This window comes from Deinococcus indicus, from assembly GCF_002198095.1.
GTDB lineage: Bacteria > Deinococcota > Deinococci > Deinococcales > Deinococcaceae > Deinococcus > Deinococcus caeni.
This window is the reverse complement of sequence record NZ_NHMK01000022.1, coordinates 1-113103: the sequence shown is the minus strand read 5'-3', so window position 1 is coordinate 113103 and position 113103 is coordinate 1. Positions and strand designations below refer to the sequence as shown.

At 69.8% G+C, this 113103-nt stretch carries 105 protein-coding genes and 1 riboswitch (1 of these 106 only partly in view); of the genes, 44 read left to right on the top strand and 61 right to left on the bottom strand.

Annotated elements, in window-relative coordinates; all coding sequences use genetic code 11:
* Positions 1 to 262 carry the final stretch of a 2,3-dihydro-2,3-dihydroxybenzoate dehydrogenase gene (gene dhbA, locus CBQ26_RS14760; RefSeq protein ID WP_088249403.1) on the top strand. The gene continues 512 nt to the left of window position 1, outside the view, so the window shows 262 of its 774 coding nt (coding positions 513-774); its start codon lies off the left edge, out of view; the stop codon is at positions 260 to 262.
* Between the two features lie 154 nt (positions 263 to 416).
* On the opposite strand, the gene CBQ26_RS14755 is transcribed toward dhbA, so the two are convergent.
* The 8 genes from CBQ26_RS14755 to CBQ26_RS14720 form a co-directional block, all read right to left on the bottom strand.
* Positions 417 to 1412: a diguanylate cyclase gene (locus CBQ26_RS14755; protein WP_088249402.1), complete on the bottom strand. Its 996-nt coding sequence runs from the start codon at positions 1410 to 1412 to the stop codon at positions 417 to 419.
* The gene (locus tag CBQ26_RS14750) at positions 1409 to 2182 is read right to left on the bottom strand and encodes an Hpt domain-containing protein (protein WP_088249401.1); all 774 of its coding nucleotides are present in this window, start codon (positions 2180 to 2182) and stop codon (positions 1409 to 1411) included. Before CBQ26_RS14750 ends, CBQ26_RS14755 begins: the two co-directional genes overlap by 4 nt.
* Positions 2179 to 3102 (bottom strand): chemotaxis protein CheB, encoded by a 924-nt coding sequence (locus tag CBQ26_RS14745; RefSeq protein ID WP_088249400.1) that lies wholly within the window; start codon positions 3100 to 3102, stop codon positions 2179 to 2181. The genes CBQ26_RS14750 and CBQ26_RS14745 overlap by 4 nt, the downstream gene beginning before the upstream one ends.
* On the bottom strand, positions 3099 to 5051 hold the full coding sequence (locus CBQ26_RS14740) for a hybrid sensor histidine kinase/response regulator (protein WP_088249399.1): 1953 nt from the start codon (positions 5049 to 5051) through the stop codon (positions 3099 to 3101). The genes CBQ26_RS14745 and CBQ26_RS14740 overlap by 4 nt, the downstream gene beginning before the upstream one ends.
* A gap of 16 nt (positions 5052 to 5067) precedes the next feature.
* Entirely contained in the window at positions 5068 to 6876 is a 1809-nt protein-coding gene (locus CBQ26_RS14735; protein WP_143342152.1) for a methyl-accepting chemotaxis protein, read from the bottom strand.
* Positions 6877 to 6967: 91 nt separating this feature from the next.
* Positions 6968 to 7441, bottom strand: a complete 474-nt coding sequence (locus CBQ26_RS14730) for a chemotaxis protein CheW (protein ID WP_088249397.1) — start codon at positions 7439 to 7441, stop codon at positions 6968 to 6970.
* Positions 7438 to 8547, bottom strand: coding sequence for a CheR family methyltransferase (locus tag CBQ26_RS14725; RefSeq protein WP_172418111.1), 1110 nt, complete (start codon positions 8545 to 8547; stop codon positions 7438 to 7440). The genes CBQ26_RS14730 and CBQ26_RS14725 overlap by 4 nt, the downstream gene beginning before the upstream one ends.
* On the bottom strand, positions 8544 to 8876 hold the full coding sequence (locus tag CBQ26_RS14720; RefSeq protein ID WP_172418110.1) for a chemotaxis protein CheW: 333 nt from the start codon (positions 8874 to 8876) through the stop codon (positions 8544 to 8546). Before CBQ26_RS14720 ends, CBQ26_RS14725 begins: the two co-directional genes overlap by 4 nt.
* 213 nt (positions 8877 to 9089) lie before the next feature.
* On the opposite strand from CBQ26_RS14720, the gene CBQ26_RS14715 reads away from it, so the two are divergent.
* From CBQ26_RS14715 to CBQ26_RS14705, 3 genes are all read left to right on the top strand, one after another.
* The gene (locus CBQ26_RS14715; RefSeq protein ID WP_088249394.1) at positions 9090 to 9701 is read left to right on the top strand and encodes a TetR/AcrR family transcriptional regulator; all 612 of its coding nucleotides are present in this window, start codon (positions 9090 to 9092) and stop codon (positions 9699 to 9701) included.
* A 114-nt stretch (positions 9702 to 9815) separates the two neighbouring features.
* Positions 9816 to 10628, top strand: coding sequence for an SDR family oxidoreductase (locus tag CBQ26_RS14710; protein WP_216360375.1), 813 nt, complete (start codon positions 9816 to 9818; stop codon positions 10626 to 10628).
* The gene (locus CBQ26_RS14705; protein WP_088249392.1) at positions 10629 to 11210 is read left to right on the top strand and encodes an NADPH-dependent FMN reductase; all 582 of its coding nucleotides are present in this window, start codon (positions 10629 to 10631) and stop codon (positions 11208 to 11210) included.
* 354 nt (positions 11211 to 11564) lie between these two features.
* On the opposite strand, the gene CBQ26_RS14700 is transcribed toward CBQ26_RS14705, so the two are convergent.
* From CBQ26_RS14700 to CBQ26_RS14690, 3 genes are all read right to left on the bottom strand, one after another.
* Positions 11565 to 13067: a protein adenylyltransferase SelO gene (locus tag CBQ26_RS14700; protein WP_088249391.1), complete on the bottom strand. Its 1503-nt coding sequence runs from the start codon at positions 13065 to 13067 to the stop codon at positions 11565 to 11567.
* A gap of 461 nt (positions 13068 to 13528) precedes the next feature.
* Positions 13529 to 14671 carry a VanW family protein gene (locus tag CBQ26_RS14695; protein ID WP_229844152.1) on the bottom strand — a complete coding sequence of 381 codons (1143 nt, stop codon included), beginning with the start codon at positions 14669 to 14671 and terminating at the stop codon, positions 13529 to 13531.
* 169 nt (positions 14672 to 14840) lie between these two features.
* Positions 14841 to 15320, bottom strand: coding sequence for a fasciclin domain-containing protein (locus tag CBQ26_RS14690; RefSeq protein ID WP_088249390.1), 480 nt, complete (start codon positions 15318 to 15320; stop codon positions 14841 to 14843).
* 228 nt (positions 15321 to 15548) lie between these two features.
* On the opposite strand from CBQ26_RS14690, the gene CBQ26_RS14685 reads away from it, so the two are divergent.
* From CBQ26_RS14685 to CBQ26_RS14660, 6 genes are all read left to right on the top strand, one after another.
* On the top strand, positions 15549 to 16286 hold the full coding sequence (locus CBQ26_RS14685) for a hypothetical protein (protein ID WP_088249389.1): 738 nt from the start codon (positions 15549 to 15551) through the stop codon (positions 16284 to 16286).
* 181 nt (positions 16287 to 16467) lie between these two features.
* Entirely contained in the window at positions 16468 to 17496 is a 1029-nt protein-coding gene (locus tag CBQ26_RS14680) for an ATP-grasp domain-containing protein (protein WP_244898049.1), read from the top strand.
* The gene (locus CBQ26_RS14675; RefSeq protein ID WP_088249387.1) at positions 17493 to 18689 is read left to right on the top strand and encodes a phosphoribosyltransferase domain-containing protein; all 1197 of its coding nucleotides are present in this window, start codon (positions 17493 to 17495) and stop codon (positions 18687 to 18689) included. Before CBQ26_RS14680 ends, CBQ26_RS14675 begins: the two co-directional genes overlap by 4 nt.
* The gene (locus tag CBQ26_RS14670; protein ID WP_088249386.1) at positions 18686 to 19459 is read left to right on the top strand and encodes an HAD family hydrolase; all 774 of its coding nucleotides are present in this window, start codon (positions 18686 to 18688) and stop codon (positions 19457 to 19459) included. Before CBQ26_RS14675 ends, CBQ26_RS14670 begins: the two co-directional genes overlap by 4 nt.
* Positions 19460 to 19604: 145 nt before the next feature.
* Positions 19605 to 20648 (top strand): cysteine protease StiP domain-containing protein, encoded by a 1044-nt coding sequence (locus CBQ26_RS14665; RefSeq protein ID WP_088249385.1) that lies wholly within the window; start codon positions 19605 to 19607, stop codon positions 20646 to 20648.
* On the top strand, positions 20645 to 21568 hold the full coding sequence (locus CBQ26_RS14660; protein ID WP_088249384.1) for an HpcH/HpaI aldolase/citrate lyase family protein: 924 nt from the start codon (positions 20645 to 20647) through the stop codon (positions 21566 to 21568). The genes CBQ26_RS14665 and CBQ26_RS14660 overlap by 4 nt, the downstream gene beginning before the upstream one ends.
* Before the next feature lie 79 nt (positions 21569 to 21647).
* Here the strand turns inward: CBQ26_RS14660 and CBQ26_RS14655 are convergent, their stop codons facing one another.
* Entirely contained in the window at positions 21648 to 23870 is a 2223-nt protein-coding gene (locus tag CBQ26_RS14655) for an HD domain-containing phosphohydrolase (protein WP_088249383.1), read from the bottom strand.
* A gap of 230 nt (positions 23871 to 24100) precedes the next feature.
* Here CBQ26_RS14655 and rsgA point away from each other — a divergent pair, with 230 nt between their 5' ends.
* Positions 24101 to 25117, top strand: a complete 1017-nt coding sequence (gene rsgA / locus CBQ26_RS14650; RefSeq protein ID WP_088249382.1) for a ribosome small subunit-dependent GTPase A — start codon at positions 24101 to 24103, stop codon at positions 25115 to 25117.
* An 80-nt stretch (positions 25118 to 25197) separates the two neighbouring features.
* Here rsgA and CBQ26_RS14645 read toward each other — a convergent pair whose 3' ends face one another.
* Genes CBQ26_RS14645 through CBQ26_RS14635 form a run of 3 tightly spaced genes read right to left on the bottom strand, consistent with a single transcriptional unit; the run spans position 25198 to position 29544 of the window.
* Positions 25198 to 26382, bottom strand: coding sequence for a sugar ABC transporter substrate-binding protein (locus CBQ26_RS14645; protein ID WP_088249381.1), 1185 nt, complete (start codon positions 26380 to 26382; stop codon positions 25198 to 25200).
* A gap of 22 nt (positions 26383 to 26404) precedes the next feature.
* The gene (locus CBQ26_RS14640) at positions 26405 to 27475 is read right to left on the bottom strand and encodes a glycoside hydrolase family 53 protein (RefSeq protein WP_088249380.1); all 1071 of its coding nucleotides are present in this window, start codon (positions 27473 to 27475) and stop codon (positions 26405 to 26407) included.
* Positions 27472 to 29544 (bottom strand): beta-galactosidase, encoded by a 2073-nt coding sequence (locus CBQ26_RS14635; protein WP_088249379.1) that lies wholly within the window; start codon positions 29542 to 29544, stop codon positions 27472 to 27474. The genes CBQ26_RS14640 and CBQ26_RS14635 overlap by 4 nt, the downstream gene beginning before the upstream one ends.
* A 402-nt stretch (positions 29545 to 29946) precedes the next feature.
* On the opposite strand from CBQ26_RS14635, the gene CBQ26_RS14630 reads away from it, so the two are divergent.
* Positions 29947 to 31020, top strand: a complete 1074-nt coding sequence (locus CBQ26_RS14630; RefSeq protein WP_088249378.1) for a LacI family DNA-binding transcriptional regulator — start codon at positions 29947 to 29949, stop codon at positions 31018 to 31020.
* Between the two features lie 8 nt (positions 31021 to 31028).
* On the opposite strand, the gene CBQ26_RS14625 is transcribed toward CBQ26_RS14630, so the two are convergent.
* The 10 genes from CBQ26_RS14625 to CBQ26_RS14580 all read right to left on the bottom strand — a co-directional run bounded on the left by CBQ26_RS14625 (position 31029) and on the right by CBQ26_RS14580 (position 49320).
* Positions 31029 to 31763, bottom strand: a complete 735-nt coding sequence (locus tag CBQ26_RS14625; RefSeq protein ID WP_088249377.1) for an ABC transporter permease — start codon at positions 31761 to 31763, stop codon at positions 31029 to 31031.
* A 58-nt stretch (positions 31764 to 31821) separates the two neighbouring features.
* Complete coding sequence (gene modA, locus CBQ26_RS14620) at positions 31822 to 32649, bottom strand: molybdate ABC transporter substrate-binding protein (RefSeq protein ID WP_308430614.1); 828 nt, start codon at positions 32647 to 32649, stop codon at positions 31822 to 31824.
* Positions 32646 to 33824 carry a substrate-binding domain-containing protein gene (locus CBQ26_RS14615; protein WP_088249376.1) on the bottom strand — a complete coding sequence of 393 codons (1179 nt, stop codon included), beginning with the start codon at positions 33822 to 33824 and terminating at the stop codon, positions 32646 to 32648. The genes modA and CBQ26_RS14615 overlap by 4 nt, the downstream gene beginning before the upstream one ends.
* Positions 33825 to 33891: 67 nt before the next feature.
* The gene (locus CBQ26_RS22885) at positions 33892 to 35385 is read right to left on the bottom strand and encodes a sensor domain-containing diguanylate cyclase (RefSeq protein ID WP_172418109.1); all 1494 of its coding nucleotides are present in this window, start codon (positions 35383 to 35385) and stop codon (positions 33892 to 33894) included.
* 76 nt (positions 35386 to 35461) lie between these two features.
* Entirely contained in the window at positions 35462 to 36094 is a 633-nt protein-coding gene (locus CBQ26_RS14605) for a hypothetical protein (RefSeq protein WP_088249375.1), read from the bottom strand.
* A gap of 101 nt (positions 36095 to 36195) precedes the next feature.
* Positions 36196 to 37308, bottom strand: a complete 1113-nt coding sequence (locus tag CBQ26_RS14600) for a GGDEF domain-containing protein (RefSeq protein ID WP_143342151.1) — start codon at positions 37306 to 37308, stop codon at positions 36196 to 36198.
* 140 nt (positions 37309 to 37448) lie between these two features.
* The gene (locus CBQ26_RS14595; RefSeq protein WP_143342150.1) at positions 37449 to 40319 is read right to left on the bottom strand and encodes a Tad domain-containing protein; all 2871 of its coding nucleotides are present in this window, start codon (positions 40317 to 40319) and stop codon (positions 37449 to 37451) included.
* Positions 40319 to 45043 carry an alpha-2-macroglobulin family protein gene (locus CBQ26_RS14590; protein WP_088249372.1) on the bottom strand — a complete coding sequence of 1575 codons (4725 nt, stop codon included), beginning with the start codon at positions 45041 to 45043 and terminating at the stop codon, positions 40319 to 40321. Before CBQ26_RS14590 ends, CBQ26_RS14595 begins: the two co-directional genes overlap by 1 nt.
* Positions 45040 to 46590, bottom strand: coding sequence for a hypothetical protein (locus CBQ26_RS14585; RefSeq protein ID WP_088249371.1), 1551 nt, complete (start codon positions 46588 to 46590; stop codon positions 45040 to 45042). Before CBQ26_RS14585 ends, CBQ26_RS14590 begins: the two co-directional genes overlap by 4 nt.
* A gap of 6 nt (positions 46591 to 46596) precedes the next feature.
* Positions 46597 to 49320, bottom strand: coding sequence for a beta strand repeat-containing protein (locus tag CBQ26_RS14580; RefSeq protein ID WP_088249370.1), 2724 nt, complete (start codon positions 49318 to 49320; stop codon positions 46597 to 46599).
* Positions 49321 to 50056: 736 nt separating this feature from the next.
* Positions 50057 to 50233, top strand: a riboswitch (SAM riboswitch).
* Between the two features lie 124 nt (positions 50234 to 50357).
* Between CBQ26_RS14580 and CBQ26_RS14575 the strand changes: the two genes are divergently transcribed.
* From CBQ26_RS14575 to CBQ26_RS14555, 5 genes are all read left to right on the top strand, one after another.
* A complete protein-coding gene (locus tag CBQ26_RS14575; protein WP_088249369.1) occupies positions 50358 to 50567 on the top strand; it encodes a hypothetical protein in 210 nt (69 codons plus the stop codon).
* Between the two features lie 70 nt (positions 50568 to 50637).
* A complete protein-coding gene (locus tag CBQ26_RS14570; RefSeq protein WP_088249368.1) occupies positions 50638 to 51855 on the top strand; it encodes an LLM class flavin-dependent oxidoreductase in 1218 nt (405 codons plus the stop codon).
* A gap of 83 nt (positions 51856 to 51938) precedes the next feature.
* A complete protein-coding gene (locus CBQ26_RS14565; protein WP_088249367.1) occupies positions 51939 to 52922 on the top strand; it encodes an aliphatic sulfonate ABC transporter substrate-binding protein in 984 nt (327 codons plus the stop codon).
* A 107-nt stretch (positions 52923 to 53029) separates the two neighbouring features.
* Positions 53030 to 53752 (top strand): ABC transporter permease subunit, encoded by a 723-nt coding sequence (locus CBQ26_RS14560; protein WP_244898048.1) that lies wholly within the window; start codon positions 53030 to 53032, stop codon positions 53750 to 53752.
* Complete coding sequence (locus CBQ26_RS14555; protein WP_244898047.1) at positions 53749 to 54474, top strand: ABC transporter ATP-binding protein; 726 nt, start codon at positions 53749 to 53751, stop codon at positions 54472 to 54474. Before CBQ26_RS14560 ends, CBQ26_RS14555 begins: the two co-directional genes overlap by 4 nt.
* Before the next feature lie 55 nt (positions 54475 to 54529).
* Here CBQ26_RS14555 and CBQ26_RS14550 read toward each other — a convergent pair whose 3' ends face one another.
* Complete coding sequence (locus CBQ26_RS14550; protein ID WP_172418108.1) at positions 54530 to 54907, bottom strand: rhodanese-like domain-containing protein; 378 nt, start codon at positions 54905 to 54907, stop codon at positions 54530 to 54532.
* 36 nt (positions 54908 to 54943) lie between these two features.
* Here CBQ26_RS14550 and chrA point away from each other — a divergent pair, with 36 nt between their 5' ends.
* Positions 54944 to 56131, top strand: a complete 1188-nt coding sequence (chrA, locus tag CBQ26_RS14545) for a chromate efflux transporter (protein ID WP_088249364.1) — start codon at positions 54944 to 54946, stop codon at positions 56129 to 56131.
* A gap of 140 nt (positions 56132 to 56271) precedes the next feature.
* Here the strand turns inward: chrA and CBQ26_RS14540 are convergent, their stop codons facing one another.
* The 5 genes from CBQ26_RS14540 to CBQ26_RS14520 form a co-directional block, all read right to left on the bottom strand.
* Positions 56272 to 56463, bottom strand: coding sequence for a hypothetical protein (locus CBQ26_RS14540; protein WP_088249363.1), 192 nt, complete (start codon positions 56461 to 56463; stop codon positions 56272 to 56274).
* A 183-nt stretch (positions 56464 to 56646) separates the two neighbouring features.
* Positions 56647 to 57636 carry a sulfate/molybdate ABC transporter ATP-binding protein gene (locus CBQ26_RS14535; RefSeq protein ID WP_088249362.1) on the bottom strand — a complete coding sequence of 330 codons (990 nt, stop codon included), beginning with the start codon at positions 57634 to 57636 and terminating at the stop codon, positions 56647 to 56649.
* Positions 57633 to 58457, bottom strand: coding sequence for a sulfate ABC transporter permease subunit CysW (cysW, locus tag CBQ26_RS14530; RefSeq protein ID WP_088249361.1), 825 nt, complete (start codon positions 58455 to 58457; stop codon positions 57633 to 57635). Before cysW ends, CBQ26_RS14535 begins: the two co-directional genes overlap by 4 nt.
* Positions 58454 to 59299 carry a sulfate ABC transporter permease subunit CysT gene (gene cysT / locus CBQ26_RS14525; RefSeq protein ID WP_088249360.1) on the bottom strand — a complete coding sequence of 282 codons (846 nt, stop codon included), beginning with the start codon at positions 59297 to 59299 and terminating at the stop codon, positions 58454 to 58456. Before cysT ends, cysW begins: the two co-directional genes overlap by 4 nt.
* Before the next feature lies 1 nt (position 59300).
* A complete protein-coding gene (locus tag CBQ26_RS14520; RefSeq protein WP_088249359.1) occupies positions 59301 to 60281 on the bottom strand; it encodes a sulfate ABC transporter substrate-binding protein in 981 nt (326 codons plus the stop codon).
* Positions 60282 to 60377: 96 nt separating this feature from the next.
* Here CBQ26_RS14520 and CBQ26_RS14515 point away from each other — a divergent pair, with 96 nt between their 5' ends.
* Both CBQ26_RS14515 and CBQ26_RS14510 read left to right on the top strand, forming a co-directional pair.
* On the top strand, positions 60378 to 60863 hold the full coding sequence (locus CBQ26_RS14515; protein WP_088249358.1) for an RrF2 family transcriptional regulator: 486 nt from the start codon (positions 60378 to 60380) through the stop codon (positions 60861 to 60863).
* Positions 60864 to 60922: 59 nt separating this feature from the next.
* On the top strand, positions 60923 to 61756 hold the full coding sequence (locus CBQ26_RS14510) for a uroporphyrinogen-III synthase (protein WP_088249357.1): 834 nt from the start codon (positions 60923 to 60925) through the stop codon (positions 61754 to 61756).
* A gap of 218 nt (positions 61757 to 61974) precedes the next feature.
* On the opposite strand, the gene CBQ26_RS14505 is transcribed toward CBQ26_RS14510, so the two are convergent.
* The gene (locus tag CBQ26_RS14505; protein WP_143342149.1) at positions 61975 to 62241 is read right to left on the bottom strand and encodes a hypothetical protein; all 267 of its coding nucleotides are present in this window, start codon (positions 62239 to 62241) and stop codon (positions 61975 to 61977) included.
* Positions 62242 to 62333: 92 nt separating this feature from the next.
* Between CBQ26_RS14505 and CBQ26_RS14500 the strand changes: the two genes are divergently transcribed.
* Both CBQ26_RS14500 and CBQ26_RS14495 read left to right on the top strand, forming a co-directional pair.
* Complete coding sequence (locus CBQ26_RS14500; RefSeq protein WP_088249355.1) at positions 62334 to 62663, top strand: cyclic-di-AMP receptor; 330 nt, start codon at positions 62334 to 62336, stop codon at positions 62661 to 62663.
* A 507-nt stretch (positions 62664 to 63170) separates the two neighbouring features.
* Positions 63171 to 65255, top strand: a complete 2085-nt coding sequence (locus CBQ26_RS14495; RefSeq protein WP_088249354.1) for a bifunctional alpha,alpha-trehalose-phosphate synthase (UDP-forming)/trehalose-phosphatase — start codon at positions 63171 to 63173, stop codon at positions 65253 to 65255.
* 770 nt (positions 65256 to 66025) lie between these two features.
* On the opposite strand, the gene CBQ26_RS14490 is transcribed toward CBQ26_RS14495, so the two are convergent.
* Together CBQ26_RS14490 and CBQ26_RS14485 are read right to left on the bottom strand one after the other, a co-directional pair.
* Complete coding sequence (locus tag CBQ26_RS14490; RefSeq protein ID WP_088249353.1) at positions 66026 to 67072, bottom strand: aldo/keto reductase; 1047 nt, start codon at positions 67070 to 67072, stop codon at positions 66026 to 66028.
* Positions 67073 to 67106: 34 nt separating this feature from the next.
* Positions 67107 to 67916, bottom strand: coding sequence for an SDR family NAD(P)-dependent oxidoreductase (locus tag CBQ26_RS14485; protein WP_088249352.1), 810 nt, complete (start codon positions 67914 to 67916; stop codon positions 67107 to 67109).
* 76 nt (positions 67917 to 67992) lie between these two features.
* On the opposite strand from CBQ26_RS14485, the gene CBQ26_RS14480 reads away from it, so the two are divergent.
* Positions 67993 to 68448, top strand: coding sequence for a winged helix-turn-helix transcriptional regulator (locus CBQ26_RS14480; protein ID WP_088249351.1), 456 nt, complete (start codon positions 67993 to 67995; stop codon positions 68446 to 68448).
* Positions 68449 to 68879: 431 nt separating this feature from the next.
* Here CBQ26_RS14480 and CBQ26_RS21995 read toward each other — a convergent pair whose 3' ends face one another.
* From CBQ26_RS21995 to CBQ26_RS22880, 6 genes are all read right to left on the bottom strand, one after another.
* Positions 68880 to 69053, bottom strand: a complete 174-nt coding sequence (locus CBQ26_RS21995; protein WP_172418107.1) for a hypothetical protein — start codon at positions 69051 to 69053, stop codon at positions 68880 to 68882.
* Between the two features lie 201 nt (positions 69054 to 69254).
* The gene (locus CBQ26_RS14475; protein WP_088249350.1) at positions 69255 to 69659 is read right to left on the bottom strand and encodes a hypothetical protein; all 405 of its coding nucleotides are present in this window, start codon (positions 69657 to 69659) and stop codon (positions 69255 to 69257) included.
* A gap of 13 nt (positions 69660 to 69672) precedes the next feature.
* Positions 69673 to 70227 (bottom strand): TetR/AcrR family transcriptional regulator, encoded by a 555-nt coding sequence (locus CBQ26_RS14470; protein ID WP_088249349.1) that lies wholly within the window; start codon positions 70225 to 70227, stop codon positions 69673 to 69675.
* Positions 70228 to 70372: 145 nt separating this feature from the next.
* Positions 70373 to 70615: a glyoxalase superfamily protein gene (locus CBQ26_RS14465; protein ID WP_143342148.1), complete on the bottom strand. Its 243-nt coding sequence runs from the start codon at positions 70613 to 70615 to the stop codon at positions 70373 to 70375.
* Positions 70612 to 70785, bottom strand: a complete 174-nt coding sequence (locus tag CBQ26_RS21990) for a hypothetical protein (RefSeq protein WP_172418106.1) — start codon at positions 70783 to 70785, stop codon at positions 70612 to 70614. The genes CBQ26_RS14465 and CBQ26_RS21990 overlap by 4 nt, the downstream gene beginning before the upstream one ends.
* Positions 70786 to 70806: 21 nt before the next feature.
* Positions 70807 to 70929, bottom strand: coding sequence for a hypothetical protein (locus CBQ26_RS22880; RefSeq protein ID WP_280522602.1), 123 nt, complete (start codon positions 70927 to 70929; stop codon positions 70807 to 70809).
* A 240-nt stretch (positions 70930 to 71169) separates the two neighbouring features.
* Between CBQ26_RS22880 and CBQ26_RS14460 the strand changes: the two genes are divergently transcribed.
* Complete coding sequence (locus CBQ26_RS14460) at positions 71170 to 71427, top strand: hypothetical protein (protein WP_088249347.1); 258 nt, start codon at positions 71170 to 71172, stop codon at positions 71425 to 71427.
* Positions 71428 to 71813: 386 nt separating this feature from the next.
* Here the strand turns inward: CBQ26_RS14460 and CBQ26_RS14455 are convergent, their stop codons facing one another.
* A complete protein-coding gene (locus CBQ26_RS14455; protein WP_088249346.1) occupies positions 71814 to 73679 on the bottom strand; it encodes an ABC transporter ATP-binding protein in 1866 nt (621 codons plus the stop codon).
* A 330-nt stretch (positions 73680 to 74009) separates the two neighbouring features.
* Here CBQ26_RS14455 and CBQ26_RS14450 point away from each other — a divergent pair, with 330 nt between their 5' ends.
* The 3 genes from CBQ26_RS14450 to CBQ26_RS14440 all read left to right on the top strand — a co-directional run bounded on the left by CBQ26_RS14450 (position 74010) and on the right by CBQ26_RS14440 (position 75438).
* On the top strand, positions 74010 to 74573 hold the full coding sequence (locus CBQ26_RS14450; RefSeq protein WP_088249345.1) for a TetR/AcrR family transcriptional regulator: 564 nt from the start codon (positions 74010 to 74012) through the stop codon (positions 74571 to 74573).
* A gap of 171 nt (positions 74574 to 74744) precedes the next feature.
* Positions 74745 to 75059 carry a DMT family transporter gene (locus tag CBQ26_RS14445; protein WP_088249344.1) on the top strand — a complete coding sequence of 105 codons (315 nt, stop codon included), beginning with the start codon at positions 74745 to 74747 and terminating at the stop codon, positions 75057 to 75059.
* Between the two features lie 34 nt (positions 75060 to 75093).
* Positions 75094 to 75438: a DMT family transporter gene (locus CBQ26_RS14440; RefSeq protein WP_088249343.1), complete on the top strand. Its 345-nt coding sequence runs from the start codon at positions 75094 to 75096 to the stop codon at positions 75436 to 75438.
* A 158-nt stretch (positions 75439 to 75596) separates the two neighbouring features.
* Here the strand turns inward: CBQ26_RS14440 and CBQ26_RS14435 are convergent, their stop codons facing one another.
* The 6 genes from CBQ26_RS14435 to CBQ26_RS14410 all read right to left on the bottom strand — a co-directional run bounded on the left by CBQ26_RS14435 (position 75597) and on the right by CBQ26_RS14410 (position 81612).
* Entirely contained in the window at positions 75597 to 76547 is a 951-nt protein-coding gene (locus CBQ26_RS14435) for a tyrosine-type recombinase/integrase (RefSeq protein ID WP_088249342.1), read from the bottom strand.
* 394 nt (positions 76548 to 76941) lie between these two features.
* Positions 76942 to 77712: a MetQ/NlpA family ABC transporter substrate-binding protein gene (locus tag CBQ26_RS14430; RefSeq protein ID WP_088249341.1), complete on the bottom strand. Its 771-nt coding sequence runs from the start codon at positions 77710 to 77712 to the stop codon at positions 76942 to 76944.
* Between the two features lie 56 nt (positions 77713 to 77768).
* Positions 77769 to 78551, bottom strand: a complete 783-nt coding sequence (locus CBQ26_RS14425) for a MetQ/NlpA family ABC transporter substrate-binding protein (protein WP_088249340.1) — start codon at positions 78549 to 78551, stop codon at positions 77769 to 77771.
* Positions 78552 to 78628: 77 nt separating this feature from the next.
* A complete protein-coding gene (locus CBQ26_RS14420; RefSeq protein ID WP_088249339.1) occupies positions 78629 to 79285 on the bottom strand; it encodes a methionine ABC transporter permease in 657 nt (218 codons plus the stop codon).
* A complete protein-coding gene (locus tag CBQ26_RS14415) occupies positions 79282 to 80202 on the bottom strand; it encodes a methionine ABC transporter ATP-binding protein (protein WP_244898053.1) in 921 nt (306 codons plus the stop codon). The genes CBQ26_RS14420 and CBQ26_RS14415 overlap by 4 nt, the downstream gene beginning before the upstream one ends.
* A gap of 372 nt (positions 80203 to 80574) precedes the next feature.
* Positions 80575 to 81612, bottom strand: coding sequence for a GNAT family N-acetyltransferase (locus CBQ26_RS14410; RefSeq protein WP_088249449.1), 1038 nt, complete (start codon positions 81610 to 81612; stop codon positions 80575 to 80577).
* Between the two features lie 87 nt (positions 81613 to 81699).
* On the opposite strand from CBQ26_RS14410, the gene topA reads away from it, so the two are divergent.
* Complete coding sequence (gene topA / locus CBQ26_RS14405) at positions 81700 to 83754, top strand: type I DNA topoisomerase (protein ID WP_172418105.1); 2055 nt, start codon at positions 81700 to 81702, stop codon at positions 83752 to 83754.
* A gap of 2 nt (positions 83755 to 83756) precedes the next feature.
* On the opposite strand, the gene CBQ26_RS14400 is transcribed toward topA, so the two are convergent.
* On the bottom strand, positions 83757 to 83987 hold the full coding sequence (locus CBQ26_RS14400; RefSeq protein ID WP_143342146.1) for a helix-turn-helix domain-containing protein: 231 nt from the start codon (positions 83985 to 83987) through the stop codon (positions 83757 to 83759).
* A gap of 100 nt (positions 83988 to 84087) precedes the next feature.
* Here CBQ26_RS14400 and CBQ26_RS14395 point away from each other — a divergent pair, with 100 nt between their 5' ends.
* The 4 genes from CBQ26_RS14395 (at position 84088) to CBQ26_RS14380 (ending at position 91334) form a co-directional block, all read left to right on the top strand.
* Positions 84088 to 84861 (top strand): hypothetical protein, encoded by a 774-nt coding sequence (locus CBQ26_RS14395; protein ID WP_088249335.1) that lies wholly within the window; start codon positions 84088 to 84090, stop codon positions 84859 to 84861.
* Positions 84862 to 85724: 863 nt separating this feature from the next.
* Complete coding sequence (locus tag CBQ26_RS14390) at positions 85725 to 86321, top strand: hypothetical protein (RefSeq protein ID WP_088249334.1); 597 nt, start codon at positions 85725 to 85727, stop codon at positions 86319 to 86321.
* 69 nt (positions 86322 to 86390) lie between these two features.
* Complete coding sequence (locus CBQ26_RS14385; protein WP_088249333.1) at positions 86391 to 87704, top strand: hypothetical protein; 1314 nt, start codon at positions 86391 to 86393, stop codon at positions 87702 to 87704.
* 1974 nt (positions 87705 to 89678) lie between these two features.
* Entirely contained in the window at positions 89679 to 91334 is a 1656-nt protein-coding gene (locus tag CBQ26_RS14380; protein WP_088249332.1) for a UvrD-helicase domain-containing protein, read from the top strand.
* 597 nt (positions 91335 to 91931) lie between these two features.
* Here CBQ26_RS14380 and CBQ26_RS14375 read toward each other — a convergent pair.
* Both CBQ26_RS14375 and CBQ26_RS21985 read right to left on the bottom strand, forming a co-directional pair.
* Positions 91932 to 92567, bottom strand: coding sequence for a transposase (locus CBQ26_RS14375; protein WP_280522600.1), 636 nt, complete (start codon positions 92565 to 92567; stop codon positions 91932 to 91934).
* Positions 92543 to 92710 carry a hypothetical protein gene (locus CBQ26_RS21985; RefSeq protein ID WP_172418104.1) on the bottom strand — a complete coding sequence of 56 codons (168 nt, stop codon included), beginning with the start codon at positions 92708 to 92710 and terminating at the stop codon, positions 92543 to 92545. Before CBQ26_RS21985 ends, CBQ26_RS14375 begins: the two co-directional genes overlap by 25 nt.
* Before the next feature lie 1114 nt (positions 92711 to 93824).
* On the opposite strand from CBQ26_RS21985, the gene CBQ26_RS14370 reads away from it, so the two are divergent.
* On the top strand, positions 93825 to 94352 hold the full coding sequence (locus CBQ26_RS14370; protein WP_244898046.1) for a hypothetical protein: 528 nt from the start codon (positions 93825 to 93827) through the stop codon (positions 94350 to 94352).
* Positions 94353 to 94489: 137 nt separating this feature from the next.
* Here CBQ26_RS14370 and CBQ26_RS14365 read toward each other — a convergent pair whose 3' ends face one another.
* Entirely contained in the window at positions 94490 to 94951 is a 462-nt protein-coding gene (locus CBQ26_RS14365; RefSeq protein WP_143342144.1) for a TapB family protein, read from the bottom strand.
* Positions 94952 to 95189: 238 nt separating this feature from the next.
* Between CBQ26_RS14365 and CBQ26_RS21980 the strand changes: the two genes are divergently transcribed.
* Both CBQ26_RS21980 and CBQ26_RS14360 read left to right on the top strand, forming a co-directional pair.
* Positions 95190 to 95360, top strand: coding sequence for a hypothetical protein (locus tag CBQ26_RS21980; RefSeq protein WP_172418103.1), 171 nt, complete (start codon positions 95190 to 95192; stop codon positions 95358 to 95360).
* A gap of 374 nt (positions 95361 to 95734) precedes the next feature.
* Positions 95735 to 96076: a hypothetical protein gene (locus CBQ26_RS14360; protein ID WP_088249329.1), complete on the top strand. Its 342-nt coding sequence runs from the start codon at positions 95735 to 95737 to the stop codon at positions 96074 to 96076.
* 225 nt (positions 96077 to 96301) lie between these two features.
* On the opposite strand, the gene CBQ26_RS14355 is transcribed toward CBQ26_RS14360, so the two are convergent.
* From CBQ26_RS14355 to CBQ26_RS21455, 4 genes are read right to left on the bottom strand one after another with little or no spacing between them, the layout of a single operon-like run.
* Positions 96302 to 96994, bottom strand: a complete 693-nt coding sequence (locus CBQ26_RS14355; protein ID WP_143342143.1) for a PilW family protein — start codon at positions 96992 to 96994, stop codon at positions 96302 to 96304.
* Positions 96994 to 97467 carry a PulJ/GspJ family protein gene (locus tag CBQ26_RS14350; RefSeq protein ID WP_088249327.1) on the bottom strand — a complete coding sequence of 158 codons (474 nt, stop codon included), beginning with the start codon at positions 97465 to 97467 and terminating at the stop codon, positions 96994 to 96996. The genes CBQ26_RS14355 and CBQ26_RS14350 overlap by 1 nt, the downstream gene beginning before the upstream one ends.
* Positions 97457 to 97891, bottom strand: a complete 435-nt coding sequence (locus CBQ26_RS14345; protein WP_088249326.1) for a pilus assembly FimT family protein — start codon at positions 97889 to 97891, stop codon at positions 97457 to 97459. Before CBQ26_RS14345 ends, CBQ26_RS14350 begins: the two co-directional genes overlap by 11 nt.
* The gene (locus tag CBQ26_RS21455; protein WP_143342142.1) at positions 97888 to 99969 is read right to left on the bottom strand and encodes a hypothetical protein; all 2082 of its coding nucleotides are present in this window, start codon (positions 99967 to 99969) and stop codon (positions 97888 to 97890) included. Before CBQ26_RS21455 ends, CBQ26_RS14345 begins: the two co-directional genes overlap by 4 nt.
* Positions 99970 to 100254: 285 nt before the next feature.
* Between CBQ26_RS21455 and CBQ26_RS14335 the strand changes: the two genes are divergently transcribed.
* Complete coding sequence (locus CBQ26_RS14335; RefSeq protein WP_088249324.1) at positions 100255 to 100824, top strand: hypothetical protein; 570 nt, start codon at positions 100255 to 100257, stop codon at positions 100822 to 100824.
* 141 nt (positions 100825 to 100965) lie between these two features.
* Here the strand turns inward: CBQ26_RS14335 and CBQ26_RS14330 are convergent, their stop codons facing one another.
* On the bottom strand, positions 100966 to 101424 hold the full coding sequence (locus CBQ26_RS14330) for a hypothetical protein (protein ID WP_088249323.1): 459 nt from the start codon (positions 101422 to 101424) through the stop codon (positions 100966 to 100968).
* Positions 101421 to 103220, bottom strand: a complete 1800-nt coding sequence (locus CBQ26_RS14325; protein WP_143342141.1) for an alpha/beta hydrolase family protein — start codon at positions 103218 to 103220, stop codon at positions 101421 to 101423. The genes CBQ26_RS14330 and CBQ26_RS14325 overlap by 4 nt, the downstream gene beginning before the upstream one ends.
* Before the next feature lie 548 nt (positions 103221 to 103768).
* Between CBQ26_RS14325 and CBQ26_RS14320 the strand changes: the two genes are divergently transcribed.
* The 6 genes from CBQ26_RS14320 to CBQ26_RS14295 all read left to right on the top strand — a co-directional run bounded on the left by CBQ26_RS14320 (position 103769) and on the right by CBQ26_RS14295 (position 107952).
* Complete coding sequence (locus CBQ26_RS14320) at positions 103769 to 105163, top strand: replication initiator protein A (RefSeq protein WP_143342140.1); 1395 nt, start codon at positions 103769 to 103771, stop codon at positions 105161 to 105163.
* Positions 105164 to 105489: 326 nt separating this feature from the next.
* The gene (locus tag CBQ26_RS14315) at positions 105490 to 106347 is read left to right on the top strand and encodes a hypothetical protein (RefSeq protein ID WP_088249320.1); all 858 of its coding nucleotides are present in this window, start codon (positions 105490 to 105492) and stop codon (positions 106345 to 106347) included.
* Positions 106348 to 106444: 97 nt separating this feature from the next.
* Positions 106445 to 106771, top strand: a complete 327-nt coding sequence (locus CBQ26_RS14310) for a hypothetical protein (RefSeq protein WP_088249319.1) — start codon at positions 106445 to 106447, stop codon at positions 106769 to 106771.
* A 63-nt stretch (positions 106772 to 106834) separates the two neighbouring features.
* Positions 106835 to 107338, top strand: a complete 504-nt coding sequence (locus CBQ26_RS14305) for a hypothetical protein (protein WP_088249318.1) — start codon at positions 106835 to 106837, stop codon at positions 107336 to 107338.
* Entirely contained in the window at positions 107335 to 107547 is a 213-nt protein-coding gene (locus CBQ26_RS14300; protein ID WP_088249317.1) for a hypothetical protein, read from the top strand. The genes CBQ26_RS14305 and CBQ26_RS14300 overlap by 4 nt, the downstream gene beginning before the upstream one ends.
* A gap of 54 nt (positions 107548 to 107601) precedes the next feature.
* Positions 107602 to 107952: a hypothetical protein gene (locus CBQ26_RS14295; protein ID WP_088249316.1), complete on the top strand. Its 351-nt coding sequence runs from the start codon at positions 107602 to 107604 to the stop codon at positions 107950 to 107952.
* A gap of 211 nt (positions 107953 to 108163) precedes the next feature.
* On the opposite strand, the gene CBQ26_RS14290 is transcribed toward CBQ26_RS14295, so the two are convergent.
* The 4 genes from CBQ26_RS14290 to CBQ26_RS14280 all read right to left on the bottom strand — a co-directional run bounded on the left by CBQ26_RS14290 (position 108164) and on the right by CBQ26_RS14280 (position 111778).
* A complete protein-coding gene (locus tag CBQ26_RS14290) occupies positions 108164 to 109462 on the bottom strand; it encodes a TrkH family potassium uptake protein (RefSeq protein ID WP_216360372.1) in 1299 nt (432 codons plus the stop codon).
* Between the two features lie 80 nt (positions 109463 to 109542).
* Positions 109543 to 109902, bottom strand: a complete 360-nt coding sequence (locus CBQ26_RS21975; protein WP_172418100.1) for a hypothetical protein — start codon at positions 109900 to 109902, stop codon at positions 109543 to 109545.
* Between the two features lie 139 nt (positions 109903 to 110041).
* Positions 110042 to 111445, bottom strand: a complete 1404-nt coding sequence (locus CBQ26_RS14285) for a TrkH family potassium uptake protein (protein WP_088249314.1) — start codon at positions 111443 to 111445, stop codon at positions 110042 to 110044.
* Positions 111446 to 111535: 90 nt separating this feature from the next.
* Positions 111536 to 111778, bottom strand: coding sequence for a hypothetical protein (locus tag CBQ26_RS14280; RefSeq protein WP_088249313.1), 243 nt, complete (start codon positions 111776 to 111778; stop codon positions 111536 to 111538).
* Between the two features lie 599 nt (positions 111779 to 112377).
* Between CBQ26_RS14280 and CBQ26_RS14275 the strand changes: the two genes are divergently transcribed.
* Together CBQ26_RS14275 and CBQ26_RS14270 are read left to right on the top strand one after the other, a co-directional pair.
* Positions 112378 to 112833: a transposase gene (locus tag CBQ26_RS14275; RefSeq protein WP_088249312.1), complete on the top strand. Its 456-nt coding sequence runs from the start codon at positions 112378 to 112380 to the stop codon at positions 112831 to 112833.
* The coding region (locus tag CBQ26_RS14270; RefSeq protein WP_143342159.1) for a transposase at positions 112827 to 113103 on the top strand (277 nt) is incomplete at its 3' end. The genes CBQ26_RS14275 and CBQ26_RS14270, both read left to right, overlap by 7 nt.

Genomic DNA, 113103 nt, shown 5'->3' with positions numbered 1-113103 from the left:
CGCGCCGCACGGCGTGCGCTGCAACGTCGTGTCGCCCGGCTCGACCGACACCGCCATGCAGCGCCAGCTGTGGACCGACCCCGCCGCCCCGCAGCGCGTCATCCGCGGCGACCTGGACACCGCTCGGCTCGGCATTCCGCTGGGCCGCATCGCCGACCCCGACGACATCGCCCGCGCCGCGCTGTTCCTGCTCTCGGACGACGCGCGGCACGTCACCATGCAGCACCTGACCGTGGACGGCGGCGCCACCCTGGGCGCCTGATACGGACTGCCGTTTGTTTCGCCAACAATCCGGAACTTCACCGCCCCTGCCGGCTTCACGTCCGGAACCCGTGTTGCTCCCACTCCCTTCACTCGGATTGAACGGGCCTTGCAGCCCATTCAAGCGGAGTCCGTATGAGCCGGGGCGCGGCGGGTCAGGCCGGGGCGCGGCCGGCGGGCCACGTCTCGGCGCGGTTCCGGCCGGACGCCTTGGCGTGGTACAGCGCCCGGTCGGCGGCGTCCTTGAGGGTCACGCCGGCCTGCACGTCGGGGCCGCTCAGGTCGGCGGCCTCGGCCACGCCCACGCTGACCGTCACGAACCCCAGCGGGTGACGCGGGTGCGGCAGCCGCAGCTCCGCGAGCGCCTCGCGGATCCGCAGGGCGACCGTCTGACCGCCCTCGCGGTCGGTGTCGAGCAGCAGCGCCGCGAACTCCTCGCCGCCGTAACGGGCCACGAGGTCCGTGCTGCGCGGCGCGCAGGCCCGCAGCGTGTGCGCCACCTGTTGCAGGCAGGCGTCCCCAGCCGGGTGGCCGAGCGCGTCGTTGTACCCCTTGAAGTGGTCGATGTCCATCATCAGCAGCGTCACGGGCAGCTGACTGCGGGCGTGCAGCGCCAGCGCGTGCCCGTACTGCGCGTCGAAGGCGCGGCGGTTGGCGATACCGGTCAGGGCGTCCGTCTGAGACAGCAGCTCCAGCTGGTCGTTCAGGGCGTTCAGGCGGCCGTTCAGGACCAGCAGTTCCGCCTCCCGCTCGCGCCGGGAACGCAGCGCGCGGGTCAGGCGGGCGGCGCTGGTCGTGCGGGCGCACAGCGCCGCCGGGCGGATCGGCTTGGTGACGTAGTCGGTCGCGCCCGCCTGGAAGGCGGCGTCCAGCTGCTCCTCTTCCTGCACGGCCGTCACCATGATCACGCTCAGGTCCTCCAGGTGCGGGTGGCCGCGCAGTTCACGCAGGAACGTCAGGCCGTCCGTGCCGGGCATGATCAGGTCCAGCAGCAGCACGTCCACGCCCGCCGGATCGTCGCCGGTCATGCCCAGGGCGGCGCGGGCCTCGTCCAGCGTGCCGGGCGCGCGGACGGCCGCCCCGGTCGGCGCGAGGGCCTGCGTGAGCATGGCGCGCATCAGGGCGCTGTCGTCGACGATCAGTACGTTCATTCGGGCCTCCCCTGAAAGGACGCGGCCACCCAGGCGTCCGGCACGGTATCACGCGCCACGCGCACCGGGCGCCCCGTGACGCGCAGTCCCCGCGCCGCCCACGCCGCCCGCACGGCGGCCGATTCGCTCAGGACGCTCAGGTGCCCGGCGGGCCACCCGGCCTCCAGCGCCTGTTCCGCCAGCCGCGCCGACACCACGCCCAGCCGCTGCCCGCCGAACGGCACGACCGCGGTGGCGACCTGCACCGTGAACCCCAGCGCCCGCAGGTGCTCGCCGGTCGAGGCGGCCGCCAGGGCGCTGACGTCCATCACGGCGGCCGCCGGGGCGCAGGGCGGTTCCGCCGGAACCGGGACTGGCGCCGGTTCCCTCTCCTGGGCCGGGACCGGCGCGGGGCGGGTGTGGCCGCGCAGGTTCATGATCAGCTGCCGGACCTCCGGCGGGGCGGGCGCGCCGGGGCGCAGGTCGGCCAGTTGCGCCAGGATCAGGTCGCGGGCCGTGAAGGCGTCCGGCAACCACGCCCCGTTCCCGCCCGGCTGGTCGCGCAGGTGCTGCAACAGGTCCTCGAAGGCGCCCATCAGTTCGTGCAGGGCGTGCAGTTCCAGCATGGCCGCGCCACCCTTGATGGAGTGCGCCGCCTGGAACGCCGAGCGCAGCGCCCCGGCGTCGTCCGGGTGGTCCTCCAGGGCGTGCAGCGCGGCCTCCAGCGCCCCGAGCTGCGAGGCGGTCTCCTGCGCGAACAGCGGCAGGAAGTCGTGCGGGTCGAGGGTCACGCCAGCCTCCGCAGCGCGGCGCGCAGCCCGTCCGGGTCGAGGACGCCGCTGGGCTGCACGCGCGCCAGCGCCTGCTGCGGCATGGACGGCACGGTCGCGCTCTGCGGCGTCTGCACCAGCGTGGTCGCCCCGGCGCGGTGCAGCTGCTCCAGGCCCAGCGCGCCGTCGCTGCCCATGCCGGTCAGCAGCGCCGCCGTGACCGGCCCCCGGTGCGTGCAGGCCGACGCGAACAGCGCGTCGATGGACGGCAGGTGCTCCTGACCGGGCCGGCCCGGCCGGACGCGCAGCGCGCCCCCGCCGACCTCCACGTGATGCCCGTCCGGCGCGACGTACACGTGTCCCGCCTGGAGTGGCAGGCCCTCGCTGGCGGTGACCACCGGCCCGCCCGTCAGGGTGCCCAGCCACTGCGTGAGGTTCGGCCCGAACCCCGCCGAGATGTGCTGCGCGACCACCACCGCCCCCACCGGGGTCAGGTCCCGCAGCAGCGTCGCCAGCAGGCGCGGCCCGCCGGTACTCGCGCCGATCAGCGTCAGGGGCGGCCCGCTGCGGGCGGGCGCGGCCACCGGTCCCGCCAGGACGGCCGGGGCCGGCGCGGCGGTCGTCAGGACCGGCACGCGGCACAGCGCCGCCGCCGCCGCGAGGTCCGGGGCGCTCAGCACGCCCGGCAGCGGCGGCCCGCCCACCACGATGACCCGCACCCCCAGCGCCCGCGTGCGCGCCCGCACCTGATCCAGGTCCAGGTCCGGCAGCGACCACGTCAGCAGCAGCGTCGCGCCGCGCAGTCCCTCACGCTCCAGGTACGCCAGCGCCCCCACGACCGACACGGTCATCAGCCGGGGCGTGGGCAGCACCCGCGCGCCCTCCAGCCGCCGCTGCGGGTCGGTGGTGACCAGGACGGTCAGGCCCGGTCCGCTCGTCACAGCAGCCTCCGGACGGTGTGCAGCAGCGCCTCCTGACTGAATTCACCCTTCACGAGGTACGCGTCCGCGCCGGCCTCGGCGCCCGCCGCGCGGTCCCCCGGCGCGCCCAGCGACGTGAGCAGCACCACCGGCAGGTGCGCCGTGCGCGGATCGGCCCGCACCCGGCGCACCAGTTCCAGGCCCCCCAGCTCGGGCATCTCCACGTCGGTCAGCAGCAGGTCCGGCGGCTGCGCGCGCAGCGCCGCGAGTGCCTGCGCGCCGTCCGGAACGGCCAGCACCTCGAACCCGCCCTGCTGGAGGATCTGCGCGAGCAGCTGCCGCGTCACGGCCGTGTCCTCGGCCAGCAGCACGCGCGGCGCGGCGGGAACGGCCGCCTCCGGCACGCCCGCCGGGGCGCGGGTGGCGGGCAGGTGCAGCGCCCGCACGTTCAGGACCGGCACGACCTGACCGGACGGCAGGATCGCGGCCCCCTCCAGGTGCGGGGCGCCCTGCAGGGGCCAGCGCAGCGGTTTGATCACGATCTCCTGCTCGCCCACCAGGGCGTCCACCAGCAGCGCCAGCCGCTGCGTGCCCTGCCGCACCAGCAGGAACGTGCCCGGCTCGCCCACCGCGTCCGGCGCCGCGTCCAGCAGGGTCAGCAGCGGCACGGCCGGCACCGTCTGGTCGCCCACCCGCACGACCCGGCGGCCCTCCAGGGTCAGCAGCGGCCCGGCCCGCCCGGCGCGTTCCACCCAGATGACCGGCACGGCCAGCAGCTGCTCGCCGCAGCGGACGACCGCCACGCGCGTCGTCGCCAGCGTCAGCGGCACCCGCAGCATCACCGCCGTGCCCTGCGGCGAGCTGAGCAGCGTCACGTCGCCGCCCAGCTGCCGCGCCTGCGTGCGCACCACGTCCAGTCCCACGCCCCGCCCGGACAGGTCCGTGACCTGCTCGCGGGAACTGAAGCCCGGCGTGAACAGCAGTTCGGTCAGCGCGTCCAGGTCCGGCCCGCCGTCCGGCAGGGTCACGCCGCGCCGCGCCGCCGAGTCCAGCACCGCCGCGAAGTTCACGCCGCTCCCGTCGTCCGCGACCGTCACCTCGACCTGACCGCCCGCGTTGTACGCGTCCAGCCGCACGGTCCCCACCGGGGATTTCCCGGCGGCGGCGCGGGTCGCCGGGTCCTCCAGGCCGTGGTCGGCGGCGTTGCGGATCAGGTGCAGCAGCGGCGCGCGCAGGCGCTCCATGGTGTGCCGGTCGAGTTCCACCGCCGAGGCCCCCACCACCAGCCGCGCGCGTTTACCGGCCTGCCGCGCCGCGTCGCGCAGCGCCCGCTCGAACCCCAGCAGGAACGGCCGCGCCGGTTGCAGCCGCGCGGCGAGCACCTCGCGCGCCAAGTCGTCCGTCAGGGTCTTCAGGGCGTGCTGCGAGGCCTGCACGGACCGCCACGCTCCGGCGTCCTGCGAGGCGCGGGCCTGCGCGAGCCGTTCCTGCAGTTGCAGCCGCGCGCCGGTCAGCTCGCCGGCCAGCGCCAGCAGCGCGTCCAGCTTGCGCACGTCCATGGAGACGAACGCCGCGTCGTCGTCCGGGGCGCCGGACCCCGCCGGATCGGGCGCGGCCGGGCGCGGCGTCTCCGGCGACGGTTCCGGTGCGGCCGGGGCGAGCGGCGCGCCCGGTTCCGGCTGTGCGGACTCCAGCGGGCCCAGCTCCAGCAGGCCCAGCTCCCGCAGCAGCGCCTCCCAGTCGCCGCCCGCGCCTCCAGTCAGCTGCCGCTCGGCCCGGTCCGCCGCGTCGGCCAGCGCCGGGTCGTTCTCCACGGCGGCCGCCGCTCTCAGCGAGTGCAGCGCCCGCGCCGCCGCCTCACCCCCGGCCCGCAGGTCCGCGCGCAGGGCCAGCCACTCGCCGCGCAGCGCGCCGCTCAGGTCCCGGTCGGCGCGGAAGGCGGGACCGGGCGTGGCGTCCCGGCGGTTCAAGGGCGCCCGCGCCGCGTCACGTGCGGTACCGGGCGGTCAGGGCGTTGAGCTGCTCGACGAGTTCCTGCAGGTGCCGCGCGACCTGCTGGTTGTCCTGCGTGACGTTCAGGTGCTGCAGGGTCGCCTCGTTGATGTCGTTCATGGCGATCGCGATCTGCTCCATGCTCAGGGCGTGCTGCTGCACCGACTCGGAGATCTGCCCGGCCATGCGCGCCGCGCCGTCGTTCACGCCCCCGAGCGCCTGGATGGTCTGCCCGGCCCGGCCGATCAGGGCCGTGCCGACCTGCGCCTGCTTGCTGCCCTCCTCGGTCGCCAGCACGGCGGCGTTCGTGGCCTGCTGCACGTCCTCAAGCATCCGGCGGATCTGCTGCGTGGCGCCCTTGGACTGTTCGGCCAGCGTGCGGATCTCCTGCGCGACGACCGCGAAGCCCCGGCCCTGCTCGCCGGCGCGGTTCGCCTCAATGGCGGCGTTCAGGGCCAGCAGGTTCGACTGGTCGGCGATGTCCGCGACCGTCTCGATGATCTCGCTGATCTGCCGCGAGTGCCGCGACAGGTTCAGCATGTTCTGCGCGATGTCGTCCACGCGGCCCTGCAATGCCAGCATGCCCTGCTCGGCGTCCCGCGCGGCCTGCACGCCCTGCGCGGCGACCGCGCGGGCCTCCTCGGCCTGCCGGGTCACGTCGCCGGCCACCTCGACCGCGTGGCGGCTGCTGGTGCGGACCTCCTCGACGGCGGCGGTCGTCTCGGCAATCGCCGCCGACTGCTGGTTCACGCTGGTCGCCTGCTGCGTCGTAGCGGTCACCAGACTCTGACTGGACAGGGCCAGCTGCGCGCTGAACTCCTGGTTCTGCAGCGCGAAGGCCCGCAGCTGCGCGAGCATGTCCCGCAGCGCCAGCCCCAGCGTGTCCTGCTCGGACCGCAGCGGCAGCTCGGCGCGCAGGTCCCCGCTGGCGACCACGCGGGCCGACGCGGCGACCTCCTCGGTGTGCCGCGTGAGGTCCTGCACGGCCCGCCCGACCACGTCCTGCTCGTGCCGGGCGGGGAACGTCACCTGCGACGACCCCCGGCTGAGCTGCCCGAGCGCCTGCGCCAGCTGCCGCTGCTGCGCGCCGAACTGCCCGAGCGCGCCCAGCATCTGCCCGGTCTCGTCCCGGCTGCGCGCGGCGGGCAGCTCGTCCAGGTACCCGCCGGCCAGCCGCAGTGACGCGCGCGACACGACCTGCATGGCGCCCACGATCTGCCCCAGCACCAGCCACGCGAACGTCAGGCCCAGCAGGCCGCCCAGCAGCGCCGTCCAGGTCACGATGCCCTGGCTGCGGGTCAGGTCCGCCGTGAGCCTGACCTGCTCGGCGGCCAGCGCCGCCTCCCGCGTGTCGAGGTAACTGTTGATGCTGCGGACCAGCTGCGCCCGCGCCGGCTGGAGCTGCTCCTCGAACAGCGTGACGGCCGCCGCCGGCCGCGAACCGGCCACGCGCAGCAGCGCGTTCAGCTGCGTCTCCAGCGCCGCCCAGTCGCGCCGCACGTCACTCAGCGCCGGGCCGTCCGGCGCCGCTGCCAACTGCGCGACCGCCTCGGCCCGCACGGCCTCCAGGCCCGCCGTGTCCGGCTCGCCGGGGCGCAGCAGCAGCTCCTCGGACGCCACCAGCGTCAGGCGGTTCACGGCGCCGCGCAGGTTCGTCAGGACGCGCGCCTGTTGCAGCCCTGCGTTCAGCTGCGCGCTCACCTCGCCGGAACGACGCAGCGACGACACCGACAGCAGCCCGGTCACGATCAGGGGAACGACGAGCAGCAGCAGCACACCAAGCAGTTTCAGACGGATCGACATCAGAGGAGTCCTTTGGGCCGCGCCGGGCGCCTGGGCAGCGCACTCCGGCCGGGCAGGGCGAGGGGCAACGGGACGGGAAACAGGGGCGGGGTCACGGCGCGGGCCGCCAGGGTGCGGGCAGGGCGAGCAGCAGGCGGTGAAGGTCCAGCACCGCCAGCCCCGCCGCCGTGAGGCCCGAGACGCCCGGCGAGTGGAACGGCGCCGGCTGCAACTCGTCGTCCACCCACACCAGATCGGTCGCGTCGTCCACCAGCAGGCCGCAGGTGGACGCGCCGGCCGCCGTGACCAGCACCCGGCCCGGCCGGCCCGGCGGGTGCGGCCGGCCGGTCAGCAGCACGTCGGCGCGCAGCACGCCCAGCAGCTCGCCCCGCACGACCTGCAGGCCCGCCACGTGCGGCGCGGTGCGCGGCAGGGCCGTCAGGTTGGCGGGCAGGATCTCCAGCAGCTGCGCCAGCGGCGCGGCGTACGCCTCGCCCGCCACCTGCAGCAGCAGGGCGTTCACGGGCGGACGCTGCGCGTCCAGCGGGGCGGCCAGCCGCGCGGCCCGGCGTTCCAGGCGGGTCATCCTTCACCCGCCCCGTCCAGCAGGCGCAGGCAGCCCGCCCGGACCCGCGCCGCCAGCCAGCTGTCCCCGTGCGCGTCCAGCAGCGTCAGGGTGTGCCGCGCCTGCCGCTCGGCCCGTCCGTCCTGCCCGGCGCGGCGCAGGGCCCATGCCAGCGCCAGCTGCGCCTGCGGGTCGTGCGGCGCCTCGTACGCGGCGCGGCGGGCCTCCGGCAACTCCGGGTCGCGCGGGGCGTCGGGAACGGCCGCCCCCGGAGTGACCGGCGCCACCCCCGACACCCCCGCACCGGACACCCCCACCCCGGACGGACCCGCACCCTTCATCCCGGCCCCCGGCGCTCCGGACACCGCCGGTCCCGGCGCCGCCGCGAACGCCGGGCGGCGCAGCACCTGCGTTCCCCCGCTGCGTTCCACGACCAGTCCCAGATGCGCCGGCGGACGCGGGTCGCTGGGAGCCAGCAGCAGCACCCCGCCCGGCGCCAGCGCCCGCGCTAGGTGCGTGTACACCTGCCCGGCGGCGGCCGGCGTGAAGTAGATCGTGACGTTCCGGCAGGCGATCACGTCCAGGTCCCGCAGCGGCGCGGGCGTGGTCAGGTTGTGCACCGCGAACCGCACCCGCCGCCGCAGGTCCGCGCGGACCTCGAACAGGTCGCCGCGCCGCTCGAACGACCGCCGGACCTGCTCGGGCGGCACGCCCCGGAACGACCACGCGCCGTACCGGCCCTCCCGCGCGCGCCGCACCGACTCGGAATTCAGGTCGGTGCCCAGCACCTCCACCGTCTGGCGCGTGAACGCCGCCGCCAGCGCGTACGCCTCCTCACCGGTCGAGCAGCCGGCACTCCAGGCGCGCACGTGCCGGCGCCCGGCCAGCAACTCCGGCAACGCCTCGAGCTGCGCCCCGATCCGCTGGAACCACGTCTCGCCTACCGTGAACGCCGCCGCCACCTGCGACGCCACGTCCGGCCGGACCGTCGCGGCGCGCAGCAGGTCATCCAGACCGCCGTGCGCGCGCGCCAGTTCATCCAGGCGGGTGCGGGCCAGTCCGTGCAGCTGCTCGGTCCAGCGCAGCCCGGCCGTGTCCGCCAGCAGTTGCGGCAGCGGGCCGGTCACGGACGCCACACCACCGGTAGCACCTGACCGTCCAGCACGGCGTGGGGCGCGCCGTCCGGAACGTCCGCGACCGGACCGACCTCATCCACCCACCACGCCTCGCGGCGCGGACGGGTCACCACGATCAGGCGCTGCGCGGCCTCCGGTTCGGCCGGCGGCTGCGCCCACCACCCACGGGTGTCCTGCACGTCCAGCGTCTCGCCGCGCAGATGCACGCGTGGCCCTTCCTGACGCGCGGCGGGCAGGTGCACCATCGGGTACACCCGCTCGATCTGCGACAGCGGCAGGTAGAACCGCGCCTGACCGCTGCGGCACAGCAGCGCCGGCACGGACGGCGGGCGGTCTGGGGTGAGGGAGGGTGTCAGAGAGGACCTCGGGCAGGGCAGAAGGAGGGGAGGGAAGCGGGAAGCGCCGACGCCCCAGTGTAAGACCACGCCGTCTGACAGGCTCCCTACAGGCCTGCGGAGCGGCGTCCGACCCGCCGGCTTGAACGGAGCTTAATCTTGGACCCGTCTATATTTACACCCGTCCAGGTTTGTGGCATGATCCGGCCTGTGGAGGTCACCCCAGCACCCGGACGCCGTGAACGCAAGAAACTCGAGACCTGGCGAAAGATCCGCCACGTCGCCCTGAACCTGATCCTCGAACGCGGCTACAGCACCGTCAGCCTCGAGGACATCGCGCGGGCCGCCGACGTCTCCCGCGCCACACTGTTCAACTACTTCCCGTCCAAGGAAGCCATGCTCTTCGCACCCGACCCCGAGGAACAGCAGCGCTGGCAGTCCTTCCTGGACGCCCGGCCCAAAGGCGAACACCCCTGGATCACCCTGGAAGCCTTCTTCCTCGACTACACCGCCGGGTACGAGACCAAACTCCGACTGCAAAAGCAGTTGCAGGCCGAGGTCGCCGCGCTCCGCCAGGGCAACCAGGACGTCAGCGAACGGCTCAGCACCTTCCTCACCGACTGGCTCGGCCCGCGTCTGCACGCCCAGGGGCGCGACCCGCACGACGCCGCGCTGCTGAGCGCCCTGGCCTTCACCGTCATGGGCGTCGTCTTCGCCCGCTGGCAGGCCGACGAACCGTTCAGCGTCTTCCAGGACCTGCTGCGCACCACCTTCCGCCGCGCCGGACAGGGCCTGACCTCCACCCTCTGACCTCCACACGCTGACCCACCTCAACTGACCCACCCACAGACCCCCCTTCAGGTTCCGTCCCGCACGGCACCACACTTCTCTCACACCCCGAACACGGGGAAAGGCAGGTTCATCATGTCCAGAGTCTGGTTCATCACCGGCGCGTCACGCGGCTTCGGCAAGGCATTCGCCCTCGCGGCCCTGCAGCGCGGGGACCGGGTCGCCGCCACCGCCCGCACCCTCAGCACCCTCGACGACCTGAACGCCCACGGCGACGCCTTCCTGCCCATCCAGCTCGACGTGACCGACCGCGCCGCCGACTTCGCGGCCGTGCAGCAGGCCCACGCGCACTTCGGGCAGCTGGACATCGTCGTGAACAACGCCGGGTACGGCCACTTCGGGTTCATCGAGGAGATCAGCGAACAGGAAGCCCGCGACCAGCTGGAAACCAACGTGTTCGGCGCCCTGTGGATCACGCAGGCCGCGCTGCCCATCATGCGCGCCCAGGGCGGCGGGCACATCATTCAGGTGTCCAGCATGGGCGGGCAGGTCGCGTTCCCCAGCCTGGGCATCTACCACGCGTCCAAGTGGGCGCTGGAGGGCATGAGCGAGGCGCTCGCGCAGGAAGTCGCCGCGCAGGGCATCCGGGTCACGCTCGTCGAACCCGGCGCGTACGGCACCGACTGGGCCGGCACGTCCGCCAACCACTCGCAGCCCAACCCCGTGTACGCCCCCTTCCGTCAGGCCATGGCGGAGCGCGGCGCCGGCACCCAGATGGGCGCCCCGGCCGCCGCCGCCCGCGCCCTGCTGAAGGTCGTGGACAGCGAACACCCGCCCCTGCGCGTCCTGTTCGGCACGCAGGCGTACGACGTGGTGCAAGCCATCAACGCGCAGCGCGTGCAGACCTGGAAGGACTGGGAAGCCGTGTCCCGCGAGGCGCAGGGCTGAATGCCACGCATCGGCGTCATCGTCGGCAGCACCCGCCAGGGCCGCTTCGCAGATCAGGTCATGGAGTGGCTCACCCCGTTCCTGGAGCAGCGAACCGACCTGAGCTTCGAGACCCTTGACCTGCGTGACTTCGACCTGCCGTTCTTCGACGAGCGGGCCACGAACGCCCACGCCCCCACCCAGAACGCAGAGGGCCGCCGCTGGCAGGAGACACTGGCCGGATTCGACGGGTTCATCTTCCTGGTCGCCGAGTACAACCACGCCCCCACCGCCGCCCTGAAAAATGCGCTGGACTACGCCTACCCGGAATGGCAACGCAAACCCGGCGCCTGCGTCGGCTACGGCGGGGTCGGCGGCGCCCGCGCCGTGGAAGGCCTGCGGACCATCCTGATCGAACTGCAGATGGCGCCCGTCCGGCACGCCGTGCACATCGCCGGGAACGACTTCTACGCCGCCGTGACCGGACAGCAGCCCCTGGGTGCCCTCACGTACCTGGACGCTAGCGTGAACGCCCTGCTGGACGACCTGTCCTGGTGGGCGCACGCGCTGAAGGCCGCCCGCAGCGCCGGCACGCCCGGCTAAGTACATTGAAGCTGACAGTGCGAGATCTCCGATCCGGGTCCGTATCAGCAATGGGGCGGACAGGTTCATCCCTTCAGGGCAGACCAGTGATGAACACGCGCTGTTGACCCCTCCCCCTTGAGGGGGGAGGTTGGGAGGGGGTGAGCAGGCATGGCGTGACAGAAGACGTGTTCCATGCCTGTCCCCTCCGGCGCCTGAAAAGGGTCCGCACCATTGTTCATACGGACTCCGATTGAAGGGGCTGCAAAGCCCGCTGGGTCCGAGCGGATGCGAGTGGCAGCAACACGGGTTCCGGACGTGGAGCCGGCAATCCGGTGAAGTTCCGGATTGGTGGCGAAACAAACGGAATCCGTATCAGGTGCCGCAGAAGGTGCGGTAACAGGCCGTGACCTCCGCGCGGGCTGGCGTGAGGTACTCCGCCTGTTCCGGCGTCTCGTCGTACGGGCGCTGGACCGCTGCCAGCAGCCGCCTGAACGGCCCGAGATCCCCGTGGTCGGACGCGGCCGCCAGCGCCTCCTCGACCCGGTGGTTGCGCGGAATGACGGCCGGATTGACCCGGCGCATCCGTTCCGCGCGTTCGCTCCAGTCTGCGGCCGCATCGCCCTCGCCTCCCGCCCGTGTGCGCCAGCGGGTCAGCCAAGCGTCCGGCGCCTGCGGGTTGCTGAACAGCGTCCGCAGTGGCCCCTCGTTCCCGCCCGCCGCGTCGGCCAGTCGGCGCCACCCGAGCGTGAAATCCACCCGGTGGTCGTGCAGCAGGGCCAGCCAGTCCCCGGCGAGCGCACGGTCGGTCGCGTCGTCCCCGCCGTGCAGGCCCAGTTTCGCCCGCTGGCCGGTCAGCAGCGCGTCCTCGTACCACTCCGGGAAGGCGTCGATCACCCCGGTCGCCTGCCTGATGGCCTCCGACATGGCTTCCTTGCTGTCCTCAGCGGCGATGAGGGGCAGCAGCGTCTCGGCCAGTCGCGCCAGGTTCCAGCGGGTCACGGGCGGCTGGTTGCGGTAGGCGTAGCGCCCACCGTGGTCGATGGAGCTGAACACCGCGTCCGGGTCGTACGCTTCCAGGAACGCGCACGGGCCGTAGTCGATCGTCTCGCCGGAGATCGTGACGTTGTCTGTGTTCATCACGCCGTGAATGAAGCCCACGTTCATCCACCCCGCAACCAGCGCCGCCTGCCGCTGCGCGACCCGCCGCAGCAGGCCGAGGGCGCGATCACTCGTTCCGGCGAGGTCGGGGTCGTGCCGGGCGATGGCGTAGTCGGCCAGCTGCCGGACGCGGTCCGTGTCGCCCCGCGCGCCGAAGAGCTCGAAGGTGCCGACCCGCAGGTGACTGGCGGCCACGCGGGTCAGGACCGCGCCGGGCAGGGGCCGCTCCCGGTGAACGGTCTCGCCGGTGGCGGCCACGGCGAGGGCGCGGGTGGTGGGAAGGCCGAGGGCATGCATGGCCTCGCCGATCAGGACCTCGCGCAGCATGGGTCCGACGGCGGCCTTGCCGTCGCCCCGTCTGGAGAAGGGCGTGCGGCCGGAGCCCTTGAGCATCAGGTCACGGCGCGCCCCGGAGGGGTCGATGACCTCGCCGAGCAGCAGGGCGCGGCCGTCGCCGAGTTGCGGGGAGAAGCCCCCGAACTGGTGGCCGGCGTACGCCTGCGCGAGCGGCTCGGCACCCTCGGGGACCCGGTTGCCGGCGAAGATGGCGGCGCCGTCAGGGCCGTCCAGCACGTCCGGGTCCAGGCCCAGTTCGAGGGCCAGGGCGCGGTTGAAGTACAGCAGGTCCGGCGCGGGCACGCTGGCGGGCGACCAGGGAGCAGAGAAGCCGGGCAGGCGCGCGTACGTGTTGTCGAACCGAAACGGGGAGGCGGACATGGCAGACAGTCTGACGCTTCCCCGGACACCGACTGGACGCTGGTTACAGTCCGGCAGGGGTGATGCGGACTCCGTGCGCGGAGCGGTCCACTCGGTGCCGGTGGATGGCGCAATAGCTGGAGTCCGTCTCGTCAACGGTGCGGACAGGTTCATCACTTCCGGGCAGGCCAGCGATGAACACACCGTGTTTACTCCTCCCCCTTGAGGGGGGAGGCTGGGAGGGGGTGAGCAGGCCTGGCGTGACAGAAGACGTGTTCCAAGCCTGTCCCGTCTGGCGCTGGAACAGTGTTCGCACCATTGCTCATGCGGAATGCCGTTTGTTGCGCCAACAATCCGGAACGTCGCCGGATGGCCGGCTGCACGTCTGGAACCCGTTTCTCTCCCACTCTGTGGGGCAGCTCTACGAGTCGCATCCGCTCGGACCCGACGGGCCTTGCAGCCCATTCAAGTCGGAGTCCGTCTCAGTTGCGCAGGCGCCCGTCGCCGGGAGCGACGGCGAACACGCCTCCCCAGGGGCGGTAGCGGCTGACGAGCGTGTCGCGCCGGACTTTACCGCCGGGCAGCCGGACCTGACGGGTCACGCTGACGAGCGCGCCGGGGGCGGGCATGTCGATGCGGCGGGCCTCGTCGCCGTTCAGGGCGGGGTCGCTCACGAAGGTCGGGCCGGGCGCGGGGCGCACCTGCGACTGCTCCGGCGTGCCCGTCCAGATGCGCCGCCCGTCGTCCTGGCCGAACAGGTGGACGTTCAGGCGACTGGTGCGGGTGTCCCAGTCGGCCTGCACCAGCATGGGCGCGGGGGTGTCGTTGCGCCAGCGGAGGTTCTTGGCGGGGGCGTACACGGCGGCGTCCAGGCCCGGCTGGCCGTAGTAGGCCACCTGATAGGAGTGCGCGTGCCGTTCCGTGACGGGCAGGCCCGCCGTCCAGGCGGCGCGGAAGACGGTCGTGCTGACCTGGCACAGGCCGCCTCCGTCCTCGGTGCTCAGGCGGTTGCCGGTGATCACGTAGCCGGGCACGAAGCCGCGCGCGGCGGTGACCGGGCCGATCAGGGCGTTGAAGTTCAGTTCGCGGCCCGCCTCGATCCACTGGCCGTGCACGCGGGACGCCCCGACGCGGATGTTCTGCACGCGGAAGTCCGGGCTGCCCGTGAAGCTGGAGGTGCCGCTGCCCAGGTGCGTGATCCGGCGGGCCGCGGCCCAGGCGACGCTGCGGGCCGGGGCGGTCAGGTTCACGCGCAGCGGGGCGCTGTTCCGTCCGGCGTTCAGGGCGTCCAGCACGGCGCGGTCCGAGGCGGCGCGGTCCACGGTCCAGCCGGTGCGGGCCTGCGCGGTCCATGCGCGGCCCGCGCGGCTGAAGCGCAGGTCGCGGGGCGTGCGGGCGTCCACGGCGGCGTAGGCGCGGTCCAGGTCGCGCCGGAGTTCCGGGGTCAGGCGGCCGCTGCGGCGGACCTGCGCGGCGGCGTCTGCCGGGACGGTCAGGGTCCGCGAGTGGTGAAGGGTGGGGCGCTGCACCTGTCCGTTCACGAGCCGAGGCTCAGGGGCGCTCCAGCGCAGGCTCAGCGCGCCGGCCGGGGCGGCCAGCAGGGCGCACAGCAGCGTCAGGAACAAAGTCGTCAGCGCGGGCGGAGCGGGGGAGAGCAGGGAAGCGATGGTAGACCTCCGGGAGACGAGGGGGGCGGCAATGGCGTAGCGCCAACGGGGCAGCGCCAGCAGAGCAGAGGAGGGCGCGGGGCCGGGATGCCTCCCAGCGCCGCGCCCCCCACCGCCTGATGGTGGATCAGGGCATCAGGACCGTGTCGATGACGTGAATGACGCCGTTGCTGGCGCGCACGTCGGCCTTGGTGACGGTCGCGTCGTTGATCATGACCATGCCGCCGCTGGTGCTGACATTGATGTTCGCGCCGTTCACGGTCTTGGCGGAGGTCAGTTTCGTGACCTGCGCGGCGGTCACGCGGCCCGGCACCACGTGGTACAGCAGCAGCGCCTTGAGCTGCGCAGGGTCGTTCAGCAGGGCGTTCAGGTCCGCTTCCGGAATCTTGGCGAAGGCGGCGTTGGTGGGCGCGAACACCGTGAACGGCCCGGCGCTGTTCAGGGTGTCGACCAGTCCGGCGGCCTGCACGGCGGCCAGCAGGGTGCTGAAGTTCGGGTCGTTCGCGACGATGCTGGCGATGGTGTTGCCGCTGGGGACCATGCTGCCGCCGCCAGCGAAGGCGGAGCCGCTCAGGAGCAGGGCGGACGTCAGGATCAGGTTCTTCATGGTGGACCTCCGGTACAAGAGAAAGACTTGAATCACCCTGAAAGTGACTCTGGAATGAAGTGGCGTGCGGAGATCTGATGGTTCCGCGACGAAGTGATCTTAAACAGCCACCTGGAGAGGCCAGCGTACGGCGTCATACAATGAGCGGCCATTAAAGTAAGCGCGCTTCCGAAGTCTCATTTGACCTGCCCGAAGATGAGCCTGCGCGTGCCCTGCGGGCGTGTCAGAATGCCCGGCGTGACCGACCCCGACCTGCTCGTGCGCGCCCGCAAGCTGATGGGCCTGTACCGGGGCGGCGTGGGCGGCGAACGCGGCAACGCCGGCCGCCGCCTGAGCGCTCTGCTGCGCGAACACGACCTGACCCTGTTCGACCTGGATCCCAGCCTGCCGGTCACGCAGGACGTCGCGGCCCTCGACCGCTGGCGCGAATCGGCCGCGCTGCTCGCCCGGCTGGGCACCGACGCGCAGGACGACGCCCTGAGCGTCCTGGTCGACGCCGACGACCTGACCGACCCCGAGATGTGCCGCCTGCTGGAGGCCGTGAACCTCCACCGACTCGCCGAGGTGCGCGTGGACGGCTGGGCCGCCCTGGACGGCCTGGACCCGGCCGCGCTGCGGCAGGCGGCCGCCGCGATCACCCCGGACGACGTGCTGGCCGCCCAGGGTTCGCTCGCCGCCCGCCTGCGCTTCGCGGCGGCCCGGCAGCTGTACTTCCAGACGCACCCGCCCCGCCTGATCCGCACCGCGACGCCCGTCCACAAGGCGTTCGTGCGCGCCCTGATCGAGACCCTGACCGGCCACCCCGCCCTGCCGCCCGACCCGGAGGGCGTGCGCGCCCACCTGAGCGCCCCGCAGCTCGCGCGGGTCCGCGCCCTGAGCGCCACCTTCCTGCCCGAGGCGGACCGCCGCGCCGAGCAGGCCGCCCGCGAGTACGGCGAGGCGCTGGCCCGTCAGGAACGCGACTGACTCCAGACCGCCCGCCCGGAACGCGACTGACCCCAGACCGCCTGCCAGGAACGCGCCGGACTCCGCTTCCCGGCGTTTCGACTGGCAGGGGCGGCGGTTTTGCGGCAGAGTGTGGCTCCGGCTCCCGCCGCGACCGGCCGCTGCGCAGGCGGCGCGCCGGATGGGCGCCGCGAGGTCAAGTATGAAGAAGGTCCTGTTCAACAAGAATTTCAGTGTCACGGCTGCGCAGATCGCCGCGCTGGCCGGCAGCGGGTACGAGGTCTGGGCCAGTCACACGGACGCCGGGCACGGCATGCTGGCCGCCGCGCCCCACACCTTCCTCGAACCGCGCGGCCTGATCGGGGACGGGTACGCCGACTGGCTGCGCCACGCCTGCGAGGAACGCGGCATCGACGCCCTGATTCCCGGCAAGGAACGGGAGCTGCTGGCCCGGCACGCCCCGGCCTTCGCGGCGTCCGGCACGGCCGTCCTGGCCCCCGCCTCCGAGGACACGCAGCGGCACCTGGAACGCAAGGACGAGTTCCTGCGCGCCTGGGACCCGGCCACGCTGCCCATTCCGCGCTGGACGACTTTCGATTCGCTGGGCAGTTTCGACGCCGCCTGGGACGAGCTGCGCGAGGAGGGCACCCGCCTGTGCGTCAAGCCGGCGCGTGGCATCTACGCCAGCGGCTTCCGTGTGATCCTGGAACGCCCGGACCTGGGGTCGTTCCTGAAGGGTGAGCTGTACCAGATGAGTCACGCGGCCGCGCGCGAGCTGTTTGCCGCGCCGGACCTGCCCACCATGCTCCTGATGCACACCCTGGAGGGCGCCGAGCGCAGCGTGGACTGCGTGGCGTGGCAGGGCCGCCTGATCCGCGCCGTCGTGCGCCGCAAGTCCCCCGACGGGCAGCAGATCGAGTCCCGCCCGGACCTCGTGCAGGCCGCCGCGCAGATCGCCCGGCACTACGGCCTGAGCGGCATCTTCAACTTCCAGACGAAAGACGACCTGCGCGGCGGGACGCGCGTGGCGAACATGCTGGAGATCAACGCCCGCGCGTCCGGTGGCCTGCGGTACTCCATGGCGGCCGGCGTGAACTTCCCGCGCCTGCTGCTTGACGCCTGGGGCAGCGCGCTCGACTGGGACGCCCTGCCGCCCGTGCAGACCGGCCTGGACGTGGCCGAGGACAAGGTCGTGCGCGTCGTGCGCCGCCCCGCCCCGGAGCCCGCGTGACCGGCACCCCGCCCGCCCCGACCGACCAGCCGGCCGCCGCCCAGCCCGCGTCTGCCGGGCGCCGCGTGACGCTGCCCAGCGGGGAACTGAACCTGCACCTGGAACGGTCGGCGCTGCCGCTGGACGACCTGCTGGACTTCGCGGTGCGCCGCAACCCGAAACGCGGTTTTCTGTTCGTCAGCCGCGTGCTGGGCAAGCACATCCCGGTCCGGCCGTCCGTCGCGGCCGGCACGCACGCGGCGCTCGCGGCGGCCCTGCCGTCCCTGACCCGCCCGCACTTCATCGGGCTGGCCGAGACGGCCACCGCGCTCGGCGAGGGCGTGTTCCGCGCGTGGCAGTCGCTGCCCGCCGCAGACGCCCTGGCGGACGGTTCGTGGCTGGCGGCGGGGGGGCGCGGCACCTTCCAGCACACCACCCGTTACCACCAGCGGGCGCCGCTGCTGCTGCGGTTCGACGAGCCGCACTCGCACGCCCCGGCGCACCTCGTGTACGATCCGGGCGAGGCGGCCCGCGCCGCGCAGGAACTCGTGCTGGTCGACGACGAACTCTCGACCGGCACCACCCTGGAGAACCTCGCCCGCGAGTGGCTGGCGCTGCACCCGCACGTCCGGCGGGTCGTGCTGGTCAGCCTGACCGACTGGTGCGTGCGCCGCGACGCCGTGCAGGCCGCGCTGCCGGTCCCGGTGGAGTTCGTGAGTCTGTCGCGCGGCACGTTCACGTTCACGCCCGACCCGGCCTGGACGCCCGCCACGCTGCCCGCCGTGACCGGCGACGGCGGCGACCGCAGCGCCCTGCTGCCCGCCCGCAGCGCCCGGCTGGGGCACCCCGGCGGTCCGGACCTGAGCGCCTGGACGGCGCCCGGCGCCGACGCCGACCTGCGCGGCGGGCCGCTGCTGGTCCTCGGGACCGGCGAGTACCAGTTCCCGGCGTTCGCGCTGGCCCGCACCCTGGAGGCGCGCGGCCTGGACGTCCACTGGAGCGCCACGACCCGCAGCCCGGTCCTGCCGGGCCTCGCCATCGGGAGCGCCCTGACCTTCACCGACAACGTCGGGGACGGCATTCCGAACTACCTGTACAACGTGCGCCCGGAGGCGTACGCCCGCATCCTCGTCACCTTCGAGGGGCACTGCCATCCCGACCCGGCCCTGATGGAGGCGCTCGGGCCGCACGCGCGCGCCGTGAGGCTCTCGTGACCGACGCGCCCACCCCGTCCACGGTGGTCTTCGCGGACCTGGACGACACGCTGTTCCAGACGCTGCGCAAACTGCCCGGCGCGGACCCCGCCACCCTGACACCCATGACCGTGGACTCGCGCGGGCAGCCGCACTCGCACGCCACGCCCGCGCAGATGGCGCTGCTGGACCTGCTGGCCGCCCCGCACGTCACCCTGGTGCCCGTCACGGGCCGCGACGCGGCCGCCATGGCGCGCGTGACCCTGCCGCTGCGGTCCTGGCGGGTGCTGGACCACGGCCTGACCATCCTGACGCCCGCCGGCACGCCCGACCCCGAGTGGGCCGCGCAGGTCCGCGCGCAGCTCGCGCCGCTGCAGGAGCCCCTGCGCGCCGGGACCGGGGCGATCGCCCCGCACGCCGCGCGGCTCGGGGCGCGCCTGACCTCGCACGCCGCGCACGGCACGCCGTTCATGACCGTCCTGAAACATCCGGACGCCGACCCGGCCGTCCTGGCCGAGTTGCAGGACCGGCTGGAGGCCGCGCACGGCCCGGACCACCCGCTGCGGGTGATCGCGAATGCGAACAACATCAGCCTGCTGCCCCGCCACCTCGGCAAGGCCGCTGCCGTGCGTTACCTGCTCGGCACGCACCTGAGCGGCGCGGCCCTGACGCTCGGCCTGGGCGACTCGGTCAGCGACCTGCCGTTCCTGGACGAGTGCGATTTCGCGCTCACGCCCCGGCGCGGCCAGCTGATGCGCACGCTGCGCGGCCTGACCCTCCCACAACGCTGACTCTCCCGCAACGCTGACCGCCCCGGCGCAGGAACGGGCCGGGAACGCGCCCCTGACCTTCCCGTGCTTCCCTGACGGCGCGGCCCAGCCTCACGCTCCCGCCCGCTCCCTTCCCCCCTCCCGCCCGCACCCGAGGACGCCCGCCATGACCCCCACCCCCAGCGATTCCCTTCGTCACACCCTGCCTGCCGGGGACGTCACCGTGCACCTGGACGCCGCCCGTCCCCGGCTGGTCAGCATCGACGAGAAAGAAGCCCTGATCCGCAGCGGCGTCTCGTACGGCGAACTCCTGACGCCGGAACGCCCGCCCGCCCCCGCCCAGACCGCCGCGTACCACGGCGCCCTGACCCGCAACGGCGCCCGCACCGGGCAGCTGCTGGCCGCCCTGAGCGCCGAACTGCTGCGCCGCTACCCCCGGCCCGTCCTGGTGTCGCTGGCCCGCGCCGGCACCCCGGTCGGCTGCGCCATGCGCCGGCTCGCGCGCCGCTGGGGCCGCGACCTGCCGCACCACACGCTGTCCATCATCCGTGGCAGCGGCATCGACCGGGTCGCGCTGGCGCAGGTGCAGGCCGCGCACCCCGGCGCGCAGCTGATCTTCGTGGACGGCTGGACCGGCAAGGGCAGCATCGACGGCGCGCTGCGCGCCAGCCTCCCGGCGGACGTGCCGCCCATCCTGGCGGTCCTGAGCGACCCGGCCGGCATCGCCCGGCACGCCGCCACGCACGACGACCTGCTGCTGCCGCACGCCGCGCTGAACGCCACCGTCTGCGGTCTGCTGAGCCGCACCTTCGTCACCGCGCCCGGCCAGCGGCACGCCGCCCGCACCGAGGACGACCTGCGCCCCCACGACCTGAGCGGCCACTACCTGAGCGCCCTGGACGACCTGAGCGCCCCGCACGGCCCGGACACGCCGCTGAACCCCGGCCCGCGCCCCCGGGACCCGGTGCGGGCCGCGCTGGAGGCGGCCGCCGCGCGCGGCTTCCACGACCCGCACCGCGTGAAGCCCGGCGTGGGCGAGGCCACCCGCGTGTTCCTGCGCCGCCGCCCCGCCCACCTGATCCTGCGCGACGAGGACCACCCTGATACGCTGCACCTGCTGACCCTCGCCCGGCACTCGGGCGTCCCCGTGACCACCCAGACCGACCTGCCGTACCTGGCGGTCGCCACCATCGCCGGAGGTGCCGAATGACCGCCCGCACGCCCTTTGACCCCTGGAGCCTCGGCGCGAGCCTGTACGCCCCCGCCACCCGCCCGGACCTCGCGGAACTCGGCAACGGCCGCTGGCCCGACCTGACCAGCCTGATCTACTGCACCGAGGACGCCGTGCGCGAGGAGGACCTGCCGCTGGCCCTGGCGAACCTGCGCGCCGCCCTGCCGCTCCTCGGGCCGCGCGGGCCGCTGCGCCTGATCCGCGTGCGTCACCCGGCCGTGCTGCGCGAGGTCCTGAGCATGGACCTGCGCGCCGTGACCGGCTTCGTCCTGCCCAAGATCCACGCCGGGAACCTCCCGGAATACCTGCGCGAACTGCACGCCCCGGAACACGCGCACCTGCTGATCTTCCCCACCCTGGAAACGCGCGAGGCACTCAGCGAGACCCACATGACCGCCCTGCGCGACCAGATCGTCGGGAGCGGCGCGCAGGCACGCGTGGGCGGCCTGCGCATCGGCGGCAACGACCTGATGCACGCCCTCGGCGTGCGCCGCACCCCCGGCCGCACCGCCTACGAAGGCCCGCTGGAACGCGTGATCAGCCTGCTGTGCAGCGTCTTCAAACCCGCCGGGTTCGCGCTGTCCAGCCCCGTCTACGAGGTGTACGGCGACCCCGCCACCCTGGCGCGCGAGGTGCAGCAGGACCTCGAGTACGGCCTGTGCGGCAAGACGATCATCCACCCCTCGCAGCTGCCCACCGTCCTGCGCGGCTACGCCGTCCACCCCCACGACCTGCAGGAAGCCCAGGCGATCCTGGCACCCGACGCGCCCGCTGTGTTCAGCATGAACGGCCGCATGTGCGAACCCGCCACCCACACCCGCTGGGCGCGCGACATCCTGACCCGCGCCGAACGGTACGGCACCCTGCCGGAACCGCAGAGCGAGGCGCTGCACTTCTGATCCGGACTCGGGTTGAATGGGCTGTAAAGCCTGCTGGGTCCGGGCAGGGCGAGTGGGAGCGGGCCGGACGGTCGCCCGTTCAGGCGGGGCGGCCGAGTTCGCTGGCGTGCAGGGTCAGGAAGGCCCGGACGACCTGCGGGTCGAACTGCCGGCCGGCCTGCGCGGCGACCTCGGCTAGCGCCGCCTCGCTGCTCCAGGCGTCCTTGTAGGGGCGGGCGCTGGTCAGGGCGTCGAACACGTCGCAGACGCTGAAGATCCGGGCCAGCAGCGGAATGGCGTCGCCGCGCAGGCCCTGCGGGTAGCCGCGGCCGTCCCAGCGTTCGTGGTGACTGCGGATCACGTCGAGCACGGCGGGCATCAGGTCGGTCAGCTGCGCGGCGAGGTCCGCGCCGAGGGCCGCGTGCGTCTGCATGGTCGCCCACTCGTCGGGCGTGAGCGGCCCGGCTTTCAGCAGGATGCGGTCCGGGATCAGCAGTTTGCCCAGGTCGTGCAGCGCCGCGCCCTGCCGCAGCATGTGCAGGTCGCCCGCGCCGAGGTTCAGGGCGCGTCCCAGGTCGGTGGCGAGGTCCACGACGCGGCGCGTGTGGCCCTGCGTTTCCATGTCGCGCGCCTCGAGCGCCACGCCCAGCGTGAGCAGCGCGGCGTCCTGCGACGACAGCGCCTGCCGGACGCGGATGCTGGCGGACAGGATCGCGGCGGCCCACAGCCCGAACTCCTCGGCGACCTGCAGGGATTCGGCGTCGAAGGCGTCCTCGGCGCTGAGGCTGTCGAGGTTCAGTTCGGCGTACACGTTGCCCTGCACCCGCACGGGAATCAGGAGGTTCGCCTGCAACTCGTTCTGGCGTCCGGCTCCTTCCAGCGTCCGCTGTTCCAGCGAGTCCGGCGCGTGCGCGTCCCGCGAGCGGCGGCGCAGTTCCTCGCCGGCCAGCACGCGCGGCTGCCCGGCCTGCCACGCGGCCGGGTCTCCGTGCCAGTGGAGCATCTGTTCGGACGTGTGCCGCGTGCCGAGCAGGTCGTCGCCGTACCCGGACTGCACGCGCACCACCGACCACTCCCCGCCCCGCACGCTGATGCTGCCGGCCTCCGCGCCGGGCACGCAGGCGATGGCGGCGTTCAGCAGCGCCTGCAGGTCCGGTTCCTCGCCCGGATCGCCGTTCCCGGCGATGAACTGCAGCAGGGTCCGCAGGGTACTCACGGCCGGCGAGGTCCGGTTCAGGGGCGTGTTGGCCGCGCCCTCCGGCGCCCGCTGCCAGCTGTCCAGAATGCGGTGCCGTCCGGCCTGCTTCGCGGCGTACAGCAGCCGTTCGGCGCGCGGCAGGGCGTCCGGGCCAGCCGTGACCAGCCCGCCGGACAGCGTGACGCGCAGGTCGGGCCGGCCCAGCCGCGCCGTCACCTGCGCCGGCAGCGTCCGGCGCGCCCGGTCCGCGAGCTGCCGGGCGTCCTGCACGGATTCGGCGCGCAGCAGCGCCGCGAACTCCTCGCCGCCCAGCCGGTACACCGGACCGGCGCGGCCCAGCTGCCGTTCGAGCACCTGCGCGGCCGCCTGCAACACCTGATCCCCGACCTCGTGCCCGTGCTGTTCGTTCAGCGCCCGGAAGTGGTCGAGGTCCAGCAGCAGCAGGTACGTGTCCGCGCCGGCCGGCTCGGCGGCCAGCTCGAAGGCGCGCCGGTCCGGCAGGCCGGTCAGCAGGTCCGTGGTGGGGGCGTCCGGCGCGGCCCGTTCGGAGGCGCGGGCCACGGTGGCGACCACGGTCGTCCACAGGCTGAAGCCCAGCACGCTGAAGGTCACGACCATCAGGTACGGCAGCGCCGCGTCCGTCGCGGGCCGCCCCAGCAGCAGGAACGTCGGGAAGACCGTCAGGGCCGCCGGGCCGAAAATCAGCAGCGACCGGCGGGCGTTCTCGCGCAGCGGCAGGTGCGGCGCCGCGCCCCGGTGCCGCAGCCGCGACGCGAGCAGCAGCACCAGCGTCAGGTGCAGCAGCGTGCCGCCCAGCGCCGGGCCGCCCACCCACACGCGGTACGCCGTGACCGGCAGCGCCGCCAGCAGCGCCCAGCCCGGCCCGAGGCGGTACGCGGCCAGCGCCAGCGGCACGAGGCGCAGGTCGATGAACAGTTCCGGCCCGGCCGGGAAGGTGAACAGCAGCAGCGCCACGCTCGTCAGGGCGTACAGCGCCGCGCGCAGCGGCACCGTCCAGCGTTCCCGCCGCGCGAAGGTCAGGCCCATCAGCAGCGCGGAGGTGGTCAGGATGCACACGTTGACGTAGAAGGCGCCGATCAGGGTGTCTGCCACGTCCGGGTGCATGAGTACCCCCAGCCTGCCACGCGGCCTCTGGCAGGCTTGTCACAGCGGCGTTCAGGGGGGCTGGTTCCCTCAGCCCGGCACCGGGGCGCGCTGCCGGCTCCAGGGTGGACCTGGGGACCGTTGTCACAACGCCCGGCCCGCCGGCGGCGCTACCCTGCCGGCATGAAGTCTGACTGCCTCGCCCACTGCGCGGGTGCCCCGGCGCCCCGCTGCCCCGCCGGACGGTCCCGTTGACCCCCGAGCGTTTCACGCCCGAACTGCTGGCCCTCGGCTGGACCGATGATTTGCAGGAGGCCCTGAACGGCGCCCTGGACGCCGCCGACCCGCAGGACCGCCCCGACCTGCACCCGGCGCGCGTGGCGGGCGTCGGGCGGTCCTCGCTGCGGCTGTGGGCCGCCGACGGCGAGCACGACGCCCTGCTGACCGGCGCGATGCGGCAGGACCCGGACACGCAGCCGGTCATGGGCGACTGGGTGATCGCGCAGACCCTGCCGGACACCCCGAAGCGGCGGGTCACGGCGCTGCTGCCGCGCCGCACGACCTTCGCGCGGGCCGTGAACGGCGGCCTGGGCCGGCAGGTCATCACCGCGAACGTGGACACGGTTCTGATCGTCACCGCGCCCGATCAGGACTTCGACCTGCCGCGCCTGGGCCGTTACGTGGCGGCCGTGCAGGCCAGCGGCGCGCAGCCGGCCCTGATCCTGAACAAGACGGACCTGACCCCCGACCCGCAGCGGTACCTGACCGAGTTGGGCGCCCTGGCCCCGGACGCGCCGCTGCACGCCGTGAACGCCCGCACGGGCGCTGGGCTGGGCGGCGTGCGCGCTCTGCTGCGCCCCGGCCTGACCGCCGCGCTGATCGGGTCGTCCGGGGTGGGCAAGAGTACCCTCACGAACGCCCTGCTGGGCCGCGAGGCCGCGCAGACCGGCGGTCTGATGGCCGAGGGCCTGGGCCGCCACACCACCACCGCCCGCACCCTGTACCGCGTGCCGGGCGGCGGGCTGCTGGTGGACAATCCGGGCCTGCGCGACATCGCCGTGTGGGACCCGGAGGGCGTGGCGGCCGATCCCGCCCGCATCGAGGAGATCGCCGCCGACTGCCGGTTCCGCAAGTGCACCCACACGGGCGAGCCGGGCTGCGCCGTGCAGCGGGCCGTGGCGCGCGGCGAGATCAGCGCCGGGCAGGTGCAGGCGTACCAGGCGCGCCGCGCGCCCGCCCGCCGGGGTGCGGGCCGCCCCCGCCGCTGAAGCGTTGCAGGGGGGGCGTCACGGGCGCGCCCCCTGCCGGGTGACAGGGGGCGCGTCCGACCAGGTCTGCGCGATCGGCGCTACTTTATGCTTCCATTGATCTCCTTCATGGCGGCGTCCAGGATGGACCGGTAGTCCGGCGTGGGTTTCTGCACGGCCTGCGCGACCGCGTTGCCCCACGGTCCCCAGATGGACCCCATCTGCGGCACGTTCGGCATGGGCGTCCCGGCCGAGATGGCCCGCCCGAAGCCCTGCACGACCGGGTTGCTCTTCAGTTGCGTGCGGGCCGCGAGGCTGACCGGGATGCGGCCGCCCGCCTGGTTGAAGCTGGTCTGCGAGGCGCGGCTCACGAGGCTGCGCGCCAGGGCGCTGGAGGCGACCTTGTTCTTGCCATAGGCGTTCAGGATCACGCCCTGCACGCCCACGAACGGGCTCCATTTGCCGGTCGCGCCGGGAGGGGTGGGGAGCGTCGTGATGCCGAAGTCGATGCCGGCCTTGCGGATGTCCCCCATGTCCCACGGTCCCGTGATGAACATGGCGAGGCGGCCGTCCACGAACGCGCCCTTGGCGGCGTCGGCGCTGACGCCCTCGGGCACGAGTTTGTACCGGTAGCGCAGGTCGTTGAGCAGACCCAGGGCCTTCTGCGCGCCGGCGTTGCCGATGCCGACGTCCTTGACGTTCAGGGTGCCGGCGTTGTTCTTGAAGATGTAGCCGCCGTACGCGCTGAACACGCCGTAATTGGCGTAGGCGTTGCTGAGGTCCATCAGGAAGCCGTAGCGGCCGTTGGCGGTGTTCGTCTGCGCGGCGCGGATGAACTCGTCCCAGGTGGCGGGCGCTTTCGGCACGAGTTTCTTGTTGTAGATCAGCGCGACCGACTCGGCGAACATGGGCAGGCCGAACAGCTTGCCGCCGTACGTCATGGCGCTCAGGGCGGTCTTGTCGAGGTCGGTGCGGGTGGTCAGGTAGCGGTCGAGCGGTTCGACCACGCCGGCCGCCGCGAGCTGTCCCAGGCGGTCCTGCGGCAGCGTGACGATCAGGTCCGGTCCCTGGCCCTTGGGCGCGGCCTGGATCAGCTTGTCCGGAATCTGGTCGAGCGGTACGGACACGATGCTGACCTTATTTCCGCTGGCCTTGGTGTACGCGGCGACCTGCGCCTGGAGCCACGCGACCTCGCTGGCGTCCGTGAAGTGGTTCCAGACGGTCAGGGTGGCGGCCGAGGCCTGGGCGGTCAGCACGAGGGCGGTCAGGGTGAGCAGTTTCTTCATGGAGTCCTCCGGGGTGGGGCGGTCAGTTCAGGCCGTCGATGGCGGGCGTGGCGCGGGCGTCGTCGTCGAACAGCGAGCGGCGCGAGGCGTCGTCGTCGGTCCAGTCGGCTTTCAGCCAGCGGCTGCTCTGGGACCAGAAGGCGCCCCAGTAGAACAGGCCGCTGCCGCCCGCCTGCCGCACGACCGGCGTGAGGGCCCGCAGGTAGTCCAGCTGTCCCTGACGGGTCTGCGGGTACGGGACGTTGTCGTAGCCTTTCTCGTTGGTGTCCCAGTACAGCGCCGTCTCGGCGACGATCACGGGTTTCCCGAACGCTGTCTTCAGTTTCCGGATGGAGTCGCCCAGGTCCTCGAAGGTGCCGTGCCACATCGGGTAGTACGACAGGCCGATGGTGTCGAACTGCCCGCCGGCCTTCGCGAAGGCGCGGTACCACGCGACGGTGTCGTCGGCGTCACCGATCTTGGCGATGTGGATCATGACGGGCGTGCCGGGCTGGGCGTCGTGCACGGCGCGCGTGCCGGCGTTCGCCAGGGCCGCGAAGGTGGTCATGTCGTCGTTGCGGATGCGGCCCGGTTCCCACAGCATCCCGCCGTTGATCTCGTTGCCGACCTGCACCATGTCCGGCGGGGTGCCCTGCGCCTTCAGTTCGTTCATGACGCCGCGCGTGTAGTCGTACACCGAGGCGCTCAGGGTCGCCGTGTCCTGGCCCTTCCAGCGGTCCGGGAGCCACTGCCCGCCGGGATCGGCCCACCAGTGCGAGTAGTGCAGGTCGAGCAGCACCTTCATGTTGTGTTTCTGCGCGTCGAGCATCATGGCCTTCACGTACGGCAGGTCCTGGGTCAGGCCGTAGCGGCCGTCCGGGTCGATCATCAGGCGCACCCGCACCCAGTCGTAGCGGTGATCCCGGATGATCTGCAGCGCCGGTTTCACCTGCCCGTCCAGGTCGCGGAACTGCACGCCGCTGCGCTCGGCGTCCCGCGCCTCGGAGACGTCCACGCCGCGCATGAACGCGTCGGTCTGGGGGGTGGTGGCCGCAGAGCAGGCGGGCAGCGCGAGGGTCAGCAGGGCGGTGAGCGGCAACAGTCTGGAATTCATGTGGACTCCTTGAGGCGGGGCTCGGCAGATGCGGCGGGCGGGGTGCCGGGTGAGGGGTGCAGGTGCGGCGCGGCGCGGGCCTGCACCTCGGCGGTCCGCAGGAACGTGGTGCTGACGGGCGCGAGTTCCAGGGCGCACCACGTCACGGGCTGCGCGTTCCAGTTCTGCAGGAGCGTCACCTCGCCGCGCCGGGACAGCCGCACGCCCTCGGGCAGATCCAGGGTGGGGATGTTCGCGGCCCGCAGCGCCCCGGCCAGCACCTCGCCGATCAGGCCGGGGCTGTGCGCGCCGATCAGGGTGACCAGACCGCGCCGGGTCACGGCCGCCTCGCCGTCCAGCGGGCCGCCCTCGTAGCGGTGCAGGACCTCGGTGGCCGGGTCCTCGGGCACGTAACTTTCGGCCCACAGGTCCGCGCGGTGCCCGCCGACCGACTGCGGCAGGCCCACCGGCAGCGAATCGAAGTTCTGGAGCCGCGCACCGGTCAGCTGCGCCAGGAGGCCGCCCGGCGCGGTCTGCACGGTCCGGCCGGACGCGGTGCGGAAGGCGGTGCGCGGCCCGAACACCACGCGGCTGTGCCCGGCGGCGGCGCGCAGGTGCCGGGCGCGTTCCGGGGTCATCAGGGTCAGGGCCGGCGCGACGATCAGGTCGTAACGGTCGAGCGGGCTGTCCGGATGTAGGATGTCCACGTCCACGCCCAGTCGGCGCAGCTCGCGGTAGTACGTGAACACCTGCGCCCAGTAATTCAGGTGCTGCGCGTGCGGCTGCGCGCCGTACAGCCACAGGCTCTCGTAGTCGTGCAGCAGCGCCACGCGGTTGCGGACCGGCACGCAGGGGTAGCGGGCCGGGTCGGTGCCTGAGACCTCGGCCGCGCCCCGGTCGGGCGTACCGTCGTGGCGCAGCAGGCCCGAGTGCAGGATCTCCTGCGCCATCGTCGCGGCCTGCCAGCGGAAGTACGTCACGGCGTCCGCGCCGTGCGCCCAGGCCTGCGCGGTCCACAGGTTCACGGCGCCCGGCGCGGGCAGCGGGTTGCTGGGCGCCCAGTCCACCTGCCCGCACTGCTGTTCCAGGATCCACAGGCCCCGCCCGGCGCCGGTCAGGCCCCGGTACAGGTCGTGGTTGAAGGCCGTGACGTCCGGGTGCCCGGTGCGGGCGTACGTCAGCGCGAACGCCGGGTCCAGCAGCTTCCACTCGTCCAGGGCGCCCAGCGTGCCGGTCGGGTAGTTGTCCCACGCGGCGAAATCCAGTCCGGCGGCCACCTCGTAGTGGTCGAAGGCGCTGAAGAACCCCATGAAGTTGTGCGTCACGAACCGGCCGGGCGAGTGCTGGCGCAGCAGCGTCACCTGATCTGCCTGGAACGCCGCGACCTGCGCGGAACTGAAGCGCATGAAGTCCAGCACGTGCGACGGACTGCTGGCCGACACGCCCTGACCGGGCAGCGGGATCTGCGTCCAGTCGCTGTACTCCATGCTCCAGAACACGTTCCCCCAGGCGTCGTTCAGGGCGTCGGTGGTGCCGTAGCGCCCGCGCAGCCACGCCTGGAAGGCCGCCTGCGCGGCGGGCGTGAAGCCCTGCGCGGTGTCGCCCCACCCGAACTCGTTGTCGGTCTGCCAGCCGATCAGGGCCGGGTGCGACCCGTACCGCTCGGCCATGGCCTGCGTGATCCGCACGGACGCCTCCCGGAAGGCCGGGCTGCTCAGGTCCGCGTGTCGGCGCGACCCGGCCGTGCGCCGCCGCCCGTCACGGCCGACCGGGAGGATCTCCGGGTGCGCCTCGACCAGCCACGCGGGCGGCGCGGCGGTGGGCGTACACAGCACCACCTGCAGGCCCGCCGCGACCGCGACCTCGATGGCCTGATCCAGCCACGCCCAGTTGAACTCGCCGGGGCGGGGTTCCAGGCGGCTCCAGGCGAATTCGGCCAGCCGCACGAAGCGCAGGCCCAGCGCCCGCTGCTGCCGGGCGTGTTCGGGCCAGCTGGCGGGATCGACGTGTTCAGGGTAGTCGCACACACCCAGCAGCAGCGGCGCGGGCTGCAGGGTGGACAGACTGGAGGGGTGGGTGGAATCGCGCATACGTCACCTGCTGGAAAGAGCTGCTGGAAGGGGCTACTGGGGAGAGCGACTACGGAAGGGGGGGGCGGGGCAACGAACAGGAGCCGGCCGCCGCGTGCGCCGTGTGTGGACGGCGGCCGTGCAGACGGCAGGTGTGGAAGCCCGGCGGCGTCCTGGACAGGGAGAGGGTGCAGTGATGTGAGGCCTACCCTAGAAATTGTGAAGGTTAACATGTGTGCGGCAGGCACGATTGATCGGCCGATTGGAAGAGGGTCAACTGGCCGGCGGAGTCTTTTGCCGACCAGATCGACTGAGATGTTGGAGGATGCCTCCTCGTGACTGACCGGCTGGTCGCCTGACCCTGCCCTGACGGATCCCCGTCCGCCCTGAAAGTGTGCCGATGTTAGGGTTAACATACCGGTCATGCGTGCCCGTACTCCCGTCACCCTCGCGGACGTCGCCGCCCTCGCCGGGGTGTCCCAGCAGACCGTCTCGCGGGTCGTGAACAACCTGCCGAACGTCTCGGCCCGCACCCGCACGCGCGTCACGCAGGCCGCCGCGCAGCTCGACTACGTCCCCAACCGCCTCGCCACCAGCCTCGCCCGGCAGCGGACCTTCACGGTCGGGTTCGTCACGAACGACCTGTCCCTGCACGCCCCGTCCCAGCTGACCGCCGGCATCGAACGCGCCGCCCGCGCCGCCGGGTACAGCCTGATCGTCTCCATCGTCCCGGAAGACAGCCTCGCGGCCGTCACGCACGCCGTCCGCGCCCTGCGCGAGCGACAGGTGGACGGCGTCCTCATCAACGCCTCCATGACCCCCGCCGACGCCGCCACACTGCGCCGCCGCCTGCCGGACCTCCCGAGCGTGTTCATGGACGTCACCCCGGACACGCCCGTCCCGGCCGCGCTGCTCGACCAGGAGTACGGCGCCCGCCTCGCCGCCCGGCACCTGCTGGACCTGGGCCACACCCGCGTCGCGTTCATCACGCCGCCCGGCCAGGCGGTCGTCGAGAACACCCGCGAACACGGCTGGCGGCAGGTGCTGGCCGCGCACGACCTGACGCCGGTCGCGGCCGTCAGCGGCGACTGGAGCCCGCACGGCGGGTACCTCGCCGCGCAGACGCTGCTGGCCGGGCCGCCCTTCACGGCGCTGCTCGTCGCCAACGACCAGATGGCGGTCGGCGCGCTGCGCGCCCTGTGGGAACGCGGCCTGAACGTCCCGGCCGACGTCTCGGTCATCGGGTACGACGACACCCCGGAAAGCGCGCTGCTGATCCCGCCGCTCAGCACCGTCCGGCAGGACTTCCCCACGCTGGGCGCCCGCGCGTTCACGCACCTGCTCGCGCAGCTCGCCGGGGACCCGCCGCCCACGCCGGTCGTGACCCGCCCGGAACTGATCCTGCGCTCCAGCACCGCACCGCCCCAGACCCCGGACCGGGCCGCCGTGCAGGACGCACTGGCCCTGCTGGCCCGCCACCTCGCGGCGCGCGGGTAGAGGTCGCGTCAGCCGCGCCGGGCGGCGAGACTGCGGACGACCAGCAGCACCGTGAACGCCACGCAGACCATCACGGCCGACAGGACCAGCGCAGGCCCCAGGTCGCTTTCCAGCGCGGCGTACACGGAGAGCGTCACAGTGCGCGTGCGCCCCTGGAGCGACCCGGCGAACAGGATCGTCGCGCCGAACTCGCCCAGCGCGCGCGCCCAGGCGAGCACCAGCCCTTCGAGCAGGAACGGGAACGCCAGCGGCCACGTGATGAAACGGAACACCTGCGCCCGCCCCGCCCCGTCGATCTGCGCGGCCTGTTCCACGTCGCGGTCCACGGCGCTGAACCCCGCGCGGGCCGCCCGCAGGTAGAACGGCGCGGACGTGAACAGCTGCGCCATGACCACGGCGGCCGGCGTGAACGCCACGCTGACGCCCGCGAGTTCCAGCGGCGCGCCCAGCAGCCCGGTCCGGCCGAACACCAGCAGCAGCCCCAGGCCCGCCACGACCGGCGGCAGCACCACCGGCAGGTCCAGCAGGGTTTCGAGCACCGCCTTGCCCCGGAAGTCGAAGCGGGCCAGCAGGAACGCGACCGGCGTGACGAGCGCCGCGGTCAGCAGGACGCTCAGGCCGGTCGTCCAGAGGCTCACGCGCAGCGTGTCGGTCACGGCGGGACTCAGCAGGGTCGGCAGGAACGAGGCGTTCAGGCCGCGCGCGAGCAGCGTCAGGGTGGGCAGCAGCAGGAACGCGGTCATCAGGCCGGCCAGCAGCAGCGGCAGCGTGGGCGGCCGCCGCCCCGCCGGGCCGGGCGACCTACCGGGCAGCGCGGAACCCCCACTTCCTCAGGGTGCGTTGCCCGTCCGGGGACAGCAGGTACGCCACGAACGCCCGTGCCTGCGGCGCGCTGCGCGAGTCCAGCGTCACCCCGACCGGGTACGGGGTCAGCGCCGCGAACCGGCTGGGCAGCGCCACGGCCTGCACGCGGGCCTTCAGGGCGGGCGTCACGTCGCTGGTGTACACGACGGCGGCGTCCGCCTCGCCCAGCTGCACCTTCAGCGCCACCTGCCGCACGTTCGGTTCCTCGCTCACCACGTTCTTCATGAACCGCGCGGCGTAGTCCTGGCCGTACGTGCCGGCGCGGTCCACGGCGGCCAGCAGCTGCCGGGTGTACTCGCCGGCCGGCACGCCCGGCGCGGCGATCACGATCCGCAGGCCCGGCCGGGTCAGGTCCGCCAGGGTCCGGACCCGCGCGCTGCCGCGCGGCACGATCACGGTCAGGGTGTTGCGGGCGAACACCTGCCGCGCCGCGACGACCTTCCCGACCAGCGGCGTGAACTGCGTGTCGCTGGCGCTGGCGAACACGTCGGCGCGCGCGCCGTTCTCCAGCTGGGTGCGCAGCGTCTGCGAACCGGCGAACTGGAAGGTCGTGCGGTTCCCGGTCTGCCGGTCGAAGTCCCGGCCGATCTCGGTGAATGCGTCGGTCAGCGAGGACGCGGCGAACACGGTCAGCGCCGCCGCCTGCGCCCCCCCGCTCAGCAGTAGGGCCGGCAGAAACAGGCCGGTCAGGAGGCGGCCGGTCAGCGACGGCCGACGCGGCGCGCGGGCGCGGGAGGCAGGCGGGCGGGTCGGGCGGTGATTCACGGGTGGACCTCCAGGGAGAGCGGCGGGTCGGGGTCGGGGAGGCTGCGCTGCCAGACCTCGCCCGCCTGCGCCGCGTCGTACCCGCCCAGGGCGTGCAGGTCCGCGCGGAACGCGGCGCTGCGGGCCGCGCCCAGCAGCGCCAGCACGCCCGGATGCCGCGCGTGCCCGTCCGGGACGGCCAGATCGAAGCGTTCGGTCTGGAGCGGCACGAACGCCAGCCCGGCCGCCAGCGCCGCCGAGCGCGGCCCCGGCGCAGCGTCCGCCTGCCCGGCCGCCACCAGCGACGCGGCCTCCAACGGACTGCCGGCCACGGCGACGGCCGGCGGGTGCGGCAGGCCCGCCGCGCGCAGCCAGCCGTCCAGCAGCAGGCGACTGCCGGAACCCGGCTCGCGCGTGGCGAGGCGCACGTCCGCGCGGCCCAGGTCGGCCGGGCCGCGCACGCCGCGCGGGTTTCCGGGGGCCAGCAGCAGTCCCTGCGCCCAGGTCCACAGCGTGAACAGCGTGGCGGGTCCCAGCGCGCGGCGCGTGAACGGCAGGTTCGAGGTGCCGCTCGCCGCGTCCCACAGGTGCAGGCCCGCCGCGTGCGCCTGCCCCTGCGCCACGGCCCGCAGCGCCGGGAGGCTGGACGCGGCGTGCAGGACCACCCGCGCGGCCGGGTCCAGGCGGGCGGCGTGCGTGACGAGCAGGTCCAGCGCCGGGTCGCAGCCGGTCAGGACGGCCGTGCGCGCCGCCGCCGCCCGGACCTCGTCAGCCGGGGCGAGCGGCCGGGCGCTCAGGGTGCCGTCCGGCGCAGTGGCCGTCACGGTCGCGTCGGCCGGAACGTGAAAGGACCCGGCGGGCAGGGGCACGGCCAGCAGGTCCTCGCCGCCCGCCGGGTCCGGCAGGCGGGCCAGCGCCACGCGGGTGCCGGGCGGCAGCGGCGCCGCGCTGCGGGCCGGCAGGGTCGGCGCTTGCGCCGCGCCGCCCAGGGTGAACAGGTCGTCCACCCGGACGTGCAGGGCGGCGGCCAGCCGGAAGGCCAGCAGCGTGGCGGGCACCGACGCGCCCACCTCGATCTTGTGCAGCGCCTGCCGCGAGATGCCCACCTGCCGGGCCAGGTCCGCCGCGCCCATGCCCAGCGCCTGCCGCCGCTCCCGGACATGGGGGTGCAGGGTCAGGGGCGGGTCGGCGGTCATGCCGCAGGTTAACCGTGGGTTGACAGGGCGTCAAGCCACGGTGACGCTCCGGGCCGGGGCAGGAGCGTCAGCGTGAGGGTGTGCGCGACCGCTTCTGCTCGTACAGCCGGTGGTCGGCCAGTTGCAGGGCCGCCGCGTGATCCTCGGCGCCGCCCGGCCAGTGCGCCGCTCCGAACGACGCGCCCGCCTCCGGGAAGCCCGCCGCGTGAACGGCCGCGACCGCGCCCGTCACCCAGCCCTCCAGCGCACCCCGGCCCCCGCCGGGCAGCAGCAGCGCGAACTCGTCCCCGCCGATCCGGTAGGCCGCGCCGCCCGGCGGGCACCCGTCGCGCAGCGCCCCGCCGAACACCCGCAGCAGCTCGTCCCCCGCCGCATGACCCTGCGTGTCGTTCACGCCCTTCAGGCCGTCCACGTCCACCACGCCCAGCTGCCCGGACGGCACCTCGGCGTCCTCCAGAAACGCGCGGCGGTTCCCCAGCCCCGTCAGCAGGTCCGTGCGCGCCGAGACCGAGGCCTGCCGCGTGATCTCCCGCATGCTCATGGCCTGCCGCATGACGTTCGCCGCCGCCTCGAACAGCTCCCGATGCCGCGCCGACCAGCGCGCCTCGGGGCGCAGCACCGCGAAGATCATCACGAGGCTCTGCTCCCCGTACGTGCCCAGCGGCAGCCACGCGATCGCCTGCGCGCCCGCCTGCACGACCGCCTCCGAGGCGTCCGGCAGCGCCGCGTACTGCCGTTCATACCGCGCCTCCACGCCCTGCGCGACCGACCACACGACACCCTGACCCGGCGGCAGGTGACGCGGCATCAGGTCCGAGAACGCCTCCCCGGCCGGCGTGACGTTCCACATGTTCAGCGCCGAACTGCCCCCGGCCTCCACCGCCGCCAGCGCCGCCCAGTCCACCTGCCCCGCCTGCGCGATCAGCTCGATGGCGAAGGCCGCCGTGTCCTGCGGCGGCAGGTCCAGCTGCGTCAGGGTACTGACGCCCAGCAGCGCCTCGTTCACCGCCTGCGTCTCGCGCAGGAACCTCACCATCTGCGCGCGGCCCTGCGCCTCGGTCTCCAGTTCCCGCTTCGTGAACCGCAACTCCAGTTCACTCACGACCATGCCCGCCAGGTCCGTCAGGGCCGCCTGATCCTCCGCGCTGAACGCCGCGCGCGGCTGCGGATCGATCACGCACAGACTGCCCAGCTTGAACCCGTCCGGCGTGACCAGCGGCGCCCCCGCATAGAACCGGATGAACGGCTCACCCGTCACCAGCGCGTTCCCGGCGAAACGCGGGTCCTGCCGCGCGTCCGGGATGACCATCACCCCGTCGCCCAGAATCGTGTGCGCGCAGAACGACAGCGACCGGTCCGTCTGCCGCGTGTCCAGCCCCAGGCAGGCCTTGAACCACTGCCGGTCCTGATCCACCAGCGAGATCAGCGCGATGGGCGCCCCGAACAGCCGCGCGGCCAGATGCGTGACCCGGTCGAAGGCGCGCTCGGGCAGCGTATCGAGCACCGCGTACCGGGCCAGGGCCGCCAGCCGCTGCTGCTCAGTGTCTGCTCCGTGGCTCATGGATCCATCATGCCAGACACGCGGTCCCCCCACTACCGGAAGAACCGCGCGTCCGGGCAGGACCGGGACCGGGCCGTCAGGGCAGCGGCACGTCGTCCCAGTCCAGGGCCGCACCCCGCAACGGCACCGCCTGGAAGTCGCCCAGCGCCCCGCGCAGCGCCCGCAGCGCCTCCTGCACGTCCTGCTCCGCCCGTACCGACACGTCCGGGTCCGGCCCGCGGGAGCGCCGGAACGAGAACAGCCCCCGCGCCGCGACCGGCTGGGCCGCCCGCACCTGCGCGTCCAGCGCCCCGGCCAGCGTCTGCGTGAACGCCGCCACCTGCGCCTCCAGGCTGCCGGGAATGACTTCCAGCACCCCGCCCGCCGCCACCAGCGCGTGCAGCGGCGCCGGATCGGTCCCCAGCGGCGCGCCGCAGCGGCCCAGCAGGTGCTGCGCGTGCCCCAGCGACGACCCCAGGCCCACGCTGGCACCCGGCCGTTGCAGCCGCTCGCCGAGCAGCGCCGCGACCTCCGGCGTCGCGCCGGGCAGCAGCAGCAGCCGCAGCCAGTGGCCACGCTGCCGGTGCGCGTGAATCACGGCCACCGCCTGCCCCGCGCGGTACGTCAGCTCGTCGCTGTGCAGGAGCTGTTCCAGCAGCGCCGGACGCCGCGCCGCACCGGCCCTGGCGCCGGGTGCCGTTGAAGAAGACGGAAAGGAATCGGACGGCATCGACTGCATGGTAGGTCATCCGCCCGCACCAGGACCGCACTGCCCACCTGAACGGGGGCAGAGGGCGCGCCGGGCTGTCAGCAAAACAGATGGAATCCGTATCAGGGCGAATCTGCTCCGGCCAGCACCACCCGGTTGCGCCCACCGCGCTTGGCGGCGTACAGGGCGTCGTCCGCCTGCCGGAAGGCGCCGCGCAGGTCCTCGCCGGCCGGCCAGTCGCTCACGCCGACACTCACGGTCACGCGCAGGTCGTTCCACACGGCCCGCTCGACCGCCGCGCGCAGCCGTTCGGCCAGCCGCGCCGCGCCTCCCAGGTCCAGCGGCGCCCACACGATGAACTCCTCGCCGCCCCAGCGGGCCGCCACGGCCCCGCCCGGCACGTGCCCGGCCAGGACCCGCCCCACGGCGGCCAGCACCTCGTCGCCCGCCGCGTGCCCGTGGCGGTCGTTGACGGCCTTGAAGGAGTCCACGTCCAGCAGCAGCAGCGCGCCTCGCTCGCGGCCCGGCTGGTCGCCGGTCTGCTCCTCGAACCCCCGGCGGTTGAGCAGGCCGGTCAGGGCGTCACGGGACGCCAGTTCCCGCAGCGCGTGCGTGCGCCCCGCCAGTTCCGAGAGCGTGCCGCGCATGACCACGCCCACCACCAGCAGCGAGAACATGCCGGTGTTCACCCACTGCGCCGTGCGCAGCTGCTCCGGCGCCACGCCGCTGAGCAGCGAGACTTCCAGCCGGTACGTGATCAGCAGCCCGACCGCCAGCGGAATGGACGCGCGCGGCGGCAGCACCAGCAGCAGGCCCGCCACGATGAACAGCAGCACGTTCCCCAGCAGCTCGAAGCTCAGGACCTGTTCGGGCCGCTGCGCGTACGTGCCCAGGAAGCCCACCCCGCTGAGGGTCAGCAGGCCCGCGAACACCCGCTCGGCCAGCGGCAGCCGCGCCGGCCGCCGCCACACCAGCACGAACAGCAGCAGCGACCCGGCCATGACGCCCAGGTGCAGTCCCGCCGTCAGCCACGCCGCGCGGTCCAGCAGGTCCAGCAGCAGCAGCGTCAGGCCCGGCGCGGCACACAGCAGCGCGAACAGGTAGCCGCGCAGCTTCACGCGGACGACTTCCGGCGCCTCCGGCGCCCCCCACCCGGCCGCCCCCCACCATGCCGGCCGCCACCCGGCAGGAGCGGGGCGGCGCGGCGGAACCTGCGTGCGGAGCGGTCTGCGCATCATCCTCCGGGGTGACCTGCCCGCAGCATGTCGCGCCGGGCCTCACGAAACTCTTTCCGTGTGGGCAGGGGGAGACGGCGGGCAGGGGGAGGGAGCCGCGCCGGCCCTCCTCCCCCTGCCCGCTGGCGACGGGGGCGGCGTCAGGGCACCAGCACCTCGAAGCATACCCGCTGCGTGGCGCCGACCGTCAGGTCCGGCAGGCGCACCGTGATGGTGCGGGTCACGATCTCGCCGGCGTCGGTGTCGGCGGCGTCGGTCAGCGCCGCGCCTTCCAGGGTCAGGCTGCCCGGCACGTACGCCGCGACGCCCTGCAACGTGTCCGAGACGGTCACGCCCGTCAGGGGGTCGGGGGTGGTGTTGCGGACGTTCAGGCAGTAACGCAGGCGCTCGTTCGGCAGGGCGTCTACGGCCGGGGCGATCACCCCGTCGGCCCGCGTGAGGTTCTCGACGGTCTTGACGAGTTCCGCGCCGGGCGTGACGGTGGTCGTGTCGGTCACGCTGGCGAGGTCCTGCACGTCCGGCCGGCCGGCCCAGGCGAGGCTGGCGGTCGCGAAGGTCGCGCGGGTCGTGCCGACCGCCGTGCCGGCCGGGACGGTCACCTCGACCTCCAGCGCGCAGCTGCGCAGGCGGCCGTCCGGCAGGCGCGGCCAGCTGTCGTCCACGGTGACGCTGCCCACGGCGGTCCGCTCGGCGTCGCTGACCACGCCGTTACAGTCGCTGTCCAGGAACACCTGCCCGCCGAAACCGCCGGTCGTGGCGAACGAGACCGTGCCGGTCGTGCCGGGCGTGAAGGTGTGGGCGTATCGCACGGTCAGCGGCGCCTCGCCACGCCCGCTGCGGTCCGGGGTCAGGCCGACCCGTCCGGTCAGGCCGGCGTTCAGGGTCTGGTCCGCGCCGCTCGGGGCGGGCAGCGCGTAGTCGCGCAGGGCCGGGTCGCTCACGTCGCCGGTCAGGGCGGCCACGCCGTTCAGGCGCACGCCGGTCACGACCTCGGTGGCGGACGCGCCGGACCGGAAGGTCACGCCGGTCCAGTCGCCCGGCACGAACAGCGTGTACGAGCCGTCCGCGGCGGTCACGGCGCTGCGGGTCACGGCCGCGCCCGCCTGGGTGCCGCTGACGGTCAGGGTGCGGGCCCCCAGGGCCGTCTCGGCGCCCTGCTGCGTCACGTCGTGGGCGGCGCCGCCGGGGCCGCGTCCGTCGTCACGGAACACCACGCCGCTCAGGCGGTCGCCCTGGAACAGCCCGAATTCCTGCTCGGGGACCGAGGTGCTCGCGGCCGTGACGGTCACGGTGCGGGTGCCGTTCAGTGGGCTGACGAACACGAACCCGGCGGGGTTGCCGGCGCTGATCGCGGCGGCGGTGCGCGCCACCGGCAGGGTGTAGGTGCCCTCGCCGAGCGCCAGCGTGAAGGTGCCGGCGCCGGCCGGAACGGCCGCGGAGGCCTGCACGCGCCCGCCCGTCACGGCGTTCACGAAGGTGGTGGGGCCGTCCCAGTTCTCGGCGTCGCGCGTGCCGTCGGGCTGACGGTCGTGGTACACCACGCCGGTGACCGCGCAGACGTTCCCGACGCCGCCGACCGTGAACACGGCTTCGCCGATGCCGATGCCCAGCAGGCGCAGCACCTGATCGACCGTCGCCATCAGCACGGCTTCCAGCACGGGGCGCAGGACCAGGCCCAGGGTGCTCAGGACCGGGGACAGCGCCGCGCTGATCGTGCCCGTCAGGAGCGCCGTGGGGACCAGCGGCGCGGGGTCGCGGAGTTCCAGGGTGAGGTTGCCGGGCGTGCCCAGGCTGGTGAGCAGCGTGCCGACCAGCGTGCCGACGGCGGCGCTGCTGCTGCCGACCGTGTACGTCTGCGGGTAGGGGCCAGCAGCGGTGGTGGTCGACAGCAGGTAGGTGTTGTCCGCCAAGGCCTTGGCACGGACGTTCAGCACGATCGGCACTATCAGATCCGGCAGCAGCGGCACTGGCACCCGCACGCTCAGATCCACCGTGCCGATGGTCGCCTGCGTGAGCAGGCCGAAAGGATTTTCGTAATTGGCGTTAGACCGGTTGAAGAACACGCTGTCGCTGATCTGCCCCAGGCCCAGCTGCGCCACTCCGGGCTGCGCGTCCAGGCTCAGCGCGCGGTTGATCGCGTCGACCGTGCCGATGGTGCCGCTGGCCTTCGCGACCTCCAGGTACAGGTCCAGGGTGGTCAGCGTGAGTTTCCCGCCGGTCAGGCCGAGGGCGTTCAGTTGCACGCCGCCCAGGTTCACGTTCAGCTTGGCGCGGATGGCAGCCGTGTTGAACTGCGTGCCCTGCGGCCCGCAGCGGTACACCGGCGGCTCGATGACCTGCAGGTACACCCGCACGGTCGGCGTGACCGCGTTCACGCCCAGCCCCAGGCCTGACAGGCTCACGTTCAGGGCATTCAGCGTGACCGGCGTGGGGGTGGTCACGGCGTTGCGGTAGTTGAACAGCTGCACGCTGCCGGTCAGGAGGTTGAGCAGGTTCACCTGCGAGGTCAGGAACGCGGCGCTGCTTCCTTCCAGCTTCAGCAGGTCACCCAGCCGGATGGTGCCGTTCGGGGCCGACAGCGCGGGCCGCAGCAGGTTCAGGGCGTTCACGGCGGCCGTGTTCCCGGAGGTCTGCGCGGCCTGCGCGGCCACGTCCAGCACCTGCAGCAGCGTCACGTCGGTGTTCAGGGCCCCGGCGGTCGTGCCGACGTCCGCCCCGGCCTTCAGGGCGTTCAGGAACAGGCCCAGGTTCACGTCGGCGTTCGCGATGGCGTTCCAGTCGGCGGCACTCAGGGTCAGGGACCCGCCGCCCAGCAGTCCCTGGAACAGGCCGTTCAGGATCACGCTGCGCTGCGAGTCCACGCTCAGCAGGCGCGGCCCGGCCGCGACGCACGCGACGGCCGAGCAGGACCCGGCCTGCGCGCCGGCATTCCAGGAGACGAGCAGGGTCAGCAGCAACGCCAGGCGGGAGAGCCAGCGCGGCGCCCGGTTCGGTCGGTTCATTCGGGGCATCAGCGGCCTCCAGACAGGTCGGCGCGGAGGAACACGCCGGGGTTGGCGCCGGTGGTCAGGCCGGCGGCCGTGCCGGTCGCGCCCGCGGTGTACCCGGCCAAGACACGCAGGTTGTCGTTGACCCGGTAGCGCAGGTCCGCGCCGTAGGTGAGGTTCAGGGAGTTCAGGCCCGGCTGCGAGATCAGGTAGCTGTTCAGGCCGGCACTCAGGCGGTCGGTGAGGGGCACGGTCAGGCTCAGGCCCCCCTGGTAGGTGCTCTTCTGACGGTCCGTGACGGGCACGCGGTACGCGAAGCTGGGTTGCAGCGACAGGGTGCGCGCCGGGGCGGCGTTCTCCGGCGGGGTCGTCGCGGCTGCCGGCTCGCCTTCCGGAGCGGCCTCAGCCTGGGCCGCCGTGCGGGGCAGCGGGAACTGCGTGTCCAGCGCGATCTCGCCTTCCAGCACCGTGCCGACGCTGCTGGAATCCGTGTTGCCCAGGCGGTGGTACTGCAGCAGCGCCAGGCGGTCGGTGCGCCACGCGTGGCTCAGGGTCAGCTGCGCCTGCGTGGCGGGCAGCACCTGCACGCTGCCGTCCACGCTCAGGACGTGCTGCCCGAGCGTGCCGGTCGCGCCGCCGCGCACGGTCAGGCGGGTGTCGGTCCCGCGCGAGGCGTCCACGCCCAGCGACGCCGAGAAGGTCTCGCTGAGGTACCGCACGCCAAGAGCGCCGGTCGCGGAGTTCAGGCCCGTGGACAGTTCCCGCGCGACCGACGCGCTGACGTTCGCCTTGATGCGCTCGGTCACGTTGATCGGCACGTCCACCCCGAAGCGCGCGCGGCTGCTCTGGCCGCTCGCGCCGGGCAGCTGGTACGACACGTTCAGGTTCGCGTTGCCCAGCTGCTGCTGCACGCCGACCTCGCCGATCAGCGAGCCCTCCTCCCCCCAGGTCTGTTGCAGGCGTCCGAGCAGGTTGGCGGTGGAACTCAGGCGGTAGTTGACGTTCAGGCGCGACTGCGGCCGGGCGGCGCCCAGCAGCGGCTGCGAGTGCTGCACCTCGGCGCTCGTGCGGTCCTGGGCGTAGCGGGCCAGGACCACGCCGTTCAGGCCGGTGCCCTCAGTGGCGGTCGGGAACACGACCTCCGCCCCGGCGCCGACGGTCCAGCGGCTGTCCAGCGGCCGGTCGGCGGTCAGCGAGACGCGCTGGTCGCCGGTCTGCACGCGGTGCTGGAGTTTCACGCCGAACGTCGCCTGCCGGTACGTGACCTCGCCCACGCCCCGCACCGTCGCGGCGTCCGGGGTGGGTTCGGCGGTGTACGCGGCGCTGGCCGTGACCGGCCCCTCGCGGTACTGCGCGTCGATCCCGAAGCGGCCGCGCGGCGCTTCCGGGTCCAGCCGGTACGAGGCGAGCACCGTGAGCGGCAGCGTGCGGTACTGCACCTGCGCGCCGTACCGGAATTCGGACCCGGTGCGGGCCACGCCGCCGTCCAGGGTCCAGGGACCCTGCGCGTAGCTCAGGCCGGCGCCCAGCGTCAGTTCCAGGGCGCCGGCACCCTGCGGCACGTACGCCACGGACAGCCGCTGCGGCTCGAAGTCCGGGCCGTACAGGCCCAGCGGGGACGCCAGGGTCAGGCGGCCGGTCAGTCCGTCGAGCTGGTAGTCGCGGCCCGCCTGGAGGGTCTGTTCGGACGCGCCGCTGATCAGCGTCACGCGCTCGCTGCCGACGCGCGGCAGGCTGGACAGCAGGTAGCTGCGGCCCCCGTCCGGCTGGATGGTCTCGGTGACGCTCCCGTTGGGCGTGCGGGCCGCCAGGGCGCGCACGCTCCAGGGGCCGCGCCGCAGCTCGCCGCGCAGCGCACTGGCGCGCGGCAGGGACGACAGCGGCGCCAGGGCCAGCGCCCCGTCGTAGTACCCGAGGCTCAGGTCGCGCCGCTCGTAGCGGAACGCGAAGCCCAGGTCGCTGCTGAGGTTCGTGCGGGACTCGGTGCCGCTGCCGGTCAGCGCGAAGCGTTTCCCGGCGCTGGCGGCCGAGGTCAGCGCGGGCAGGCCGGTCGTGTCGGCGGACGCCTGGAGCGCCCCGCCCAGCAGCGGAACTTCGGCGTACCCGCGCGCCTGCGCCTCGAAGTTCAGGCCGCTGGCCGGCGAGTACCGCACCCCGGCGCTCGCCTGGTACGTGACGATCGTCTCGCCCGGCACGTCCACGAACAGCGCGCGGCTCGCGCGCAGGTTACCCAGCGCGGCCTGCACGTTCACGTTGCGGGCGCTGCTGAGGGGTTCCAGGCGCACGCGGGCCACGCCGCCGGTCAGGTTCACCTGGTAGCCGGCGGTCTGCGGGTCGGCGTCCGGGTCGAGCGGTTCGAGGTCCGTCGAGAGCGTGACCTGCCCGGCGCCGCTGGGCAGCCCCTGGGCGTCCACGGTGCGGACCAGCAGCGCCACCGGGGTGCTGCCGTCGGCGGTGACGCCCTCCTCGAGGCTCAGGTCCAGCCGCTCGGCCTGTCCGGGCACGCGGACGCGCACGCGGTCACTCTGCTGCCCGAAGGTCGCCTCGATCAGGTTCTCGCCGACGCTCAGCGGCAGGCCGATGTACACCAGCCGCGACACGCCCTGCCCCTGCCCGGCCTCGCCGAGCAGCGATTCCGGGATGACCTGCCCGTTCACCTTCAGGGTGACGGGCACGTTCGACGGGCCTTCCAGCGTGACGTTCGTGCGGGCGCCCTCGGCGAGAATCACGCCGTCGCGCGGCGAGCGGATCAGGCCGTCGCGTTCCGTGGCGCTCAGGGCAGCGGCGCGGGCGGCGTCGGCGGCGTCCACGCTGCCGGACAGGATCAGGTCGCGTTCGCCCACGCGGGCGCTCAGGCCCAGCGTCTCGGGCGTGCCGATCACGCCGACGTGCGCGGCCGTGTACGCCAGCGTCCCGCCGGTCGTGCCGGCCGGGAGCGTCCAGTACAGGCGGCCGCCCTCCCCGACGCGCGGGTCCGGCAGCGCCGTGACGCGGTCCCCGACGCGCAGTTCGCTGCTGCCGGCGCGGTACGCCGCGCCCTCGGGCGGCAGGTGCGCGGCCAGCAGCGAGCCGGTGGTCAGGCCGCGCACGCTGAACGGCAGGGTGATCACGGTCGAGCGGGTGGGCTGCGGGCGGGCCGTGAAGGTCAGCGGTCCGCTCAGCGGCGCGCCGGCGATCTGGCCGTCCACCTCGGGCGTGACGGTCAGGGTCGTGACGCCCTCCTCGGCGGTCGTGTACGGCAGGCGGGCGACGGCGCTGCCGTACGGCGCGAGCGTCACCTGCGGGCGGGTGTCCTCCGGTTCGGCTGGCGTCTCGTCTTTCGGGGCGGGGGGCGCGCCGTCCGCTTCCGGGCGGATCTGCACACGCGGCGCCTGCACCGCCACGGGGGGCGGCACGGCGACGCTGCCCAGCGTGACCGTCACGGGGCGCGCGGTGGGGTTCTGCACGAATACCGGCAGTTCCGCCCCGAATCCCGCCTCCTGCGGCGCGGCCGGCAGGACCCGCAGGGTCAGCAGCGTGCGGCGCAGCGCGGCACTCAGGTTCAGCGGGGCCAGGTCGCCGGCGCCGCTGACCTCCACGGCGCCGCTCTCGGGCGCCCCGAAGGCCACGCGGGCCGTCCACTCGCGCCGCGCGCTCCCGCCGGCCGGCACGACCAGCGGCCCGGCCGGGCTGTCCTGCGGGGTCAGCCACGCGGGCCACTGCACCGTCAGGTCGCCGCTCAGCGCGGCCGCGCCCAGGTTGCGGGCGTCCAGGGTGATGGTCACGGTCTCGCCCGGCAGCGGGTCGGCCGGCGAGACGTTCAGCGCGGCGCGCAGGTCCGGCCGGCTGTCCGCGAGCGGCACGCGGATCACGGCGCTGCCCAGCGTGACGGTCACGGGTCCCGGCGCGCCGGGCCCGCCCTCCAGCGTCAGGGTGCGGCTCTCGCCCTCGTCGAGCGTGAGGGTCGCGACCGGCTGGCCGTCCTCGCCCTGCACGCGGACGCCCGCGCCGCTCAGGGTGACCGGCACGGTCAGCGGCCCGCCCGGATTCTCGACCGTCAGGGTCGCGCGGCCCGCCGCTTCCAGGTCGCGGGTGGCGGTCACGATCAGCCGGCCCGGTTGGGTGCCCTGCACCTGCGCCGTGACCGGCTCCTCCAGGCCCGGCAGCGCCAGCCGCAGTTCCAGCGGGCCGGCCGTGCCGATCAGGACCGGGACCTCGGCCGTGACAGTCCCGCCGGCTGCGAGGGTCCGGGTGAGGTTCACGGGGCTGGCGACCAGTCCCTCGTCCAGGCTCAGCTCCGGCGTGAGGGTCAGGGTGTCGCTGTACGCCGAGCGCAGCGTGATGCGGGCGGTGACGGTGCTGCCGACCGGCGCGGACTCCGGCACGTCCAGCGTGACGGTCACGTCCGGCTGCACGGTCAGCGTCACGTCGGCGCCGCCGGCCCCGACTGTCACTTCGGTCTGGTCCAGGCGGGCGCCGGCGCTGCTCAGGCGCAGGTCGTACCGGCCTTCGGGCAGGTCCAGCAGCGTTCCGCCGACCGGAATGCGGACCGTGCGCGGCCCGCCCGTGAGGGCCGGGCCGCTGAGGTCCACGCTGACCGGAACGGCCACGCCGTCCGGGCTGTTCAGCACGGCGCGCAGCGCGACCGGGGCCGCCTGCGCGCTGCTGAGCAGCAGGGCGCTCAGGGCCAGCAGGCGCGGCAGTCGGTGCGGGGAGGAGGCGGGGCGAACGGGGGCGGGGGCGGAAGAAGGCGTGAGGGGGACCTTCATGGTTCTCTCCAGAGCACGTCCGGGTCGTTCGAGCCGGCCGGTGTGAGGGTGACGTACTGCAGTGTCACGGCGGAGGACAGGACGCCCAGCGCGAAGGTGCGGGCCTCGCCGTCGGGCGTGGCGCGGTCCGTGACGGTCACGTCCTGCACCGGGCGGGCGCTGCTGACGGTCAGCGTGACGACGCTGCCGCCGCCGGCGGTGGGGGAGACGCTGCGGGTGATCAGCAGCGGTCCCTGACGGACGGTGGTGTTCATGGGGGCGCTGGCGCCGGACGGCAGGCCGCTGCCGGTCACGGCGCTCGGCTGCTGCAGCGCGAAGTCCAGGCGGGTCAGGGCGAACACGTCCGCCACGCGCGGCCCGAAGCCCGGCACCGGCGCGAACGGCGCGGTGTCCCGGTCGAGCGTGACCAGCCACGGGCCGGGCGTCAGGTTGCGCAGGGCGTAGCGGCCCATCTCGTCGGTCACGGCCTGCACGCCACTGGCGAGCAGCACGCGCGCGCCGGCCAGCGGGGAATCCTGCGGGTCGCGGCGGCCGTTGCCGTTCACGTCCAGGAACACCTCGCCGATCAGGGTGGCGCGGCGGTCGAACACGCCGGGCGTGACGCGCACGGTCGCGCTGGCCTCATTGCTGCGCGTGACCTGTCCGTCCGGGCCGGTGACGGTCGCCACGCCGGTCGCGCTGAGGTCCTGCTCGCGGCCCGAGCCGTCCACGGCTTCCACGCCGATGCGGGCGCGGTACGTGACGGTCAGGGTCTGCCCGGCGCTGACCGTGCCGGGCGTGAACGTGACCTGCCGCCCGTCGGCGCTGACGGTCGCCGTGACCGGCGCGCCGTTCGCGCCGAGCTGGGCGCTGTCCGGCACGTAGCTCAGGCCGGCGGGCAGCGTCACGGTCAGGGACGCCGACCCGCCCGCCGGCACGCTGACCGGGAGGGTCAGGGTGAAGGTGGGTTCGTCGCCCGGCTGCGCCAGGACCGGGGTGACGCTGTGACTCAGCAGCAGCGCCGCGACGGGTTGCAGGCGCACCTGCGTGACGTTCACGCTGTCGCTGCGCCCGCCGCAGGTCGCGGCGAGGTTCACGTTCAGCGTGGCGGTCAGGGCGCGGGTGACGGTCACGGCGACCGTCACCTCCCGCGACTGTCCGGGGTTCAGGGTCAGGCTGGTCAGTTCGCGGGCGTCGGCGGCGGCGCTGTCCTGCACGCGCACCTGCACGCCCTCGGTCGCCTCGAGCAGGCTGGCGTTCAGGGTGACGGGGCCCCCCTGGTCGCCCTGGACGCCCACCGTGTACGGAATGAGGATGGTGCCGGGCGCGGCGCTGCTGATTACCCGCGCCGCGCCCGGCTGCCCGTCGGGCGTGACGCTGGGCGTGCAGGGCTCCTGCGCCCGCAGCGTCACGGTGTTCGACGGAATCAGGACCTGTGGGCCGCCGGGGACGGTGGCGCGCAGCGCGGCGGTGTTACGGATCTCCCCGGCACGGACCGTTCCAGCGCCGAGCATGGTCAGCGTGATCAGCAGGGCCGACCGGACAGCAGTGGAGGAGAGGGTAAACACGTCGCCTCAGTTGACCCGGACCACGAAGGTCACGGTGAAGGTCGCGCCGGGGTTCAGGATGTCCGCAGCGGTGATGGTGTTGTCGCCGTTCGTGTCGAGCGCCGCCAGGAAGCTGCCGCGCGCGCCGTTCAGGCTGGCGGGCGAGGTGGCGCTGCTGAACCAGTTGGTGCCGCCGTTCGTGCTGAACAGCACGCTGGCGCTGCTGGCTCCCAGTTTCACGTAGCTGGTGACGACGTTGTTGCTCGCGTCGACCGGCAGCTGGTCTTCGAGGACGGCGTTGTTCAGGACGCTGCTGCCGTCGTTGCTGACGACCAGGGTGTAGCGCAGGTAGTCGCCGGGGTTCACGCGGCCGTCCGTGACGGGCGTGACGGCGGTGCAGGTGGCGTCGTTGCACAGCTCGACGGTCTTGGTGACGCTGGCCACGACGGACTGCACGCTGGTGGTGTCGTCGACGCTCAGGGCGACGGTGACGCGCGGGTCACGCTGCGCGGTCAGGTTGACGCGGATGGTGGCCGTCTCGCTGGGCGTGGCGTTGCCGGCCAGGCCGGCGGGCGCCGTGACCTGCACGTAGATGTTCTGCGTGCCGCTGCGCGCGACCGTGCCGCTCAGGGTCGAGGTGAAGGGACCCGAGGCACTGGTCGAGAAGGCGTACGCGAAGCCCTGCCCGGACGTGACGGCCGGAACGGTGAAGTCGGCGTTGTCGTTGCCGGTGTTCGTCAGGGTGTGCGTGTAGACGACGCTGCCGCCGCTGATGGTGCTCTGCGCGCCGTTCGGGGCGAAGGTGCCGCTCGTGACCGAGTTCGTGCGCGCCACGTTGGTCACGCTGGTCACGCGGCCCGCGTCGGTGGTGGAGGTCGCGGTGACGGTGACGTTGGTGTCGCCCGCCACGGCGCCGGCCGGGATGGGCGTGACGGCCAGCAGGAACAGGGTGCCGCCAGCCGCGATCGGGGCGGTCGGGCCGGTCAGTTCGGTGTCACCGCCGTCCAGGACGCCGTTGTTGTTCGTGTCGATGTAGTAGCGGGTGCCGGTGGGGCCGCTCAGGATGAAGGCTTCCTCGGCGGGGCCGCCGTTGCGCAGCTCCAGCGGGAACACGGCGTCCTGACCGGGGTTCGCGCTGACCGTGACGGGCGTGGTGCTCGGGGCGGTGGCGCTGTCGCGGTCGCTGTTGCCCAGGACCGGCAGGCCGGCGGCCGTGACGTTGGCGATCACGCTGGTGGTCGTGTCGGCCGCGCCGCCGCTGGGGGTGGCGCTGACGGTCAGAGCGGTGTTCGTCGTGCCGGCGGCCGAGAACGGCACCGAGCACGTGACGGCGAATTCCAGCGTGGCGCCGGCGGCCAGCGTCACGGACGAGGAGATCACGGAGCCCAGCGTGCCGCCGGCGTCGATGTTGCGGACCGTGCAGGTCCAGCCGGCGGGGGCGCCGCTGACGGCCAGGGTGAAGGTGTTCGTGGCGTTCCCGGTGTTCTTGAGGGTCTCGCGGAAGGTGACGGTGCTGCCGGCCACGACGTCCGTGACGGTGGTCTGGGTGTCGCCGCTACGCTCGATGGTCACGCCGCCGTAGGTGTACGTGCCGGTGGAGGGCGCGCCCGCCTCGGGGAAGCTGAACGGGCCGACGGCGGCGCGGCTGACGGTGGCGACCGTCACGCTGGTGGCCGGGCTGACCGGGCGCTCGCCGGTGTCGGCGCCGTCGCCGTCGGCGTTGCCGTCGAAGATGCCGTTCACGCTGTTGCTGATGGTGGTGTTCGCCAGGGCGCCGTCCGGTACGCGGGCGTCGAAGGTCAGGCTCACGCTGTCGCCGGCGGCGAGCAGGTCGCCGCTGCCCTCGACGAGCAGCGCTGCGGCGTTCACGTTCGCCAGGGTGGCGGGCGCGGTGGCCGTCCAGGTGACGCCGCCGTCGGTGGAGTACAGGCGCACCAGGGCGGGGGCGGGCGTGCTGTTGCCGGCGCCGACCGTGAAGGTGGCGGCGCCCATGGCGGCGAAGGTCTGGTTGGTGAGCGGGTCGCTCAGCAGGATGCCGTTGCGGGGCGCGCCGTCCACGGTGACGACGCCGGTCACGCCGCGCGCCGGGCTGCCGGTGGGCACGGTGGCGCTGAAGGTGTACGACAGGGTGCTGCCGGGGTTGACGGGGCCGGTCGGCGAGACGCTCAGGCCGAGGTTCAGCTGGCCGGCGGCGCTGACGGTCAGCTGCGCGTAGTTGTCCGAGTCGACGACGGTGCCGTTGCCGTTCGACGTGGCGACCAGCGCGAAGCGGGAGGCCAGTCCGTCGGCGGTGCCGGCGGGAACGGTCGCCTCGATGATCAGGTCGGCGCTGGTGTCGGCGGTCAGGGTAATGGGGCCGGTGACTTCCACGCCGCCGCGCAGGATGCGGATGCCGGCGTCGAAGCCGTCGGTCGTGGACTGCGTGACGCTCAGGGTGTAGCTGTCGGTGCCGTTGCCGGGGTTGGTCAGGGTGTAGGGGATCTGGCGGGTGCCGCCGGCGAAGGTGGCGAACGCGCGGGCCGGCGCGATGGGCGCCTCGGGGCTGTCGGGCGTGACGGTCACGGCGAACACCTGACGGACCGTGACGGTCGCGACGTTCGAGTCGACGCTGCGCGGGGCGTTCAGGGCGTCGCGGTAGGTCAGGACGGCCTTGTTGTTGATCACGGTGTTCGGGGCGGTGCCGGCGGCCAGACCGGTTCCGGTCAGGGCCAGGGCGGCGGACAGCAGCAGCGTACGGGAAACGTGATTCATGAGGTGACCTCCAGGTCGTGAGGGGAGAGAAGGAGCGTCAGGCTCCAGGGTGTCCTCTTTGGTGGAAGTTATGAGAGGGGGGGCTTCACCACTCTTACCCTTGTGTCCGCCTGTCTCATGAAGGTCTTGGGCGCTGGAAATGCAAAAAATTTCTCTCACGCTGAGGCGATGCGTGAACTATTCGTCAAGCTGGTGGAAAAGCGTGGCTTACCTTTCCCGTGTACACGGCAGCGGCCTTCATGCTGACACCCTGTCAAAGCTGGCAGTTCTTACAGCACCGGATGATAAAGATCCCAGTACACCCCCAGAGCCCCCCTCAGCATGAAGATCGTCCTGCTCATGCCGGCTCTGCTTGAACAGATTTCCTGCAAAAGTCCCCCACTTTCCTGGTTGAGTGATACGGAATCCGTTCGTTTCGCGTGACTGCTGCGCAGGAGACGATCAGACAGAACAATTGGGCATGAGTACATCTCCCGTGAACACGCTGACCAGTCCATGTCAGCTGTTCATGCGGACTGCCGTTTGTTTCGCCGACAATCCGGAACGTCACCGCCCCTGCCGGTTCCACATCCGGAGGGGCGTGTTGCTCCCGCTCTGCGGGGCAGCTCTCCGAGTCGCTTCGCTCGGACCCAGCGGGCTTTGCAGCCCATTCAATCGGAGTCCGTACTACGCTCTCCAATCCAAAAGTTGACAAGATTTGTAATCTGGTTTAGGGTGAGCCCAACCCTGCACAGGGTCACTATCCAGAGCGGTCGAGGGAACAGGCCCGACGACGCCGCAGCAACCAGGAGCCACATGAAGCAGCTCAACACACAACCAGCCGACCGCGCCCTCCAGGGCCGCACCTGTTGTTGTTGACCTGAATTCACCCTCCACGGTGCTCCACGCCTGCCCGAACCGGGAACGATAGCGGCGAGCGTTCAGACGCGCTCCCCTCAAAGGACAACCCATGACGCGATGTCGCCTGACCTGAGGCGCGGCCCCCCTTCCGGCCGCGCAGGCCCACTGCAACCCTCCCGCTTCCAGGAGCCACGGCCATGACCGAAACCCTGCACGTCAGGTGGAAACCCGGCACGCTCGACACCCTGCTCGTCACCTCACCCCACGGCACCCTCGAGTGGAATGCGCTGATCTTCGAACGCGTCCACGGGCGGGACGCCATGCGCGAGCTGTACCTGAAGGGCCGCACCTGCGTCACCCGCGAGGCCCTTCCCGCACGCCACTCTACGGCGCGCCGCGTCGCCTGATCCTCACCCGCCCCGAACCGACCTCCACCACGGAGGCCGGACACCCACGCACACCCACACGAGGTTCTCCATGACGCACAGCACCCACGACACCCCCTCCCTGTACTGGTTCATTCCCTCGGGTGGCGACGGCCGCCAGCTCGGCCAGCCCACGCGGCCCGCGCACTTCCCGTACCTGACGCAGGTGGCCCAGGCCGCCGACGCTCTCGGCTTCGACGGGGTCCTGCTGCCCACCGGCGGCACCAACGAGGACACCCTGGTCGTCGCCAGCGCCCTGTCGAGCCTCACCCGGCAGCTGCGCTTCCTGGTCGCGCTGCGCCCCGGACTGCTCTCCCCGGTGCTGGCCGCGCGGCTGACCGCGTCCCTCGACCGCATCTCCGGCGGGCGCGTGAACCTGAACGTCGTGTCCGGCAGCGGCAACTTCGACTTCGAGGGCCTGAACCTCACCCAGACCGAGCGCTACGCCCTGACCGGCGAGTGGCTCGGCGCCTTCCGCGCGCTGCTGCGCGGTGAGACGGTCACGCAGCGCGGCGAGTACGTTCAGCTGGACGACGCCCGCGCCCTGCTGCCGAGCGTGCAGCGTCCCTACCCGCCCATCTACTTCGGGGGGAGCAGCCAGCCCGCCCTGGAGGTCGCCGGGGAGCACGTGGACGTGTACCTCAGCTGGGGTGAGCGGCCTGAGCAACTGCGGGAGAAGTTCGGGCAGGTCCGCGCCGAAGCCACCCGGCACGGCCGGCAGGTGCGCTTCGGGCTGCGCGCCCACATCATCGTGCGCCCCACCGAGGAGGAAGCCTGGGCCGCTGCCGAGCACCTGATCGCCGGGATCAGCGACGAGCAGATCGCGCAGGCCCACCAGGCCTTCTTGCAGAGCGGCTCCGAAGGGCAGCGCCGCCAGAGCGAACTGAACGGCGGCACACGCGAATCCCTGCGCGTCGGGAAGAACCTCTGGGCCGGCGTGGGCCTCGTGCGCGGCGGGGCCGGGACCGCCTTCGTCGGCAGTCCCGAGAATGTCGCCGCTGCGCTGCGCGAGTACCAGGACATCGGAGTCGAGACCTTCATTCTCAGCGGCTACCCCCACCTGGAAGAGGCGTACCGCGTGGCGGAACTGCTGTTCCCCGCGCTGGGCCGCACCAGTCCCGTCTTCACGCCGCGCGACGGGCAGCCGCTGACGCACACCAGCACACCCACTGCGCACGGCCCCAGCACCCACGCCCCGGCCCTGCGCGCCGCCGAGCCGGTCCTGGCCGACGCGGCCCCCAGCGAACTCGGCCGGTTCCGCAGCATTTAAGCGTCTCCCTCCCCTTGTCCCTCTGCGGGAGGGGGCCCTCATCCCCGCCCCCTCCATTCCCAACCCCTCTTCTGGAGACTCCCATGACCACCCGACTGCGTTCCGCTGCCCTGACCCTCACCGCCCTCGCCCTCGGCGCGCTGTCCACCGCGCAGGCCGTCACCTTCACCATCGGCTACCAGAAAGGCGGCATTCCGAACATCCTCAAGGCGCGCGGCACCCTCGACAGGTACGCCGCGCAGGGCATCGACTTCCGCTGGGTGCTGTTCACCGCCGGGCCGCCCCTGCTGGAAGCCGCGAACGCCGGCGCCGTGGACTTCGGCAGCGTCGGCAACGCCCCGGGCGTGTTCGCCCTGGCGGGCGGCGCCGACCTGAAGTACGTGGGCGTGACCGTCAACAACAGCGACACCACCGAGGCCGTCATCGTGCCGAAGAATTCCGGCATCCAGAAGGTCAGCGACCTGAAAGGTAAACGCATCGGCGTGGCCCGCGGCTCCAGCGCGCACGCCTTCCTGTACAGCGTGCTGCGCAGCGCGGGCCTCACCTTCAAGGACGTGACGGTCGTGCCCCTGCTCCCACCCGACGCGCGCCCTGCGTTCGAGAACGGCAGCATCGACGCCTGGGTCATCTGGGATCCGTTCCTCACCACCGCCCTGCAGGGCAGCGGCGGGCGTGTCCTGCGCGACCACACCGGCCTCGGGCGCGGCGACAACTACCACCTCGTGCCGGGCAGCGTCCTGCAGAACCCCGAGAAGAAACGCGCCCTGCAGGTTCTGCTGGCCGAACTGGAAAGCGCCGCGAACTGGGCGAACGTCAACCGCCAGACGGTCATCAACCAGTTCAGTGACGAGCTCGGCATTCCCAAGAGTGTCCTGGCCGTCACGGTCCCCAAGAGCGTGCCGTTCAACATCCGGCCCTTCCGGACGTCGGACCTCAAGCCCCTCCAGACCCTGGCGGTCGCGTTCCGTGAGGCGGGCGTCCTGCCGCGCGACGTGCCCTTCGGTCCGCAGACGTACGTGACCCTCCCGGCGTTCCGCGCCGCGCTGCCCACCCTGGGGCTCAAGTGACGGTCGGCGCGCGGTCCCGGGAGCGAGCGCGGCCAGAGGTCCAGGCGGCCGGCACCCCCAGCCGCCGCCCCGGTCGGGCCTGGCAGGGCGAGTGGATACGCTGGCTGGTGCCGCTGCTGGTCGTGCTGGGCTGGCAGCTGGCCGCCAGCACCGGCCTGCTCAATCCGCGTGTCTTGCCAGCCCCCAGCGCCGTCATCACAGCCGCCTGGGAACTGGCGCGCAGCGGGGAACTGGGCCGCCACTTCCTGATCAGCCTCCAGCGCGCCGGGCTGGGCATCCTGATCGGCGGGGGGCTGGGCTTCACGTTCGGCATCCTGACCGGCACCTTCCGCGCCGCGAACCTGCTGCTGGACACGACCTTCCAGATGATCCGCACCATTCCCAACCTCGCGCTGATCCCGCTGGTGATCCTCTGGTTCGGGATCGGCGAGAGCGGCAAGGTGTTCCTGATCGCCCTGGCCACCTTCTTCCCGGTGTACCTGAACACCCTGCACGGCGTGACCGGCATCGACCCGCGCCTGACCGAGATGGCCCGCGTGTACGGCCTCTCCCCGCTCGACACCTTCCGGCGGGTCACGCTGCCCGGCGCGCTGCCCGGCGTGCTGGTGGGGGTGCGCTACGCGCTGGGCATCTCCTGGCTGGCACTGGTCGTCAGCGAGTCCTTCGGGGCCAGCAGCGGCATCGGCTTCCTCGCCATGGACGCCCGCGAGTTCTTCCGCACGGACGTGATCGTGCTGGCCATCGTGATCTACGCCCTGATCGGCAAGGCAGCTGACGCCCTCGTCCGGACGCTCGAACGCCGCCTCCTGCCCTGGCAGGTGAGCGCGTGAGCGCCGCGCCCGTCCTGACCGGTCCCCTGACCGCCACCGGGGTGCCCATCGAGCTGCGCGACCTGAGCGCCGCGTACGGTGAGCGCGTCATCCTCCAGGACCTGACCCTCAGCATCGCCGCAGGGGAGCGTGTCGCGCTGGTCGGCGCGAGCGGCGGCGGAAAGACCACCCTGCTGCGCGCCCTGGCGGGCCTGACCTCCACCCAGGGCACCCTGAGAATCGGCACCGGCGCACCTGTCCGCACACGGGTCATGTTCCAGGAAGACCGCCTGCTGCCCTGGCTCGGCGCCCTGGACAACGTCGCCCTGGGCCTTCCGCGCCCGGACCGCTTCCGCGCCGCGCGCGCCCTGAGGGACGTGGGACTCGCCGGGCGGGAACGCGCCTACCCGCACGAACTCAGCGGCGGACAGCGCCAGCGGGTCGCCCTGGCCCGCGCGCTCGCCCACCGCCCGGACCTCCTGCTGCTCGACGAACCCTTCGGCGCCCTCGACGCCCTGACCCGCGCGGACATGCACGCCCTGCTCGACACCCTCCTGACCGACACGGGCGCCACCACGCTGCTCATCACGCACGACCTGGAAGAAGCGCTGAAACTCACCGACCGCGTGCTGCTCCTCGCCGACGGACAGATCCGTGAAGATCTCACCGTCGCCCTTCCTCACCCCCGTCGCCGCACGGATGTGGAAGACCTCCGCGCCCACCTCGAACGCCTGCTCCACTGAACGTCGCCTTCAGGACCGCTGGGGAGGGGTGCCCGGTCACCGGACGACAGACCCATCAACAGCCCGCGCCGCCAGTGTCAGCCTCACCAGGAGCATCCCCGGGTGAAGCGGACACTGGCGGTGAAGTCACCCCGGCCTCCCGATCCTGGAGGTCCCGCCAGGCCGGGTAGCCCCCTTCGAGCACCGCCGTGTCGAACCCACGCCCGGCGAGCAGCGCCGCCGCCCGCTCCCCACGCGACGATCCAGGGTGGAACATGTTGCAGTACGCCACCACCGGCCGGGTGACCGGCAACTCCGCGAGCCGCGATTCCAGGTCCTCGATCGGCACGTGTACCGCTCCGGGCACGTGACCCGCGTCGAACTCCTCCTGACTGCGGACATCCACCACCGTCACGTGCTCCTGGGCCAACTCCTCCGGTTGCGTTCTCTTCATGACCCACGCTACCCCACGACCCCCTACCATGACCGCATGCGCCGCCTGCTGGACGTGTTCCTCATCTTTCTCCGCCTCGGCCTCACCAGTTTCGGCGGGCCCGTCGCCCACCTCGGGTACTTCCGCACGGAATTCGTCGAGCGTCGCCGCTGGCTCGACGAGGCGGCCTACGCCGACCTCGTCGCCCTGTGCCAGTTCCTGCCCGGTCCGGCCTCCTCGCAGGTCGGCATGGCCCTCGGCATCAGCCGCGCGGGCCTGTGGGGCGCGCTGGCCGCCTGGGCGGGTTTCACGCTCCCCAGCGCCGCGCTGCTCGTCGCGTTCGCCTACGGCGTCGGGCTGGTCGGGGACGTGAGCGACGCGGGGTGGCTGCGGGGCCTGAAGATCGTCGCGGTGGCCATCGTGGCGCAGGCCGTGCTCGGCATGTCCCGCACGCTCACGCCGGACCGGCCGCGCGTGCTGATCGCGCTGGGCGCCGCCATGGCGGCGCTGCTCGTCCCCAGTGCCGCCGCGCAGGTGGGGATTATCGTCGTGGCGGGCCTGATCGGCTGGCGCTTCCTGACCATGGCGGACGCGCCGCGCGCGTCCGCGTTGCCGGTCACGCTGTCCCGGCGGCTGGGCACGGCCTTTCTGGGCGCGTTCGTGGCGCTGCTGATGATCCTGCCGGTGCTGCGGGAAGTGGTGGGCGGGCCGGCGCTGGCCCTGGTGGACAGTTTCTACCGGGCGGGCTCCCTGGTGTTCGGCGGCGGGCACGTGGTGCTGCCGCTGCTGGAAGCGGAAGTGGTGCCGACCGGGTGGGTCACGCCGGACGCGTTCCTGGCGGGGTACGGGGCGACGCAGGCGGTGCCGGGGCCGCTGTTCACGTTCAGTGCGTACCTGGGCGCCGTCAGTGCGGTGGGCCTGCCGGCGCTGCTGGCGGCGGGACTGGCGCTCGGGGCGATCTTCCTGCCGTCGTTCCTGCTGGTGGCCGGGACGCTGCCGTTCTGGAACGCGCTCAGGGCGCAGCCGGGTGCGCAGTCGGTGCTGCGGGGCGTGAACGCGGGCGTGGTGGGGCTGCTGCTGGCAGCGCTGTACTCGCCGGTGTTCACGGCGGGCGTACGGTCAACCGGGGAGTTCGCGTTCGTGCTGGGGACGTTCGCGGCGCTGGAGTACCTGAAGTGGCCGGTGTGGCTGGTGGTGGCCCTGTCGGCTGGCGTGGGGGCGCTGGTGTGGGCAGGCGGCCCCTGAACCACACCAGCGCCCGCCGTTGCGTTCACAACCCGGAAATGCCCACTCCGCGCCCGGCATCCCTGTCACTCCTGCGCATCAGGCGGCAGATCAGGGAGGGGCGACGGAGTACGTACTCCGTCGCCCCTCCCTCACGGCCCTCAGGTCAGCAGGGCGATCTGCCGGGCGTCCACCCGGATCCGTGCGCTGCCCCTGAGCTGCAGGTCCTGCAGGGCCTGCCGGCCAAACAGCCGTGCCAGGCGCGTGCTTGTCATCTCGATGGTGCGCCCGGCGATCTTCAACCGGACGACGTCGATGGTGCCGGGAACCCAACTGCAGGACAGTTCATGCATGACAGACCTCCAGAGACGAGCGGGACGGGGAACAGCTGGACAGAGCCGGTACAGCATCACTGGATTACGCTAAGAGTGCCCGGATCGGCGAGCGAGTTCATGGATTCGGCCCTGTGCAGCCCAGCGTAGGAGACCTGTCTCTGGGAATTTCGAGAGGGTCCGGCCGTCCTCTTGAGTGAGGCATCATGAAGAGGTGACGGAATACGTCTGCTGCGCGGTGGGGCTGACGTACACCTGCTGCCCGACCTGGAACGCCTGAACGTCACGGGCGGGCAGGTGCGCCTCCAGGCTGGGCAGGTCACCGGCGCGGCTCAACTCGAGCCGCGCGGTCGGGCCGACCTGATGGACGCGCACGATCTGCGCGGGGACCGCGCCGGGCGCTGGCTCCGGACTCAGGTGCAGGTCGTGAGGGCGCACGAGGGTCTGCTCGCGCGCGTCCGTCTGCCAGACGTTCGCGCGGCCCAGGAAGCGGTACGTGAACGCACTGGCCGGGTGGTGGTACACGTCGCCGGGCGTGCCTTCCTGTTCGATGCGGCCAGCGTTGAACACGACGATCCGGTCGGCGATCTCGAGGGCCTCCTCCTGGTCGTGCGTGACGAACACGCTGGTGACGTGCAGTTCATTGTGCAACTGCCGCAGCCAGTCGCGCAGTTCCTGCCGCACGGCCGCGTCGAGGGCGCCGAAGGGTTCGTCGAGCAGCAGGACGCGCGGCTCGACGGCCAGCGCGCGGGCCAGCGCCACGCGTTGCCGCTGCCCCCCACTGAGTTGACTGGGGTAGCGGGCCGCGGCCCAGTCGAGTTGCACGAGGCTCAGGAGCCGCATCACTTTTTCACGGATGGTGGCGGCGGTGGGCCGGGCCGCCCCACGTTTGACCTTCAGTCCGAACGCGACGTTCTCGAAGACGGTCATGTGCTTGAACAGCGCGTAGTGCTGGAAGACGAAGCCGATGCCCCGCTCGCCCGGCCCGGCGTGCGTGACGTCCTGCCCGGCCAGGTGAACCCGGCCGGTGTCCGGGGTTTCCAGCCCGGCGATGACGCGCAGCAGGGTGGTCTTGCCGCTGCCGCTGGGTCCGAGCAGGGCGACGAGCTGACCGTCGGGGACGTGGAGGGTCACGTCGGAGAGGGCGGTGAAGGTGCCGAACTGCTTTCCGATCTGGGTGACGTCTATGCTCACGTGTGGGCTCTCCCGGTGCGGGCTTCGATCAGGGCCTTGAGGGCCAGGGTGAGGAGGGCGAACAGCGCCAGCAGGGACGCCACGGCGAACGCGGCGACCGTCTGGTACTCGTTATAGAGGATCTCGACGTGCAGGGGCAGGGTGTTGGTCAGGCCGCGGATCTTGCCGGAGACGACGGACACGGCGCCGAACTCACCGAGGGCGCGGGCGTTGCACATGATCACGCCGTACAGCAGGGCCCAGCGGATGTTGGGCAGGGTGACGCGCATGAAGGTCTGCCAGCCGCTGGCGCCGAGGGTGAGGGCCGCTTCCTCGTCGTCACGGCCCTGGGCCTGCATGACGGGGATGAGTTCACGGGCGACGTACGCGAACGTGACGAACGTGGTCGCGAGGATGATGCCGGCGGGCGCGAAGATGATCTTGAGGTCGTTGGCTTCGAGCCACGGTCCCAGCCAGCCCTGCCGGCCGAACAGCAGAACGTAGACGAGCCCAGAGATGACGGGGGAGATGGCCAGCGGCAGGTCGATCAGGGTCAGCAGGAGGCTGCGGCCGGGGAAGTCGAACTTGGCGGTGGCCCAGGCGGCACTGACGCCGAAGACGGTGTTGAGCGGCACGGCGATCAGGACGGTCAGCAGGGACAGGCGCACGGCGGCCTGCGTGTCGGGCAGTTGCAGCGCCTGCAGGTAGGGACCCAGACCGCTGCGCAGAGCGGTGATGAAGACGAGCAGCAGGGGGAGCAGCAGGAGCAGCCCGACCAGCACGAGGGTCAGGGTGACCATCACAGCGGGCCAGACGCGGCGCAGGAGAGGAGCGGCGTTCACCGTTCACCCCGGCGGCTCAGGCGGGCCTGGGCGGTGTTGGCGGCGAGGAGCAGCGCCACAGAGATCACGAGCATGGCCACGGCGACGGCCGCCGCCCCGGCGTAATCGTACTGCTCGAGTTTACCGACGATCAGCAGCGGCGCGATTTCCGTCTTGAACGGCAGGTTGCCGCTGATGAACACGACCGAGCCGTACTCCCCGACCGTGCGGGCCAGGGCGAGCGTGAAGCCACTCAGGAGCGCGGGGTACAGGGCCGGGAGGGTCACGCGCCAGAACGTCTGGGTGGGCGTGGCCCCGAGGCTGCGGGCCGCTTCTTCCGGTTCAGGCCCGAGGTCTTCGAGGACCGGTTGGAGGCTGCGCACCACGAACGGCAGCCCGATGAACGTGAGGGCTACGATGATGCCCAGCGGTGTGTACGCCACCCGGATGCCTGCTTCGGCGAGGGGCGCACCCAGCCATCCGTTCGGGGCGAGCAGGGTGGTGAGCGTGATGCCGGCCACGGCGGTCGGCAGTGCGAACGGCAGGTCGATCAGGGCGTCGATCAGGCGCCGACCCGGCACGCGGTACCGGGTGAGGGTCCAGGCGATGGTCAGGCCGATCGGGACGTTGATCAGCGAGGCGGCCAGGGCCGTGAAAAAGGAGACGCGCAGCGCGGCGAGCACGCGGGGCGACGTGACGGCATCCAGAAATCCGTCTGCTCCGAGCGTGGCCGCCTTCAGGATCAGCGCTGCGAGGGGGATCAGCACGATCAGGCTGAGGTAAAGGGTGGCGTAGCCCAGGGTGAGGGGCAGGCCCGGCAGGACGTGCCTGCGGGCCTGCCGGCGGGACGGGAGGGTGGTCACCTCAACGTCCGCTGTACACCTGGTCGAACACGCCGCCGTCCGCGAAGAATTTCTTCTGCGCGGCGCGCCAGCCACCGAACTGCGCGATGCTGAAGAGGTTCACCTTGGGGAACTGCGCGGCGTACTTGGCGGCGACGTCCTGGCTGCGCGGGCGGTAGTAGTTCTTGGCGATGAGTTCCTGCGCTTCCGGTGTGTACAGGAACTGCAGGTATGCCTTGGCGACCTTCTCGGTCTTGTGCTTGGTGACGTTCTTGTCGATCCAGGCGACCGGGGGTTCGGCGAGGATGCTGACGCTGGGGACGACAATCTGGAATTTGCCTTCGCCGAGTTCGCGGGTGGCGAGCAGCGCCTCGTTCTCCCAGGCGATCAGGACGTCGCCGATGCCGCGCTCGACGAAGGTGGTGGTGGAGCCGCGCGCGCCGGAGTCGAGGACGGGGACGTTCTTGAAGAGCCTGGTGGTGTAGTCCTTGGCGGCGGCTTCACTGCCGAGTTTGCGCTGCGCCCAGCCCCAGGCGGCGAGGAAGTTCCAGCGGGCGCCGCCGCTGGTTTTGGGGTTGGGGGTGATGACCTGCACGCCGGGCTTGACGAGGTCGCTCCAGTCCTTGATGCCTTTGGGGTTGCCCTTGCGGACGAGGAAGACGATGGTGCTGGTGTAGGGGCTGCTGTTGTAGGCGAGGCGTTTCTGCCAGCTCTCGGGGAGGAGGCCCTTGTCGGCGATGGCATCGATGTCGTAGGCCAGTGCGAGGGTGACGATGTCCGCTTCGAGGCCGTCGATGACGCTGCGCGCCTGGGAGCCGCTGCCGCCGTGGGAGTTGTTGATCTTGAGTGTGTCACCGGTTTTAGCCTGCCACTGTTTGGCGAAGGCGGCGTTGATGTCCTGGTAGAGCTCGCGGGTGGGGTCGTAGGAGACGTTCAGGAGGGTGACGTTGGCGGCGGTGGCGGTGGTGGTGAGCAGCAGGCTGAGCGCGAGAATCCGGTTCATGAGGTCTCCTGGTGAGCTGGGTGTGGTGACGTGAACATACCCTGCTTTAATTGATGAAATTTGTCAACTAGTCTCCGGGGTGGCTACAGTGTACTCATGCGACTGCTCACTGTGGACGTCTACGGCTTTCAGGCGGTCGGTTATCTCGGTGCCCACGAGGGTCGCTGGGTGACAGCCGCCGAGCTATGCGAACGGACCGGGCTCAGCCGCTCGTTCATGGTGCGGGTGCTCGCCGACCTGGTGCGCGGGCAGCTCCTGCTGTCCAAAAAAGGGTGCGGCGGTGGGTACCGCCTGGCGCGCGCGGCCCACCTGGTCACGCTGCACGAGGTGCTGCGGTGCCTGGAGCGGCCCCTGGCGCCGCTGGCCTGCGTGAGCGTGAGCAGCCCCGCTCCCTGCGGCGCGGCGCACTGCTGTCAGGCGCGCGTGGGGGTGTATCAGGCGCTGCGCGACGCGACCCACCGGGTGCTGGCGCAGTACACGGCCGCGGACCTGGCGCGCGACGCGGCGGGAGGCGTGACCTATGACCGCTGCCTGAGCCTGCTCTGGCATCCCCATGAGCCTGTCCAGATCGCCACCAGTTGACAAGTTTTGTAATCTTCTCTTAAAGTGCTTCCAGCTCACTGTTTTCACTGGAGGCCCCCATGCCCGACTTCGCCGGCCTGAACGTTCTGAGTCTGGAATCCCGCCGCAGTGAAGAGATGGACACCCTGATCCGCAAGTATGGTGGCGCGCCGCAGGTCGCCCCCAGCATGCGCGAGATGAAACTCGACCTGAGCGCGCCGCTGTCACAGTTCGAACGCGACCTGAGCGCCGGCGACATTCACGCCGTCGCCTGCCTCACCGGCGTCGGCACCCGCATGTTCCTGAAAGAACTCGCCGCCCGCGACCCGCAGCACCTGGAGACCCTGCGCGGCGTGCCGTTCGTGTCGCGCGGCAGCAAACCCGCCCAGGCCCTCAAGACCTTCGGTCTGAGCAGCACCATCGTGCCCAAACCCAGCACCTGGCACGAGGTGCAGGAGCACCTGATCGCCACGCTGGAACGCGGTCAGCACGCCGTGATCCTCGAGTACGGCGAGGCCGTCCCGACCGCCATGCTGCGCGAACTCGGCTACGCCGGCATCCGCGTGACGAGCGTGCCCGTGTACCGCTGCGCCTTCCCGCAGGACACCGCCCCGCTGGCGAAGGCCGTGCGCGACGTGATCCTGGGCGGGCCGGACATCCTGCTGCTGTCCAGCGGCACGCAGATCCTGCACTTCCTGAAGTACGCCGAGAAACTGAACCTGCTCGAAGAGGCCCGCGCCGGCCTGCACCGCATGGTCGTGGTGTCCATCGGCCCGGCGTGCAGCGAGGCCGCCGCCGATCTGGGCCTGCGCATCGACCTGGAAGCCAACCCGCACAAGATGGGCATCCTGGTCCGCACGGCCGCCGAGCACGCCCCGGCCATCCTGGCCGCCCGACTGGGCCGCGCCGGCTGATAAGGACTTGCAAAAACCATTCAATCCGAGCGGACGTGAGTGGAAGCCAAGAGGATTCCGGGCGTGGAATTGACAACCCGGTGCATGGGCGGGTTGTGAACGAAACAGACGGAACCTGCATGAGGTCTTCCCTCACGCCTCAGCGCTTTCCATGGTTCTCCTCGGCCGCACGCCCCTGGTGACGCGCCTGAACCAGGGACCTCTGGTTGCCACACCATTCAGGGAGAGAGGCCCTGCGAGGCGTGCAGCACACTCAACCCGAATCCCGTCAGGCCGTAGCGTCGGTACTCGACCGGCCCGATCCGCCAGATGCTCAGCAGTTCGATCAGCTCACGACCCTCCAGGGTATCCAGATCGTGGTCGGTGATGACCCTCCCTGCCACGCAGGTCTCGGTATCTGAGGGGCGACCCGTCACGCTGGTGCGTTCAATCAGACTCCCGAGGTTGAGCCAGGCGAGCAGTTGCAGTTGGATGGGCGTGAGCATGGCCGTCCCCAGATCATGCCTCCACGCCTGACCGGTCATCGGCACGCCTGCTCACGGTTGGCGATAGTGCGCGGTGATACCTAAGATGAGGCATGCACCTGGTCCTGGCCATCATTCAGGATGCGGACGCAGCCGCGCTGCTCCGCGCGTTGCGTGCGCAGGCCTTCGACGTGACGAAGCTCGCCAGCACGGGCGGGTTCCTGCGGGAGGGCAACACGACCCTGATGCTGGGTGTCAGCCCGGACCGCCTGGGGACGCTCAGGCAGCTGGTGCAGGACACCTGCCACGCGCGGACGCGGCTGGTCATGCCGGGGACGGCAATAACCGACCAGCCGGACGCGCCTGGAGCTGAGCCGCTGAACGTGCCGGTCGGCGGAGCTGTGCTGTTTGTCCTGACAGTGGACGAATTCGTCAAGTACTGACAGCCGCGCAGACCTTCCAGCACGCCTGGGAACAGGCAGACGGGCTGACGGCGGCTGAGCGGGGAGAGGCAGCGGTTGAGATCTTCGCGGCCAAGGCGAGTTCCACCCAGACCGGCCTGCAGGTTAGTACGCACCTGTTCGAGTGCGCCCTCGCGCCACCGCCACCGAGTTCGGATTTGACCGGTTCTGACGTGACCTGCGCACGTTCACGCTGCATGATCCAGTCGACTACAAACTGAGGGAAGTGGGAGACTGTCTGCTCAACGGCGTGCTCCCCACCATCACGCAGTACTCCTGATCAACCCGGCCTCTCTCCAGCTCCTCAGGCGGGAGTGGCGACGTCCAGCGCAACCTGATGGTGAGGGAGCGGCAAATGCAGGGGTACGGACGCTCCGGCGAGGCAATGCAGACTAGGAGGACGACTCCCCATCGTTCGTTCACGCTTCGGTCCTCCCCTACCGCCTCATGGTCGCGTCTGGCATGGTGTCAGGCACTCAGGGAGGTACCATGGCGATCATTGTTCTGTCCAACCGGGAACCCTACGCGCCGCGCACCGGCCCGGACGGCCATGTCCACTGGGTGGCGTCCATCGGCGGACTCACGACTGCGCTCGATCCGGTCATGCAGCGGGAGGGGGGCACCTGGATCGCCTGGGCCGAAACGCATCCGGAAATCAGAACGGTGCACCTGCCTGAGGCGCAGCCCCGCTACCGCGTCGAGCGGATCACGTTGAGTTCGGACGATGTGCGCCTCTCCTATCACGGCTTTTCCAATGGCGCTCTGTGGCCCATGAGCCACTACTTCCTCGAGCGGGCCCAGTACCGGCGGGAGGAATGGGACGCGTACCGCCGCGTGAACGAGACCTTCGCGCAGGCGGCCCTGGACTGCGCGGAGGACGGCGACATGTTCTGGGTACACGACTACCAGTTGGCGCTGGTGCCGGGCCTGATCCGCCGCGCGAGACCGGACGCGCGCATCGGGTTTTTCTGGCATATTCCGTGGCCGGCGCAGGACGTCTTCCGCACCCTGCCCTGGGACCGCGAACTCCTGGACGGCCTGCTGGGCGCCGACCTGATCGGCATGCACACACCCGCCTACACCCGGCATTTCCTGGAGGCCTGCGCGCGCACGCTGGGCACCGAGACGGACGTGGGCACCGTGCGGGTCGGAGAGCGGACCGTGCAGGTCGAGGCGCGGCCCATCGGGATCGACGTGGCGACCTTCGAGGCCCTGGCCGCCAATCCCGTCACGGTGGACCGCGCTCAGCGGCTGCGGGACAATCTGCGCACGCTGATGCTGCTGTGCGTGGACCGCCTGGACTACTCCAAGGGCATCCCGGAGCGGCTCGCGGCGTTCAGCAGCTTCCTGGAGCGCCATACGGCCGCGCGGGGGCGGGTGACGCTCGTGCAGGTGGCCGTGCCCAGCCGCGAGCGGGCCCCGGCGTACCAGCAACTCCGGACGCAGGTGGAGGGGCTGGTCGGGCGCATCAACGGGCAGTTCAGCCAGGACGGATGGACGCCCGTGCATTACCTCTACCGCGGGCTGGACCGCGAGGAACTGGTGGCCCATTACCGCGCGGCGGACGCGATGCTCGTCACGCCACTGCGCGACGGCCTGAATCTCGTCGCCAAGGAATTCGCCGCCAGCAGTCAGGACGGGGTGCTGCTGCTCTCCCGCTTCGCGGGAGCGGCGGATGAACTGCCCGGCGCGGTCGAGGTCAACCCGTATGACGTCGACGGCCTGTCGGCCACGCTGGTGCGGGCGCTGCGCATGCCGCTGGAGGAGAAGAAGGCCCGCCTGGATCAGATGCGTCAGGCCCTGCGGCAGAGTGACCTGCGCGCCTGGACGGCGGATTTCCTGCGGGATCTGGCAGGGAAGGCCGCCCTGCCCAGCGAGCTGCTGCGCCTGGAAGACCGGCCCCTGCTGATCCTGTGCGATTACGACGGGACCCTCGCCCCGATCGCGCGGGTGCCGCGCGACGCCGACCCGCAGCCCGGCGCGCTGCAGGCGCTCTCAGGCCTGCTCCATCACCCTCGCCACCGGGTGGCCGTGGTGACCGGGCGGCGCAGCGCGCAGGTGTACAGCTTCCTGCCCCTCCCAGACCTGACGGTGGTAGGACTGCACGGTATGGAGTGGCCGGGGCAGGCCCCGCCAGCGCCCCAGCGGGAGGTCCTCGAACGGCTCGCGCGGCAGTTCCCATCCGCGCGGGGCGTGCGCGTGGAAGACAAGCGCTGGACGGTCGCGGTGCACTACCGCAACGTAGCCCCGGCCGAACAGTCCAGCGTCCAGCGGGCCCTGGATCAGGTGCCACTCGAGAGCGGCTGGGAACGGATCGAAGGCAAGGCCGTGCGGGAGTTTCGTCCCAGCGGGTACGGCAAGGGCCGGGCAGTACGCGCCCTCATGGACGGCACGCCCGGCTGGTATCCCATCTTCATCGGGGACGACACCACCGACGAGGAGGCCTTCCTGGCCGTGAATGCCGCCGGTGGCCTGAGCGTGAAAGTGGGAACGGGCGAGACGGCCGCGCAGGTGAGGCTGCATGACCCGGCGGCGGTGGTGGCGCTGCTCTCGGCCTGGGCGAATCCCGGCTGAAGGCCACGTGCATTGGAGAACGACAGGTGACGGGGCAATCTGACCGCCACCTGTACCTAGGGGTCTTCCGGGGAAGCTGCTACCAGACGCGAAGTGCAGGGATTCACGAGCAGCCCCGATGGCCCGTTCGCATTCCTGACAACAGCGTAAGTTAATATTGCCCAGCAGTACCCTGGGTTCTAAGAACGCTGGTTAGAGCGTATTGCGTGCCAGCACAGGTGATGCGGATTTACGCCGGTATCAATAGTTGCCAGTTCCTTGTCTGGAGGGGTGCCCTGCTTCTACTCTGCGGAGCCGCCCAGCGAGTCGCATCCGATCGGACCCGGCAGCTCTGTCATCCATTCAATAAGAGTTTCCACGTCCCCTGGAGTCGTGTGCTACACGACGCCATAAGGGTGCAGAGAAGGGGAAAAGTCGGCCAGCACGTCATTTTCTCCGTTGCGTTCTAGAGGGGATTTTTGGCCGTGACCTGCTTTTCTCTTCCTGAACAGGCCGAAAACGACCATCTGGCGATCGAAGAACGAGAAAGCGAGAGGCGACGGATGCCGTGTGGTGCGGAGTGTAGGGAACAGAAACGCGCAGAACGCTGTGCTGACCGATAAAAATCCGCGTATGGCCGCGGTGGGCAGTGTCCTGGCGCGCATCTCGTGGCGCTTGGAAACTCTTGTTCAATCGGAGCGAAGCGAGTGGGGGAGAAACGCCCCTCCGGACGTGGAGCCGGCAGGGGCGGTGAAGTTCCGGATTGTTGGCGAAACAAACGGCAGTCCGGCTCAGGGACCGGGACGCCACCCCTGGACGGGCACGCCGCCGAAGATGGCGCTTTGCAGGCCCGGCGAGAAGAAGTCAGGTCCGGGTGAGCTGACACGGTCCAGCGTGTGCAGGTGCTCCGGGGTCAGCTGGACTTCCAGCGAGGCGAGGTTCGCTCTCAGCTGTTCGGGTGTGCGGGCCCCGATCAGGGTGGAGGTGACGCCCGGCTGCGCCGCCGCCCACGCGAGAGCCACCTGCGCGGGCGTGTGCCCGGTCTGCGCGGCGACTTCCCGCAGGGTGTCCAGGATTGCCCAGTTGCGGTCCGTGAATTTCGTGAACGGCCCCTGGAACGGGTTGCTACCGCTCAGGCGGCCCTGGCCGGCCGTGTCGGCGCGGGTGTACTTGCCGGTCAGGAACCCGCCGGCCAGCGGACTCCAGGGCATGAGGCCCACGCCGCTGTCGGCGGCAGCGGGGCGGTGCTCTGCTTCCAGTTGCCGGGCCACCAGCGAGTACTCCAGCTGACTGGCGACTGGCCCCGGCACGTGGTGCGCCTGCGCCAGCGTGACCATCTTCGTGGCGTACCACGCGGGGATGTCCGACAGCCCGAAGTACCGGATCAGCCCCGAGCGCACCAGATCGCCCATGGTCTGCAGGACCTCCTCGGCGGGCGTGACCATGTCGTACACGTGCAGCCAGTACAGGTCGACGTAGTCGGTCCCCAGACGCCGCAGCGACGCATGGAGGGCGGCGTGGATGTGCTTGCGGCCGTTCCCGCCGGCGTGCGGGTTGCCCGGCTGGACGTTGAAGCCGGACTTGGTCGCCAGGACCACCTGATCGCGCACGCCGCGCTCGGCGATGAAGCGGCCCACGAGTTCCTCGCTGCGCCCGCCGGAGTACACGTCGGCCGTGTCGATGAAGTTCCCGCCGCCTTGCAGGTAAGTGTCGAACACCTGCCCGGCCACGTCGTCCGGGGACCCCCAGGCGGCGTTCCCGAAGGTCATGGTGCCCAGCGCCAGTGGGCTGACGATCAGGCCGGAGCGGCCCAGCGTGCGGCCGTCGCTCAGCTTCACACGCGCCGCCTGCGAACCGTGGTGGGGGCGCGCATCAGAAGCGCAGCCGGGTGTGGCTGATGCCGCCGTCCACGTCCAGGACGCTGCCGTGGATGAAGGCCGCCTCGTCCGTGACCAGGAAACGCACGGCGTGGGCCACATCGACCGGGCGGACGGGCTGGCCGGCGACCGTGGCGGCCGTCATGGCGTCCAGGACCGCGCCGTGCGCGGCGTTGCCGGGGGTCAGGGTGACACCGGGCGAGACCGTGTTCACGCGCACGCCACGCGGCCCGTACTCGGCGGCCCAGTTGCGTCCGAGCTGTTCGGCGGCGGCTTTCGAGGCGGTGTACAGCGCGCCGCTGGCCGTGCCGGTCCGGGCCATCCACGACCCGATGTTGACGATGTGGCCACTGCCGCGCGCGGCCATGCCCGGCGCGATGGCCGCCACCAGTACGTGCGGGGCGCGGATGTTGAGGTTCAGGATCGCTTCGAGTTCTTCGTCGCTCAGGTCCTCGGTGGCGGTGACGGGGTACACGCCGGCGTTGTTGACCAGGATGTCCACCTGCCCGCCGAGGGCGTCGGTGGCGTGGCGCGCGAAGGTGCGCACGTCGCCGGGCGTGCCGGACAGGTCGGCGGTGACGGCGGTCGCCTGCCCGCCGGCCTGCACGATGCGGGTGGCGACGTGCCGTGCGCGGGCAGCGTCCCGGCCGCTGATGATCACGTGCACGCCCGAGGCGGCCAGGACGTGCGCGGTGGCCTCGCCGATGCCGCCCGTGGACCCGGTGACGATGGCGGTGCGCCCGGTGAGGCGGGTGTCGGTGGGAAGGCTGGAGAGCAGGTCGTCGTTGGTGGGTAGGGTCTGCATGGGGGCGCCTCCTGAGGCAGTTGCCAGAGCGGTTGTATTGTGCAACTGGTTGCACGCTACGCTAACTGGTGCAATCATGCAAGCAGTGAAACCGGCCGCCCCCCCACCCCCCACCGGAACGCTGCGGTCAGGCTGCCCCGTCAGCCTCGGCCTGGACATCTTCGGAGACCGCTGGACCCTCCTGATCGTGCGCGACCTGATGTTCAGCGGCAAACGCCACTACCGCGAGATGCTCGCCTCAGACGAACACATCTCCTCGAACATCCTCGCCGACCGCCTCAAAACCCTGCTGGGCGAGGGCATCATTACAAAAACCGCCGACCCCGCCCACCAGCAGAAAGTCATCTACAGCCTCACCGAGAAGGGCGCCGCGCTGCTGCCGGTCCTGATGGCGATCAGCGACTGGAGCCACGCCCACCGCCCCGTCAGCGACGCGTACCGTCCCGCCCCGGCGCCCCCCGCGCTGCCGCCCACCTGGGAGCAGGCACTTCAGGAGGTCCGGCGCGCCCACCAGCTCACAGACAGGTCCTGAGCCGGACTGCCGTCCGTTTCGCGGACAATCCGCCCCCACCGGATTGCCACCGCTACGTCCGGAGGAGCGCCCTGCTCCCACTCTGCGAAGCCGCCTGGCGAGTCGCATCCGCTCAGACCCAGCGGCGCTATCAGCCATTCGATAGACCTCCTGTGAAAGTGGTGTTCAGGCCGTCCCGCCTTTCCGCCTCCGGTGCCGGTCAATGTCCTTCAGCACGCGGCAAATCTTCACCGGATGATACGGACTCCGATTGAATGGGTTGCAAGGCCCGCTGGGTCCGAGCGAAGCGAGTGGGAGCGGAACGCCCCTCCGGATGTGGAGCCGGCAGGGGCGGTGACGTTCCGGATTGTCGGCGAAACAAACGGCAGTCCGTATTACAGCTCACCGCGTGTGGGGTGCGGGCGATCAGGACATGCACGTCGCCTTCCGGTTCATGCGGACCTCCGGAGCGCCACGCCACCACACCGGCGGGGGGCGGCAACGTCGTCCAGCCAAGCGGTGAATTCGCGTCCGCGTGGGTTGCTGGTGAGTTCGTAGGCGTGCAGGGCCAGGCGCGTGACGCTCTGCCGGGTCAGTTCGGCCCGGATCAGGGGCGTGACCGGCACGCGGAGCGAGTGATGTTCGCCGTTCCCTGAACACTGAGCGACAGGCTGATTTCGTGGGTTTCGGCTTTGATCTTCAACTGGGTGGCTGGATCGGGGATCGTCGTACGTCCCCCGGCCCTCAGGTTTCGTGCGGTTGTGAGAGGGGCACGTATTGCTGTGCTCCCAGTGGCGTCGCCACACGAGCACCCAACGAACCGATCCTTACTTTGACGGCATGGAGTGGAGGCGACCCTGCTTCCAGAGCACGAAGGACAAGAAGGCCAGCAGGCCGATGCTTCCAGTGGCAACAGATAGGACTGCCCAGGGGAGGGGGTTGATCCCCAGAGCCCTGGCCTTTGGAATCAGCAGGTACAGGGCGACACTGGCTGCCAGCAGCAGGTCGAACCAGATCTGGTTCCCCCACAGGTTACGGACGTGTTCAGGCCAGAAGCCCGTGGCCCCCTCGTTCACTCCCGCGTAGAGCGAAAAGCCGAGAAAAAGGGCGGCAAGGACAGCAGGAATAATCCATGGGCCGGTGGCGTTCGTGCGGCGGGAAAGGGCATACGTGACGGCAAACAGAAAGGTCAGGGCGCCCGCGATGAGTGGGGCAACGGTGATCCAAGTCATGGGGGATACTCCTTTAGAGGTGCTTGGCGTCCAGCAGCAACTGTTTCAATGCTTCGTATCCGGCGTCGGTGCCCTCTTCATCGCCAGTTGCGAAACGGACGACCAGCAGTCCGGTCAGGCTGCTGAGCAGCACGCGGGCGACGGCTTCGGGGGCGTCAGTAAGGTGCGCGGCAGCCATGTGAAGCCAGCCCTGCAGCGCTTCGGTAGCGAAGCGCGCGTAGTGGGGGTGTCCGTCAATGGCACGCAATTCGACTTCAAAGAGGCTGCGCAGGAACGGCTTCATCTGAGGGCTGGACAGTTGAGTCCAGAGAATGTCGAGCCGTTGTGCAGGGGAGAGGTGCGGTGCGGGGGCAGTGAACAGTTGGGCTTGCTGGTCGAAGATGCGGGCGAGAACTTCCGTGATGAGGTGTTCTTTGCTGGTGAAGTGGTAGAGCAGGAGTCTGGGGCTGACGCCGAGGGCGGTCGCGAGGGGCCGTAGGCTGAGGTCGCTCAGGCCGTGTTGTAGGACGTAGGTGACGGCGTTGTCCAGAAGGACTGCTCTGGCTTGGGGGTTTGGGGGGCGTCCCATCAGGCATGCAGAATAGTGTGCCGGTCTTCCAGTTTTGCCTCCACGATCGTTACATGAAACGATCGTAGAAGCAAAAAGGAGCGGTGTCAATCCACCGGCTCAACGTCATGAAATTCCCATGAACAGTTGTCCCAGTGGAAGGCGCTCACGCCCGCTCCTGTCGGCGCTGCTGGGCGGCGCGGGTGAGGTGCCGCTTTGGGGGCAGTCCGGCCGCCTTGCGCAGGGCGGCGCCGTAGGTCTGCCAGTTCTCGTACCCGGCCTGCAGGCTAAGTTCGTGCAGGCAGGTCGCGTGACCGACGTCCGAGTGACCCTGATCCTTGAGCAGGAGGTTCATCTGGCGGGCTCTGGCCTTGACCTCCAGCACGGCGGGCGGGTCGGGGGGCGTCACGCACTCACCGGCCACGGGGCCTGCGCGGTGACGAGGTGAGCAAGGTAGGTGTTGGCGTGATCCCAGCCGCGCCGCCACTGGCGGAGCGTGCCGGGCTGGTTGCGCCGCTGGGCTTCGGTCTGGGCCGGCCAGGCCGCTTCGACCAGGTCCGTACTGTGTGATGCCTGCACGCCGCGCGGTGCTGTCCGGCGTCATGGTTCCTCCCGGTCGCGCCGCTTGAGGGTGATCAGGATCGTGACGACCCAGGCGAGCAGGAGGGCGAGGCCGGTCACCCAGGCGGCGAGGAACAGCGCGGCGGCGGTCACGTCGTTCATGGATGGGCTCCTTCAGCGGCGGGCGTCACAGGAAGGGCACAGAGCGTGCCCGACGGGTTTGAGCGAACCGCACGCGCAGCGCCCCACGCCCTGACCGGCAGCGTCCACGCTGGAGTTGGTATCGGGGTGGGGGAGGGGCGTGACCTGCCCGCCCGTGTTCACCAGCTTGCCCACCGTCCCTCTGCGTTTGCTGAAGGCGCGCAATCCTGCGGCTCGTGCGGGGCGGGTACCTTGCTGGTCATGCTGTTGCCGCGCGTCGTTCTGTCTTTCTGGTTCCTGCTGCTGATCGTGACAGTCGTCGTTCACCAAGTGGTGCCGGATGCGCATGTGGTGGGCGCGGCGGCCGTGGCGCTCCTGACGTGCCTGCTGATGGCCGGGGTATCCGTGGCTCTGTGGCACTGGGATCAGCGGGGCGCGGCGCTCGGCGCGGCGGGCCTGACCCTGCTGCAGGGAGCCGTGCTGCTGCAGGGATTCGCTCACGCCCTGAACTGGTGGTGACTCCCACCCTGCCCTGACCGGGTCGCGTGCCATGGCCAGTCACCGGGTAGGTCCAGGTACGTGCGCCACACGTCCGGCGCCGACCGCAGGCCCCTTGTGATACTTCATCGGCAGGGTACTGGAAATTCCTGTTCAATCGGAGTCCGTATCAGTGCTCTGCAACAGTTTCCACCCCTGCTGGAGTCGTGTGCCACACGACGTCATGATGGCGCATAGAGGAGGGGAAATGTCAGTCAGTGCGTCATTTTCCCCTTTGGTGCGAGGTGCAGCGAGAAACTCGCAGGATGCTGTGCTGAGCGGTAAAAACCTGTGTAAAGCCGTGGTTGTCAATGTCATGGCGCGCGCCTCGTGCCGCCTGGACATTCTTGCTGTAGTGTTCTTTTTTGTCAGCGCCCTTCCCCGCCGACTGGCGTGGCCGCGTACCCGCGCGCCTGCAGTTCGTACAACTCCGCGTACCGGCCGCCCCGCGCGAGCAGTGTCTCGTGACTGCCGCTCTCGCTGACCCGCCCGCCCTCCAGCATGATGATGGTGTCCGCCAGCCGCACCGTCGAGAAGCGGTGCGAGATGATCAGCGTGATCCGCCCCGCCGCCTCGGCCCGCAGCGCCTGAATCGTCTCGAATTCCGCCTGCGCGTCGAGCGCTGCCGTCGGCTCGTCGAACACCAGCACCGACGCCTGCCGGAAGTACAGTCGCGCCAGCGCCAGCCGCTGCCACTGCCCGCCCGACAGCTGCCGCCCCCCCTGGAACAGCCGGCCCAGCGGCGTGTCCAGCCCGGCCGGCAGCGTCTGCACGAACTCCGCCCCCGCACTCCCGAGCGCGCGGCGCACCCTCTCATCGTTGCCCGGACCGTCCGTTCCCAGGCGTTCGCTCTGGGCCAGGGCGACGTTGTCACGGGCCGTCATCTGGTACTGCCCGAAATCCTGGAAGATGATGCTCATCTCGCGCTGCACGCTGCGCGGACTGAACTGCGCGGCGTCCAGGCCGTTCAGCAGGATCTGCCCGCCGGTCGGCTGGAACAGCAGCGTCAGCAGTTTCACGACCGTTGTCTTGCCCGCCCCGTTCTCACCGACGAGCGCCAGCGACTCGCCGCGCCGCACCGTGAAGTTCACGCCGCGCAGCACGTCCCGGTCCGTCAGCGGGTAGCGGAACGACACGTCCCGGAACTCGATGGTGTCGATGCGGCCCTCCCACGTCGCCCCGGCGTCCAGGTCACGGCCCGGCAATTCCAGGAAGGCGTACAGGTTGCGCATGTACAGCAGATTCTGATAGATGCCGCTCACGCCGCTCAGCAGGCCGCTCACGGTCGCCTGCACCTGCGCGATCCCCAGCACGAACACGCTGAAATCCCCCACGCTGATCTGCCCGGCCGCCGCGCGCCGCAGGATCAGCGCGCTCGCCAGTCCGATCAGCAGTGCCGAGACCAGCGACGCCCCGAAATTCCACGCGGACCGCCGCCGCACCAGCGTCTCCAGTTGCGCGCGGAACCCCAGGTAGTACTCCCGCCAGCGGCGCAGCAGGTACGGCTCGAACCCGAACAGCCGCACCTCCTTGACCAGCGTGTCCGAGGTGAGCAGGCTACCCAGGTAGTTCTGCACGCGGGCGTCGTGCGTCTGGCGGCGCAGCATCCGGTAGCCTTCCACCCCGAAGCGGTTACTGATGATCACGCCCGGCAGGCTCGCCAGGACCACCAGCGGCAGCACCCACGCGCCCAGCTGCGCCATGAGCGCCCCGACCGACCCGAGCGTGATGACGGCCCCGACCAGCGAGACGAGTTGCGTGGCGACGCCCAGGGGCCGCGACCCGACCTCCCGGTACGCCTGCTGCAGGCGGTCGTACGTGTCGGCGTTCTCGAACGCCTCGACGCTCAGGGTGGTGGCCTTGTCGAGGATGCGGCGGCTGACGGTGTGTTGCAGGCTGTCGCCCAGCAGTTGCTGCGCGGCGCTCTGCACGGTGCTCAGCAGGCTGCCCAGGATCACCAGCCCCACCTGTGCCGATAGCAGACCCAGCAGCGTTCCGTAGGTCACGTTGCCCTGCGCGGCGCGGGCGACGGCGTCCAGCAGGTACTTCCCGACGAGCAGGTTCGCGGCCGGCAGGGCGCTGCCCAGCAGGCTGGTGCCGGCGAACGTCAGGGCGTGGCGTGGGCTGGCCTGCCAGACCAGTCCGACGGTGGCGCGCAGGTCCCGCCACTGTTCGCGGCGGGTGGGGGGCGGATCGCTGGAGGTGGGCGGCGTGCCCCGGACGGGTGCGTTCATCAGCGCCGAGTCTGCCGCAAGCGCGGGGCGGGGAAGGTGACCTGTAGAGGCCAGCCTGAATTATTTCTCTGTATATGAAAGTGATTCCCTGAGCCATCTCCGTTGACTACTCCTCTCCCTGGCATTGCTTCTGCTCTTGTTCAGGCCCGGTTTCCCTGTTCCTGTATTCCCAGTCCTGCGTCCGTTTCCCGTTCTGCCGAGGCTCCGGCTCAGGCGTGGCGGTTCTCTGCGCACTCGCTCTGGAAGCCTGAGTGGGGGAGGGCAGGCTCACGCTCCAGCTTTCTGAAGGCCTGTCTCATCTACTGTACCGTCCAGACGGTACACTGACCTATGACCAGATCAACTCCACCACCAGCCAACCGGGCGGGCGACACCCGCGCCCTGCTCCTCGACGCGGCCACCCTGGTCATCCACCGCGATGGGGTCAACCACCTCACCCTCGACGCCGTCGCCCGCGAGGCTGGCGTCAGCAAGGGCGGACTGCTCTACCACTACCCCGGCAAGCACCACCTGATCGTCGGTCTGCTCCAGGCGTACCTTGACGACTTTGAACGCCGTATCGCGCAGCACACGGCACAGGGCGCGTCCTACCCCCGCGCCTTCGTGCAGGCCACCCTCGATGAACTGCGGGACGAGCGGGTCAGGGCCTCGACCGCTGCGCTGCTGGCCATCGTCGCCCACGAACCGGAGTTGCTGACCCGTTTCCGTCAGGCGGCCGACGGGTGGCAGACGCAACTGGAGCACAGTGGACTCGACCCCGCACGCGCCACGGTGGCCCGGCTCGCCGTGGAAGGCCTGTACTTCGCCGAACTGATGGGCGCCGCCGTCCCACAGGGCGCGCTGCGAATCCAGGTCGAGCAGTTACTGCTCGATCTCACGTCCGATGTGACCTGATACGGACTCCGATTGAATGGGCTGCAAAGCCCGCCCGGTCCGAGCGGATGCGACTCGGAGAGCTGCCCCGCAGAGAAGGAGAGAAACGCCCCTCCGGACGTGGAGCCAGCAGGGGCGGTGACGTTCCGGATTGTTGGCGAAACAAACGGAATCCGTATGAGAGGAGGCGTTATGGAATGGTTCTTTCTGATCGGCGCTGGACTGGCAGAAGTCGGGTTCACGACCTCGATGAAGTTGTCGCAGGGTTTCAAGAAACTGTGGCCGTCACTGATGTTCTTCGCGCTGGCACCACTGAGCTTCTGGCTGCTGACGAGCGCCATGACAGTCATTCCCCTGGGGACCGCGTACGCCGTCTGGACCGGCATCGGCGCCGTCGGCACCGCACTCGTCGGCATTCTGTTCTTCCGGGAGTCGGCCAATCCGCTGCGCCTGGGTCTGCTGGTCCTGCTGGTCGCGACCATCGTCGGATTGAAATTCGTGTCTTGACCCGCCGCTCGTCGAAGCGGCCCAGGAGGTCGGTATGGGCTGGATCTACGTATTCATAGCAGGGCTGTTCGAGATCGGCTTCACGATCAGCCTGAAACTGTCACAGAACTTCTCGGTGTTGTTGCCGTCACTGACGTTCGTGGTCTGTAGCGTCGCAAGCTTCGGCCTGTTGACCCAGGCGATCAAATTCATTCCGCTGGGCACCGCCTACGCGATCTGGACGGGCATCGGCGCATTCGGCACCGCCCTGGCCGGCATCATCCTCTTCGGCGAAAGCGCCAGCGCCCTGCGACTGGCCCTGCTCGCGGTCCTGGTATGTACGATCGTCGCCCTCAAATTCGCCTCGCCGGAGAAAGCCCAGCCGAACCCGGAGGGCTGACCGTCCCCCCGGAACCAATCGGGCAGAGACAGCAGACAGGTCAGGCACCCAGTGGCGGGAGGAGGCGACTCCACCGGCGTGGGCGCCTCTGTCTGCCAATCATATACATTCCAATAAAAATAGATCCTATCCATGACGGCCCGTTCAGGCCGCCACTCTCAGAAGAACTCGACCTCGCTCGCCACGTCGTTGTCCTGCACCGCCACGTACCGGCGGGTCGTGTCCACCGACGCGTGCCCCAGAAACAACCCCACCCGCGTGAAATCCCGCGTCGCCTGATACAGCCGCGTGCCCGAATGCTTCCTCGCCGCGTGAAACCCCCGCCACGCCTCACCCAGCCCGGCCGCGCGGAAGGCCTTGCGCATCCGGTACGTGGCCTGCGCGTACTTCCAGTCGAACAGCCGGCCGTCCGCGTCCAGAGGCGGCGCGGCGTTCAGGGCGTCCCGCACGCGGCGGCCCAGCGGCACGCGCCGCACCCGGCCTCCCTTACCCCGCACGGTCAGCGACGCGCCATGCACGTCGGCGGCCGTCAACGCCAGCGCCTCACTGACACGCAACCCGGCGTGCGCGCACAACAGCGTCAGCGCCGCGAGGCGGGCGTCGCAGTGCGGCAGGACCTGATCGATCTCATGCAGGTACGGGGGGTTCTTCACGATGCCGGGCGTGGGGTCCGGCGCGACGTGCGCGTCCTGAAACGGGTGCGCGTCGGTCGCGCCCGCCCAGCTGAGCGCGCGGTACAGGGCGCGGGCGCCCGCCACGTACTGCGCGGCCGTCGCGGCCGACAGCGGCCCGCTGCGGCCCCGGCACTGGCTGGGACGGGTCTGCAGGTGCGCCACGTACCGGCCCCCGTCACGGCGGCCCGGTCGCAGGACCGACACGCCCGTCCGCTCGGCCCAGCGGACGTAATCCTTGACCGCCAGGGCGTACGCTTCCAGGGTGCGGCGGCTGGTGCGGGCACCCTTGCGGCTGGCGACCGTCATGTACGCGTGCGTGATCATGGTGAGCATGTCGTCGTCGTAGGTGCTGGCCGCCTCGACCGCCCGGACCCGCAGGGCGCGGTCGTCGAGGCCGCTGATGGTCACGGCGTTACGCAACTGGACGAGGGTCATGCGGGCCGCCGGGTCGGAGCATGCGGGAAACCGTGCTGGAGGGTCACGCCCGGAGTGTAGTGCCCGGACCGCCAGTTTTCAAACCAATTTACATTAGTGTGAAAGGCTTTTCCTGAAATCCCCCGTCCATCACCCCTCGAGGAATCCGGGGCGGGGCTTCACGCGCCTTCTAGGCGTAGGTTGAAAACAGGCGTCCAGCACACTGTTTTCACCATCCTGCCGACCATACGGACCAGAATTAAAGGGTGACAGGGGCCCCTCCGCCCGAACGGAACGCGTCATAAGCAGCGACCCCCGGACCGGGGAGCCAGCACAGCCATCCAGTCCGGGGAATCGCGTAGCGGCGGGCCGGGTCGGTGCGTTCACCCGCTGACACCCCGCCGCCACACAGTCCTCAGAAGGCGGGAACGACGGCGCCCTTGTAGGTGTTCAGGATGAAGGTGCGGGTGGCGGGGCTGCGCAGGACCGCGACGAGTTTGAGGTAGTCGGGGTTTTTCAGTGTGGCGGGCTGGGCGACGAGTCGGTTGGCGTAGGGGCTGCTGGCGCCTTCCAGGGTCAGGGCGTCCTTAAGTGGGTTCAGGCCGGCGTCCAGGGCGTAGTTGGTGTTGATGATGGCGGCGTCCACGTCGGCCAGGACGCGGGGCAGCTGGGCGGCGTCGAGTTCGCGGAACTTGAGGCGTTTGACGTTGCTGGTGATGTCCAGGGTCGTGGCGGCCGTGCCGGCGCCTGCCTTGAGGCGGATCAGGCCGGCGCGTTCCAGGAGTTTCAGGGCGCGGCCGCTGTTGCTGGGGTCGTTCGGCAGGGCGATGGTCGCGCCGGTCTTCAGGTCACGCAGGGCCTTCACACGCCGGGAGTACAGGCCCATGGGTTCGACGTGAACGGCCGCGCCGGCCACGAGGCCCAGCGGGCGGTCCTTCTGGAACGCGTTGAGGTAGGGGGTGTGCTGGAAGAAGTTCACGTCGATGCTGCCGTCGGCCAGGGCGAGGTTGGGTTGCACGTAGTCGTTGAATTCGCGGATGACCAGCGTGACGCCCTGTTTGGCCAGGATGGGTTTGACGAAGTTCAGGATGTCGGCGTGCGGGACGGGGCTCGCGCCGACGCGCAGGGTGCCGGCGGTGGCGGTCGTGGCGGCGAGCAGGGCGGACAGGATCAGCAGGGTGCGCATGGTGGAACTCCTCGTGGGGGTAAAAGGGGGGCGATTTCGGGTGAGGGCTGGGCGGTTCAGAAGGCGGGGATGATGCTGCCGCCGTACTTCTTGAGCAGCCACGCTTTCGCCTCGGGGCTGGTGAGGGCCGCCGCGAGTCTGGCGAGGTCCGGGTTGTTCACCTTGTCGCGGGTGGTGGCCAGCACGTTCACGTACGGGCTGCTGCTTCCCTCCAGGAAGATGGCGTCCCGGTCGGGGTTCAGGCCGACTTCCAGGGCGTAGTTGGTGTTGACGATGGCGGCGTCCACGTCCGCGAGGCTGCGGGGCAGCTGCGCGGCGTCGAGTTCGCGGAACTTGAGGCGTTTGACGTTGCTGGTGATGTCGGTCACGGCGGCGCGGGCGCCCACGCCGGCCCTGAGGCGGATCAGTCCGGCGCGTTCGAGGAGCAGCAGGGCGCGGGCGCCGTTGCTGGGGTCGTTGGGAATGGCGACGGTGGCGCCCTGGCGCAGGTCCGTGACTTTCGTGACCCGGCGGGAGTACAGGCCCAGGGGCGGCAGGTAGATCCGGCGGACGGGGACGATGTTCAGCGGTCGGTTCTGCTGGAAGGCGTTCAGGTACGGGACGTGCTGGAACAGGTTGGCGTCCAGCGCGCCCTCGCCGAGCGCGACGTTGGGTTGCACGTAGTCGCTGAATTCCCGGATGACCAGCGTGACGCCCTGCTTGGCCAGGATGGGTTTGACGAAGGTCAGGAGTTCCCCGGCGGGGACGGGCGTGGCGCCCACGCGGAGGGTGCCGGCGGCGGCGGTGGAGGTGAGCAGCAGGGTGCCGAGCAGGCCGGTCAGGGGGGCAGAGAATCGCATGGAGGGGCTCCTCGTGGATCTTTTGAGCGGGGGGTGTTCGGTTGGGGGTCGGGTGGCGCCGGAGCGGGGTCGGGCGGTCAGCGGTGGTCGCTGCGCGCGGCGGCGCGGTCCCCGGCCCACTGCGTGAGTTGCACGAGGACGAGCAGGGCGGCGACGGTGGCGATCATCACGCCGGTCTCGAAACGCTGGTAGCCGTAGCGGATGGCGAGGTCGCCCAGGCCGCCGCCGCCGATGGCGCCCGCCATGGCGCTGTAGCCGATCAGGCTGACGATCATGACCGTGAACGCGTGGATCAGGGCGGGGCGCGCCTCGGGCAGCAGGACCTTGAAGACCGTCTGGGCGGTGCTGGCGCCCATGGCGCGCGCGGCGTCCACCACGCCGCGGGGCACGTCTTTCAGCGCGCCGTCCACCAGCCGGGCCACAAAGGGAATCGCGGCGACAGTCAGGGGCACGATGGCGGCGGTGGAGCCGATGCTGGTGCCGGTGATCAGGCGCGTGAAGGGAATCAGGAGAACCAGCAGGATGATGAACGGCAGGCTGCGGCCCACGTTCACGGCGGCGTCCAGCACGCGGAACAGCGGGCGTTGCGGGTGCAGTCCGTCGGGCCGGGTGAGCGTGAGCAGGACGCCCAGCGCCGTGCCGATCAGTTGCGCGCACAGCGCCGCCGGGACGACCATCCACAGGGTGTCGAGGGTTCCCTGCCACAGCAGCGGCCACAGCGCGTCCCAAGTCATGCGAGCACCGCCCACTCGGGGGACGCGGCGGGCGCGGCGATCCAGACGTCCAGACCCTGCGGGTGCGGTTCGGCCTGCACGATGCGGGCGCCGGCGCGGGCCAGGGCGGCCAGCGTGTCCGGGTTCAGGTCCGGCAGCGTCACGCGGCGCAGCGTCTCGTCCGGCGCGAGCGGCACCTGGGGACGGTGGGCGTCCAGCAGCGCGCGGGTGGCGGCGTGCCGGGGGGCGCGCAGCACGGCGGCCGTCTCGCCGGTCTCGACCAGCTGCCCGGCGTCCAGCACGGCGACGTGGGTGGTGACGGCCCGCACGACTTCCAGCTGGTGCGTGACGATCACCAGGGTCAGGTCCCGCTCGCGTTGCAGGTCCAGCAGCAGGTTCAGGATGCCGGCGCTGGTTTCGGGGTCCAGGGCGCTGGTGGCCTCGTCGGCGAGCAGCAGGTCCGGGGCGGTGACCAGGGCGCGCGCGATCCCGACGCGTTGTTTCTGGCCGCCGCTGAGCTGCGCGGGGTAGCGTCCGGCGTACTCGCCCAGTCCGACGAGGTCGAGGTGTTCGCGGGCCAGGGCGTCGCGGCGGGCGCGGGGCACGCCGCGCAGTTCCAGCGGCAGGGTCACGTTGCGCAGGACCGTGCGCTGCGCGAGCAGGTTGAACTGCTGGAACACCAGTCCGGTGCGGGCCTGATGGGCGGCGCGGGTGGCGGGGCCGAGCGCGTCGCCCCGGACGAGCAGCCTTCCGGCGTCCGGGGTTTCCAGGCCGCTGATCAGGCGCACCAGGGTGCTCTTGCCGGCGCCGCTGCGGCCGATGACGCCCGTGCGGCTGCCGCGCGGGACGCGCAGGGTCAGGTCGTTCAGGGCGGGGCGGGGCTGGCCCGGATAGGTCTTGCTGACGTTCTGGAAGTCCAGGACGTCCGGGGGGGTCAGGTCAGGCACGGGTGATCTCCGGTGAGGCAGGCGGAGGGAACGGCAGACGTCCCCTTCCTGGGCTGTTCGCTTGGGAAGGGGACGGCAATCGTGCGCTGAACCTGCGGTGAGGTGCACCCTTCCTTTACCCGTTCTGCGGCCCGGAATCATCGTTGGGGCGCGCAGGGCTGGAAAGCACCCGCCGTAATGAGGGCTGGTTGCTGCGGCGGTCCGGGGTCCAGTGACCTCGCGCCGACTCTGGATAAAGGTGGCTTCCGTGAAGCCGGAGGCGACTCTAGACCAGTGGACCAGTTCTGTCAACTATGGGTGTCCTGCGCCGGTCCGGCGGGCGGGACCGGCCGGCGCCTCTCCCCCACCGCGCCGCGGCCACCGTCACGGCCGGAGACTGTGCCCACCAAGGCTGTCCAGCACGTCCGCCACGTTCCCCTGCCAGACCGTGGACGCCAGGAACGGCTGGAACCCCAGCGCCCCGTTGATCTTCAGCATCGGCCCATTACTGTCCGCGTTCTGCGTCCGGATCTCCGTCGCATGCGGGTTCAGCCGCTGCACCTCCCGGATGTTCGCCGCCTTCAACCAACCCCCCAGCCCGTGCCCCCGGTGTTCCGGCCGCACCCCCGTATTCCCCTGCGACACGATCCCCGGCTGCGCCGGCCGCCACGACACGTCACTCAGCCCTGCCAGCGTTCCGTCCGGCGCATGAACGACCGCCGTCAGCGTCCGGCGTCCCCCGGCGCGCGCCAGCGCCTCCACCGAACGCACCTCCTCGGGCGTCGTGCGCTGGTCCTCCACGTCCAGGTCGTCACGGGGCGCGCCGTTCATCACGTTCAGCAGCTGCGCATACGCGTCCAGGTCCGCGTCCGTCACCCCGTCCGCCCAGACCTCCAGCGTGTACCCGTCGTCCGGTCGGGTCGTCCAGGCCTCCAGCAGGCCCTCGGGGATGTCCGCGAGCCGCAGGCGGTTGACATGGTTGCTCAGGCCCGCCCGGAACCCATACCGGCGCGCGAACACCCCGCCGGCCGGCACGCGGTCCGTCGTCTGCGCGATCAGCAGCGTCCGCCCGCGCGCCTGCATGCTCCGCGCCGCGAGCCGCAGCAGGTCACGGCCCAGCCCGCGCCGCCGCGCACCCGGACTGACCAGCAGTTCCAGTTCCGCCAGATGCAGGTTGTCCCCGGTCCTGAACAGCTGCGTGCGGGCGTGCGCGACGATCTGCCCGGCCTCCTCCACCGTCCAGAAATCCAGCTCCAGCGCGGGAGGCAACTGCCGCATCTGCCCCCACACGTTCGCCGGGTCCACCGGCGGATCGTCCGGATGCGATTCGGCCCGCAGGCGGTTCAGGTGCGCCACCAGTGCCTGCGCGAACTCCTCGGTGAGGGCCGTCTGATCCCGGTGCCGCGCAACAGTCGCTGTCATTCACCGCAGCCTACCCGAACGGACCACCCAGCAGGCAAGCAGAACGGGCGCACGGCAGGGCGGCACCGGGACCACTACCCTGTCCACATGGCCACCCTCGTGATCGTCGAAAGTCCGGCCAAGGCCCGCAAGATCGCCGGGTACCTCGGGCGGGACTACGTGGTGCGCGCCTCGCTCGGGCATGTGCGCGACCTGCCGGGCTCGAAAGCGGAGATTCCCGAACGGTACCGCGCCGAACCCTGGGCGGCGCTGGGTGTGAATCCCGAGACCTTTGCGCCCATCTACGTCGTGCCCGCCTCCAGGCGCGCCACCGTGAAGGAACTCCAGCAGCTCGCCGTGAAAGCCGACCGGGTACTGTTCGCCTCCGACATGGACCGCGAGGGCGAAGCGATCTCCTACCACCTCAGCCGCCTCCTGAAGGTCGAGCAGCCCACCCGCCTGGTGTTCACCGAAATCACCCAGGAGGCCCTTCAGAACGCGCTGAAGGCAACCAGGCCCCTCGACCTGCACCTCGTGGCGGCCCAGGAGGCCCGCCGCGTCATCGACCGGCTGGTAGGGTACGGGGTCAGCCCGCTGCTGTGGGGCAGCGTGGGCGGAAACCTCAGCGCGGGCCGCGTGCAGAGCGCGGCGCTGATGCTGCTGTCTCAGCGGGAGATGGCCCGCATGCGCTTCAGACCCGCGACATTCTGGTCGATCCGCGCGGACGTCCTGACCCGCCCGAAGTTCACGGCGACCGTCACGCAGGTCCGCAGCAGCGAGCACCCGCAGAGCCTGCCGATCGCCCGGGCAGGCGACTACACCCAGGACGGCGTGCTGAAGAGCGGCGTGCGCGTGCTGGAGATGACGGACGGGCAGGCCCGCGCCCTGAGTGCCTATCTGGACGGCCGGGAAGCCACCGTGACGCACGTGGAGGTGACGGAGACCCGCTCCCGGCCCGCGCCGCCCTTCATCACCAGTACCCTGCAGCAGGCGGGCGGACGGCTCAACCTCAGCGCGAAACAGGTCATGGATACCGCGCAGTGGCTGTACGAGGGCGGGTACATCACGTACATGCGCACCGACTCCCCGGCCCTGTCGGACGAGGCGCTGACCAAGGCGCGGCGGGAAGCCACCCGCCTGTTCGGCCCGGCGGCCGTGCCCGCGCAGCCCCGGCAGTACGCGACCCGCAACAGGAACGCCCAGGAGGCACACGAGGCGATCCGGCCGGCCGGGACGACCTGGCGCGCCCCGGACACCGTGGGCCTGGGCGGAGACGAACTGGCGGTGTACACCCTGATCTACCAGCGCACCGTGGCGTCCCAGATGAATGACGCCGTGTTCGATAAGACCGTGGTGACCCTGACCTGCGGCGCGGCCACCCTGAGCGCTCAGGGGCGCGTGCTGAAGGAGACGGGTCACCTGCAACTCCTGCAGGACGAGGACGAGGAGAGGGACGATCAGCGCCTCCCGGCCCTTCAGCCGGGACAGCGCCTACCCCTCAAGGCCAGACCGCCGGAGGGGAAGAAGACCTCCGCCCCCACCCGGTACTCCGAGGCGACGCTGGTGCAGGCGATGGAGAAGGCCGGGATCGGGCGACCGAGCACGTACGCGCAGACGCTGGCCACCCTCCAGACGCGCGAGTACGTCCGCGTGACCGGGCGCCACCTGTCCGTGACGGCCGTGGGGCTGCTCGTGGCGACGTACCTGGCGCGGCAGGTGCCGGAGGTCATGCAGAAAGACTTCACGGCAACCATGGAAGCGGGCCTGGACGACGTGGCCGCCGGGGGAACGACGCGCCTGGCGTACCTGACGCGCTTCTGGACCGAGGGGCTGGCCCCGACGATCCGGCGGGCCTCGCGGGACGCGCCGAGCCTGCCGCTCCCGCACCTGGAAGGCACGAGACTGCGCGCCACAGGCAGCGGACCGCACCTGATCCGCGCCGGGCAGAGCGTCCCACTGCCCCCGGAAGTCATTCCGGCGGAGCTGGACGACGCGCAGGCAGACGCGATCGTGCAGGGCACCTGGAAACCCGCAAAGAAGACCCGGCAGAAACGCGAGCGGAAGGCCGTCAGCGCAGCGACGCCACAGCAGACCGCAGGCGCGACTCCACGAAAACGCAACCCCAGGCCAGGAAAGGTCCGGCGGGAACCGGCCGACCGCTGAAGTCAGCGTTCGGGGATGACACTCGGTTCGTAGACCAGAATGTCGGCAATTTCCACGTCTTTCCCCGTCAGTGTCCGCAGCCCGTCCAACACATTGACGAGTGTTGGAAGGTCAATCCGTGAAGGCTCGTGACCGCGCCGCGCCATGCGGTAGACCGTATTCATGTAGCTCGTGCCCATGGCTTTTCCCAACGCATAGGCCGTGAGGCCGTGTTCCGCAAGAAAGTCGGCCAATTTCCACCGTATCACCGACATTCGCCCATGCTCAGGGATCCGCCGCCCCGACGCTATTCCCGGCAGAGATAGTTAGGTGTAGTGATAATACACTGTGGATATGACCCTTCCACAGGACAAACACACCATCGGCAAAATCGGCGTGATCACCGCCGCCTACCTGATGACCCTGCACCACAACTACGAACTGGGCTACCGCGCACCTGCCGCCGCCAGGACACTCATGGGGCGACTGACAGCCCAACTCTGGTTCCACGCCCGGCAACTCACCCCACCACGAGCGGAGCGGGAAATCCAGACGGCCGCCGCCAGCGGAATGGCTGACCTCTTCGAGGTTCCCCTGGAAGACCGCGCCCTGCTCTGCGCCGCGCGGGTCTGCGACGCCGCTGCAGGCGTCGGCCTGCACGGCGACATGGATCCAGCAGAGGTCGCCAAGCATCTCTTCTGCCTCGCCACCTACAACAATTTCTGGCTGAATCGCGTCTTCACACCACCGCCGCACTCACCCCTGGTCCGCCCATTGACCAGCAGAGAGCACCTGTACTTCGAATTCTTGTATCACATGGGTTGGGAAGCGCTGTTCAAGGAGATCAACGCAGACGTCCGCGCGACCCACCCACACCAGTGGCAGGACCTGCAGCGGCGCCTCCAGCGCCGCACCGAACTGGCGCCGCCCCCCACCCAGACCGAGGGAGCCGTTGTCGATGCGTACCGGAGGGACCTGGCCAAGGTGACCAGCGAGGCTCACTGGATGAGCATAAGTATGGAGACCATTGCCGGGACGTTCGTTCCCTACGATGCGTCCTACACCGCCTGGACTGCTGATTCGTGTCTGGAAGCACTCATCGAGTGTCACCTCCGCATCCTGAGTTGAGTCTGCCGCAGCGCCGCCGCCCTGCGCTCTGGCACTCATTCTCGATCTGCCATGCGCCGGACTGAACCGACACACCTCCTGTCACGTCTGAACTGACCGCCTGCCCCTGTGTCTGCACGAATGCCCCTCAGGTATGTCACCAGGCCACACAGAGAGGCTCTTCCCCTCTCGTGAGTGCGAAGCGCCGCCCCTCCACGCACTTACACCCCAAAGGTGACTCGCTCCTCTCCCAGAAGGTAAGGTTGGGCATCCTGACGACGCAGGAGCCAATGAGCCCGATGTCAGCGACCTCTGCAGACACCTGAGCGGGGTGAACTGGTCGGCACTGAACCCCGGTCACCTTCGCCACCTCAACCGAAGGTGCCGTTCAGGCGATTGGCCGCCGTGATGGCGTACGGACTCCGATTGAACCGCTTTGCAAGCCATTCAATCGGAGCGGATGCGACTCGTAGAGCTGCCCCGCAGAGTGAGAGAGAAACGGGTTCCGGACGTGGAGTGGCAATCCGGTGAGGTTCCGGATTGTCAGCAGAACACACCGTCTACCCTCTGAGCAGCTTCGCCAGCCATGTCTAGTCAATCACTTGGTTTTCGAAACCCAATGCGATTGCCGAGTGCAGCCCGGAAGCACACCGTCGCCACGGCCCCCAATCAGGACGTCCGTCAACCGGTGGCCCGGCAAAAGACCACAAGTACCCCGCTCGAAGCTAAGACCAGGGTCGCCTCACGCCAGCCGGCCCGGCTGATCTGCAACCTTCGGCAGCGGATGCAGACAGGGTTGTCCCGAAACTCAAAATGCACAGACACTCGACTGGAGTTACGCGGCCCCATGAGCCCCTCGGCCGCGCATCCAGGAGGTCAACCATATGAAACCACCGCCCAACCCGAACGGCCCCAACTCCCTCACCCCAACACCCGGCAACCTCACATCCGCCCTCGACCGATTCGACTCGGAGAGGTCTATCGCCACCCTGATCCGCTGGAGCGAACTGCTCGGATCCCTCGATCCCGCAGACCGCCTCAAACCCCTCCAGCAATTCGAACGCGCCCTCCACAAAGGCATGATCCTCAGCGCCCCACTCCCCGACACCTTCACCACCACCTACCTCGACGCCACAGGTCAGGACGCGACCCACGAAGGCCCGGACGACCTCGTCCTCGACACCCCGGAACTGCGCACCTGGCTCGCCGCTCAGGTCATCGAGAGTCGGTACGCCCTGGTCCAGCACGGCGCTCCGATCCGCATCACCGCGGAGCAGATCATCAGCGGCGAACTGGACTTCACGCGGCTCGCCAGCATCCGCCGCACCATGGCCGGGCAACGCCTCCAACCCCAACCGCAGGTCAGCAAGGCACCCAAAGCACCCGCCAGCGACAAGGCAAAAGCAGATCCCAGGACCCGCAAAACCACTCCACCCAAAGACACCAGACCCACCGAAACTACGCCCGTTACCACCCCGTAATTCCAACCTCAAACAGCGTGCGGGAGGCCCGTCACCGGACCTCCCGTATCCCGGAAGGAGGACTCCCGGATGGGCCGAACCCCCGCGAGCATCAAGCGCATCCAGACCCAACTCAACCTCACCCCCGAGGAGAAACAGACCCTCAAACTCCTGTACGAGTACGACGGCGCCTGGACCGAACAGGAACTCCGCCTCAAGTGCCCCAGGCGTGACGCCATCCTCGAAGCGGGGCTCCTCCACTCCATCCACACGGTCATCGGCCGGCTCTACATGCTCTCCGTCACCGGCCGCCGCACCGTCCTGCGTGACGCCTCCAGCACCCTGATCGCCCCGCAACGCAACCTCGACCGCGCCTACATCCGCCTGTGCATGAACGACTACGGGTACCAGGAAACCGACCAGACCAACACCCGTGACCTCGAACAGTACGGCGGGAAGATGGAACTCTTCGAGCGAGTCACCCCCCAGGGCGTCGCCCTGGTCGGCGGCGTCATGTCCGGCGGAGGCTTCACGCGCACGACCGTCGAACGCATCGTGACCCGCCTGAAATCCTCGGCACTCGCCCACGGCTTCCGGGTCATCCTCTTCACCCCCTCCCCCACCCGCGGACGGGCGCTGGCCCAGAAGCACAGTTCCATGCTCACGGTCCTGCACCACCTTCCCGGCGGCACAGGCAACCGCCTGCAACTCACCACCTTTGGCCCACCGAAAGACGACGCCTACGCCGGTCCGGCCAGCAGCGCCCTGCTCGAAGAACTCGTGCTCCGAAAGAAGCCCGACGTGTTCCCCGCGCAGACCCTCGAACTCCTCCGGAGCCGCCGGGCCGAGCGCATCGAACGCTTCATGACCGACCTCACCTCCGACCGCGTCATCAGCGCCGAGCAGCTGTGGCGGCACTACATGCTCCACCCCAGGGATCTCAAGAACGTCCGGTATGTCGAGGCGGTCATGCATCCTGTGTACAGCCGCGTCAGTCTCGAAGTGAAGACCCGCTTCTACCTCGCGTCGGACGCCCTGCAGTACCAGGATGACAACGCCCTCGGTCACGCGGCCGGAGTGGGCGAAATGCGGCGCATGATGAACGTCCCGACCGGCGAAGCGTTCCAGCTGCACCCCCACCGTCGCCTGGCGCGGGACGCGCCGGACGCGGTGTTCCACAGTCCGTACGGACCCATCGCGTTCGAGTACGACACCGGAGCGTACAAGCTCAGGACGGTGCAGTCGAAGCTCGAAAGTTTCGTGCAACAGGGGTACCTTCAGACGATCTGGGGCACCGCCAACGACCGCCGCGTCCCGACCATCCAGGGCGTCATGAGCGCCGAGGAGGGAGCCAGAGGCGAGGTCATCCTGAGCGAATGGTGGCGCGGCCTGCCCATCTCGTGAGCCCCGCGGAAAGGTCAACGGGGAAGCGCAGTCAGCACTACCTCACGCGCCGCATCGGAACCGGAGAGCCATTCCCGGTTCCGTTTGTTGTGCTTCACAGACCCGAGGAAAGCCCGGACCCTGACCCGAAGATCGACGTGGATGGACCGGCCACGCAGCCAGAATCGTGACGTCTTCCGACACGCCGGGAGTCGCCAGATGAACTCTCCGATCAAGTCAGCCTGACCCAGGCGCCAGCCTGAATGAACCGATCGCAGAGCCAGAACCGCGACGTCTTCCAACACGCCGAGAGTCCTTCTCAGACCTCCCGCGCTCAGTCCTCCCGGCTGTTCGACCACCCATCTGGATGGACGTGACCGACCACTTCAGCAGGGCAGGCAACCCGACCCAGCAGCGGACCTGACGGCAGGTCAAGTGACGTGACTGGAGACAGCGGAGAGGCTCGCCAACCTGAAGTCGACGGTCCGGCAACCTCCCCGGATCACACTCCCGCACACCTCTCTTCGGCAGCGTCAGCGGAGCCCTGTCCGGAGCGGGCTGGCATCGACCGCACGGTCCTGCCAGATCTCCTGCCGAGGACGGAACTGAGGCGGGTTGCAGTGACCTGGCACTCCCCATGCGCGACACCCGACAGGCCCCGGCGGGAGCGGAAAACGGGTGGTCCGGCACCGCCGATCACCACCCCAGCGCACCTCTCGAACGGACCATCGGAAGACTCACGGAACCAACCGTAACAGCAGGATTCGACCCGCTGATCCTCACCGCACACCCCTCGGAAAACAGGTGATCCGGCACCGCCGACATCTCCGAACGCAGGATGAAACTCTGACCTTCCAAGCCACCTGTGACCGCCCGAGTTGGAGTTGACAGTCCACTGAGAAGATGGCACTTCAGGAGCTCCAGTCACCCTGCTGTCGGTCTGTTTCGCTGACCGAATCAGGAGCGCATCCGGGCTTCACCGAAGTCACCATAGGGACACGCAGCTGGCTCCTGGGAACCCGGTAACTACCAGTCCGTTCAAGCCTCTGCGACCTTCCGATTGGCCCTCAAGTGACGACGATCCGCGAGCAGCTGAGGTGATGAAACTCGGCAGTCGGGGAGGGGTGCAAAGGCCCTGACTTGAAGCGCCCAAACCAGAGATGACCGGGGTTCAGAAGGAGTGACTGGCACTTTGCCGACGGCCCAGCGAAGCCCTCGACTGGGTGAAACGGGGGGCAGGGCGGCAGTGAACTTGCTAGGACATTCAGGGGACAGACCCCGACATGTCAGGGATAAAGTGGAGGGGCTTTCCGTTCTGGAATCAACATGTCAGGACATTCGTGGGTTGAGGCGCAACATATCAGGAACAACAATTTCCCCCCTGGCTGAAAAACCCGCAACATGTCAGCGATAAGAGGCTATTTACCAGACTCCTAGGGTACTCCCAGGGTGGCGGGAGGGGGGACAGGCCATCTTGCCCCTCGTGCAGGGGGTCTGTGAGGGCCCTGGCGTCAGCGAGAGCGGTAGGTGGCGGGGGCATGCAGGTCAGGCCGCAGAAGGTGTGTTGTGCGACCTGACTTCGGAACTGCGACGCCACTGAACGACCGGGTACGTGGCGGGAATCCACCACCTGACATGCGACGTGAGGTTCCCACCCGGAAGCGTGACGCGAGATCACGACTCAAGTGCGCGGCAGAAGTTCACCACTCGTCTCACACCTCCGACCTTCGGATGTACGGCGCAAGTTGACGACCGAGGACGACGACCGAGGACGCGGCCGAAGATCGTCACCCGAGAGGCGACGTGAAGTCACGACCCAGGTACGCGGCGGGAGTTCACCACTCGCCTCGCACCTCCGACGGGTGACCGCATGGCCGACCGGGTCGCGGGTGCGGGACGCGCCGGGTCCGGTCGTGCGCCTCACCCTTCGGGACGCGCCGGGGAACGTGGGCGATCACCCGACAGCACACCGCGCTGCGCGCGGATCAGAAAGGCATGACAGGAACCGTAGAACCAGGAGCGCTGTTCGGGGCGGGTGACATTCACGCGGGCGTGCTGGGTGGGGTGACGTTCGATCCGGGCGCCGTACTCCGCTCGCTCCGTCCGGGGGTGAACGCGGAGCAGGTCCGCGCGGCCCTCGCCCGGTTCACGCCGCAGCAACTCAACGTCATTCATCACGTCGTGAATTCGGCGCGGAACGTGATGGTCGTGGCGACGGCGGGGAGTGGGAAGTCCACGGTCCTGCGGACGGTCGCGCAGGTGTTGCCCGGCGGGTTGGATGTCGGGGCGTTCGCACTCAACCGGTCGATCGCGCAGGAGTTACGCACCGCTCTCCCGAGGGACGTGCAGGTGTCCACCTTCCATGCGTTCGGTCGGCGGCTCGTCGAGGAGCACTGCCCGGTGCAGGCGACCTTCGCGGAGTGGAAGCGACTGAACATCGTGAAGTCGGTTCTCAAGGAGGCGGGCGTGTACTCGCGCGGCGTGGCGAAGTCGTTGATGACCCTGGTGCGGCTGTCGATGGTGCACATCGCCAACTCGGCCCAGGCTGTCCTCTCTCTCGCGGCGGAGCAGGAGTTCGAATTCCCGGACAGCCTGGACGTGGTCGGTGCAGTGCGCGCGGTGCAGGACCGGGCGCTCGCAGATTTCCGCGAGCGGGGTCACTTCGATTACGACGACATGCTCTACCTCCCGCTGAAGTTGGGTTACGGCTTCGAGTCGCTGGACGTGGCACTCGTGGATGAAGCGCAGGACTTCTCCCGGCTCCAGCACCGGCTGGTCCGGCACGTCGTGGGTCGCCGCGGTCGCGTGGTGTTCGTGGGTGATGACTCCCAGGCGATCTACGGCTTCAGCGGCGCGGACAAGGGCGGACTCGACCGGGCGGCGCAGGTGTTCGACACGGTGACCCTCCCGCTGACGGTGACGTTCCGCTGCCCGGCCTCGCACGTGGAGTTGGCCTCGGCGTTCAGTGACGGGATCGAGGCGGCGCCGGGCGCGGCGGACGGCGAGGTGCGGCGCGTGACGGAAGAGGACCTGCTGGGCGAGTTGCGGCCCGGTGATCTGGTGATGTGCCGGCGCAACGCACCCATGCTGAGTCTGGCCATGCGGGCGGCGCAGGAGGGCCTGCCGGTAGAAGTGCTGGGGCATGACATCGTCAAGGCGATGGAGGGTCACGTCCGTCACTGCTTCGCGTACTCGTTCGCCCCGGATGAGGTGGAGGGTCGCCTGCACGAGTACGGCATGAGCCTGCTGCAGACTCACTACGAGTCGGGCCTGCGGGGCAAGGTGCTGCGCCGGGCGGTGGAGGCGGACGTGGACCTGCTGTCGTGCGTGGCGTCGTTCGCGGCGGAGGTCGCCCTGCTCGCCGAGCGGCGGGGTGCTCGCGCGTCGGGTGAGGACGTCATGACGCTCGTGCGCTCGCTCTTCGTGACGAAGGGTCCGGCCGTGCGGATGTGCACGGTGCATAAAGCCAAGGGCCTGGAGGCGCGGCGGGTGGCGCTGCTCGAAGCGGACGAGGTGATCGACGCGGGCCGCGCGGGTGAAGGCGAGGGGGACGCGGCGGTCGCGTTCGTGGCCCTGACCCGCGGGAAGGAACTGCTGTGGCTCGTCCACGGTTCGCAGGCAACCCTCACCTCACCGGACGCGGACGAGTGAGGACAAGTAACGCAGGAGTGCAGACGACACGAGGCTGGGCGTGAGAACATCACCCGACCAGTCACCGCCTGACGGCGGCAGGAGGAGCACATGATCAGAGCCAGAGTGGGTGTCAGTGACCTGATGCCCCTACGCGCCGCGGCGTTGCAGGTGCAGGCCAGACGCGGCGCGCAGTTCGCACCCGCGAAGTCATACGGACTCCGATTAATTAACCAACAAGAGCCACCAGTGGAAGAGCGTGTGACGAGTGACCAGATCAGGTTGACCTTCCAACCAGACGCAGCGTTCCGAGAGTGCTGCCTCCACCTCCTTGATGCTCTTGAACAAGAGTTTCCATAGGCGAGAGAACAGCGACCAGCACGAAGGCCCAGGAGGCAGGGGCTTGAAATTCCCCGGTCTCATGGGCCTTGATGCGAAGTGACTATGCCTCGCATCCCCAGCCTACCGCACAGCATCATCACCGCTCAGCTGAACCGGGTCACCAGCCTCAGTGGCCCCGTCCCCTACAGCACCTTGCGGAAAAGCGCCATCTCCCAGGAAATGGCGCGGGACTCCTTCGCATCGACCAAGAGTTTCCACTTCCCTGCTGATGTCGTGTCACGCGGCGTCAAGCAGGGGTCCGTCCTGCTCAAGGTCGGTCAGGACGTACTTTTCGGCGTTCTGAGCTGCCTGCCGTTGTGCGGCCCGCCACGTCATGCCCGGTACTTCCCGACGCACCCCTAGCACCGCGTGAAAGGCTTCCACCACGCACCACACCCAGTTCTCCTGCGCCTGGATCGTCCGGCAATGACAGCGTCCCAGCCCCAGGTTCTGCTTGAAGAACCGGTGGATCACCTCGATTCCCCAGCGGGCCTTCCAGGCCCGCAGCAGTGAGCGAACCGTGACGTCACCACCAAACGTGCTGAACAGGAAAAACCGTGTCCACTCCCCGTGCACCTTGCGCCACACGATCAGGACATCGAACCCACCGACCTCACGGGCAACCGGCAATCGACGGACACGCCACCCGAACTCCGCGTACAGGTGACAGCGTTCCGGAGGGAACTGCCGGCTCAGCGCACCGAGGGTGAGGGACTCACCCTCGAACTGCACGGTCATATTGGCTTTGGCACGGATCAAGACCGGAATCTGATGCTCGCGACTGAAGGACGCGCGGTGAGCAGCAGCGGGAGGCCGCCCACACCGCTGCGAAGCCCTGCCGGTCCGGTTCAGGGTTGAGCGGCGGCGATCCACGCCAGCCTCTCTAGGGCGAGTTCCTCGGAGTCGCGTTCCAGCAGCATGTGACTGAGCCCGTCCGCCTGAATGTCACTGCCGGGAATGCCGCTGTCCTGCAGCGCCGCACTGATCGCGTGACAGGCGTCCATGCGGCCCGTCATGTTGCGGCTCTCCAGGTGATCTCCGGACAGGGTCAGGAGCGGAACGATAATAGGGGCTGTCGTTTGTTTCGCTGGCAATCCGGAACTTCACCGCCCCTACCGGCTCCACGTCCGGCAGTCCGCTGTTACTCCCGAAGGCGCCGCCGCGCTGCTTCCGGACCTGGGCGCCGCGACCGAGAGCATCGCCGCCGACGCCCCAGCTGCCGATCAGGACGGCCTGCGCCAGCTGGCCGCCGCCCTCCAGGGCTGAACCGGATCCCAACCCCCCTCTGAACCCCGTCCATGATGACGGGGTTCTCTCATGCCTGTATTCTCCACCGAACCCATGGGCGTCATCCTTCCCGCCGTGCGTGACCGGTTCCGCGCGGCGGGCGCGGGGACCACCACGGCACGCACCGACTGGCGTGGCTGGTCGAATGCCCAGCCACGCTTTTGCTACCGGCACCTTCGGCGTTCCTTGATCTTCGGGCCTTTCTTTCCGGTGCGGCCGTCCGGGCGGGGTGCGGCGGGTTTCGCCCGGCGGGGCGGTGGGTTCGGTCGGGTGTGAGGAGGTTGGACTGGGCGGGCCTTTCGGGGCGGTGCGGGGGTGGAGTTCACGGCTGTCGATGACGGGTCCGTGCCGTCCCCAGAATTCGAGTTTCTCGTCGGGGTGCTGGGCGCGGATCACGCTGACGGGCACGTACGGCAGGGCGCGCTGCAGGAGCGTCATCCCGTCCCCGAAGTGCCGGGGCGCGGGTTGGGTGGGCGTGTAGTGAAGGCGCGTGATGTCCACGCGCGGCAGCAGGGCGGGCAGGGGTGCGGGACTGATCATGGACGTCCTTTCAAGAGCGGGAACGGATGGGGGAAGGTCGGGCCGCTGGTCGCGGCGGTTGGGCGGGCTGGTCCGACGTGACCGGACCAGCCCGTCGCGGGAAGGAGCGCGTCACGCAGCCAGGGCGTGGGCGTTCACCTCCAGAAGTGAGTCGGGGGCAGCGGGCCGGAATCGAACCGGCGGGATTCCCTCCCAGGTGAGGGCCACGGCCACGCGGCGCCCCGGGTGGGGCGCGGTCGAGAGGTCGAAGTCGGAAACGCACAGGTCGCAGGCCTGCGCGGGTCGGGTCGGTACACTGAACGGATGAAGCCTCTGTTGCTGGCCGGACTGGCCCTGCTGCTGGGTGCCTGCGATCTGCAGGGCCTGGACCTCAACACGCCCAGCGACGCCCGCCGGTACGTCCGGGCCTGCGCGCGCGGCGCGGATGCCGTCCACTGCCGCGCCATGCAACGCGTCCTCGCCGGGGTCGAAGGGGACGTCACGGTCCTCCTGCCCAACACCGGCGACATGGAGGTCCGCGCGGCGCTGGAAGAGGACGCCCGGAAGACCGGGCGTCTGGACGGACCGTTCGAGACGTCCGCCGCCGGCGAGGCGTACGCCCGCGCGAACATCTTCCTGACGTCCGACCTGCGCACCGGGACCATGACCAGCCTCGACGGCCGGGCGCACGACGTCATCTGCCAGCGGGAACAGGACGGCGTGCTCTGCGTCATCGACAACCTGATCGCAGGTGCCAGCCGCCTCGAAGGCCTTCCCGGAAGGGTCGGCAGCATCTACGCGGTCGGTCCCCTCCGCCCCCCATACACGACGCCGGGCTACCTGCCCTTCTGAACAGCCCTCACCAGGAAATCAGGACGGCCCTGTCCTGACACTCCTCCCGAAGGACTGAGGGTGCGACTGGCAGGCAACGACGGAGACGGACGGCATCAGGCGCGCTGTTCCCTGACACCGCCATCCGGAGCGGGGCTCTACTTGAACGACACCAGTTCGATCGTCCCGTTCGGCAGCACGGATTTGACCACCCCCATGTCCTTGACCAGCCAGCTCGTCGACTGCGGCGCCGGCTGATTCATGGCCTGCCCATTCACCGACATCCGGATCGTGGTCCTGGCCGTCACCTTCAACGCCTGGAACGTACCCAGTCTGGTCGTGACTCGCTCGGCCGCCACGGCCTTCATGGCGATCGACGTTTCGTTATGGACCTTCTGACCCTGTGACGTCGCGTACAGCAAGAGCCCGCTGTTCCAGGTGGTTCCGACCCGCAGCGTCGGCGGTTGCGTCACGCCAGTCTGTTTGATGGACGTGACTTTCATCGCCGGATTGGAAATAGAGGGACTGGAGATCACGCCACTCGGCCCACACTTGAATGTCGCCCTGGTCGGCGGCAGGTCGGCCACGGTCGTCGTGACCGGGAAGCCCCGGGCGCTCACGCCGCTGATCTTCTCGGTGTAACTGATGGCGCGGCATTCCCCAGGAGGATGCCCATGAATCCGGCGGTCAGGAGCACACGGGACAGGTGGGAGGAGGCAGTCATGCGCCCACCATAGGTCCCGGCTTGGGCCTGCGTCGCCTCAACTCCAACAGCGGCCCGGTTGCCTGGGATGGAACTCCTCCCGGGTTGTTGTGCGGGCGTGAGGGTTGAATTCCGGTTGAGCAAGGGCACCTCCTGTGGACCGGCGGACGTCGATTCCACTCGTACTTGCCGCCGGATTCGTGGGCGTCATGGTGTTCACGGTGAGCGTGATCGAAGTCGCCGCCCCCATGCGCGGCTGGGACCACGCCAACACCTACCTCCTCCACCTCGTCACCGCGCAGGCCCAGTGGCCGGTGAGCGCATGACGCCCCCCGACCCGCCCGCCGTGCTGGAGGTCAAGGCCAGGGTCCGCCAGATGAACCTGCTGCTCGAGGATCAGGGTCACTCATACGGACTCCGATTGAATGGGCTGCAAAGCCCGCCCGGTCCGAGCGAAGCGAGAAGGAGCAAAACGCCCCTCCGGACGTGGAGCCAGCAGGGGCGGTGAAGTTCCGGATTGTCGGCGAAACAAACGGCAGTCCGTATCAGACGTCGGTCACACGACCTGCCTGCACGAACTCAGCCTGCAGGCCGGGTACGAGAACTGGCAGACCTACGGCGCTGCCCTGCGCAAAGCAGCTAGTCTGCCCCCGAAGCGGCACCTCACCCGCGCCGCCCAGCAGCGCCGCCAGGAGCGGGCGTGAGCGCCTTCCACGTCCTGCTGCACTACATCCCCGCCGCGCTGCGCGCCGAACGCGGCCCCCTCGCGGTCGAGCAACTGCCCGGGCGCCTGGACGCCGGGCCGATCAGGTCCTCGGCGCTGAGGCGGGCCGTGGATATGTTGCGAGCCCATCAGGTGATCCGCCGCGTGCCGGTCACGCCCCTGATCCAGGCTGAACTGAGCCGGCAGGGCGTCACGCGCCTGCCGCTGCACGCCTACGAACTCACCAGCGCCCCACGAGGGCGCGAATTCACCGCCTGGCTGGACGACGTCGCCGCCCCGCGCCACCGCACTGGCATGGCGCTCCGGAGGTCCGCGTGAACCGGGAGGCGACGTGCACGTCCTGATCGCCCGCACCCCGCGCGGCACCACGCACGCGGTCAGCTGCGAAACCTCCGCCGGGTTCGGCGAGCGCTTCATCCGGACGATGCAGGCGCAGGGCTGCGTGGTCGAGCGGCGCCTTCTGGCTGGGTACGCGGCGCTCCGGTACCAGAATGGCTACCGTCATGGCAGGGTGCGGAGTACTGAGCACTGCCGCGGCAGTGCTCAGTACTGGACGTTGCGTCCCACGACGGGTGCGCCCATCGCGGGGCTGCTCAAACTAGGAATGACCTGCATGCCACGGGCGAAAGGCCGCTCGAACCGGAAGGCATACACGACTGCCTGATCGTCCTCCACGGTAAACAGCGGTTCGGCGGCCGTCGGTGAGCGGACATACTCTGCCACCATCAGTGCCGAACCCGTCGGAACAGAAAAAGGAGCTGGAGTGCAGGCGTCAGCGGGGGCTGGTGCCCTGTACTCCATCAGCACCTGCGTTCCAGACGCTGGGTCGCCCGTCAGAATGCGTTGCTGCCCCGTCAGTTGTGCGCTGTAATCAGCGCGGCTCAGCAAGTAATAAGCATAGAACATCGTGCCTGAGCCACTCTCGTCAGGCGTGATGAACGCCACGAAAGGATCGGTCTCCACCCTCCACGTGCTGGATGCTCCGCGCTTCACGCCCGCCACACTCCCCGGCAACGTCACTGCCGTGCCGGCAGGAAACACCCGGCAGACTTCGCGCAGTCTCGACAGCAGGAGTTGATTGGTGATCAACGCTTCGCTCTGCAGTTGGGTGCGGACACTCAGCAGCGCGTTTGCCTGAGTGGTGCTGATGGTGACCTGGTAAGCAGCGGTCATGACAACCAGCGTCAAGGCCAGTCCAATCAGGAGTTCAATTAAGGTCACGCCCCGGTTATCCATCACACGCTCCGGTAAAACTCAAACGTCAGCTCGGAACGCGTGCCTGCCGCTCCAGAAGACTGCACCTTGACACGCCGGACCGTGTTCGCCGGGCGGGCGGCCGTGGTCGGGCAGGCCGTCGACAGGCTGTAAGGATCGCTTACAGCGAATGATCCGTCCGATTTCGCGGTCAGATCCCAGAGAGTGACAGTGACACCTGCCGGCACCGCGTAGAGGCCCGTATCCACACATGACCGCGAGAATCGGTAGTCGCCCTGCGCAGTGCCACTGCTGTCCTTATTGGGATCCATCCAGTGACGACGCAGGCCCTCAGCGACAGTCTGCACCTGTGTGGTCGTCTGCAGACGCTGATCGCTGTCACGAGACGAACGAAACAACCCCCCCAGCGATCCCACGACCACCGTCACGATGACGGCCAGCAGCATGATCGATACCAGCACTTCGATTAACGTGAAACCCTGATTACTTCGCATCGAGCAGTACCTTTCCAGTGACGCCTACGGTCCATAACGTGAATACTTTGGGGTGACCGGCACGCCGCAATTCCAGGGTGACCGGCGGCGTGCTCAGAAGGCTGTAGGGGGCGTTGTACGTGACGGACGCGTTGATCGGCGTGACGGTCACGCCGTTCGGTAAGTTGCGCGTCGTTTTGACGCCATTGGTTGTCAGTTCGTACGTGTCTGCGCCAGTGATGCGCAGGGTGGCGTTCTTGTTGTATCTGAAGGTACTGCTGCGAACCTGCTCAAAGTCAGCGCTGAGCTGCGCACTGGCGTCACGTAGTTGATTCGTGCGGACGGCACCCAGAAATGATTGCCCGGCCATCGCGGCGACGATCCCGATGAGCGCCATGACCACCAAGAGCTCCAGCAGTGTGAACCCCTGCTCACGAGCGGTCATTCGCTGGCCACCGCTCGGAATCCCTTCGGGGCCGACAGTTTCGTGAAGCTCGCCCGCGCCTCGAACTGGCCCTGTGTCGGGAAGAATGGCGGCGCAAAACCAGCATCGAACCGCGGATCCCACTTGAAGTTTCGTGAGTACCCGGCACCCGGCACTTCCTCGTAGCCGACGAACCGCTGTTCATCACGGCTACGGGTACACTGACCACGCCAGTCATACCGCGTGCAGACCCGTACCGTCTCATACTTCGCTTCCAGACGCGAGGTCGTGCCGACCCCCTGGGACTGCTCTTCAATAATTCCGCCCGTGATGCGGATCTTGGGCTGCGGATTGCCGCGTCCTTCGTCGTAGTCCACCGTTCCGAAACCCTTGCCGCGCGCGCTGGCCATCAAGGTCGCGTCCACGGTGATGTCCTTGCCACTCTGACCGTTGACCTTGATGTTCCCCCCCTCGGAAAAGATGCCGAGAACGTTCTTGGCATTCGGGTTTTCCTGAGGCCCTTGAGAGTAGGTCGCGTCGTCTTTGATATACACGTCGCTGCTGGCAGCGATGGTCAACTGGGACTCCGCCGCGATGTCCGGGGCGTCAGTGCCATCTCCAGTCAGGCCGGCCGACCCTCGGGGATCCGGAGTGCCGACCTTACCATCCACGAAGAGCATGCCGTTGAACGGGCTGTTGGTCATGGTTTTGCGGAGCGTGCCGTTCTCCCGGACTTCCCAGGTGGTAGGACCGGTCTGCCGGAACTGAGTGGTCAGGGTGCCCTGGGTAATCTCGATCACCTGATACTCACCGTTTTTCGAGAGTTTGAGGTTACTGACGTCACCCTTCACGTAGATGCCACCCGCGAAACGGTTGCCGCCGTTGACCGTGCCGTTCTGTGCAGCTGTGTAGTACACGCCGCTCTGCACGACGCTGGACGCACCAAGTTTGGCCCCCAGGCAGGCCGTGGTAGCCGTGAGGGTAACACCCCCAACGCACGCGCCGGGTTCAATGCCGGCCGCTGCGAGCCGCTGGTTGTTCGCGTTGGTGGGTAGGTCAACGGGCTGAGCGTTAAAGGCGTACCCCCCTTTAAACATGTCGTCCATGCTGACTGCCTTGTTCGGGGATGAGTCCGACCATTCGAAGGCTGGCGAGGAGGTGTACTTGCCTAGGAAGCGAGGTCCGCCTGTTTGTGACTGGGCATAGAACAGTGGGGCGCTCTCTCCCGGAGTTCCGTTGGCATGCACCCGACCTTCGAAACGGTCACCGTCCCAGAAGACCAGCCTTGATCCGGTGGGGGACAGGCGGCGGTTTACGAAGTACTGGTATTGCGCGAAAGAAGGTTGCGAGAGTTCAATGTAATGGCTGCTGATCCCGCCGTCGGTGTACTCACGGGCGGCCAGGACGCGCGTGCCACTTTTCACTTCACTGGTAGCGTTCAGGCGGGTCGTGCTGAAGAAGATCCGCATGGTCCCTCCGGGGTAGACGCGAACGGATTCAAGAGTCAGTCCCCCGGTGACTTCAGTGTTCAGAGCGCCGGCAGCTGAGGCGCCGGCGTTCCCGGCTGCTGCTTTGACGAGTTTGGCATCTCCTCCCATGAACAGGTCTTTCCAGTACATCTTCCACTGGCCTTCAGTGAAGGTGGATGGGCGGACCGTGTTATTAGCGAAGAAAGCGAACCGTTCGGCAGAGTCGGCGACGGCCGATTTTGTGGCGATGCAAAGGTCCTGACCGGCTTTTGGGAGGGTAAGGAGGTTAGCGGGGAGCGCCAGGGCAGCAGGGGCGCCGCACAGGGTTCCAAGCTGAACGAGGACGGTGCTGAGTTGCGTGCCGCTGGTCAGGGTGAGGCCTTTCAGGTGCCCGCCGGCGCGGTCCAGTTGGCTGGCAGCGCGTGCTAGAGCGGACTCAGCTGCGTACTGGGCTTCGACGGCAGCGCGGTTGTCGGTGCTGGAACGCTGGCCTTTGAGTGTGACGGTTGCAGTGGTGGCGACCAGGACCGTACAGATAGCAGCGGTACCGAGGAGTGTGACGAGCAGGGTATTGCCGGCAAGTCGTTGATCGATACCACGAGATAAAGCAGAAGGAGAATCAATCGACATCGGCCCGAGGTTACGGTCGTAAGAATCACAGAGATGTCTCTATGCAGGCTGTGGAAGGCGAATTTCTAACACCCGTGATTTTGGTTATCTCCACCTGTCGAGCCCTGAGGGAACTGGAAGGAGACAGTCCAGCGCGTCGCGGGGCGACTGGCTTGATCCGTGGTGCGGGTAGCTGGGCGACCACGGTGGCGTCATGACCCGCACCTCATCGTGCGCGTCTGGGACAGCGTTGGCCGCACGCATGCCACACACCACGCGTCACGCATTAAACGACATCATACGGGCATGGAATCCATCAACTCCGACCGCCACGCCCACATCCTCGCCGCGCTCCGCAACCCGCTGACCAGCGCGGCCCACCACCCACGCCTGACGCCCGGCGCTCAGGCCCGCGCCAAGCGCCTGCTGCGCGAGGTCCGCGCCGCCTACGCCCTCACCCACGACCACCTCTCCCAGATCGCCACCGCCGTGCCGGTCGGGCAGCCCGTCGCCCAGGAGGTCATCGGCGGGGCGCGCCGCTTCATCCTCGAACAGAACCTGCAGGACGCCCTGGCGCTCGCCGCCCGGGCACGCGCCCTGCCCCTCACCCGCACCGGCGCCGCGGTCCGGACCGCGGCACTCGACAACGTCTCCGTGGCGCAGGAAGCCTGCGACGTCGCCCAGGCCCACCCGATCACCACGACGCTCGCAGACCTGCTGCGGGAGATCCGGCTGCTCTGCCCGGCCGCGACCCAGGTGGCGCTCAACTGGACGGGGCAGGCCGACGAGACCCCGGTGTTCGCCCGGCCCCAGCGCGACCGCCGGGTGATCCTGCTCGTGGCGGGCACGCAGCCGGTCGGCACGGTCTGGTACTGACCGGCGGGGGCCGGGGTGTCAGTGCCCCGGCCCGCTTTCAAGACAGATTTAACTCAGCATCGCGCTGCAGTCCTACCTTCAACCGCTTCGGCAGGGGCCATTCGTATCCGGTGCCAAGCCGGCCGTCCCAGTAGGAGGCGCTCAGGGTTCGTTCCATTCGTAGGGCGGGGTGTACACGATGTCGGTCTCGTAGTTCTTGAGGATGTCGGGCTGGTTCTTGTAGGTGTCGGTTTTCGGTTTGACGAAGCTGATGCCAATGCCGAAGCGCATGTCGGGCTGGTCTTTCAGGCTGAGACCAATGTGATACTGGCCGTAATCTTCAGTCCAGGGGATGTCGCGGGTGTACGGCTCGATCACTGGAGTGAGGATCTCAAGGACTTCTTCTCTGGACTTCGTGGTCACGTAGTACAGGGACTGCACGCCCCCGATAGGGCCGCCACCGTCGATCTGTTTAAAGTCGCTTTGCTGGAGTCGGGCCGTCAGGGCCGCGTGAAGCTGTTCTGCTGGGGTCATGCGTTCTCCGGTGGGGGTGGTGCTGGCCTGTTGGGCAGGACCGGTACAGGCCGTGAGGGCAATCAGGAACAAGGCGTAGCGTTTCATTCGCCTCTCCAGGATTTCCAGATGATGTCGAGCTGAGCGGTGATCTGGGTCTTGACGTCTGGAGGGATCTTGACGCCCTGCTCGAAGTACCGGCCCACTATGGTGGGTTGGGTGTTGGTCTTGACGCCACTGCGGTTGATGGTGACGGGATTGTCCATGTCGATGACACTCATGTCCATCTGGAGGATCCTGGCGAGTTCCCTGTCGTCCTTGTCGAGCTGGAGGTGTTCGTCGGAGTTGATGACGGCAGCAGCCCTGGTCTTGAACGCGGCGAGGGTCTTGATGGACTTGTCCGCTGCGAGGGTTTCAATATGCGAGAGCAGCGTGTTGTAGGCGATGTTGACGTAGAAGGCAGTTTCGAGGAGGTCCAGGCCCGGGTAGGCTGAGATGGCTTTACCGGCCTGCATTCTGGCCCTTTCCACGTTGGCCTTGGGGTCCTGAGTACTGGCGTAGGCGCCGGCGAACACGGTCTGCACCTCTCTCGGGCCGTCCTTGTCGAGGGTCGCCTCGTCACGCATGCCGTTCTGAACAAGGAATTGAAGGTCCGGGGAGAGGGTACGCTGGCCGCGCACGTAGGTGGACAGGAGGGGGGCGACGTGGCCGCTCCGGGCGTTTTCAATCACATTGCTCGAGAAGGGTTGCCGGGTTCCCTGGGGCCGGGACACCCTGTCGAAGGTGTAGATCTGTCCGTCGATGTTGCGCTCACCCGCGTTGGGAACGACGTCCCCGTTGGCTCGGTAGTGCCGGGCCTGCAGTCTCTCTTCAGGTGGGCGCCAGTTGTTGGTGGTGCGGAGCCCGTCAACCAGAGACTGCTCGATACCTGGAGACTGGAACGTGACGACCTGCCTGAAACTGGCGGGGTGGAGGGCCGTGACGATCTGCGCGATGGCGCCCCCGAGGCTGTGCCCGGTGGAGATGGCGGGCGCGCCGAGTCGGGTGAGATTGGCCTTGATGAGGTCCTTGTTGGGTTGGACCTGCAACCACCCGATGGGCGCGGGGCTGGCGTCACCGATGAGGGTGTCCACGGAGCCCTCAATGGCGGCGCGGCGCGCCTGGGCCTGTTCGGGGACGCTCTGTCCTTTCTTCCTGGCGGCGGCGGCAGCGCCGTCTCCCCGGGGATCGAACTGAACGCCTTCGGTGCCGCGGAACGCCACGATGGGTTGCGGCGCCCAGGGGGTCTTACCGGCGGTGGGGTAAAAGACGCGCATCTGGAATCCCCAGCGTCCCAGGATGAGGGGACCGGCTGTGTAACCGAAGTGTTTGAGCAGCGCGGCGGGGTTGCTGCCCCGGCGGTCTTCGTGGGTGTCGGCGTTCATCTGCGCGGCGGTCTGGTTGCTGTAGACGAGGCCGACGGCGATCTGCTCGAGGAACGTGTCGAGTGTGAGGGTCACCTGGGGAACTGGCGGGGGAATGAGGGCCATGAGGGGCGCGCGCGTGTTGGAGTCGCGGATGAGTTCGCCGAGGCTGGCACTGAGTGTTGTTCCGTTGTTGAGTTTGGCGTAGGCCTGGGCGGTCGCGACCCGGTCTTTGACGGGGATGGCAGCCAGGAGATTCTGCACGAGTGGAGCGGCCGCAGCGTCTTTCAACGGGTTTTGGCGGAGGTGCTGATCCATCCACTGATCGAGTATCTGGGCCATCCGTTCAGGTTTTCCGGCCGCGAGCTTGATGGCCTGAACGGCTTTGAATGTGGCGGCCTGAAGCGGCGTGGAAGGTTGCCGTGGCGTGGGAGTGCCGGAGGTTGGCGGCGCGGCTGTCTTCACGCTGGGTGCGGCTGGGGCAGTCCGGTTGGTGTACATCAGGGCTCCTTTCGCGCATCGTACCGGTCCTGCTGGAGGGTTGCTGGCAATATTGACCAGCCGTTCACTCGGTTTCCGTTGAACAGGGCTGCCCAGGTGCTTCCGCTGCAGTGGCCCGACATCTTTGTGTGATTCGCTCCGCGTTCTGCTGCCCCGGCACCGTAACACACCGCTCACACGGCTTCCTTGGATTTTTCTGGACCCGTTAATCCAATCCCCGACACCTTCGTGTGATTCTGTGGGCCTGAACCCGACACCTTTGTGTGATCGGGCTGGAGGCCAGTACCGACACCTTTGTGTGGTTTTGCGGTTCTAGCGTGTGCAGCACACAGAAAAGCCCCTGACTGGCTGCCAGGTGCTCTGAGCCCGACACCTTCGTGTGATCAGCGCTCCAGACGCCCGACACCTTTGTGTGGAATGGTCCCCGATCCCCGACAACTTTGTGTGATTCATCCGGGTTTTTCCCGTCCAGCACGCAAGTTGGTTCCTCCCCTGTTGTTGTTCTTTTATAGTCTTTAGAACAAGAAGAACAACAACAGGAAGTGAGCATGCCCAGACAGAACATCCGCCCCCACGATGAGCGCCGGGACGAGCGCAACATCGCCCGCCTCGGCATCATCAGCGTCCAGTCCCGCATCGACGACACCCTGCGCAACTGGACCGCGGAGTTCTCCATCGAAGGACGCCCCTACCGCGTGGAATGCGCCGCCCCCTACGGCCGACCCCACGGCATCGACACCGACCTGATCCTCGCCATCCAGACCCTGTTCATCCGCACCGGCTGCCCCGAGCACAACTGGCTGCACACCACCGCCTACGAACTCCGCGGCGTGGCCGGCCTCCCGGACAACGGCCGCACCTACCAGCGCCTCAAGGACAGCCTCAAGCGCCTGTGGGGCACCGGTTTCATGGTCGCCGAAGGCTGGTTCGACCCGCAGCGAGGACGGCGAGTCTGGAGTTCGGACTCCCTGCGGTACATCGAGCGTGTCCGGCACCACGAACTGGACCGCGAACCCGAGGAACTTCCCGGCCTGGATCCCTCCTCGACGCTGAGCATCCGCCTGGGGGAGCAGCTGGCCGACTCCATCCGCGCGAGGCACGTGCAGGTCCTGGATGGCCAGCTGCTGTACCAGCTGGAGCAGCCGCCCGCGCGGGCGCTGTACCGCCTGCTGGAAGCGCACCGGACCGACGCGGGCGGGCAGCGGCGCCTGCTGCTCGAGGTGGGCCTTCAGGACTGGCGGCTGGCCTGCGGCATCCAGTCGGAACGCCCCGAGATCGTTCGCCGGGCCCTGCAGCCCGCCCACGATGAACTCCGCGCGACCGGGTACCTGCGGGACGTGCAGATTCAGGGACGCGGGAAGGCGCAGGTCCTCTCGTACCACTTCACCGAGGATGACGCGCCGGACCAGGCGCTCGTGGAGTTGCTGATCGGCGTGGGGGTCAGCCGGGCCACGGCGGTGCTGCTGGCCACCGAGCACGGGGAGGCAGTCGAGACGGCCGTGGCGTTCGTCCGGCACCGGCAGGCGGCCGGGCAGGTCAAGAATCCCGGTGGGCTGGTCGTGGATTACCTGCGTCAGCCCGCGAAGTACGTCCTGCCCGAACGGCTGCACAGCGCCCCGGTGGATGAGGCGACCCGGAAAGTCCGCGCGCTGCAGGCCATTCAGGTGGCCGAGCAGCAGGCAGAGAAGGCGGTCAAGCAGGAACGGCAGCGGCTGGCGGCGCTGCCACCGGCCGAGCAGTTCAGCGCCCTGCGGGGCAGCCTGAAGGTCCTGCTCAGGCCGCTGGGCAAGGAGGCCTGGGCGGGCCTGGAGCGGCTGTGCCTGTCCGGGCAGCTGTCCGCGCTGGACGTCCGTGAGGAGGCCGCCCGCGCGATGGGGCGACTGGAGTTGCAGTCGTACCTGGATGACCTTCAGGCGCAGATCGCGGACGCGGCCCCCGACTGACCCGGTCAGCCCGGGTGGAGAGTGGTGACGGCCTGGTCGTCGCAGCCATAAAAAAAGACCCTAGCCTCTCCCCTTTCGGGGCGCTTGGGTACTCGTTGCACCCATGGTATCCCTGCGGGGAACGGCTGCCAACAGGTGAGGGCATGGAGGCGGTGGCCGGGGTGAGGGGGCGTTCAGGCCAGCAGGGGTTCCCTGGTGGGGACTCTGCGCGGCGGTCGTCGTTGCATACAGTTGCGTCTGTCCGGCAGGAAATCCCGCATGGGAGCGAGTTTTTTGACACACGATCAACACACCACACCTCCAGCATAAAATGACATCATAAATCTATGAACGAAGCCATCAAAGCCGCCCTCGCCGAAGCCCTCACCGCCGCTGAAGAAGCCGAAACCGCCGCCCAGGCCGGACGCTTCGCCGAAGCCCGCACGCTGCTTGATGTAGCCGAGGCGGGCCTGACCGCCGGCGAAACCCGCAATCCCGCCCTGCTGAACCGCCGACTGAAGATCATCCGCATTCAGGCCAGCGTCGAGGCCCTGCTGCCCGCCGCCGAGGTGGAAGCCGACGCCGCGCCGGTCGTCGAAGCGCCCGCCCAGGCCGACGCCGAACCCGCCCAGGCACCCGAAACCGACGCCGCTGCCCCGGTGGCCGCGCCGGTCGACGAGCCAGAGGTCGCGCCGGTCAACGAGCCCGTCAATGCCCCCGCCCCGGTCGCGCTGCCCGAGCCCGCCGAGACCGAGCTGCCCCCCGTCGCCCAAACCGACGCCCCCGCCAAGGTGCGCGGCGTGGCCGCCCCCCACGCCCTGCCCGACGAGGGCTGGGACCGCGTCGCGGCGGCCCTGCGCGCCCAGGGCACCGACGCCGGGGCCCGCGAGGCCGACGCCGCCCGCCACGGGCGCCTCCAGGGCGACGCCGAGGACGCCCGCGACACCTGGCGCGCCCGGGTCGAGGAGCGCTTCGCCCTGCAGGCCCGGCTGGAAGTCTGCGCGCTGCGCGGCGACTACGCCGGGGCGAACGCCGCGTGGGACCGCCTGTTCGACGTCGTGACCGCCATCCGCAGCCGCGAAGGGGCCGCGCGCCGCCGTGGGCTGCCCGGGGCCGCCGCGATGCGCCCGGTGTATGAAGCGGCCAATCAGGACAGCCTGCAGGTGCGCCGCTGGGCGCGCGGCGTGAAGGTCGACGCCGCCTGAACCCACTGTCCGGCCCCCGCTCTGTCCGGGCGGGGGTTTGCCGTCCCACACACACTCGACACACCACGCGGGGCGCATTAAGCGGCATCATATAGCCATGAACGAAACGTTGACCCTGACCGCCCTGCGCGCCCACCTCGCCACCGAACCCCGCACCGCCACCGTCACCCTGCTGCTCCCCTCCGGCGACACCGGCCGCTTCGACCTCGAAACCACCCACCAGCACGCCACCCTCGTCGCCCAGCCCCCCGCCCCCAGCTGGGACGCCACGGTCGAGGACGTTCTCGCCGCCATCGACAACGAACTGACCCTGCTCGCCAACCCCGAAGCCCTGCCGGTGTACGTGTGCGCCCCGGACGGCGGCCTGTTCGGCGTGTCGGTCGAGAGCGGCGTGGCCCTGCGCGCCGTGCCGCTCATCTGGTAACCGCCACGGGGGCGCACCCGCGCCCCCGGTTCTTTCCTCTCCCCCAGCCTCCGGAGGCCCCCCATGCCCACTCCAGCGCCCACCATTCTGTTTCCGGTCCTGACCCCGGTCGCCGGTTCGTTCTGCGCCGCGCCCGGCGAGCCCCTGCGCGGCGTGACCGTCACCCACGAGGGGGGCCGCGAGGTCGCCTATCTGATCGGCGTGACCAGCCACCGCGGCTCCCGCCTGGCCGTGCTCGTCCCGCTGGACCTGCCCCGCTCCCGGATCGACGCGGCGCTGCGGGCCAGCCTGAACGCGGCCTTCCCTGGCCTCGGCGACCGGCCGGACGCCCTGGCGCACCTCTCGGGCCTGCTGGCGTTCTGCGCGGCGCAGGGGCAGCCCGGTGACGTGCTCGAAGTGACGGCGGGCGTCGTGAACCTGAACGTGTCGCTGACCCCGGCGACCCCGGCGTCGCTGGCGCTGGTGCCGGAATTGCTGGCCGGGGCGCGGGAGCAGCTGCTGGCGCTGTGCAGGGCACAGATTCAACACACCAACCATTCCGCATCATATGGCATCATAAAGGCATGAACGACACCCTGACCGTCCGCGACCTGATCAAAGCCCTGCAGGCCCTCGACGACCGCGGCCTCGGCCACGCACCCGTCCTGCTCGCCCCCACCCGCGAAGGTGCCGACCACGGGGTCGCCGGGCCGCCTGAGGAAGGCCTCGCCGAGTGGGCCGGGTACGGCACCCAGCTGGACGGCCAGACCGTGGCTGTCGTGATCACCCTCGCCTGAACCGCACCCCGCCCCGGTCAAAACCGGGGCACTCCCCGCTCCGGAGGTCACCGCATGCCCGAGATCCAGTCTGCCCAGCCCAACGCCGTCCAGCCCAGCCTCGCGCAGCAGCTCGCCTTCACCGGCCCGCTCGCCGGCGCCATCACGCACGTCCTGCGCTTCGCCGACCCCCAGGCCGGGGAGCCGACCCTGCTGCTGTCCACCCCCGCCGACCTCGGGCAGCCCGTCACGCTGCACGTGACCCGCTACGCCGCCGACGACCTGGAGATCTCCGGCACGTACCGCGGCCAGCCCGGCGCTCACCTCGGGTTCTTCACCGTGCCCGGCCTGCGCGCCCGCCGTCAGGCCGAACTGGACGCCGCCGCCCAGGCCCGGCGCCAGGAGGAACGCCTGCGCCAGCCCTGAACGTTCATCCACCCCTGACCCGCTGAACGACCTGTTCTCCTGGATAAAACTCACTGAGCGGATCCGATGTTCCGACAAACTACCACCCAAGGAATCTACTGGCCAGGAAGCCGAACTTACATGTGCAGGCTTCACAGAGATAAGGCGTGGCCGCAGGAAACTCTTTCTCATCATTTCTGTCATGCAGTCCGTTGCAAACCATCACCGTTGCTTAACCCACCACAAAGTGTCGCTCCTCAGGTCGCCGAACCAGCGACGGCTGCGCAGACCGGAACGCCAACAGCAGCGACAAGAAACCCACACGCCCCAGAAACATCAACACTACCAGCACCAACTTACCGCCAGGCGAGAGGTTAGGCGTTAAATTCACGCTCAGACCAGACGTCGTGAAGGCACTCACTGCCTCAAACGCCAAGACACCGGGATGGTGACGGCTCCCTTCCGTCACCATCAACGCGAACGTACCAACCGCCACACTCAGGAGTCCCAGGCTCACTACCGTCAGTGCACGCATCAGCGTCACGGCACTCACCCGCCGACCAGCCAGGTCAGTGTCCTCCCGACCCCGAAGAGAAGCGAGGGCAGCTGCGAAAAGGACAGCAGCTGTCGTCGTCTTGATCCCACCAGCCGTAGAACCGGGATTACCTCCCACGAACATCAACACCATCACCAACAGCAGCGTCGGTGCTGCCAGAGCGCCATAATCCATTGTCGCGAATCCCGCTGAGCGCGCCACAGTCGGCTGAAAGGCAGCGTGCAGCAACCGCTCAGACCATGGAAACTGCCCCAGCGTACCTGGACGGTTCCACTCCAGTAGCGCAAAGCCCCCCCAACCGAACAGCAGGAGCGCGCCTGTCATGCCCAGCCCCACACGACTCATAGTGGAGAGCCTGGACGGACGCGCCCTCGTCAACCGCGTACGTACACGACCGCCCAATTCGTCGAGTATCACAAAACCCAGGCCCCCCACGATGACCAGGACCATTAACGTCATGAGAGACAGGGAAGACAGACGGACCACGCCGTCAGGCCATAATCCGAACCCTGCGTTGCCGAATGCCATCACGGTGTGCATGAGGGCATAGCGGCCTCCCCGGTCCCATCCTTCCAGAGCCACCATGTCAGGCAGCAACAGAACCAACCCCACCAATTGCACGCCAACGGCCAACCCCAGTACACGCTGTACCAGCCCCGGCAAATGATGCACTACGCCCAGACCCAGTTCGGCGGACACACTCACCCGAGCGACAGCACCCTGACGCCCCAGGCCCACGAATCCCAATGCGATTACCAGTAGCGCCAGGGCGCCTATCTCAATCAACAGTGTCAACCATACCTGCCCAGTCGGGCTCAGGACCTCGGCCACATTGACACTACTTAGCCCAGTCGTGCAGACGGCACTGGTGGCCAGCAGCAGGGCATCTACCCAGGGCAGCGTAGCGCCCCCCTGAGCAGCGGGGTGCATGAATCCTGCAGTTCCAAAGAGAATCAGTCCAATCACGCCGATCACCAGCAGTCGCCCCGGATGACGCGTGACGCCACGCCGGGCCGCTGCGCGCCTCAGTTGTTCAGCACGGTCCAGTCTCAACGTCAGGTCCCCGAAAGGAACCGCAGGGTGGCGTGTTCTGCATTTGCAGTGCAGTGAATCCGAATCAGTTCGCCGTTGTTCCATCCTTTCTCACTGCTGCGCCGCGCCCCAAATTCGACGGTCACTGTCTGACTGCGCAGCTGTAAGGTTGAGGGGATGATGCGATAGCCGTCAATACCTGGCGCGGTGGCCATAGCGGACATGCATCGGTCCAACTGGCGTGTCGTAGAGGGTCGGTTATCGGTTGGGAACAGGAGCTGCCAGACCAGAGGAGCAAGCAGCGCAGCCATCAACCATCGCACCGAGCCGCCACCTGTCAGAGGACGGCGCGACCGTACGAAAAGCATCATGGTCAGCAGCATGATCGTTGTGCTGCGTCACCTCTATTCGCCGGATGGCGGAACACCCGGCCAGTTGACCAGAAGAGACAGGCCACCCGACCAGGAATACGCTTCCGGATTCCATTCCGGTCAATGCTGATGGCACGGCGCGGTGTCTACTTCAACCGATCAGGATGTCTTTGTCTGCCGGATAACGCACCAGCTCCCCTTTCTCCGGCCGGCTGAAGGCCACGGCGAAGGTGAGCGGCCCGATCCGGCCCAGGAACATCAGCAGAATCAGCACCAGGTGCTGATTCGCGTTCAACAGCGGCGTGGCATTCATCGACAGGCCCACCGTCGCGAACGCACTCACCGATTCGAAGAACAACTGAATGAACAGAATCTCCTCATTCGTGTTGAACACCAGCATCAGCACGAACATCACGTTCACCAGCCCGATGCTCAGCAGGCCCACCGTCATGGCCCGCAGCACCGTGTTGGTATCGATGCGGCGGCGGAACAGGGTCGTGTCACGCCGCCCACGCACCATGCTCCAGGCAGACGCCATCATCACGTAGAACGTGCTCGTCTTGATGCCCCCACCCGTCCCGCCGGGGTTCGCGCCGATGAACATCAGCAGGATCGTCATGAACAGCGTCGTCAGCGTCATCGCGCCGTAATCCAGCGTGTTGAACCCGGCCGTGCGGGTCGTCACACTCTGGAAGAAGCTCGCCAGGAGTTTCGTGCCGAAGTCCAGTGGGCCGAGCGTCCTGGGATTGTTCCATTCCAACAGCAGGTACGTCAGCGTGCCGATCACGAGCAGCGCGGTCATCATGGTCAGCACCAGCTTGCTGTGCACCATCAGCCGGTGGCGGCGCGGATTGCGAAGATGCGCGATCACGTTGAGCTGCACCAGGAAGCCCATCCCGCCCAGGATGATCAAGAGGGCGATGACGCCACTGACGAGCGGGTCACCCACGAAATTCATCAGGTTATTGCTGTACAGCGCGAACCCGGCGTTGTTGAAGGCGCTGATCGAGTGGAACACGCTGAAGAACAGGCCGTCAGCCCAGCCTTCCTGCGGAACGAAACGGAAGGCCAACAGGAGCGCCCCGACGCCCTCGATGACGAAGGTGTAGATGAAGATGCTGCGGATCAACCCGAGAACGCTGCCGGCGCTGAAGGCGCCGACCTGCTGTGCGAGACGGATGCGGTCCGTGAAGTTGACGCGTCGGCGGGCGATGAGCGCGAAGGACGTACCGAACGTGATGATGCCCAGGCCGCCGATCTGGATGAGCAGCATGATGGTCAACTGTCCGAGGCGGTTGAAGTCCTTGGCGGGGTCGATGACGTTCAGGCCGGTGACGCACAGGGCGCTGGTGGCGGTGAACAGGGCCTGGAGGAAGTTGACGCTGCGGCGGGTGCCGTCGTCGTTGAGGCCATGCATGACCGGCAGTGAGAGGAGGAGGCCGCCGATGAGGATGGCAACGGCGAACGATAAGGCAATGAGTTGTGGGGGGTTGAGCCTGGAAAGGAAGGTTCTGGCTGGCCTGATGCTCTGTGGCGGGGTAGGAGATGGTCTCATGGGAACGCCCCAGTGTATGGATGATCTGCGTCCTGGGAGGTGGTTGGTGGCGTGTCGTCTTTGAGTTCCCCCAGGTCCGGGATCTGTCTGTCAGTCGCGGCGGCCCAGGCGGGAGGGCAGTTCCGCGATGATCCGCTCGACGCCTTCCTGGTCGAGCAGGGGTTCGAGCAGCTCCACGACGTGATGGTGATCCACCGGCCAGCCCTGCTGCTTCAGGCCGTAGACCAGCTGATCGAGCGCCGCCTTCAGCTCCGGTCGCACGCGCGTGCCCAGGTTCGGGTTCTTGCCTCCGTTCCGGCTGGCCGTCCCACCGTTCCAGGCAGGCAGCGTCACCCCACCAGCAGGCCGGGAAGGTGCCGGAGCGGGGGTCTGGGCAGGCGCGGCCTTCTCGGACGGCTTCCGGGCGGGGCAGGGCTTCGCCGGGGCAGGCTGCTGTTTAAATAGGAACTGAAATGTTCACAACTCTTCTAGAGAGGATCCTGTGGCCTGAGCGCCCTGTCAGGCGTTCAGACTTCTCCGGACATCACAGCCCATCTGCAAGTGACGCAGCATGGAAATGCGCTCACTTACCAGTACACCCTGAAGAATGCGCGGAATCTCCCCTTTCGGGCGGCATATGCCTGCACCTTTGAAGTGTCTCTGGTCAATGGAGCTGGGAAAGCTGTGCGGGTTGACCCGTCAACCGACGCGGCATGCCAAAGTACCTATCGCTGGATTCAGGTGCCTGCCCGCAGTAGCGCAACGGTATTCCAGAAGACGCTCCCCTGGAATCTGGCTGCGGTACCGCCAGGGCGATACCGCGTGAAGACTAACTTCCAACTGTTTCGTGTCCCTGCCGCTTTCCAGACTCAGGAGATTACGCTCTGGAGCGCAGGATTTACCATCCCACGCCGGTAAGAGCCTATCCGGAAAATATGGTGTACTGAGCTGCAGTGACGACGCAACAGCACCAAGATCAAATCAACGCTCAGGACACCCTTTGGGAAGTGCCGGATGAGCTCTGGATTCGTCTGGCTCCAGTCCTGGTCATCGACAAACCCAGAAAGAAAAGTGGGCGTCCCCCACGGGACGCCCGCGCCATTTTCAACGGGTTGATCTGGCTCGCCAGAACCGGTAGTCAGTGGAGCCAACTCCCACGTCGCTACGGCCCAAAATCCACGGTCCACGAACGGTTCACTGCCTGGGTCGAGCACGGATGCTTACGCGCGGCCTGGGCAATCGTGCTGGAAGAATATGACCAGGAGCTCGGGATCGACTGGGAATGGCAAGCCGCTGATGGAAGCATCGTCAAAGCTCCCCTCGGAAAAAGGGGGCCCTCGGAGCGTCCGAAGCGACGGGCAGCAATCCCACCGACCGAGGCAAAGCAGGCTGTAAACGCACGCTGCTGACAGATGCCAAAGGAATTCCACTCGCCGTGGTGCTGTCTGGAGCGAACCGGCATGACAGCAAGATGCTGATGGACGTCCTGGATGCTGTGGTCATCGCTGTTCCTCCTCCTGAGGAGGAGGAACAGCGTCATCTGCTTCTGGACCGTGGGTACGACACGCGGGCATGTCGTGCCTTGGCTGAGATGGAAGGGCTGGTCGCGCATATTCCGAAGAGGGCGACGAAACAGGAGCCTCTCCCTCCACCGAGCGATCCGGACCGTCATCCCCCTC

Coding starts and splice junctions, on each gene's coding strand:
- CBQ26_RS14755 (WP_088249402.1), bottom strand. CDS start 1,412: ATGAACGTACTGATCGTCGACGACAGCGCCCTGATGCGCGCCATGCTC.
- CBQ26_RS14735 (WP_143342152.1), bottom strand. CDS start 6,876: ATGTCGATCCGTCTGAAACTGCTTGGTGTGCTGCTGCTGCTCGTCGTT.
- CBQ26_RS14730 (WP_088249397.1), bottom strand. CDS start 7,441: ATGACCCGCCTGGAACGCCGGGCCGCGCGGCTGGCCGCCCCGCTGGAC.
- CBQ26_RS14715 (WP_088249394.1), top strand. CDS start 9,090: ATGATCCGGCCTGTGGAGGTCACCCCAGCACCCGGACGCCGTGAACGC.
- CBQ26_RS14710 (WP_216360375.1), top strand. CDS start 9,816: ATGTCCAGAGTCTGGTTCATCACCGGCGCGTCACGCGGCTTCGGCAAG.
- CBQ26_RS14705 (WP_088249392.1), top strand. CDS start 10,629: ATGCCACGCATCGGCGTCATCGTCGGCAGCACCCGCCAGGGCCGCTTC.
- CBQ26_RS14700 (WP_088249391.1), bottom strand. CDS start 13,067: ATGTCCGCCTCCCCGTTTCGGTTCGACAACACGTACGCGCGCCTGCCC.
- CBQ26_RS14690 (WP_088249390.1), bottom strand. CDS start 15,320: ATGAAGAACCTGATCCTGACGTCCGCCCTGCTCCTGAGCGGCTCCGCC.
- CBQ26_RS14685 (WP_088249389.1), top strand. CDS start 15,549: ATGCCCGGCGTGACCGACCCCGACCTGCTCGTGCGCGCCCGCAAGCTG.
- CBQ26_RS14680 (WP_244898049.1), top strand. CDS start 16,468: ATGAAGAAGGTCCTGTTCAACAAGAATTTCAGTGTCACGGCTGCGCAG.
- CBQ26_RS14665 (WP_088249385.1), top strand. CDS start 19,605: ATGACCCCCACCCCCAGCGATTCCCTTCGTCACACCCTGCCTGCCGGG.
- CBQ26_RS14660 (WP_088249384.1), top strand. CDS start 20,645: ATGACCGCCCGCACGCCCTTTGACCCCTGGAGCCTCGGCGCGAGCCTG.
- CBQ26_RS14655 (WP_088249383.1), bottom strand. CDS start 23,870: ATGCACCCGGACGTGGCAGACACCCTGATCGGCGCCTTCTACGTCAAC.
- CBQ26_RS14645 (WP_088249381.1), bottom strand. CDS start 26,382: ATGAAGAAACTGCTCACCCTGACCGCCCTCGTGCTGACCGCCCAGGCC.
- CBQ26_RS14640 (WP_088249380.1), bottom strand. CDS start 27,475: ATGAATTCCAGACTGTTGCCGCTCACCGCCCTGCTGACCCTCGCGCTG.
- CBQ26_RS14635 (WP_088249379.1), bottom strand. CDS start 29,544: ATGCGCGATTCCACCCACCCCTCCAGTCTGTCCACCCTGCAGCCCGCG.
- CBQ26_RS14630 (WP_088249378.1), top strand. CDS start 29,947: ATGCGTGCCCGTACTCCCGTCACCCTCGCGGACGTCGCCGCCCTCGCC.
- CBQ26_RS14625 (WP_088249377.1), bottom strand. CDS start 31,763: ATGACCGCGTTCCTGCTGCTGCCCACCCTGACGCTGCTCGCGCGCGGC.
- CBQ26_RS14615 (WP_088249376.1), bottom strand. CDS start 33,824: ATGACCGCCGACCCGCCCCTGACCCTGCACCCCCATGTCCGGGAGCGG.
- CBQ26_RS22885 (WP_172418109.1), bottom strand. CDS start 35,385: ATGAGCCACGGAGCAGACACTGAGCAGCAGCGGCTGGCGGCCCTGGCC.
- CBQ26_RS14605 (WP_088249375.1), bottom strand. CDS start 36,094: ATGCCGTCCGATTCCTTTCCGTCTTCTTCAACGGCACCCGGCGCCAGG.
- CBQ26_RS14600 (WP_143342151.1), bottom strand. CDS start 37,308: ATGCGCAGACCGCTCCGCACGCAGGTTCCGCCGCGCCGCCCCGCTCCT.
- CBQ26_RS14595 (WP_143342150.1), bottom strand. CDS start 40,319: ATGCCCCGAATGAACCGACCGAACCGGGCGCCGCGCTGGCTCTCCCGC.
- CBQ26_RS14590 (WP_088249372.1), bottom strand. CDS start 45,043: ATGAAGGTCCCCCTCACGCCTTCTTCCGCCCCCGCCCCCGTTCGCCCC.
- CBQ26_RS14580 (WP_088249370.1), bottom strand. CDS start 49,320: ATGAATCACGTTTCCCGTACGCTGCTGCTGTCCGCCGCCCTGGCCCTG.
- CBQ26_RS14575 (WP_088249369.1), top strand. CDS start 50,358: ATGACCGAAACCCTGCACGTCAGGTGGAAACCCGGCACGCTCGACACC.
- CBQ26_RS14570 (WP_088249368.1), top strand. CDS start 50,638: ATGACGCACAGCACCCACGACACCCCCTCCCTGTACTGGTTCATTCCC.
- CBQ26_RS14565 (WP_088249367.1), top strand. CDS start 51,939: ATGACCACCCGACTGCGTTCCGCTGCCCTGACCCTCACCGCCCTCGCC.
- CBQ26_RS14550 (WP_172418108.1), bottom strand. CDS start 54,907: ATGAAGAGAACGCAACCGGAGGAGTTGGCCCAGGAGCACGTGACGGTG.
- chrA (WP_088249364.1), top strand. CDS start 54,944: ATGCGCCGCCTGCTGGACGTGTTCCTCATCTTTCTCCGCCTCGGCCTC.
- CBQ26_RS14540 (WP_088249363.1), bottom strand. CDS start 56,463: ATGCATGAACTGTCCTGCAGTTGGGTTCCCGGCACCATCGACGTCGTC.
- CBQ26_RS14520 (WP_088249359.1), bottom strand. CDS start 60,281: ATGAACCGGATTCTCGCGCTCAGCCTGCTGCTCACCACCACCGCCACC.
- CBQ26_RS14515 (WP_088249358.1), top strand. CDS start 60,378: ATGCGACTGCTCACTGTGGACGTCTACGGCTTTCAGGCGGTCGGTTAT.
- CBQ26_RS14510 (WP_088249357.1), top strand. CDS start 60,923: ATGCCCGACTTCGCCGGCCTGAACGTTCTGAGTCTGGAATCCCGCCGC.
- CBQ26_RS14505 (WP_143342149.1), bottom strand. CDS start 62,241: ATGCTCACGCCCATCCAACTGCAACTGCTCGCCTGGCTCAACCTCGGG.
- CBQ26_RS14500 (WP_088249355.1), top strand. CDS start 62,334: ATGCACCTGGTCCTGGCCATCATTCAGGATGCGGACGCAGCCGCGCTG.
- CBQ26_RS14495 (WP_088249354.1), top strand. CDS start 63,171: ATGGCGATCATTGTTCTGTCCAACCGGGAACCCTACGCGCCGCGCACC.
- CBQ26_RS14485 (WP_088249352.1), bottom strand. CDS start 67,916: ATGCAGACCCTACCCACCAACGACGACCTGCTCTCCAGCCTTCCCACC.
- CBQ26_RS14480 (WP_088249351.1), top strand. CDS start 67,993: ATGCAAGCAGTGAAACCGGCCGCCCCCCCACCCCCCACCGGAACGCTG.
- CBQ26_RS14475 (WP_088249350.1), bottom strand. CDS start 69,659: ATGACTTGGATCACCGTTGCCCCACTCATCGCGGGCGCCCTGACCTTT.
- CBQ26_RS14470 (WP_088249349.1), bottom strand. CDS start 70,227: ATGGGACGCCCCCCAAACCCCCAAGCCAGAGCAGTCCTTCTGGACAAC.
- CBQ26_RS22880 (WP_280522602.1), bottom strand. CDS start 70,929: ATGAACGACGTGACCGCCGCCGCGCTGTTCCTCGCCGCCTGGGTGACC.
- CBQ26_RS14460 (WP_088249347.1), top strand. CDS start 71,170: ATGCTGTTGCCGCGCGTCGTTCTGTCTTTCTGGTTCCTGCTGCTGATC.
- CBQ26_RS14455 (WP_088249346.1), bottom strand. CDS start 73,679: ATGAACGCACCCGTCCGGGGCACGCCGCCCACCTCCAGCGATCCGCCC.
- CBQ26_RS14450 (WP_088249345.1), top strand. CDS start 74,010: ATGACCAGATCAACTCCACCACCAGCCAACCGGGCGGGCGACACCCGC.
- CBQ26_RS14445 (WP_088249344.1), top strand. CDS start 74,745: ATGGAATGGTTCTTTCTGATCGGCGCTGGACTGGCAGAAGTCGGGTTC.
- CBQ26_RS14440 (WP_088249343.1), top strand. CDS start 75,094: ATGGGCTGGATCTACGTATTCATAGCAGGGCTGTTCGAGATCGGCTTC.
- CBQ26_RS14435 (WP_088249342.1), bottom strand. CDS start 76,547: ATGACCCTCGTCCAGTTGCGTAACGCCGTGACCATCAGCGGCCTCGAC.
- CBQ26_RS14430 (WP_088249341.1), bottom strand. CDS start 77,712: ATGCGCACCCTGCTGATCCTGTCCGCCCTGCTCGCCGCCACGACCGCC.
- CBQ26_RS14425 (WP_088249340.1), bottom strand. CDS start 78,551: ATGCGATTCTCTGCCCCCCTGACCGGCCTGCTCGGCACCCTGCTGCTC.
- CBQ26_RS14420 (WP_088249339.1), bottom strand. CDS start 79,285: ATGACTTGGGACGCGCTGTGGCCGCTGCTGTGGCAGGGAACCCTCGAC.
- CBQ26_RS14410 (WP_088249449.1), bottom strand. CDS start 81,612: ATGACAGCGACTGTTGCGCGGCACCGGGATCAGACGGCCCTCACCGAG.
- topA (WP_172418105.1), top strand. CDS start 81,700: ATGGCCACCCTCGTGATCGTCGAAAGTCCGGCCAAGGCCCGCAAGATC.
- CBQ26_RS14395 (WP_088249335.1), top strand. CDS start 84,088: ATGACCCTTCCACAGGACAAACACACCATCGGCAAAATCGGCGTGATC.
- CBQ26_RS14390 (WP_088249334.1), top strand. CDS start 85,725: ATGAAACCACCGCCCAACCCGAACGGCCCCAACTCCCTCACCCCAACA.
- CBQ26_RS14385 (WP_088249333.1), top strand. CDS start 86,391: ATGGGCCGAACCCCCGCGAGCATCAAGCGCATCCAGACCCAACTCAAC.
- CBQ26_RS14380 (WP_088249332.1), top strand. CDS start 89,679: ATGACAGGAACCGTAGAACCAGGAGCGCTGTTCGGGGCGGGTGACATT.
- CBQ26_RS21985 (WP_172418104.1), bottom strand. CDS start 92,710: ATGACGGGCCGCATGGACGCCTGTCACGCGATCAGTGCGGCGCTGCAG.
- CBQ26_RS14370 (WP_244898046.1), top strand. CDS start 93,825: ATGAAGCCTCTGTTGCTGGCCGGACTGGCCCTGCTGCTGGGTGCCTGC.
- CBQ26_RS14355 (WP_143342143.1), bottom strand. CDS start 96,994: ATGGATAACCGGGGCGTGACCTTAATTGAACTCCTGATTGGACTGGCC.
- CBQ26_RS14350 (WP_088249327.1), bottom strand. CDS start 97,467: ATGCGAAGTAATCAGGGTTTCACGTTAATCGAAGTGCTGGTATCGATC.
- CBQ26_RS14345 (WP_088249326.1), bottom strand. CDS start 97,891: ATGACCGCTCGTGAGCAGGGGTTCACACTGCTGGAGCTCTTGGTGGTC.
- CBQ26_RS21455 (WP_143342142.1), bottom strand. CDS start 99,969: ATGTCGATTGATTCTCCTTCTGCTTTATCTCGTGGTATCGATCAACGA.
- CBQ26_RS14335 (WP_088249324.1), top strand. CDS start 100,255: ATGGAATCCATCAACTCCGACCGCCACGCCCACATCCTCGCCGCGCTC.
- CBQ26_RS14330 (WP_088249323.1), bottom strand. CDS start 101,424: ATGAAACGCTACGCCTTGTTCCTGATTGCCCTCACGGCCTGTACCGGT.
- CBQ26_RS14325 (WP_143342141.1), bottom strand. CDS start 103,220: ATGTACACCAACCGGACTGCCCCAGCCGCACCCAGCGTGAAGACAGCC.
- CBQ26_RS14320 (WP_143342140.1), top strand. CDS start 103,769: ATGCCCAGACAGAACATCCGCCCCCACGATGAGCGCCGGGACGAGCGC.
- CBQ26_RS14315 (WP_088249320.1), top strand. CDS start 105,490: ATGAACGAAGCCATCAAAGCCGCCCTCGCCGAAGCCCTCACCGCCGCT.
- CBQ26_RS14310 (WP_088249319.1), top strand. CDS start 106,445: ATGAACGAAACGTTGACCCTGACCGCCCTGCGCGCCCACCTCGCCACC.
- CBQ26_RS14305 (WP_088249318.1), top strand. CDS start 106,835: ATGCCCACTCCAGCGCCCACCATTCTGTTTCCGGTCCTGACCCCGGTC.
- CBQ26_RS14300 (WP_088249317.1), top strand. CDS start 107,335: ATGAACGACACCCTGACCGTCCGCGACCTGATCAAAGCCCTGCAGGCC.
- CBQ26_RS14295 (WP_088249316.1), top strand. CDS start 107,602: ATGCCCGAGATCCAGTCTGCCCAGCCCAACGCCGTCCAGCCCAGCCTC.
- CBQ26_RS21975 (WP_172418100.1), bottom strand. CDS start 109,902: ATGCTGCTGACCATGATGCTTTTCGTACGGTCGCGCCGTCCTCTGACA.
- CBQ26_RS14285 (WP_088249314.1), bottom strand. CDS start 111,445: ATGAGACCATCTCCTACCCCGCCACAGAGCATCAGGCCAGCCAGAACC.